The following is a 115,343-nucleotide window of genomic DNA, read 5'->3' as shown; positions in this document are numbered from 1 at the left end:
AAGAGATTAGTGGAACTATTGGAAAAGAAAAACAAATAAGATTAAGGCTATGACTGATGAAGAATGCAGAGAGCTGGGCATCATGACCGAAAAGGAAATGGATGAAATGAATAAACGACTTGAAAGAGTTGAGGAAGCAGGCATAGCTGATACTCAAAAATATTTCGATAGAATACATGACAAGTTGTTTGCTCTAAATAGTTTATTAATCGCAGGATATTTTGCAGTTATAGCAATCAGGAAAGATGTTCCCAGCTGGAGCATCATAGTGCCATTAATAAATTCGGGTTTTCTACTTCTTATTGATTACCGTATGATGGTCAGAGCGAGAATACAAGCTTCTATTACAACAGTTAATGAAAAACAACGAGATAGATACGGAAGCATTATTAATAATACAAATCTATTTTCTCTCTTATCAATCTGGTCTACTATAGCCGTGGTGGTAGTATTTGTATATTTTATATTATCATAAAGTAAAGCCCTTGATAAATACATCAAGGGCAATTATATATTCTTCATATTACAAAGCAACTAATTTCAACTAAACAAATTATTTTTTGCCGATTTTTCCCATTTGGGTAAACAATCTCGGATTCAAAGTAATGTGCTTTTTCTTTTCTTCTTCAACTTTTTTCAAGTAATTTAAACCTTCTAATAATTGATTAGCAAATATCTCATGTTCTTTTTTTCCTGGTAAGACTTTAGAGAAATCTCCTAATCGAGTTTTAGGTTTATCAGGTACTTGAGTAAATGCTGAAGCTATAACTGATTTAATTTCATTCCACATTTCATCAGTCATTACTTTTGGATTTTCCATCTTTAAAAATTTGGATGCTAAAGATGCAATCCTTGGCGATGTTTTTTCGTTCTCTGCCATATTTTTACATGTAGTTTGTTTTATACTACAAATACAAATCTAATTGATTTACAAAACATTAAAGATGGTGTATTTTTCCACATATCCAATGTTTTAAACACTTCTGTTACCCTATAAAAGTAAAGCCCTTGGTTCATCGCCAAGGGCAGTCATAAATTAATCGAGAACCATTATCTAAACTAGTTTAATTTAGAACAATGTGAACATTTGGGTTTACCACCAGTCCCTGTTCTTAAATTCTCCTTTTCGATGTTGTTACCTTCTGTACATTTGTTGTTGTCATGGTAAACATTCTGTTTAATCGAATGAAATGCAGCTACTTTTGCCATAATGATTTTGTTTTAATAAATGAGATGTAAAAAAATCATTTAATTATTTCAATTCGTTACGGTTAACCATAAATGGGGTTGATATTTTAAAATACTAGATTATATTTGGTTTAGGAATGATTACTGGTGTAAAGTAATATATCATTGCCAAAAACCAATCACTCATCTCCCAACTACTGCTAAGTTATCTAATTGCGCTGATTTTCCTGACCAGTAAACTGATTAAAATACCAAAACAGCCCACCACCGCAAACGAGTAGCGCAAACTAAACAGCTCCGAAATGTAGCCAATTAACGGTGGCCCCATTAAAAATCCAAAATAGCCAATACTTGAAACCATGGCAATGGCCAAGCTAGAAGGAATTTTATCGTTATTGCCCGCAATAGTATAAGTCATAGGAATAATGACCGAAACACCAATACCCACCATCATGAATCCAAAGGTTGCCACCATCAGCTGAGGAAAGGCTACCGATAAAAACATGCCCGCTGAAATAACCACTCCACAAATTTGCAACATGGTTTTTCTGCCAAAGGAAGCAATAAATTTATCGCCTACAAACCTTCCTATGGTCATCATGGCCGAGTAAGAGGCATATCCCAAGATGATCCATTTTACAGGGGCATGCACAATTTCCTTAAAATAAACACCGCTCCAATCCATCATGGCCCCTTCGGTAGCCATGCTACAAAAGGCAATTACGCCCAACTGTACCAAAACGCCCTGCGGCCTCGTCAAAAATTTAGGCTTTTCTTTTTGTGCCGTTTTTCCAACGAGTAAAAATCGGTGATTGATGAAAATATGTGTCCAACCTATGGCCGCAATGATCCAAAAATGCCCGGTGGTGGTCAAATGTAGGTTCATCATTAACAACCCCACCAATGCGCCCGTGAAAAGGCCTAAGCTCCAGGAACCATGAAACGAAGACATGATAGGCTTACCATAATGCCCTTCGGCCGTAACGGCCTGGGTATTTAACGCAATATTACAGAGGTTTCCAGAAATACCAAATAGCAATAGAAATAACGCTAACTGCCAACCATGTGCTGCCAGCGCCAAATTGGTTAAACAAAGTGCGTAAAGCGGCGTGGCCATCGTTAAAATTTTCTTGCTCCCGAAGATAGCCACCAAACGTCCGGAAAGGGGCATGGTAATTAGCTGGCCAATGGGCAATGCCAATAAGATACTTCCCAAAGCTGCATCCGAAAGGTTTAAAGCCGCTTTTAAATCGGGGATACGACTGGCCCAACTGGCAAACACCAATCCTTGGCCAAAGTAAAATAATGATACCGCTAAACGAATGGTCTTTTTACTATACTTGCTACTTTCTTTAACGGATAAATCAGCACTATCGGCAATTGTTGACATGGAGGAAGGGGGATATTATTTTCTGCAAAGGTCTGCAAAAACATAGAGAAACGCTCCCATTTACAACCTATTGTTTTACTTTTTAACATTGAAATTACTTTGCTCAAAATAGGCCAATTGCCACTCCCAAGGAAACGCCGTTAAAATGTTTACGGGCATTCAAATTCCCGTAATAAGAACAGCCCACTCCCACTCCTTTCATGACCATTAAACTGTATCTTACCTCATAGGGCAGTCCTACGGTAGTGCTTTTTTTGAACTTTTCATCCTCCCAAGGCGCTTTATTCTGATTAAAAATGACATCGGGGTCTGTTTTGGTTACTATTGAAAAACCTGAAGACAGACTGATTTGTTGTCGCCTAAAAAATTTATAGACTTTGCCATATTCGAAATTTATGGCATGAATACCTCTAACCTCTACCTCACAGTCGCAGTTTCTGTGCGATTTATGAAACTGCTTCTGCGTTTCACTTTGCCCATCTGTACCGTCCGCAATGCTAAATCGGAAATAATGTTTTTCATATTGCACAAACACACCAGCTTGCACAAACAGGTCATAATCCTTGATTGCCCCTACCTGTGCAAAAAAATAAAAATTATCGAAACTTAGTTCCCTATTTTTTTGAGCCGAGACATGTAGAAAAGGGCACCATAGTAACCCTAATAAAATCGTGGTTTTTTTCATTTTTTTAATGATTGGTATGCTCAAAAATATATAACCAAAAACCATCAAATAATTTTAAAAAGATACAATAATGGCAAATAAATAATCTTTTAAATTATTTTATGAATTAAAAATTTTAAAAAAATCCTAAAAAAATACAAAACGATAAACCTTACCGTTAAAAATCATTCTTTTACTACTATATTTACTGATAGAATAATTTTTAACAATGAAAGAGCAAGCCAATTTTTTCGAACGCATCAAACAAACGCTACCCAACTATCAAAATTTGGCACAAAGCGTAGCCGATACTTTAGGTATCAGCACCAACGAGGCCTATAAAAAGATACGCGGCACCAGTCTGTTAAACATCAAGCAAATCACCAAACTATCTGATGGTTTTGGCGTATCTTTCCAATACCAGCCCAGCCAATTACCTACGGTTACGTTTAATTATGTAAGCCACAGCGACCAGGCCGAACACATGACGGAATATTTAAAGGAAATGTTGGCCACCATGAAACAAATTCAAAAAAGCAAGCAAAAACACATCACGGTAACCAGTGATGACGTGCCTATTTTCCACTTCTTCAAATACCCTACGTTAACGGCTTTCAAATTGTTTTACTGGGCAAACAACCCTCGCATACAGCAATTTGATTTGGATAAATTACCTAAAAACATTTTGGAGATTGCGCTGGAACTCCATCAGGTTTATCTGGAAATCCCCAGCACCGAAATATGGGCAAAAGACACCATACATGGCACGATTGAGCAAATAAGGTATAGTTTTGAAGCGGGGCTTATTGCCAACAAAACAGAAGCTATTGCCATGGTTGAACAGTTGCGCTATTGCCTAACCGACATTAGCATGTACGCCATTGGCAGTAAAAAGACCATTGATGCCGCACACTCTTTTAACTGGTACCATTGCGATGTTTTGGGAGGCATTACCTATTTGGTTGATCTTGAGCAGTCGATGTTATGCTATAACCGATTTAACACGTACAACTACCTGAAAACGGAAGACCAAGCCTTTTGCCGCCAAACCAAGGACTGGATCAAGGGGCTGATCAACAAATCAATGGCTTTTAGCGGACAAGGTGAAAAACATCGAAACAAATACCTTTACCAGGCTTTTGCCGAATGCGACAAACTGATAGACGAGATTAACAAGGCTTGAGTTTAGTGCGTTGTGAAATTCGCTTGATCAATACCATACAAGCCCTGCCGTTATGGTAAGGGCATTTCCAAAACCCCGCTTTCACTTCGCCCATTGGCTTTAGATTTTCGTCAACACCCCAAAACCACTCGCCATTTGCCTGATCTTTGAGGTATTTTCTCACAAACGCCCAACTATTTAGCGATTGCTCCAGGTATTGCTCCTTGTTTGCTAATTGCCAAGCGTTGAAAAACCCAACCATGGCTTCAGCTTGGGGCCACCAATGGTATTCTTTGATCCAATGAGCTGTTGCCGCATCATATTCATACAACAATCCGCCGTTTTCAGCTAAACCTTTACCAGCGGCATCAGCCATTTTTAAAGCCAGTTGTTTAAAATAGGCCATTTGCGTTTGATCGTTAATGATTTCCGCAGCCTCATACAACAACCAAGCGGCCTCAATATCGTGCCCAAAGGAAATTAAGGAGGATTTCACTTGCCAGTCCTCCGTAAAAAACAAGTGTAAATGGAAGTTCTTAGCATCTACAATATGCTCCCGAAAATTGTCCAATAGCTGGACAATGGCATTTTTCAACGCCCCATTGGGCCAAACACTATACAAGTTGGCATAAGCTTCTATCACATGCAAATGCGTGTTCATCGATTTTTTTTCGTTTTGGTCCTTCTCACTCAAACGCAAATCAGCTATAACACCCCACGCTTGGTTATGCGCTTCAATATAGCCCGTATACACTTCATCGTAGCTATATTTTTCAAGCAATTGATAAGTGGCTTTTGCCAGTTCAAGGGCCTGTTGATCTTGAGTAACTTTATAGTATTCACTTAAGGCGTAAATGGCGAAAGCTTGCCCGTAAACCTGCTTTTTGCCGTCCAGCATTGTACCGTTTGGGCTCAAAGACCAAAAAAAACCTCCGTTGGATTCATCATAAAAAAAATTGAGCAGGTAATGGTAAGCTCGTTGGGCCATCGCCAAATACTGTTTTTTTTGCGTCAACAGGTAGCCCGATGAAAAAGTATAGAGTATGCGGGCATTCAACACCAATCCTTTGGCTACGGGTTCAGCTTGGTTCAAATGGTTAACCTGCCCATAAAAACCACCCTGCTGTTCATCCACGGTATATGCCGACCACCATTGCAATAGGTGATTTAATTCTGTTGCTAATTCTTCTTGATATTGTTCAATGGTAATGGACCCCATGCCTACAAACTTACCTTTCCATGCAAATTTACCAGCACCTTTTTTGCTTCGTCGATTTTTTGGTTATTGTCTATGAGCTTGATGATGGATTGAACAGAAGTTGCCGATCGTAAACCATCTTCTGGGTTGTGGGTTACATAATCCAGCAATTGTGCTATACTTGTGGTAGCCACGTGCATTCTGGTATCCGACGAAGCGTAATAAATATATACCGTTCCATCATCATCCAATATCCAACCATTGGCAAAAACCACATTAGATACATCGCCCACTCTTTCTATCCCTTCAGGCGCAATGAAATAGCCCGCGGGCTTATGTATTACCTTGGTCAGATCGTTTAAATCAGTCATGAACATATACAGCACATACCTTAAACCCGCAGCGGTATTTCGCACGCCGTGTGCCAAGTGCAGCCATCCTTTCGTGGTTTTAATTGGCGCCGGGCCCTGGCCATTTTTGGCTTCGTAAACGGTGTGATATTGCTTTTTATCGATCACTTTTTCTTCCCTTACTTGTGCGTTTTCAATGGTATCCGACAAACCAAAGCCAATTCCGCCGCCATTGCCAGCTTCAATGAAACTATCTTGCGGACGGGTGTAGAAAGCATATTTTTCATTTACAAACTCGGGGTGCAACACCACATTTCGCTGTTGCGCCGAATTGGTTTTTAAATCGGCCAATCGTTCCCAAGTTTCAAGATCTTTGGTACGGGCAATGCCGCATTGCGCTATCGCGGCAGATTGATCACCTTGATTGGCTTTGGGATCCCTTCTTTCCGTGCAGAACAAGCCATAAATCCAACCATCTTCATGAGCTGTTAACCTAATGTCGTAAATATTGGTATCGGGATCATCCGTTTCGGGCATTACCACCGGCCTATCCCAAAACTTAAACTGATCTACACCATTTGGGCTTTCGGCAATAGCGAAAAAGGACTTCCGGTCGTTGCCTTCTACCCTTGCCATAAGCAGATATTTTCCATCAAATTTGATTGCACCAGCGTTAAGCACGGCATTCACGCCAAAGCGTTCAATCAAAAATGGGTTGGTTGCGGGGTTAAAATCAAATCTCCAATTCAGGGGGATATGCCGAGCCGTTAACACGGGATTTTGATATCGATGATAGATGCCATTCTCTGTTGCCAGCTTTATATTTGGCTCTTTTATCAATTGTTGATGAGCCTTTCTCATCTGTAAAATACGCTCTTCGAAATTTGTCTTCATGTTTAATCTTCTAATCTATTCCACCAGGTTCTTTTTAAAATAACTACGATAAGGGCCAAAACAGCCAAGTTCACTGCCAACTGCACATACATCCCAGTAATCAGGTACATCGGGAATATGGTTAGGCAAAGCTGGGCCACAATCCCTAAAACCACGTTGAACATATCTAGCTTAAAATTTTTATTTGCCTTGAAATTAGGATCTTCGGCTGCCACCAGTTCATGAATGGGCTGCCAAAAACCCCAAGGTTTCACATTTTTATAAAACGATTTTAACACATGGATATCTGTTGGCGGTGCGGCATAAGTACCTATCACACAACCAACAAGGGAAAGCACAAAAAGCACAGGCCACCAAAACAAGGGCAATCCTGTGGTTACGTAAGGCATCAGCAATGCTGCGCCAACACCTACCGCCATTCCCCAAAAGAAACCATTGGCATTAAAGCGCCACCAGTACCATTTTAGGCAATTTGCGGCTACATAGCCGCCGTACAAACCTCCTACAATCCATTGTAGGATATCATTTACATCTTTGGCCAAGAAACCAAAAAACACGCCAGCAGCGACTACTACTACTCCTACGATATAGTTCATGGAGATGATTTTTTTAGTAGGGGCCGCAGGGTTGATATATTTCAAATAGATGTCATTAACGATGTAAGCCTGTGCCGCATTTAACGTTCCGCTGAAAGTTCCCATGAATGCTCCCAGCAAGCCTGTGAGTACCAAACCAAGCACGCCAACCGGCAAAAAATTGTTAATGGTTGCCGGCAAAATCTTCTCAAAATCGGTAATTCCATTGGCGTCTTTGAGATAGATTTGGTTGTAGTACAAAAGTGCCAACACCGTTAACCCGGTAACCATGGTGTATCTGATTGGCAATAAAACGATGCTTACAAAACCCGTCATTTTACTGGCTTCCTTAGGGCTTCGGGTACTCAATATTTTTTGCATATCATAATTAGGTGCCGGCCCCGCCAACGAGGCAAAAACACCTTTCAGCAACATCATCGTAAAGAAAAGCCCAAAAAGGCTAAAGCCATCATCAGCAATCTTCTGATTGGCCTCTGCCGCAATTTTACTCCAGTCGAGATCAAGCTTCCATCCAAAGAAAGGATTGTTCCAGCCCTGAGGAACATTTAAATTTTGAGTGGACAAATGCTGTACGGCAATTACGCCGATGGCCAAACAAGCCATGGTCATGATGATGTACTTGATGGCATCGCCCAAAACAATGCTATGCATTCCTCCCAAAATGGAGTAGAACATGGCAAACAGCGTGAACACAATTCCATAGAAATGTGGCACGTACTTATCAGCGATATGAAAAGGCACGTATTCCCTTAAGTAATCCCAGGGCACAAAAACTTGGATAAATTTGCCCAAGCCAATAAATCCGTAGGCCAAAAATCCGAGGCAGCTAATGAGCGCAAAGGCAATGACAATGGCATGCGAACCATTTACGCCCTTTCCCACCAATCCAAATCGCGTTTTTAGCCATTCGGCACCTGTAGTTGCATTAGATCTTCTTAACCATTTGGACAAGAACATCATCATAAAAACCTGGTTAAATACCGGCCACAACCAAGGAATCCAAATACTTTTGAAACCGTAAACAAAACATAGGGCTACCATCCACATGGTGCCGCTGATATCGAACATATCGCTGGCATCGCTAAGCCCCAGCATGTACCAAGGCAGCTTTTTCCCGCCCATGAGATAACTTTCCTTGTCTTGTTTGGCTTTATTTTTCATGTAAAAACCAATCAGCACCATGGTGGCGAGATAAATGATGAGGATAGCGAGATCGATGAATTGTAACTTCATTAGCTTGGTTAGTTTGTTTGGTTTTGGTATATCTTTTTGGTGCGGAGTTTTTTCTCCAACCACACTCTTGGATTTTGGGAAAAACGTTTAAAATCTTTGGCCGAGCGGCCTCCTTTATGGGGCGCATAGTAGTGCATCTTCTTTGAAGAAGGCATGTAGCCGGCATTGCGCCAAACCAGCACATACGAAAGTGGGTAATCTTTAATGGCTGGCCACAGTGTACCTGTCCACCAATTTGGATCGGGTATATTTTCGAAGCCTGTTTCGGCAAATGCAGCCAACTTATTTTTTTCGGCAGCCAGCCTGGTAACTATTTCCGATTGCCTTTTAATTTCAGAGATAAAACGGTCTTTATTTTTGAGGTCAAATTGATAGGTATCAAAACTCAGCACATCTACATATTCATCGCCTGGGTAGCTGCGCAAAAAATCTGCGGAGGTCTTAAAATCATTCGTATTATACACCATGATCAAATGATCGATTTTTTTGGTTTTCCTTAAATAATCAGCAGTAAATCGCCAAATTTCTTTCATTTCCTCAGGGCTGGTGCTGCGGCTACCCCACCAAAACCAGTGCCCTGTAAGCTCATGAAAGGGCCTAAACAACACCGGAATATATTCTCCTTTAGCGCCTTTTAGGCTGAGCAGAAAATTTGCCGCCCTATCGAGCCATTGCAAGTACAACTGATGCTTTTCGCCCATTGGCAAAATAGCCCTTACGGTGTTACGGGTGGTATCCCATGAGGAGCCGCCTGTTAACGGATTATCAAAATGCCAGCTAATGGTGATGACTGCTCCCCTTTCATAGCCTGCTTTAATATAATCCCTCATTTTATCAAAAGGTACCCCGTCGATGTTATTTGGGGCAGCATGTTCGATCTTGCCGATGTCCCAACCATATACTGCCGGATATTCACCTGCGGTTTCTTTCACATCGCTTCTTCCCTCCTGATATTTCCATCCAACGCCGTAAGCCAGGTCATCTTGATGGCCAAACAAAATGGCCTTCGTGCTTAACATTTGTAAGTTTTGGTACAATGCCCTCGTTTCCGCGGTAGGATTGGGGTGGCTTAATTTTTGGGCAACTACCTTTTGCAGGCCTATGATGGTGAAAGCAAAAGAAAACAGGATGATTTTTTTGAGCATAAACAATTAGGGATTAGTAGAAACCAACATCATCGATATATATTTGGGAAGCATTATTGCTAAATTCCTGGAAATCGAGATACTCAATTAATGCCGGCGAACCGATGTTGATCAACGGTATCTGAAAATCGGTCCATTTTCCCTCCCTGATCAAAATATCATAAGTGGTAGATTTAACCGATCCGTTAGTTGACGATACCCTTATCTTTTTACCATCAGTACCCGTACCACCAAAAATAGAGATTTTGATAGTGGTATAGCCTGTAGTATTAAACTTGGCGACAAGCCTGTAACGCACCGCTCCCCACCCCTTATAATTTACGAACATGGCCGAGGTACCGCGTCTGACTGTAGTTAAATTTGCCAAATCCAATACATTGTAGCTGTAGGAAGAACTTGTGCTCCAAGCATTTTTAAGCCCATCGTCGTATATGGTGTATTTTAATCCGAAAGTTTTGGCGGCCGTTACCGAGCCCACCGGCGTAGTGATTACCACGGGGCCATAAGTTACTCCGGCTGGCACTTTCACTTTAATTTGCGTTTGGGAGCTTGAAACAATGGCTGCGTTTACTCCATTAATGGTAACTCCGCTAACTCCCTTAAAGTAATTTCCCGCAATGGTAATTTCGTCATCGGGCACTCCGGCACCTGGCGAAAAATCTTCTACCAAAGGGGCAGGTTGCCTAATTTTAAAATTCAAAGTTGCCGTACCATATTTGGTAGTCACGGTAATGGGATTGTTGATCGGGTCTGTTAAATTCGCTGGAATTTTAACGGTAATGCTGTTATCTTCGGCATAAGTAAGAGAATCAGCGGCAAGTGTGCCATTAAAATCAACCTTTTGCGTAGTTTTTAAATTGGCCCCTTTGATCATGATCCAATCGCCATAGTCAACGGCCTGTAGCTCGGCACTCCTATTGGTTAAATTGGTAACGGCCGTTAGTGTGGGTGGCGCTGTATTTTCTTCTTTATCTTTTTTACAGCCAAAGAGCACCATCATTGCTGCGGCGATGAAGTAAGTGCCAAAATATTTTGCTATAGTTTTCATGTGCTTAATGATTTAATCATGTCTATATTTACCAACCTGGATTGTTAATTCCCTTAAGAGCCGTATTTGAATTGAGCTCGCCCAGCGGGATAGGGTACAAGAGATTTTTAGTACTTCTGAGCTTGGAGATGTTATTTTGCCCGGTTCCTATTTTATTCATTACTTGCAGGTAAACGCCCCAGCGCATCAAGTCAAAACGCCTGATACCTTCCAAGTTAAACTCCCTGGCCCGTTCTGCCAATACATAGCTTCTAAACTGTTCGGAGGTCATAGCTGTTGGCGCATAAGCCTCTGCCACTGGTACGGCAGGCGTACCTGTTTTGATATAAGCTCTCAGCCTTACTTCATTTAAGGCGTTATAGGCTAAAGTGGTGGCTCCGTTCACTTCATTTTCGGCTTCGGCGTACATCAGGTAAACTTCCGCATAGCGCAACAAGGGCACAAAAGCGTCACTTTTTACTACCGTAGGTTCAGTTACACTGTATTTAATGGTATAGGCCCGCTCGGCCGTAGTAGACCCGGTATTGTTATAAGTTATGCCATTAACCGTTTTGTACTTAGCCGATTGCCATGACGGATAAAAGATATTTGTTCCCTGCAAGGTGGTATAGTTATGGGTAATCCCATCTAATACCCTGGTATCGGTTTCGTCGTAATCTTTGTAATGGTTGTTGGTCATGAAAACCGCTCCTTGCCCAAAGGTTGAACGGGCAGAAAAGTAATTGCCAATTTCGTTGATAAAACTGGTACCCGATAGTGATTGCAGCTCCCACATATGCTCTTTGTTGTTCCTTCCGGCAATGCTCCACAAATCTTTCCAGTTTGCGGTAAGCGCATAGGGTCCACCGGGCACCAATAGTTCTGCGGCCTTATCTCTGGCGAGCAGGAAATAAGCTTTCGAGTCTACGCCTTCCAATCCGGCCACTACATTTTTGGTATAAGTATAAAAACCATTATCCGTTCCGCCCCTTACCGTCACATTTCCCGTTGCCGCTCCCGAGCCAATGGTTAAATAAGTTTTTGCCAGAAACGCTTTAGCCACCCCTTGATTTACACGGCCTACTTCTCCCGCTTTGGCATGTCCCGCAGGAAACAAATTGGCTTCTGCCGACTTGAAATCGGAAATGACCAGGTCATAAGTAGCCTTTACCGTAGCTCTAGGTATGTTGGTTTCTGGGTTTTGTACAGAAATGGTTTTCAAGTGAATGGGAACCCCTCCGTATAATTGCACCAATTGGAAATAGGCCCAGCCTCTTAAAAAGTAAGCTTCTCCCAAAATTCGCTTTTTAACATCTGAGTCAATGTCCGTAATGTTCACTACATTTTCCAATACAGAATTAGCCCTCGAAATAATGGTATAGCAGCCTACCCATGGCCCATCAACGCCCCAGTAGGATTGCGGGTTTCCTGCCCCGGTAGTACCCAAATACCAATCAGCCCCTGAAACGTGGTCATCATCTAAAATAGTCATGTTCCAAAATGGCTGTTGATACATTTCCCAGGTATACAAGGCTGCATAAACGCCATTGATGGCTGCTTTTGCATCGCTTTCGTTGTTATAAAAATATTCTGGAGAATAAAATGAATATGGTTTTTCTTCCAATGCCTTTTTGCATGAAATGGTGCTTAACAAAGCCAAACCAATAACCGATACCGTTAAATATTTTGAAATCGTTTTCATGTTGTGAAGGTTTAAAAGTTGCAACGTAGTGAGAGGTTGTAAGTTCTGGAATTAGGATATCCGCCCAAGTCTACACCAAATAGTGCTGGGTTATCGCCATAGCTATTGATTTCTGGATCATAGCCGGAATAGTTGGTGAATGTAAGCAGGTTGTTAACGCCCACCGATACCCGCATAGCCGATATGGTTTTAGATTTTAAAGGCACTTGATAGCCAAGCGTAATGTTTTTAACCCTTACAAAACTGCCGTCCTCAACAAACCTTCTGGAAAACAATATGGTTCTGAAAAACTGGCGCATTATCTTTGGCCCCGTGGCATTGCTATTGTCTTGTCCGGCCGCCCATGCCCCATCGGCCATTTCCTTTGTGATATTTTTATTGCTACCTAAGTTGGCATTGAAACGCGTATTCATATTGATGATGTCATTTCCCTGTACGCCATTGATGAACACGCTCAGATCAAAACGTTTGTACTTGAAATTATTGGTAAAACCGAAGGTATAATCTGGATTTACATCGCCAATAAAAGTTCTATCGCTTTGCGTGATGGCTGTGGGATCATTATCCAAGTTCTTGTACTTGATCTCGCCAATGGTCCTTAAAATGATAGAATTACCTTGATTGGTATAGGCAGGATCATTCCTTACTTCGGCCTCATTGTCGTAGTAACCGTCCTCTACATAACCATATAAAGCTCCAATGGGCTTGCCTACGGTTTGGATAAACGGGGCATCGCCGGTAGAGATGTTGCGGGCATATTGCTCTCGCACATCGGCACTGAGGCTTAAAATTTTGTTGCGGTTAAAGGCAAGGTTGAAGTTTGATTTCCATTCAAAGTTCTTGTTTTTCATTACCGTGCCGCCAAGCGTTACCTCCAAACCTTTATTTTGGATAGACCCCGAGTTCACCAGTTTAGTTTCAAATCCTGAAGACGATGGAATAACCAGGTTCTGCAACAAATCATCGGTAATTTTCTTGTACACCTCCACCTGTAGGTTTAAACGGTTATTGAACATGGCCACGTCAAGCCCCAAATTATAGGCGCTGGTAGTTTCCCATTTTAGCTTTTCGTTGGCTGGGCCGGCAAATACATCGTTGGCCAAACCTGTTTGAATGGCACCGCCGAACACGTAGTTATATACACTCAGCTTTGAAAGAGAGGCGTACGAGCCAATCCCTTGATTTCCGGTTTGTCCGTAACTAAAGCGCAACTTCAAATCATTTACAAACTTCACTCCCTTCATAAACTCCTCGCCAGATACCTTCCAGGCCACTGCCGCCGAAGGGAAACCAGCCCATTTATTGTCTTTACCAAACTTGCTAGAACCATCCTGACGATAGGATACCGTTAAAAGGTAACGGTCATCAAAACTATAGTTGGCTCTTCCCAAAAATGAAATGAGGGTAGATTGGTACCTCGACGTTACCACTGGCATCACCACTTCACCTGCCGCCAGGTTCTCATTCTGCAGGTCATCATTAGGGAAAGTTTTGGCTTCGGCTCTTTTGCTTTGTCCATTGGTACGCTCGTAAGTGCCAGCCGTCATTATATTTAAATTGTGTTTGTTAATGGCTTTGTTGTAAGTCAAAATACTTTCGGCTACGCCACTGCTCCAAATATTATCGGCCTTTAGGCCCCAGCCTCTCATGGAGAAACCTTCATAAACCGTACGGGGATAATATTGGTCCCTGTTGCTACTGGAATAGTTGAAACCTACATTTTGCCTGAATTTGAAATCTTTCAGGAAAGTAGCCTCAACATAGTTGGACGAAAAGATATTCAATCCTTTTACGGTATTCAGAATATCGTTTACGTAGATATAAGGATTAGTGATAAAAGCATCGCCAACACCATCATAGGCGATGGGATCTGAAATGGTGGATGGAAAAGTTAAGGCTGACCTGATCACCCCGGCGCTTGCTGCATCTGATTTGTCTGTTCCTGTTTTTACACCATTGGTTCGGGTACTGGCAATAGAAGTACTGGTCCCTATCTTAAAGGTTTTGCTGATATTCCTGTTCAAATTTAAGCCCAAGCCCAAACGGTTATATTTAGAGTTGAGCACGGTGCCTTCCTGATCGAGGTAATTGAAAGTAACGCTATGCGTTCCTGCATCGGTACCACCAGAAACATTTAATGAATATTTTTGATACAGGCCGTTCCTGAAGATACGGTCCTGCCAATTATTGGTATCGCCCACATAATCCTGTGGTCCTTTGGAGTAATAAGTATTTCCTGGATTTGCGGGATCGGGAACGTTGGTGCCCGGAAAAGGCACAGTATAGGCCGTTCCTGTGTATTTATTGGCGTTTAAATAGGCCAAATTTTGATAAGCGGCATATTCCGAAGCATTCAGCACGTCAATTTTTTTGGATACCGAAGCCAAGCCTGCATTAAAGTTGGCTTCTATTTTGTCTTTTCCGCTCTTGCCTTTTCTGGTGGTAATGAGCACCACGCCATTGGCACCCCTTGAGCCATAAATAGCCGTAGCCGATGCATCTTTTAAAATATCTATGCTTTCAATATCATCCGGATTAAGGAAAGACATGGCATTTAGCGTTTGCTTTTCATCTTCCCCTAACGACATTGGCGTTGCCCCGCTACTGGAATTGTTGAAAGGCACCCCATCTATCACATACAAAGGTTCTGTACCGCCCAAAAAAGAGTTTGAGCCACGCACCCTGATGCTTAGTCCGGCACCCGGAGCGCCATCATTTTGGGTAACGTTTACCCCTGCAACTTTGCCTTGCATGGCCTGCAATACATTAGTAGGTACATCCCTGGTTAAATCTTCTCGGTCAATGCGGGCTACCGAGCCTGTTAAATCAGATTTTTTAACGGTACCGTACCCAATAATTACCACATCAGAAAGGGTTGTACTGGCAGATTGAAGCTTGACATTGAAAGTGGTTCTGTTGCCAATGGCAAGCTCTTGCTGTACTTTACCTAAATAAGAAAAGGTAATGGTTTGGGCAGTTGATGGAGCATCAATAAGGAAACTACCATTTTCATTGGTAGTGGTTGAAATTTTAGCACCTTTTATACTTACAGAAACTCCCGCCAGCGGAAGTCCATTTTCATCCATTACCTTTCCAGACAATTTCTTGTCCTGCGCAAACGCTTCGGCAACAAACAACACACATACAAGTAATGCTAATAAATAGGCGGTTAGTTGATTACGCATAAATAGTCATATTTGGTTAGTTCAAAAGTAGCACCCTTCATAGCCCATTAATAATACTTTATTATCCATTTATAGTATTTTTATCTCTAAAGATTGTTTTAAAGCAAAAATTTATGGTTTATTGCACTGCAATACAAATCATTAAACATAATTATATTATTATATCTATTGCAGCAATATATGATATTATTTTATCCGCTTGATTTGTATTTATTTATCTTTTAGTTATGATAAAAGAAATTACCCCACTCACCACAGGTGATTGTTTCACTATTTTTGAGCGAAGAAAAAAGGATTTTGACTTCCCTTTACATTACCATGAAGAAATGGAACTTAACTTTATTTCAAATGCCAGTGGGGCCCGGCGTGTGGTTGGCGACCATATTGAGGAAATTGGCGATATCGAGCTGGTGCTGATTGGCTCCAACCTCCCACATGTATGGGAAACGCACAAACTGAACGGAAAAGAAATACACGAAGTAACCATCCAGTTCCATAAAGATTTGTTTGATGAGAAATTTCTGCGCAGGCACCAGCTGAGGGTTATTAGGGATATGCTTGAAAAAGCCAAATGCGGCATCTTATTTTCTGGCGATACGGCCAAAGCCATCGGCCCCCGCCTCATCAGGCTCAACAAACAACATGGCTTTGATTCGGTACTGGAACTGATGTCGATTTTGCATGACCTGTCCACGTCCAGAAATATGCGAACCCTTTCCGACTCAACCTTTAGCCAGGCTGAGTTTTCATACACCAGCCGTAGGATAGAAAAAGTAATGGAGTACATCAATCTTAATTTCGACAAGCCCGTTTCCCTTTCGGAAGTGGCCAAAATAGCGAACATGACCGAAGTGTCCTTCAGCCGATTTTTCAAGAACAGAACGGGAGCCAGCTTTATAGACAGCCTGATAGAAATCCGCTTGGGGCACGTCATTGATACCTCCGAAACCATTTCAGAGGTGGCCTACAACTGCGGGTTCAACAACATTTCCAACTTTAACAGGATCTTTAAAAAGAAGAAAGGTTGCACCCCAACCGAGTTTAGAGACAACCTTTCTGGCCATCGTATTTTTGTTTAAATTTTATGAAATATAAAATCGTATTGCTTTTCGTAGCACTTCTCCATATCCAAACTTGGGCTGCCAAAACAACTTTCTACCCTGCCAACCACCCAGATATCCAGTACATCGGTCGGGGCGATTTCTCCAATCCCCAGCAACCCAAATTCTGGGCATCAGGAGCGTATGTGCTCATCAACTTTAGTGGCAGTTCATTTACGGCACATATTAACGATGAAATGTTGTGGGGAAACATTTTGAACTATTTGGAAGTGAGAATAGACAACCAGCCCGCCTTTCGGATACGTTTAAAGGGCAAGGAAAATAAGCTGTTACTGGCCCAAAATCTCCCAAAGGGCAACCACAAAATACTGATCTGTAAAAACTCGGAATCCGAAAATGGCTATATTTCATTTACAGGTTTCGATTGCGAAAAGCTCCTTCCTCCAACAGCGCCTCAGAAAAGGAAAATGGAATTTATTGGCGACTCTATTACCTGTGGCGCAGGAAGCGACGAAAGCGAAATTAAATGCGAAACAAAAGGCTCTTCATGGCACGACCAGCACAACGCCTATTTCGCTTACGGGCCTAGCACGGCAAGAAACCTGAATGCGCAATGGCATCTTACTTCCGTATCAGGCATTGGGCTCATGCACAGTTGTTGCGGTAAAAAAATCATCATGCCGCCTGTTTACAATAAAATCAATCCAGCCAAAGACACCCTCACCTGGGACTTTGCCAAATACCAGCCCGATGTGGTTACCGTATGCCTTGGACAAAATGATGGCATTCAGGACTCAACCCAGTTCACTGGCGCTTACGTCAACTTCATGAAACAATTACGTGGCTATTATCCAAAGGCTAAATTGGTGATGCTCACCAGCCCCATGGCAAGCCCACAGCTTAAAGCGGCATTGGCAAAATACATCAGCGCCGTTAAAAAAAGGCTTAACCAAAGTGGAGAGCACAATATTGCCAGTTACTTTTTCGAAATCAGGGCCAATGGCGGTTGTGGAAAGCATCCATCATTAGCAGAACACCAGCAAATTGCAAGCGAGTTAAGTGCCTTCCTCAAAAAAGAAATGGACTGGTAAAGTTGGCTAATAAGGTCAGCTTTGGATAATCGTTTTGTGATTTTTCATGATCTCCAGCCCCAGCAAAACCTCTTCGTTCTACTAAAATCGGCCTTCTTCGTTTTACTGGCCCTGAAATAAATTCAGGGTGAGGTTAGATGGGCGGTCCGTCATGCTGACCACGAAGTAGCTGCGAAGCAAATTTATTTCAGCATCAGTTTTACGTGTTGTTTTGACAAATTTAACAATCGAAATAAGGCCAGAAAGTATTTTCTTAGTCCAAACTCACCTTAATCAACGAATAGACCTTCCCACCTGTTGCACAAAACTGTGGAAGTTCAGTTTCTTTTGCCTGTCGCCCAAACGTACCATGATAACTTTATTTTGCGGGTTCACATACACCGATTGGTGGAACATGCCCTGCGCTTTATAATCGTACACTTTTTTGGCATAAAAGTACCTGCCATCAGGATTTTTCTCTATCGGGTAATCCAAGCCCTCTTTACCCAAGGAACTTACTGCACTTACCGAATCTTTGAAAAACTTGAAATCCCTGGTAGCCCAAAACTGGTTCTTATACCGCAGCTTAGTTAACGAATCGGGATTGGTGGTTATGTCTATCCATTTTTTGGAAACAATTTGCTTTCCTTCCCAATTCCCTTCGTTCAAATAAAGCCGTCCAATTTTAGCAAAATCAAGCGCTGTAGCATTTAAGCAACAAAAAGCCTTGATATTCCCTTCATCATCCATACTCCAAAGCGCATCACTTTCTGCGCCCAAAGGCTGCCATAAACGTTCCTGCATTTGTGTTTGTAAGCTTTTACCCACTGCTTTCTCCAAAATAAAGGCCAGCACCTGCGTATTGATGCTTTGGTATTCGAAAACCTTACCAGGTTCATTTTTCATCTTCAATTTGCCTACCATCTTTTTCAAATCGGCACCGTAATAGCTGCGCACAATTTTCGAAAACGGATTAAAAGATCTTTCCGAAAAATCAAATCCGCTGCGCATGTCCAGCACGTGCTGTATCGTCAAACGATTAAAACGCTCATCGTTCTTGGCCAATTCAGGCAGGTATTTAATCACCAATTCAGTGGTCGATTTAATTTCGCCCTTATCTATCGCAATGCCCATCAAAGTCCCTACAAATGATTTAGCTACCGAAAAGCTCGGCTGCTTAATGGTCAATGCATCCTGTTCAGAAAGATATTGATAAATGATGCTGTCGTTTTTAATCACCAAAAAAACGTTGGTCTTGGTATTCGTTAAGGAAGTATCCAAATGCAGCTTTAGTTTTTCATAAGCCTTATTGGGATAGTTATGCTTAAAATAAAATGGCGTAGCCGATTTTTGAATAATCACGTTTTCAAACTTGGCGCTATCGCCCAAATCGGGGATCAGATACTTAACAGACCTTAAAGGCACGCAGGCCGCTAGAAACAATAAAATGGCCGCTAAAGAAAAGGTAATTCTCATTGTTGCTAAAATACATATCTAAAAATAAAACCATTAAGGAATTAAGGAAATTAAGATGGGCAGGAGAAAGATTTAATGATGGCTTAACGCTTAAAAGGATCTGGAAGCACATAATTTTGCTCCTCGGAAGACAATGTTGAATCTCCATAAACCAAACCTCCCAAAAACAAAAAATCCCACGGCAACCACCGCAGGATTTATATCATGTTTTAGCAAGGATCAACTAACCACTGTCAACTAATCCCTAACCACTAAATATGAATCGCTCTATTTTCAGTAGCCGCCAAAGCAGCCTCCTTTAAAGCTTCCGTATAAGTTGGGTGTGCATGACAAATTCTAGCCACATCCTCAGCCGAAGCGCGGAATTCCATCGCTACCACTGCTTCAGCAATCATATCCGCAGCACGAGGGCCAATCATGTGAACACCTAAAATTTCGTCTGTTTTTTCATCAGCCAGCACCTTTACAAAACCATCCGTATCCATACTTGCTTTAGCACGTCCACTGGCTTTGAAAGGGAACGAACCTGCTTTGTATTTCACGCCGGCAGCTTTCAGCTGCTCCTCAGTTTGCCCTACAGAAGCCACCTCTGGCCAAGTGTAAACTACCCCAGGAATTAAGTTATAATTGATATGAGGCTTTTGTCCGGCAATCGTTTCCGCAACATAAATACCTTCATCTTCCGCTTTATGCGCCAACATCGCTCCCTTAATCACATCACCAATGGCATAAACACCTTTAACGGCAGTTTCTAAGTGGTCGTTAACAGGAATTTTATTGCCTCTTTCTTCCGGCGTAATACCAATTTTCTCTAATCCCAAACCTTGCGTATAGGCCGTTCTACCAACCGCTACAATGCAATAATCAGCCTCCAAGCTCACGGCTTCACCTTTAGCATTATCGGCAGTTACCGTTACCACTTTGCCTTTAACCGATGCGCCAGTTACTTTGTGGCTGGTTAAAAACTCCATACCCAACGATTTTTTCAACACACGCTGCAGCTCTTTGCCCAAACCAGCATCCATAGTGCTGATAATTGACGGTGCAAACTCAACCACGGTAACCTTAGTACCCAAACGAGCATAAACTGAACCTAACTCTAAACCAATTACCCCACCACCAATCACTACCATGGTTTTAGGCACTTCTTTCAAAGTTAAAGCCTCGGTCGAAGTGATGATACGTTTTTTATCAACTGGCAAAAATGGCAAAGCCGTAGGTTTTGATCCTGTAGCGATAATGACGTTTTTAGTGGTTAATTTCTCAGTACTGCCATCAGCTTTAGTCACCAAAATGGTGTTTTTATCTTCAAAAGAAGCCACACCTTCAAAAGCATCGATTTTATTTTTCTTAAACAGATAAGTAATACCAGCAGTGTTTTGAGCAACCACATCGTCCTTACGGGCAATCATTTGCTTCATATCAACCTTCAAATCTTTCAGGTTAATACCATGCGTAGTAAAAGTATGAGCCGCGTTATGGTAATGCTCCGAAGAATCTAACAAGGCCTTAGACGGGATACAGCCCACATTCAGGCAAGTACCACCATAAGTTTTATATTTTTCTACTACCGCTGTTTTTAAACCTAATTGTGCACAACGGATGGCACCTACATAACCGCCCGGACCCGAGCCTATAACAACTACGTCGTATTGCATAATCTTTTAAGAATTTTTGTTAGGGCAAATGTACACTTTACCACCTAAACCCCAAAAGTTACAATGTTTTAATGTTGTAAAAACTTGCTCGTCTTCCTCTTTTTGGAGGCCGAAGTCTACTTTTAATGTGCAAAGACCAACAGATTCTTCACTGATGCTCAGCATAACAAGAAAAACAAATAAAAAAGCGGCTTACAGGCAATGCCTGTAAGCCGCTTTTTTATTAATGATATAATTCAGCTTGTTATTTTATTTAGTGAATATGTTCGTTCCACTTTTTCTTCATCTCCTCACTTTGTTTACCGAGCATGAGCAAGTAGGCAACCCTTTGGTTTTTATCTAAAACCGAGTTAATTTTAGTATCAAGATCATCTCTATTTTTGATCCTCTTTCGCGCTATAATAACAATATCTTCAGTTTTAGCCTTTTCCATAATTTCCTTTTGGGTTTTGTCGTAATCCGAGAAAATTTTGACCAGTTTGATTTTTTGATCCTTCCTAAGCTTAAGTTCTTTGTCTAGTTCTTTCACTTTAGCTTCGGGGCTTTCATCCTTGAGGTCTTTCACCTTGTTTTCAGCCTTTTCTTTAAGTTGTGCCTGCGCAAATGTTGCTGCACCGAGCAAAAGCCCGCAGATAATCATTAGTTTTTTCATGTTGGTTAATGTTATTTTTTTCAATATACAAATTTTAACAAAAATCGCTTCGTTTTCGCAACCGTGCCACTTAGAACTTTATCAAAACTTTCATTTAATTTTCCGCTAAAAAAATATACCACTTATATTTGAGTATGATTAAATTAAGAAACATCCCATTTTTTGTGGTAGGCCTAGCCGCATTACTTTTAGGTGCATTGGCATTTAGAAATGATTGTCCTACAGTTTGGTACATCATCGCTTTGGTATATTTTATTTTAGGTTTTGCCTTTCGCAAACCTGTTGATACAGCCGACGGCGGTCATTAGTATTTAATGTCATTTCGAGTGGCATATAATACGGAACCCTTGAGGAGAAATCTTTGAATTGGCCAAAACCCATCCAAAGATTTCTCGGCTTCGTTTTACGCCGCTCGAAATGACGATTTTATTTACGTTTCTTCTATGAAAGCAAAGCTCCTTAAGCTTTCTCCCTTCAATCCTCTTAAACCAACCAAAAATGAAACGGATACTCCTAACTCTCCTACTCCTTTCTCGTTTTTTTTGCCAAATCACCTTGGCGCAAGAAACAGACTCTGCCTACGTACGTAATCATTACACCAAAATAGAACGACTTATTCCCATGCGAGATGGTGTAAAGCTATTTACCGCCATTTACATTCCAAAGGATATTGCTGCGAACAAAAAATATCCTTTTTTAATTAACCGTACCCCGTACACGGTGAGACCATACGGTGAAAATGAATACAAAACCAGTTTGGGAGGCTATCCGGCAGTAATGCGTGAAGGTTTTATTTTTGTTTACCAAGATGTGCGTGGTCGGTGGATGAGCGAGGGAGAGTTTGAGGACATTAGACCAACCAATTTAGGCAAGGGCAAAAAGGACATTGATGAAAGTACCGACACCTACGACACCATCGACTGGTTGGTAAAGAATATTAAAAACAACAATGGCAAAGCGGGTTTGTATGGCATTTCCTATCCTGGCTTTTATTCCACAGTTTCCTTAGTGAAATCGCATGCGGCATTAAAAGCAGTTTCGCCACAAGCTCCCGTTACCGATTGGTTTATTGGCGACGACTTCCACCACGGCGGTGCACTATTTTTAATGGATGCCTTTAAATTCATGACTTCTTTTGGCGTACCCCGTCCAAAACCAATTACGCCAGATAAAGGCCCTAAACCGTTTCAGTTCCCCATAAAAGACAATTATCGTTTCTATTTAGAAGCTGGCTCGGTAAAAAACCTGAAGGATAAATACATGGGCGACAGCATCAAGTTTTGGAACAACTTATTCAAACATCCCAACCTCGATACCTTTTGGCAGGCACGTCAAATTGTAAGACATTTAAAAGATGTAAAACCCGCAGTAATGGTTGTAGGTGGCTTTTTTGATGCCGAAGACGCTTATGGTGCTTTTGAAACCTACAAATCAATTGAAGCGCAAAACCCTAAAGCCAACAATATTTTAGTGGCAGGTCCGTGGTATCACGGCGGTTGGGTTCGCGGCAAGGGCGACAGCTTTGGAGACATCAATTTTGGCACCCCTACCAGCACTTATTACCAAGAAAACTTGGAGTTACCGTTCTTCAAATATTATCTCAAAGGAGAAGGTACTTTTAACGGTGCGGAAGCCAATATCTTCTTGACAGGAAGCAATCAATGGAAAAAATTCAATACTTGGCCACCTCAAGATGTGGAACTGAAATCATTATACTTCCATCCAAATGGCAAGCTATCGTTTACCAAACCTGGTGGCAATAACAGTTATGACGAGTACATGAGCGACCCCAATGCTCCCGTACCTTATCAAGATGGCATCCAAGCCAATCGAACTAGAGAATATATGGTAGATGACCAACGTTTTGCTTCAAGAAGACCCGATGTAAAGACTTATCAAACTGATATTTTAACGGAAGACATTACCTTAACTGGCCCCGTATTGGCCAATTTACTGGTAAGCACGTCAGGCACCGACGCCGACTATGTAGTGAAATTGATTGACGTATATCCAGAAGATACCAAGGAAGTTTCACCTGCCAATAAAGATAAAATGATGGCCGGCTACCAAATGATGGTAAGAGGCGAAATATTGAGAGGCAAATACAGAAATAGCTTTGAAAAACCCGAAGCGTTTATACCTAACCAAGCCACCCAGGTGAAATATGCCTTGCCTGATGTGGGCCATACCTTCAAAAAAGGTCACCGCATTATGGTACAAATACAACACTCGTGGTTTCCATTGGCTGATAGGAACCCTCAAAAATTCATGAACATTTACGAAGCACAACCTAGCGATTTCCAAAAGGCTACGCACAGAATTTATCATGACCAAACCAACAGCTCTTTCTTATCTTTACCTGTATTAAAACCATAACATAAATAAATCGTCATTGCTAGGCACGATGCAAAATCCTACAACAGTCGCTATACTATCGCTTTAAGACTGCTTCGTACCACGCAATAACGAAAAACTAAAACATATAGATACACTTAGACATATAGCCTTACATTATCTATGTGGTTAAAATATAAACCCATGAAAAAAACACTAATTGCACTGGCTTTTGCCAGCATTTCATCAGCTGCCTTTGCACAAAACATGCTTGGCAGTAACGAGAAAGAAGAAAGAGCAAAATTTTTGAGAGGTGCTTTAACAGATTTAAGAACCTGCTACGACATCAACTACTACCATTTAGATGTGAAAATTGATATCGATAACAAATCGGTAAGTGGCAGCAATGAATTTGCCTTTACCGCTACCAAAGATTTTGAAGACCTACAATTTGATTTGTTCGAAAATTTAAAAGTAGAAAAGGTGGTTTTTAAAGGGAAAGAGCTTCCATTTACCAGAGAATTTGCGGCAGTTTTTGTCAAATTCCCAAAAATCAAAAAAGGCAGCAAAGAACGATTTACCGTTTTTTATAGCGGCAATCCACGAGTTGCAAAAACACCACCTTGGGATGGTGGTTTTATTTTCAGAAAAGATAAATCTGGCAACCCATTTGTATCTGTAGCTTGCCAGGGTTTAGGTGCTAGTGTTTGGTGGCCAAATAAAGACCATCAAAGTGATGAAGTGGACAGCATGCTGATCAGCATCAGCGCAGTAAAAGATCTGGATTGTATTGCCAATGGCCGTTACAGAGGTAAAACGCAAGGTAGCGATGGCTATACCAAGCACCATTGGTTTGTGGGCAATCCCATCAATAATTACAACGTTGCTTTTTACATTGGCAAATATGCCCATTGGAGTGATTCGTACGATGGCGAAGACGGCAAACTAAGCTTAGACTTTTATGCCTTGAAGGAAGATAGCGCCAAAGCTCGTCCACATTGGGAGGCCGATGTAAAACCGATGCTGAAATCTTTTGAATACTGGTTTGGCCCCTATCCCTGGTATAAAGACGGCTACAAATTGGTACAAGCACCGCATTTGGGCATGGAGCATCAAAGTGCCGTAGCGTACGGTAATCAGTATAAAAAGGGATATCTGGGCCGTGATTTGTCAGGAACTGGCGTTGGCTTAAAATGGGACTTTATCACCATTCACGAAACTGGGCACGAATGGTTTGGCAATAACATCACCACTAAAGACATTGCCGATATGTGGGTGCATGAAGGTTTCACCACCTACTCAGAGGTCTTATTTACCGAAAGCACACAGAGCAAAACCGCCGCCAGCGATTACATTGTTGGATTGCGTAAAAACATCGAGAACAAAGCGCCTATGATTGGGAAATATAACGCCAATACCGAAGGCAGTGGAGATATGTACTACAAGGGCGCTAACCTCATCCACACCATCCGCCAGTTAATTAACAACGACGAAAAGTTCAGGCAAATCCTAAGAGGATTGAATAAAACTTTCTATCATTCTACCACCACCTCCGCAGAGGTAGAAGCCTATATTAGCAAACAAAGTGGTTTAAAACTCAACAAAGTATTTGACCAATACCTACGCCATGCGAACATTCCCACCTTGGAATATAAAATTGAAAAAGGCACGTTACAATACCGATGGATTAGCGACGTAACAGGCTTTGACATGCCCGTAAAAGTAAGCTTAAACGCAGGAGAATATACTTTGATCAAGCCAAGCAACAATTGGCAATCTGTAAAAACAGATGCATCTATCACACCCGAAAACTTTAAGGTAGAACGAAATTTTTACGTAAACACCAAGCATGCGAAATAAGTTGCCATGTGATGCAACCTTTTCTTAATTAAAGCGTCTTCATTACCGGGTGCAGGAGAGTTTCCTGTACCCTTAACCATTTAACACCAAACATGAAGACAACCTCAATTTTTACCCTTTTCATTTTATTTGCCGCACAAATTGCTTTTGCGCAAAAAAGAACGCCCATTATTAAGGCTACCTCTACACAAGTTGACATTAGAGATGACCGTAAACTGAACAAAAATGCTTGGCGTATTGTGCCAGAAGAGAAGCTGGATGTTTACGTGACTTCTGGCAAAAAGGTAACCTTTTATACAGACATAGACTCTATCTCTTTTAAAATCGATCCTAAGGTTGGGCAGTATGATTTTATCATCTTGTTAAATGGCAAGGATACCGCCAGAACACAAATTAAATACCAAGAGAGCAGGTTAGCACAGCTTAAAAAAGCAGGAAAGTATAATTATAGCGATGACCGCTTGATTCCAAAATTTAGTTATCAGCATCAAGACGATGCAAATTTACAACGAGTAAGAAAAGACTTGAAACTTGATTCCGTTGCTGGAAAAGGGAATGAACTATCGCAAATTTTTAACCTTATGCACTGGGTCCATAACTTAATCAGGCATGATGGCAGCAGCAACAATCCTACTTTAAAAAATGCAATTGATTTGATCAAGGTATGTAAAGAAGAAAACCGTGGCGTGAATTGCCGAATGCTGGCAACTATTCTTAACGAATGCTATTTGGCCATGGGTATTACTTCTAGATATGTAACCTGTATGCCTAAAGAATTAAAATTTGACGATTGCCATGTCATCAATATGGTTTATTCAAAAGACCTGAACAAGTGGATTTGGATGGACCCTACCTTTGATGCTTATGTAATGGATGATAAAGGGAATTTACTTGGCATTCAAGAAGTACGTGAACGACTTGTTAAAGGCTTACCCTTGGTGTTAAATGCAGATGCCAATTGGAACAGGACCAATTTGCAAACCAAAGAAGAATATTTAGAAAAATATATGGCCAAAAACCTATACCGTCTTCAAAGCCAGCAAGTAAGCGAATACAATACCGAAACTTCGATAAGTGGTAAAAAAATAACCTATATAGAGCTTCTTCCCTTGGATGGCTTAGAGCAAACTCCTCAAAAAAGAGAATCAACCAATGAAAAAACTGGCGTAACCGTTACTTTTTACAAAACCAATAATCCCGATTTATTTTGGACAAAACCATGATAAATAAAAGAACTACTGTAAATTTACGTTAGCATATTAATACTAAAATGAATTTCTAATCGGCGCAACGTTTTCAAATTAAACAACGTCTATTAAGAAAGTAAAAACAAACCATGAGTAAAAAATATATTTCCATTGGCTTGATGTTAGCCGCCGCCATCGCAACTGCCCACCCTGTACAATCAGAGCTGCCCGTTAACATCAGTATTTCAAAATCGAAATTGAAAACTAGGGATATTGACGTGAAAAATTTCAGTGCAGTGGCTGCAGGTGGCCCCCTGCAAGTAATTGTAACCTTAGGCACTACGGAAGGTGTTAGGTTTGAAGGTGATGAAGAAGCCATTGCCTCACTGGTAGCAGAAGTGAAAGGCAGCACCTTAATTATCCGTCCTCAAATGAGCTGGACAAGTTGGACGCACAAATACAAGGACAAGAAGATAACCGCCCATGTAACGGCAAAAGCCATTAAAGCCCTAACCATGAGTGGCGATGGTTCTCTTTCCGTAAAAGGTACTATTCATCAAAATTCACTGGTTACTACGGTGAGCGGTTCAGGTGTAATTAACGCCAATATAGATGTACAGGATTACACCGCCACCATTAGCGGCTCAGGAAAATTGAACATCACTGGTGAAGCTGGTGAAACCAGTGCAAACATTAGCGGCTCTGGTGTATTAAGCAAAAAGGGCGCCTTGAAAGTAGCTAGCCTCTCTGTCCGTATCAGTGGTTCAGGTTCAGCTTATGTGCATACCGATGGAGAAATCAGTGCGTTGATTAGCGGTTCAGGCAGTGTTTATTACACTGGCAATGCCGATATTAGCCAAAAGAGCATCGGTTCAGGAAAAGTAAGAAAGATAAATTAAAAACATGAATCATAAAAAAGTCCCCTTCCGGGGACTTTTTTTATGAAACGATCGATCTAAAATCTCGTATATAATGCCAACTGAACGGCATTATTCATGGTATTCGCTGATGCGCCTTTGATGGTTTGGTTTAAGTAACCAGCTTCCACATCAAATGCTTTTGAAATGCGATAACCTACCGCTAAATAAGCTCTATTCTGGTCAAAAGTGCTTCCATTCAGTTCGTCCTTGTTTTGCAGGTTCAAGAAAAATTCATTCTGTAAAGCCACAAACATTCCTTTTTCAAAAGCTCCCGCCTGTTTTTGCAAGGGCTGTACCAACCTAAAGAAATAACGGAAACGTTGCGAGAACAGATCATCGGTTTGACGCTCAATAAAACGTTGCTCTAACCTAAACCTGTGGCTTAAGGTTGCCCCTTTCCAAGGTTGATGGTTATAAATGTATTGTTGCCAGATGCGATGTTCCGTTAAAGTTGTTTTAAGTCTACCTCCGCCTACAAGGATATCATCTTGCAAAAAAGTGGGGGTATACAAATAGCCTAAAGTAGCATTTGATTTTTTGTTGATGTAGTAGGTTATTCCTGGTCTAATTAACAAATGCCGTACTCCATCCCAATTATCATGCGTCCGAACCTGCAAATCAAAATGCATACCCCATTTATCGTTAAACTTGGTACTGTTTAGGAACATGAACCAACCCGTATTCTGCTGATTGGTTTGCGCATAGAGCATTGTGCTGAAAACACTGAATAAAGCAACAAGTGTAATTTTTCTCATTTGGTTTTAATTTGTGTGATAACGAAAATATCAAAATAACTGAACAATGGGGAAAAAGTAACAGAAAGTAGACAAATGAATAATCAATCTGTCATTTCGACTGAAGCGCAGTCCCGAACTTTCGGGAGAGAAATCTTAATAAAATAAAGTCATTCCAAAATCTCTGTGCGAAGGTGTAGATGAAACCCCTGCACGTCATTGCGAGGCACGAAGCAATCTCCTTTTTATTTGTAAGATATACGCTTTAAGATTGCTTCGTACCTCGCAATGACGAATCGTTTTAGGATTAGCTTCGCTGAGCATTTCGTGGCTCCCACCTACGCGGGAATAACGAACTCCATAACGTAAAAAAGCCTTGCTCATTTTCATGAACAAGGCTTTGTATTTTAAAAGATGCTGAAATAAATTCAGCATGACGAAAGGTGTCTACACGCCTAACAACAATCTAGCTGGATCTTCTAATAATTGTTTAACACGTACCAAGAAACCTACAGATTCGCGTCCGTCGATAATTCTATGGTCGTATGATAAAGCAATGTACATCATCGGACGGATTACCACTTCTTTATTTTCCGCAATTGGACGCTCGATAATGTTGTGCATGCCTAAAATTGCAGATTGAGGGGCATTGATAATTGGTGTAGACATCATTGAACCAAAAACACCACCGTTGGTAATGGTAAAGGTACCGCCAGTCATTTCTTCAATGGTCAATTTGCTGTCTCTAGCTTTAGTAGCCAACTCAATTACTGTTTTTTCAATTTGAGCTAAGCTCATGCTCTCCGCATTTCTAATGATTGGCACTACCAAACCTTTAGGCGCAGATACCGCAATGGATACATCCACGAAATCATTGTAGATGATCTGGTCGCCTTCAATACGAGCATTTACGGCAGGGAAATCTTTAGCTGCCTCACATACCGCTTTAGTGAAGAAACTCATGAAGCCTAGGCCAACACCATGTTTCTCTTTAAACTGGTCTTTATATTTGGCACGCAAATCCATAATTGGCTTCATGTTAACTTCGTTGAAAGTAGTCAACATAGCCGTTTCGTTTTTAACTGCTACCAAACGTTTTGCTACGGTTTTACGTAATGGCGACATTTTTTCAGCACGCTCATTTCTTGAACCAGCAACTGGTGCCGCAGCGGGAGCAGCTTTTGGGGCCTCAGCTTTAGCAGCTGGTTTACCTGCTTGTGCGTTGTTTGCATCATCTTTGGTAATTCTTCCATCAACACCACTACCTTTTACGCTAGCAGCATCAACACCTTTTTCAGCTAAAATTTTAGCTGCCGCAGGTGAAGGAGTACCTGTTGCATAGCTTTCGCCAGAAGATTTTTCTGCAACTGGAGCCGCAGCTTTATCTGCCGCTGGTGCTTCAGCTTTTGGAGCTTCTGCTTTTGTCTCTTTTGCCGGTGCAGCGCCACCTGCTTCAATGGTACAAACTACCGCACCAATTTCTAGGGTATCGCCTTCGCTAGCTACTACCTTTAAAGTTCCTGATTGCTCCGCAGTAAGTTCGAAAGTTGCTTTATCTGATTCCAGCTCAGCAATAATTTCGTCCATTTCTACAAAATCACCATCGTTTTTAACCCAACGAGATAATACTACCTCGGTAATCGATTCGCCTACTGGCGGAACTTTGATTTCTAAACTCATATTTTTATGTATGTTGTAAGGTTGAAATGTTCTAAAGTTGAAATGTTGCGAGTGAACAAAATCTCAAATCTCACATCTCAGTTCTCAAATCTAATTAATCTGCTTTAATAACGTTCTTTGCTGCTTTTTTAACTGGCTCTTTTGCTGCCGCCATCGAAATTTCGAAAGTTTTGGCCACAATGTAAGCCTGTTGGTTGGCATGTTGTTTCATATAACCAGTTGCAGGGCTACTGCTCTCTTTTCTCGAAATTACATCAATGTTGCTCAACTTTGTTTTTCTCAGCCTGCGTAGCAGATACGGCCAGGCGCCTTGGTTTTCTGGCTCCTCTTGTACCCAAAGTACGTCGTCCGCATTTTTATACTTTGCTACAATAGCTTCCATTTGATCTACCGGAGTTGGATATAACTGTTCCACACGAACTAAGGCAACATGTTTACCATCGTTATTTTTCTGTGCATCCAACAAATCGTAATATACCTTACCCGAGCAGAACACCACCCTTTTCACGTCAGCAACTTTTACGTTAACATCATCAATCACCTCTTTAAAACCTCCAGAAGTAAAATCTTCCAATGGGCTTACACAAAGTGGATGACGTAACAAGCTCTTAGGACTAAAATTCACCAAAGGCTTACGGAAATCGCGTTTAAACTGACGACGCAACGCATGGAAGAAGTTAGCTGGCGTAGTGCAGTTGGTTACCTGCATGTTGTACTCTGCACACAACTCCAAGAAACGCTCGATACGTGCCGAAGAGTGCTCGGGGCCTTGGCCTTCGTAACCGTGAGGCAACAACATTACCAAACCATTTGCTCTTTGCCACTTGGTTTCTGCACTGGCAATGTATTGGTCAATTACAATTTGCGCTCCGTTAAAGAAGTCTCCAAACTGTGCTTCCCAAATGGTTAATGCATTAGGGTTTGCCATGGCGTAACCATATTCGAAACCTAAAACACCATACTCTGATAAGTGTGAGTTGTAGATATCAAAAGTAGCCTGTTGCTCTGAAATATTTAAAAGTGGTGTGTATTCCTCTTCCGAATCCTCCAGCGTTAATACCGCATGGCGATGGGAAAAAGTACCGCGTTTCACATCCTGACCACTTAAACGAACTCTTTTACCTTCGGCCAATAAAGTGCCGTAAGCTAACTGTTCGCCCATGGCCCAGTCGAAAATGTGGGTATCGGTAGCCATTTTCAAACGCTCTTCAAATAATTTCTCAATCTTTTTGAAGAACTTTTTATCTTTCGGCAAGGTGCTGATTCTCTTAGCAACCTCTAAGAAAGTACTCTTTTTAACACCGGTTTCCGGAGAAGTTTCGAAATCTTTTTCGGTAGCTAAACGCATATCTGCCCATGCGCCACCAAATTTAACTTCGGCCAATGCCGCATTATATTCCTTCGCTTCGTTCAATGAAGTTTGCAGGTGAGCTTTAAATTCTTTCTCCATTTCTTTAGCTCCAGCCTCATCCAGCTTGCCTTCTTTAATCAATTCAGCAACATAGATTTTTAACGGGTTATCGTGCTTTTCAATGGCTTTGTACAATAACGGCTGCGTGAATTTAGGTTCATCCGACTCGTTATGTCCAAATCTACGGTAGCAAAGAATATCAATGAATACATCATTACGATATTTTTGACGATACTCCATCGCTAAGTTAATGGCGTAAACCAATGCTTCCGCATCGTCGCCATTTACGTGGAAAACTGGCGACAAGGTTACCTTTGCAATGTCTGTACAGTAAGTACTAGAACGGGCATCTTTATAGTTGGTGGTAAAACCAATTTGGTTGTTAATTACCAAGTGGATGGTACCGCCAGTTTTGTAGCCATCTAAACCAGCCATCTGAATCACCTCATACACAATGCCCTGACCTGCTACAGAAGCATCGCCATGAATCAATATTGGTGCTAAACGACCATTATCGCCATTGTATTTAAAATCGATTTTCGAACGGCTCATGCCTTCCACGATAGCATCTACCGTTTCTAAATGGGATGGGTTTGGGCACAGGCTTAAGTGTACGTTTTTACCTTTATTAGTGGTTACATCGGTTGAGTAACCTAAGTGATATTTTACGTCGCCACCAAAAGGAGTTTCCGGATTGTAGCTTCTTCCTTCAAATTCGGTAAAAATATCTTTATAGCTTTTTTGCATAATGTTGGCCAAAACGTTCAAACGACCGCGGTGTGCCATACCCAATACAAATTCTTCAATACCTAAATCAGCTCCTTTTTCAATTACCGAATCAAGTGCAGGAATTAATGCCTCGGCACCCTCCAGCGAGAAACGCTTTTGGCCCAAGAACTTGGTACCCAAAAAGTTTTCGAAAACCACTGCTTCGTTCAACTTTTTAACCACTCTCATTTTCTCATCGTTAGATAGTTTTGGAGTATTGCGTTCGCCCTCCATTTTGCTTTCTAACCACTGCAATACCTCAGGGGTACGCACATATTTGTACTCTACACCAATAGGGCCACAGTAAGTTTGCTCTAAAAAGGCAACAATATCTTTCAGCTTTGCTGGGCCAATGCCCAACTCTACACTTGAGTTAAAAACGGTTTCTAAATCGGTAGTGCTCAAGCCAAAATTTTCAATGTTTAAAGTAGGCAAGTGTTTACGGCGCTCTCTAACTGGATTGGTTTTGGTAAACAAGTGGCCACGCTGACGGTAACCGTTGATGAGGTTCAGCACATTGATTTCCTTCAAAAAATGCTCTGGAGCATCTCCTCCACTCACATTGGCAGCATCTGCGCCTCTTCCGAAATCAAAACCTTCAAAAAATTTCTGCCATCCAAACTCTACAGAACTAGGGTCTTCTTTATAACTCTGGTATAGGGATTCTACATATTCGGCGTTGGTGCCGTTGAGATAAGATAAATTATCCATTGGTATTTTTAACTATTACGATAAGTATTGCAAAATTAGGATTTTACCTTTAGAAAAGGCAATAAAATCGCATTTAAATAAATTTAAAAATTGTCATTAAAACATAGACGGTTTTTTAGGCTCGAACGACCTGTGCGAAAGTACCTTTTGGGTCTAAAAATTTCAGCAGCTTCTCAAAATCAAAGCTATTTGACAGTTTTTGGTCATTGCCAACACCCGCTATCGCAGCCCAGTTACCCCAGTTACTTGCCGGACAATAATCTATCAGTTGTTCTTCAAAATATGCTGCTCCCAACACCCAGTTTAAGCCCAGTTCTTTGACCAGGTAAGTAGCTACCAATTGTCTTGCAATTTGATTGATATACCCCGTGGTGTTCAGCTCCTGCATACAGGTATCAACCAAGGGCTGCCCGGTTTGTCCATCTTTCCAATGCTGTAAAGCTTCGGTATTTTCCAGGCGCAACGAAAACCCGTCTTTTTTAAACCCCTGAGGTTTGAAGAAAGTATTGCCATATTTCTTGAACATGAAACGATAATAATCTCTCCAAAGCAAGCCTAACACAATTTGGTTGAAATAAGGTCTTACACCATAATTGGCCTCGGCCTCTTTCATTTTCCAGTATACCTCACGCGGTGAAAGGCAACCTAGTGCCAGCCAGGCGGAAAGCTTAGAAACGATTTCGTGCTTTTTAAGTGTGGCATTGGCCAACACCATTCCTTCTCCAGCATGCAGGTAATCGTGCAGATGCGCCAAAGCTTCCTGCTCGCCGCCTTTAAAATCGGTTTTGATTTTAAGCATGCCCGCCGCCGGATTTTGCAACAGTTCGGCAAGTTCCGGAATTTCGCCCCAGTTTTCTAAATTTACAAAAGTAATGGCTGTTGGCGTGGTGAAACATGGCTTCACTACCGCATCACGTTCTGTTTTCTTTTTAAACTGTGTAAAAACATCCGGAATATCCTTGATAGGAAAAGGTAAATCTTCTTTATTGTAAAGCGTATGCCCAATAAAATGTTTCAGGTTCACTTTCAGTTTCCAAAGTGCATCTTCAACCTTTACACTTACAGCTGTTTCTTCACTAGCTACTTCTCTATGGTGATAAACCTCCGTAAGTTCATATTTTTCAACCAATTCTGGCAATATCTCTTCGGGATGTCCTTGTAAAACCAAAAGATTGCCGCCCATTTGCTTTAACACTTGCTGCAACGACGATACGCTTTCGATCAAAAATTTTGCCCGGGTAGCTCCAGTTTTAAAAGAGTGGTAATGGGTTTGCTCAAAATGGCGGGGATCGAATATGTAGACTGGTAAAATTTCGTCAGCCTTGGAAACAGCTTCAACCAGCACTTCATTATCGTGCAAGCGAAGGTCATTCCTAAACCAGACTAAAATTTTTTTGCCCATATCCGTAGCCATTCAAACTAAGAGCCCGCAATTTGCGAAAATTTAGCTCAAAAGTGCTGAAACCGGCTTCAATTTTACATATTTATAACATAGGCAGGTTTTAGGTAAAGTTTGTGTTGCAAAGCACGCCGTTAGCCGATTATTCCATGGGCAAATTGGCTTTAGGATTTTATCCGTTAACATCCCAATTCAGTCATTACAGTAAAGAAGCAAAACTATCTGCAAATCCAGTTATATTAGCGGCTAATGTCCAACTTACTTTTTAAACATATCCAAAAATTTGCAACGGTAAGCGAAAGTGATTTTGCTGATATTCTGAATTTCTTTGAGCCTATTTCGGCCAAGAAGAAGGAAATTTTGTTAAGTGAGGGACAAATTTGCAGGCGACACTTTTTTGTGCTCAAGGGCTGTTTAAGATTATTTTACGTAAAGGAAACAGGGGCCGAACAAACCACTCAATTTGGTATTGAAAGTTGGTGGATGACCGACAACTTGGCTTTTTTGGAGCAGAAACCTAGCGCCTTCAGTATCCAAGCGGTAGAACAATCGGAAGTTTTGAGCATTAACTACGACGCACAAGAGAAAATGCTGGCCAAACACCCTCAAATGGAGCGATATTTCAGAAGGGTGTTTGAAAAATCCTTTGCGGCTGCCCAGCTAAGGATCAAATACATCAACGAATACTCCAGTGAGGAGCTTTACTTTCACTTTGCCCACAGCCAACCCGCATTTTTGCAAAGGGTACCACAATACTTATTGGCTTCTTACCTTGGCTTCACGCCCGAATATCTTAGCGAAATCAAGAAAAAGCATTTTGGGAAGTAAGCAAAATGAGATAATGTGATGATAAGATAATGTGATGATGAGATAATGTGATGATGAGATAATGTGCCGCATTTTGCTTTCTTAAACCAGTTTAAGTTTCTTGCCAACAGCCCGCTTTAACTTTGTATCGTTAATCAAAAAGAATAATTTTTAACACTTGATACAATGAAAAGAATAGATTTATTAAGCCTAGAGCCTAACGCCTACAAAGCAATGTTTGGACTAGAGACCTACCTGCAAAACACCTCATTACAAAAATCCCACTACGAGCTGATCAAAATCAGGGCTTCACAAATAAATGGCTGTGCTTTTTGCTTAGACATGCACACTAAAGATGCCCTAAAAATTGGCGAAACTCAACAGCGCATCTTTTTATTGAATGCTTGGCGTGAAACAAGCTTGTTTACTCAAGAGGAAAAAATATTACTGGAACTTACCGAAAAAATCACACTCATTCAGCAGGGCGGTATTAGCGACGAGCTTTATGAAAAAGCTGTGAATACTTTTGGGGAAAACTACCTTGCACAGATCATTATGGCAACTGTAGCGATTAACGGCTGGAATAGGATTGCAATTAGCACGCATAAAGACGTTGCCAGGTAACTCCCTCCGACTTGCGAAGTTTTTGGAACTTCGCAAGTCTTCTACAACTACCGCCATTTCAGCCGCAGGCAGAATCGAAAATCAACGAAGTTAAACCTAACGACATGAATTTAAGAACGACCAAAAAAGAAAGGTACGCATTTAGAGCTCCGTTAACTCCTGATAAATAGCTAACATCCGTTTAGCGTTCACGTTAATTTCATGGTGCTTTTCGGCTGTTTTTCGGGCATTTTTACCTATTTCCTGCCATTTATTAGGTTGCGTAATGCACTTAAGGATGCAACGATAGAACTCGTCGGCCGTATCGGCAATCAGAATATCCCTCCCATGCTTGCAATCAATCCCATCAGCTGCCATGGTAGTGGCAATAATGCACTTTTGCATAGCCATGCCTTCAATAATTTTCACCCGCATGCCGCTCCCCGAAAGCAACGGCACAATCATGATGGCTTTGCTGTTAATGAAATCCACGGCATCAAAAACTTCGCCTTCCACAATCAGGTTGTCTGAGTCGTATTCAAAAAACTGCTTCTGCATGTTCTTTCCGGCAATATAAAATCGCAGCTCGCCACTCAGCTCTTCAATATCAGGCCAAATCTCGTCCAAAAACCACTCTAGGCCTTCCTTATTTGGCCGCCAGTCCATGGCACCTAAATGAAACAAAGTAGGAAAACTCGTTTTACTGGTATCAATTTTATATTTCTCAAAATCTAAAGCTACCGGAAAAACATCCAATCTGGTTTGGCAGCCCATCAACAACAGCTTTTGTCTATCAGGGTTACTAATGGCAAACACTTGGTGAAAACGGTTGATCTGCTCTGTTTCATAAGCCTTTAATCTGCGGGACAGGAACTCTAAATAGGTTCGTCGGGGCGTAAAACGTTCGCCCAGTGCCAAACGTCCCCATACATCGTGCTCAATATGGTGCGCCCTATAAACCAGTTTCGCCTTGCTATGGGCTTTCACCGTATCCAAATAAGGCACCACAAAAAGCCCCTCAAACTGTATTATATCAAACTCCTGCTCACGCAAAACATTCTCCAATACCTTTTCCGCATCATGATCATGGTAACGGGAAACATTGTACGACTGGTTGGAAAAGATATTGGCAAAGGCATCCCAGGCGTTCACCTCAATATCAACGGTAAACGAATGAAAGTTGATTTTCTCGAAAACAGGATCGTAAATATCGTCTACATCCACATATTGCTTAGAGTTGTTGAGGCTAAACAGCGTAAGTTCCACGCCAAGGCCCAGCAGTCCTTTAATGGTATTATAAACCACTATGGGGTAGCCGCTATTTGGCGGAAAAGGGACTCTATAGCTCAGCAGAAGTACTTTCAAGTTTAAATTCTATGGTCAGCTGTGGGCTGGTTACATTAAATGTTTTACGGTGATATGGAGACGGCCCCATGTTGATTACCGCATTTCGATGCGCAATAGTTGGATAACCTTTATTCTTTTTCCAATCATATTGCGGATAATCTGCATCCAATGCCGCCATATACTCGTCTCTGTGTGTTTTTGCCAAAATAGACGCCGCAGCAATGTTCTGGTACTTGCCATCGCCTTTTACAATGCAGGCATGCTTAACATCTTGGTAGGCCTTAAATCGGTTACCATCAATCACCAAATACTCTGGACGAAGGGCAAGTTGGTCCAAGGCACGGTGCATGGCCAAAAAAGAAGCATTTAAAATGTTGATACGGTCAATTTCTTCGTGATCAACCATAGCCACGGCCCATGCCAAGGCTTTTTCCTCAATAATTGGTCGCAGCTCGTCACGCTGTTTGTGCGTTAGCTGCTTCGAATCCGTTAAACCTTCCAAATAAAAATCCCGGGGCAAAATTACCGCAGCAGCCACCACAGGGCCAGCCAAGCAGCCACGTCCAGCCTCATCGCAGCCAGCTTCAATTAACTCTATTTGATAGCAGTTTAACAGCATATTACAAAAATAACACTTCTGGAGGCTTACTTACAATAATGACGAAAATTATATCGCCAAAAAGGTCTTTTGAAAAGCAGGCATAGTGCTCATCACCAAATTAGCCCCGCTTTTCATTTCAAGTCCGCTCTCGTTGCCTGCCTTCCGCAGGCACTCGCTTACGGGCTTTCCATTCAATCGGGTTTATTACCGTTAGCCTTGTGCAGCTTACGGATGACCTGCCTTTCGCCACAGCAAACACATCAAATTGTACAGCAAGCACTTACGTTCAGCTGCAAGATTTTATGCGCAGCTGCTTTGCGTTCTTCGCTACGCATGAACCATAGGTAGCGCCAAAATTTTAAACACTGGCATTTTGGCTCTTTACATCAAAAGCATCACGCAGGCCAATAGCAACTAAATTGAAGGCATACACCGTTAACATAATGGCCAAACCCGGCAATACGGCCAAATAAGCAGCATCCATAATAATGTAGCCATAATGCTCCTTAATCATCGTACCCCAGCTTGGCATAGGCGGTTGCGCACCGAAACCTAGAAAGCTTAGCCCGGTTTCCAGCAAAATGGCCGAGGCAAAATTAGCCGAGGCCACCACCAAAATAGGCCCGGCAATGTTGGGCAGTATATGTTTAACGATGATCCGTCCATTGGAAAAACCTAGCGCCTTAGCAGCCTCTACAAACTCAACCTGCTTTAGGGCCATCACCTGGCCGCGCACCAAGCGGGCTACATCAACCCAAGTGGAAAGCCCCACTGCGATAAAAATTTGCCAAAAGCCCTTGCCCAGCGCAAATGAAATGGCAATAACCAACAGCAATGAGGGCAACGACCAAATAACGTTCATAAACCAACTGATGGAGGCATCTATTTTACCGCCAAAATAACCTGCAACGGCACCTAAGCCCACCCCAATAAACATGGAAATGAGCACGGCCATTAAACCTACCGACAAGGACACCCTTACCCCAAGAATTAAACGGCTTAACAAGTCCCGCCCATACATGTCGGTGCCCAGATAATAGGTTTTTTCATAGGTGTTTTTGCCCGAAACAAGCGGGTAGGCTTCTTCTTCGGCCTGTTCATCATCGCCAATATACTCACGGGCCAAAACTTTATGGCCTATTACCCGATAAGAAGTGATCGGGATGCTTTTGATATTGGCCTCCTGTCCAAAAAGCATTTTTTCAAAAACACCTACCTGCTTAATGTTTGGGTTACGGCTAATGATAAGGAACTGAAAGCTGCGCCCTGGTTTTTTATTGCTGAGCTGCAGGTACATGGTATTGGCATAGGGTGTTTGGTCAGGCGTAATAAGATAGCCCAAAACGCCAGCCATCATCATTAAACCAATAAAAACAAGGCCAGCCAGGGCAAGTTTATTACGCTTAAATTTTTTCCAAACTTTGGAGGATTGAGTAGTATCTGCCATGTTATTTTACCATTCGGCCTTTCCAGTTATATTTCCCTGAGTTTCCAGCTATGCCAATATAAATAAAGTAGATGACATGTAAAATATTGAGTGCAGGCAGCCACCAAAGTAGTGCCCTTCTTTTAAAAAAATTGGTCATTTGAACGAGGAAAATGAGCTCAATCAACATTTTTGCGGCTAATTGAAAAACCAAAAATGGAAGTGAAGCGGCAAAGAAAATGCCCAGTAAAGCATTTAACACAATACTAACATTAAACAACCAAATGCTTACGCCCAAAATAATCACCGATTTGTCTTTATAGCGGGTACTTTTAGAAGCCCAGCGCCTGCGTTGCTGAATAAACTCGGCAAGGGTTGGTTTGGCATGGGTATAAACCACAGCATCACTGTTTTTAAGGAATCCTATTTTATCTCCGTAAATAGCGGCAATTTTATGCAATAAAAGCTCATCGTCGCCCGAGGCCAAATCATCGATACCCTTAAAGCCTCCAACTTCAATAAACGCCTTTTTTTCGTAAGCTAAATTGGCCCCGTTGCAAGTGCTTGGGTTTTTGTTGCCTATGGTTGATGCTCCCAACCCAATGAGGTAACTAAACTCAAGGGACTGTAAGTCTTCGAAAATGGTTTTCTCCTCAAAATAAGCCACTGGCGATGAAATCATTTTGTAGCCCTCGGTTTCGTAACAATTTACAATAGTTAGCAACCACTGCGAGCCCATTCGGCAATCGGCATCGGTAGTCAAAATTAAAGTGCCCTTTGCCTCGTCGATAGCCGTTTGGATAGCCTTTTTCTTGTATGAGTTAAGAGCCCTATCTTCATTTAGCCTAATCAGCTTTACGCCATTTGCGGCATAGCTGATAACAATTTCCGCCGTGCGATCGGTTGAATGGTCATCAATTACAATCAACTCAAACAATTCCCTGGGATACTGTTGCGCCAATACATCATCAATGGTTTTGGCAATTTTATCCTCTTCGTTACGGGCAGCAATAATAATAGACACATAAGTTTTAGGCAACGACTTATTTTTCTGAAAGGGCCTAATTCTTTTCCACCCTACAATAAAAGTAGCCACCACAAATACATAAATGAGTGTTAAAAATGCCGAGAAGTAGTTAATTGCGTCGAGTATTTCCAAAGATGTTGAGTTTAAATACGAAATAAGAACCTAAGATAGCAGGAATTATAATATTGATGAGCCAAATACTGGCAATACAGGCCACCACTACAATATTTTGATGGGTAATGTATTTAAAGAAAAACAGGGCCGTTACACTTCTAATTCCAATATCCAATAAATCCAACGAGGGCAAGGTAGACTGTACAAAAAACAGGATAGGCACCAACATCAGCACGTCTACCAGGTGCAGCTCGGGGATAAGCCAAAGGAACATGATCAAATATTGGGTGGTAAACACCGCGTACCTGCCCAGGCAGAACAACAAAATCTGAAGTAATTCCTTTTTTTGGTAACGTCCCAAAACGGCATAAAACTTAGCGTATTTGCGAGTGAACTTAACGGATAGCAAAAGTCCGTTAAGCCATTTGATGTTGAAATAAAAAATCAGGAAAAACAGGGCAAACACCAACGAAATCCCACAAATTGCGGCAAAAAGAATTGGTTCCAACGGAATAAAGCGGTATACAAAAATACAGGCGGCAATGGCCCCAAAAACATTGGTAAGTACCAATTGGCCAATGTTTCCAACGGTCATAACCACCACGCCTACTACACGTCGCTTGGGCGACAGGAAAAAAACCCTCCCACCATATTCGCCCAATCTGTTGGGGGTAAAAACGGCCCATGTTAAACCACAAAACACCGATTCAATAGCTCGCCATAAACTAATTTGCTCAACCCTTTCAATTAAGCGCTTCCATTTTACAGCCTCCAGGCCCCAGTTAAACAGCATGAGCAAAAACACAAAGCCCAGCACCGTATAAATCTGCAAAGCTGGAATATCCCGCAGCAGGGCAACAAACTCCTTTAGATCATTATGATTGGTGATTTTTTGATAAATGAACCAAAAAGCAAGAGCCACTACGGCTATTTTGATCAGGTTGGATAGTATTTTTTTATAACGGGAGGTCAAACTAATGCTTTTTGTGTGTGCAAATATGCTTAATAAACTTGAGTTGATGTCTATCATCGGGCTATTTTTTAGATGAAAAAGAGACTGAAAAAAACCAATTACGTATTTGAAAAACACAGCCACAGATACACAGATAAAAGTTAAAAAGTGATATTTTTTCCTTTACTGAAACCGGTATTGAATGAAATATTATAGATTGATTGATTGAAAGAGAACAAAAGCTGTCCATCTGTGGCTAAATGTAAAAGGTTGGATAATAAGTTCTATTTTTGTACCATGTTGGTTGAAAAAAAGGAGCGTATTATTTTGGGGGTAGATCCAGGAACAGCAATTATGGGCTACGGAGTGATTTTGGAAAAGGGCAGTAAAATAGAGCTACTAAGCCTAGGGGTTATACGTCTTGACTACCTGGACGACCATTTCCTAAAGCTTCAGCGTATTTTCGAAAAAACCATTGGCCTTATTGACAATTATAAACCTGATGCCTTGGCCATAGAGGCTCCCTTTTACGGCAAAAACGTACAGGTTATGTTAAAACTGGGCCGGGCCCAAGGGGTAACCATGGCTGCGGCCTTGTCCAGAAATATTTCGGTAACGGAATATGCCCCAAGGAAAATCAAACAATCTATTACGGGCAAAGGTACCGCAAGCAAAGAACAGGTTGCGGCCATGCTGCAACGCTTGCTCAATTTTAATGAAACTCCTGAGTTTTTGGATGCTACCGACGGCTTAGCGGTAGCGGTTTGTCATTCTTTTCAAAAAATAGCTACTTCTGGCAAAAGCAAAACCTATTCCGGTTGGGAAGCTTTTGTAAGCGACAATAAGAAACGGGTGAAATGATTTAATAGATTATTATGATCACCTAAAACACCTTAGTACATTTTAGTTACGCTTTCTGCGCTTCTTTCTTCTTAGGAAATGCTAAACTAGCAATAATGCTCAGTGCCAAAATACCTACAATGATAATCAATGAATGTTCGGTAGTGAAGCCCCATACCTTTAAGTAGCCGTGGCCAAGCATTTTTATTCCGATAAAAGTTAGCAAAACCGCCAAACCAGTTTTCAAATAATGGAATTTGTGGATAATGTTTACCAAAAGGAAGAACATGGAACGCAAACCCATAATGGCAAAAATATTAGAGAAAAATACGATATAGGCATCTTTGGTTACCGCAAAAATTGCCGGGATGGAGTCTACCGCAAAAATCAAATCGGTGAACTCCACAATTAGCAGTACCAAGAACAAAGGAGTGACAAGCTTCTTTCCATTGATTTTGTGAAAAAACTTTTTGCCTTCATATTTGGGATGGATCTTGAAAAAGCGTGACGCAAACTTCACGACCGGATGGTTTTCTGGATCGATTTTATCGTCTTCCTCCTTAGAGAAAAACATTTTTATACCCGTAAAAACCAAAAAGGCTCCAAACACATATAAAATCCATTCAAACTGGTTAATTAAGGCCGCACCTACGAAGATAAAGATAAACCTCATGATGATGGCTCCTAAAATACCCCAGAACAGTACACGGTGGTAGTATTTTTCTGGCACTGCAAAAGCCGAAAAAATGAGCACGATCACGAAGATATTATCTACCGAAAGGGCATATTCAACTACGTAGCCCGTTAAAAACTCAATCCCTAAGTTTTGCTTGTAGAGCTGTAAACTGGCTTCGAAATTGCCGGGAACAATGCTTATCGGGTGCTTATGGGACTTAATTACCTGTTCTAGCTTGTCCATACTATCAATGCCATGCAGATAATCGCCTTTTAAAATAAGCAGCAGGTAAAAACTGAGGGCTAATACCACCATCACAAAGCTCATGATACCGGCCTGCTTTAAACTTACTACATGTTCTCTTCTGCTGAAAAGACCTAAATCAAGGGCAAGGATAAATACAATAAAGAGTAAAAATCCGCCAATAAACAATAGCTCGTGCGACATTATTTCTTACGTTCAGTGGTATATCTAACCAATTGTTCAAGACCAGTTCTGGCATCGCCCTCTGGGAAGGAATGCAAAATTTCAAAAGCCTTGTTCTGGTATGCTAACATTTTTTGGTTGGCGTAGTGTACGCCTTCATTGTCATTTACAAAATCAATGATCTGTTGGATCTTTTTCGGATCGTCGTGATGGTTTTTCACCAAATTGATGATGCGCTTGCGTTCAGGCTTATCCACGCGGTTTAACGCATAAATCAATGGCAGGGTTACCTTTTTTTCCTTAATATCAATCCCCAACGGCTTACCTACATCGTCTGTTCCAAAATCAAAGGTATCATCTTTAATTTGAAAGGCAATTCCCACCAATTCGCCAAATAGCCGCATTTTTTCGATCATTTCATCCGATGCGCCACTTGAAGCCGCCCCACATGCGCAGCACGAAGCAATTAACGAAGCCGTTTTTTGACGGATTACGTTAAAGTAAAGCTCCTCGCTGATGTCCATCCTACGCACCTTCTCGATCTGCAGCAACTCCCCTTCACTCATCTGCTCTACCGCTTCAGATACAATCTTCAACAAATGAAAATCATTGTTGTTTACCGAAAGCAGTAATCCTTTGGAAAGCAGATAATCGCCCACCAAAACGGCAATCTTGTTTTTCCAAAGGGCATTGATGGAAAAGAAACCGCGACGCTCGTAGGCATTGTCCACCACATCATCGTGCACCAAGGTTGCGGTATGCAACAACTCTACCAAAGCAGCACCTCTATGCGTAGATTCGACAATGCCGCCACAAAGCTTGGCCGCAAAAAACACGAACATCGGGCGCATCTGCTTCCCTTTTCGCTTAACGATATAGTGGGTTATTCTATTGAGCAGGGGCGCATTACTATGCATCGATTCCTTGAATTTCACCTCAAAGGCATCAATTTCTGCTGCAATAGGCTGCTTAATTTGATCTATTCCGGGCATCTGGCAAAAATGTGTTTGCAAACTTAGTTGAATTTCTATTAAAAGCGTATTTTTAATGAAACTATTCGCATGAAGATTTTTTTTAGAACCATACTAATCGTTATCGCCACCTTCGGAATTGTTTATCTTGTAGGGCCAAAAGTACCCACGCCCGTTTACAGCACGGCATTACCAAAAGCAATTGCTATTGACTCGGCAACAGCCTATGTGGCCCAATTGGAAAAACAGCACCTGCTAAAACCCAATAACCAAGCCGAAATTATCTGGGCAGACAGCACCCATCAACAAACCGAATACGCAGTAGTTTACTTGCATGGCTTTTCGGCATCGAGCGAAGAAGGCAATCCGGTACACCGTAATTTTGCCAAATCTATTCACGCTAATCTTTATTTAAGCCGCCTAGCCGATCACGGCATTGACACCGTTGCCCCGATGCAATATTTCACTGCCGACAGGCTTTGGGAAAGTGCCAAACAAGCCTTGGCTATAGGCAAAACTTTAGGCAAAAAAGTGATATTAATAGGCACATCCACCGGCGGTACCCTGGCTTTACAACTGGCGGCAACTTATCCAGAAATACACAGTTTGGTATTGTTATCACCTAATATTGCCATTAATGACGATAAGGTATGGATCTTGACACATCCGTGGGGTTTACAAATTGCCCGCTTGTTTACTGGCGGCAAGGAACGTATTGTAGAAGGCAAAAATCCGCTTTATAAAAAATATTGGTACACGAACTACCGTTTAGAATCGGTGGTACAGCTACAAAAATTATTAGAAAGCAGCATGAACAACGTTGTTTTCGGGAAAGTAAAACAGCCCACACTATTGCTTTACTACTATAAAAACGAAAAAGAACAGGACCCTGTGGTGAGCGTTGCGGCAATGTTAAAGATGTTTGATGAACTTGGAAGTATCCAAAAGGAAAAACGGGCTTTACCCCATACCGGAAATCACGTGATGGGGTCTGCTATCACCTCAAAAGATATTCCTGGAGTAGAAAAAGCAGTGGCCCAATTTGCATCAAAATATATTAGCCAATAAGCATGACAAAGAAAAAGATACAATTAGTTTTGGGAAGCGGCGGGGCTAGGGGCTTAGCTCATATTGGAGTGATCGAAAGCCTGGAACGCGATGGATATGAGATTTGTGAAGTGATAGGCTGCTCCATGGGCGCTGTGGTTGGCGGCTTATATTGCGCAGGCTTTTTAGGAGAATACAAAGATTGGCTGGCAACCTTAACTAGAAGCAACGTATTTAGTTTGGTTGATTTTACGTTCAACAGTCGGGGCTTTGTGCGTGGAGAAAAAATATGGACGCTTATTGCCAAAATTACCGGCAACCAGCAAATCGAAAGCCTCAAAATTCCATTTACTGCAGTAGCTACTGATATGCTCAACATGCAGGAAGTGCATTACCAATCAGGCGATTTGTTTACGGCCCTACGTTCAACCATCTCCATTCCGGGAGTGTTTACGCCTGTAATAGACCATGATACCGTGCTAGTAGATGGCGGTGTGCTTAACCCCCTGCCCATTAGTGCCGTTAAAAAAAGGGAAGATTGCGCCATAGTAGCAGTAAATATCAATGGCCGAAACGAACCTTTGGTAGTGCAGGAAGAAGCCAAACAGAAAAGCAGAAACTGGCTACAACGGTATTGGAACAACAGCAATAAGAACAATACGCCCAAGATATCTTTTTTTGACCTGATGAATACCTCGTATGATTTCACCCAAGACCGTTTGGTACAACTTACCATTGAGCACTACCAGCCAGATTTAGTGGTAGAAATTCCTAGAAATGCCTGTGGAACTTTCGATTTCCACAAATCAGCACAGCTTATAGCGCTGGGGCAAAAGGCTTACGAAAAAGCCAAACAAACCAAACCAAGTTCCTTACAAAAAGCCTCATAAAGTCATAAACATGGAGACCAAAAACACCCCCTGTGTAGAAACCCAAATGTTGATTAGAAAACCTGCGGCCGAAGTATTCAATGCTTTTATTGATCCTGCGGTGACCTCCAATTTTTGGTTCACCAGGTCTAGCGGCAAACTCGAAGCAGGAAAAACCATTACCTGGCACTGGGAAATGTATGGCGTATCTGCCGAAGTGCTCGTGAAAGAAATAGTACCCAACCAAAAAATTATTGCAGAGTGGGATAATCCGGCCACCACCATTGACTTTAGTTTTACCCCCGTTAACGATCAATGCACCTACGTGGTGATCAAAAATTATGGCTTCCATCAAACTGGCGATGATTTAATTGCCGCCATTAAAGACTCCACCGGCGGATTCACCACTGTTTTAGATGCCTGCAAGGCTTATCTTGAACATGGGATTCAACTTAATCTGGTAGGCGATAAGTTTCTTTCTACATAGGCCCCAACTGTTTGAAATTTTACTTAACATCGCAGAAAAATATTCATCAAAATAATGGGACTTTTTTCAAACTTAATGGGCAATGCCTCAACCGTTAGCCAGGAAGATCTTTTAAAGAATTACGGACAGCTACTTATCGATAACGAAAAAATAGAGCTCGGATTTAAATTGTTCAGAGATACCTTTATGTTTACGAACAAACGATTGATCATTGTTGACATCCAGGGCTTAACAGGGAGCAAAACTGAATACCTTTCTATTACCTATAAAAGCATTTCGAGGTTTAGCGTGGAAACTGCCGGAACCTTCGATTTAGATGCAGAACTAAAAATCTGGATTTCCAGCGAAATCCTGCCAAGCATCAAAAAGAAATTCAATAAATCGGTAAATGTTTACGAAGTACAAAAAGTACTGGCCACTTATGTAATTGGATAGCGATGATGGAATGGAGCAAATTGTTGTCTGCAAAGCGTTGGGGACATGAGCAAAAACCTATTAGGGATACAGATGAAGCCAGATCACAATTTCAGATTGACTACGACAGACTGATTTTTTCATCGCCTTTTAGACGATTGCAGAACAAAACCCAAGTGTTCCCTTTGCCAGGAAGTGTTTTTGTGCACAATCGTTTAACGCACAGCTTAGAAGTGGCCAGCGTTGGGCGCTCTTTAGGGCGTATTTTTTATAACCAGACCAAAAAGGACCGCCCAAATATTGATACGGAAGTACCTTTAATGAGCGAAGTGGGCAATATTGTAGCCGCGGCGGCCTTGGCACATGACCTGGGCAATCCGGCTTTTGGACACTCGGGAGAAGCTGCCATTTCCAGGTATTTCACCAATGGAGAGGGCAAAGTTTACTTAGACCAACTTACTGCGGAGCAAAAAAAGGATTTCACCCATTTTGAAGGGAATGCCAATGCCATCCGTATTTTAACGCATCCTTTTGAAGGAAAAGGGAATGGTGCCTATGCCTTAACTTATGCCACTTTAGCTGCTATTGGCAAATACCCATGCGAATCTATCCTTGGCCATCAAAAACCTTTGCTACACCGCAAAAAATATGGTTTCTTCCAATCGGAGAAAGAAATTTTTAGGACCATTGCCGCCGAACTTGGCATGATTGCCGATAGCGAAAGCCCTTTAGGATATTTCCGCCATCCGTTGAGTTTTTTAGTAGAAGCAGCTGACGATATTTGCTACGGCATTATCGATCTGGAGGATGCACATCGTTTGCAGATTTTGAGCTTTGACGAAGTGAAAAATCTACTGTTGCCCCTCTGCAAGGGCGATAATTTACTGGAAAGGCTAGAAAACGACTTAGAGGACGATGATGCCAAAGTTAGTTTATTGAGGGCCAAGGCCATTAGTACGCTGATTTACGAGTGCTCCCACATTTTTTACGAGGAGCAGGAAGCCATTTTAAGTGGCACTTTCAACAAGAGCTTAACCGATTCTATTCCTGAGCAATATTCAGCTGCCTGGAAAGCCATTGAGAAAATTTCGATTGAGAAAATATACAACTACCAATCGGTAATCCAAAAAGAAGTTTCTGGATACAAAGTAATGGCAGGCTTACTCGAAGAGTTTGTACCTGCATTGGTACATAATGACACGCACTATTACAAAAAACTGGTAAAGCTTATCCCAAAACAGTTTCATACCGAAAAACAAGACCTTTATTCGAGAGTGCAAAGTGTATTGGACTTTGTGTCGGGCATGACCGACCTATACGCGGTAGAGCTTTATGGAAAAATCAAAGGGATATCGTTCCCATCGGTAACTTAAAAAGCAAAAAGCAGTTTATACGCATTGTAGCAGTACATAACAAAAAGGTCGATATTAAAAATATCGACCTTTTAATTTTTTACGCTCTATTTACCTTGGCCCATGCCACCCCCCATGCCACCGCCTTGTTGTTGGTCTTGTTTTACGTCATCATTTTTGATTTTCTTTTTCTCCGTAAATTTCAACTTACCAAATTTGTAGCTAAAGTTTATACCAAATGAGCGCAACGGGTAGTAGATATCTTGTGTTTGGCCCAATAAACCGCCTGATTTGGAAACAGTTTTGATATGGAGGTCTCTATTGAATGGATTCAAAACATTTAAGCCAATTGAACCTTGTTTTTTCATGATATCTTTTTTGATAGCGCCGCCATAGAAGAACATTGGATCTGTTTTGCTCTGATAAGTGTATCTCGGTGAGTTTACCACGCCAAACAACTCCACATTCCACCCACCCTTAAAGGCTGTTGCCGAACGTAAGAAGAAGTTATAGTTCAAATAAGTTCCTTCGTTCATTCCCTCTGCTGCGCCCGCAGTTTTTTTCACCTCGTAAGTATTTGCACCTACGTTGGTCATCAAAGTCCATTTTGGAGTAGGGTTATACGAAGCAAATACGTTTGCGCCATAACTCTGGGTGGTACCTACGTTAATAAAAGTAGTTAGCGTAGTTCCAGGGTTATTACCACCTAGCAGGAAACTTTCAATTACGTTCTTGGTATTTCTATAGAACAATGAAGCGTTGATCATTGAGCCTTTAATAAACGTTGAATAACCAAGTTCTATGTTATGGCTTAGCTCTGGGTCCAAATCTGGATTACCTTGAAAAGGGTTTACCACATTTGATTCGTTGTGGAACGGATTTAAGTAAGCCAAACTAGGACGTTGAACTCTTTTGTTATAGGCTAATTTAATGGTTGTTTTTCCGTTGATGGTTTGAGATAAAATTGCGCTTGGAAATAAATTGAAGTAATCATTTTTTATCGGATTTCCATTCACATCCTTAAAACTGATTTCCGTGTACTCTCCACGCACCCCTCCTTTGAATTTAATTTTTTTGGTTAAATCAAAAGCTATGGTAGAATAGGCGGCACCCACATTTTGGTCATAATCGAAAATTTTTCCGGAGCCCTTGCCATATTCACTTCTGATGTTCCTCAAAATACCTTTACCACCTACCTCAAAAATTACCGTTTTAGAGAAAGGATAAACATAGTCCGACTGGAAAGTGTACTCTCTATTTTTACCTAAGTTGTTACTGGCTAAATACCTAAGGGGATTTCCAGCACCATCACGTTCATCATTTAAAAACTCATTTGTATTTCTGCCTTGTGTTAACTGGCCAGAAACGGAAAATTCCTCTCCTTGTTTTTTGCTGGTGCGCCTATAATCTAAGTTCCAATCCAAATTGCTGTTGGTCATATCGGTATTACTTACGATTTTACCAACATCAGTGCCATTGACACTGCTAGTTGTAATTTGCGAATTACCTGGTCCACCATTATAAAACCTATTGTATTTTGCATTGGTACTGATATTATTGTAGGCGTTAAAATCATAATCCATTCCCAAGCTTCCGTTGTACATTTCACGTTTCCAGTCCGAAAGGCCTTCCTGCAATATGTCGATACCTTGAACCTGATTAAAAAAAACAACCTTAGATTCCTGCGGATAAGCATACATCCCACCAAAAGCGGCGTTAGTACTAAAACGGCCAGTTTTAGCGGTAACGTTAAAGTTTCCTGTATTTTGACGGGTACCCGCCGAAGCATTTACCGAGCCGCTTACACCTTCTGCATTGCTCTTTTTGGTAATGATGTTGATGATACCGCCTGAGCCCTCTGCATCATATTTGGCAGATGGGTTGGTAATTACTTCCACGTTTTTGATCTGATCAGCAGGGATCATCTTCAAAGCATCGGCCACACTGTTGGCCATGGTTCCTGAAGGCTTACCGTTGATCAATACCCTTACAGCACTTCCACGCAACTGTACGTTGCCATTAATATCCACCGACAACATGGGCACTTTACGCATAACGTCCGTAGCATCGCCCCCGGCATTGGTGGCATCCGCTTCGGCGTTATAAACCATACGGTCAATCTTATTTTCGATGACATTTTTCTTGCCCTCAATAGTAACCTCGCTTAAAGTATTAGAGCTCCCCGCCAAAAACACGTTCCCGATATTGTTATCAGGTTTTTCAGGAGTGGTTTTTACCGCCAGCGTTTTAGTGGCATAACCAATAAAGCCCACCACAAGTTTATAGTCGCCAGGGGCGATATTCTGGATAGACACCTTACCTTTTGCATCAGTAAGGCCACCGTTAACTGCTTTGGCTGTTTTGGCGTTAATCAATGAAACCGTAGCATATTCTACGGGTTGTTTACTTACCGAATCTAAAATAGTAGCCGAAACGCGTCCCGTCACTTTTGGAGCTGCATTGCCCCCGCCCATCATCGGGAACTGGGCATTTGCATTCATCACCATCAATAAAGCGGCACAAATTAGTAGTAGTAGTTTTTTCATATTATTTTGTTGTTTGTACGTATTAGTCTTTCAAAGATATTTTTTGTTACAGGGCTGCAAAAGCATTTTTTTATCACTGGTAGGAAACTATCGGCGAATGGTATTTTTTAAGCGGCGAATGGTTTTGAGGCAAAAAGAAAAATCCCAAAAAAGCTCTAAACTCATTTGGGATCTATATTGTAGGATTTTTCTTTAACGCTTCGTCATGCTGAATTTATTTTCGTTTTTTATGATACATCACAGAGCCCGAAATAAATTCAGAATGGCGGCGAGTAGAAAAACGCTTAAACCACAATATTTACGATTTTCCCTTTTACAAAAATGATTTTCTTAGGAACTGCGCCATTTAAAAATCCTTGAACCTGTTCGTTGGCCAAAACGGCTTCTTCAGCTGCTTTAGCTTCAAGTGTTAAACTTAAATTCAGGTTCATCTTCATTTTTCCGTTGATGGAAATGGGGTAGGCAAACTCGTCTTCTACCAAATATTCAGGATTGAAAATTGGATATTGGGCGGTGGATAGATCTTTATTGCCCAATAACGACCATAATTCTTCACAAATGTGCGGTGCATAAGGCGCTAATACTACCACTAAATCCTGCAATATCGCTCGCTTATTACATTTCAGATCCGTTAATTCGTTCACGGCAATCATAAAGCTTGATACCGAAGTGTTGAACGAGAAACGCTCAATGTCTTCCTGTACCTTTTTAATGATTTTATGCAACGATTTCAGTTCCGCTTTGCTAGGGGCTTCGTTGCTCACGGCAAACTCCCAGGCTTCGTTATGGAACAAACGCCAGAATTTGCGCAAGAATTTGAAAACCCCCTCAATACCGTTGGTATTCCAAGGCTTGCTTTGCTCCAAAGGGCCCAAAAACATTTCGTACATCCTTAAGGTATCAGCACCGTATTGCGCAATCAACACATCTGGATTAACCACGTTGAATTTAGATTTCGACATCTTCTCCACTTCAACGCCGCAAATGTACTTGCCGTTTTCCAACACAAACTCAGCATTGGCAAACTCATCTCGCCATACCTTGAACTTCTCGATATTTAAAACATCGTTCTCCACAATGTTTACATCCACATGTAAGGCAATGGTTTTATAGTCTTTTCGAAGGTTATAAGAAACCAACTTGTTGGTGCCCCTGCCCTCTTCATCCACCACTCGATATACAAAATTGCTTCTACCTTGGATCATTCCCTGGTTAATCAATTTCTTGAAAGGTTCTTCTTCTTTGGCAAAACCCAGATCTTTCAAAAATTTGTTCCAAAAACGGCTGTACAACAAATGCCCCGTAGCATGCTCAGAACCGCCGATGTACAAGTCCACATCTTTCCAATATTCGATAGCCTTTTGATCTGCAAAAACTTGATCATTTTGTGCATCCATGTAACGGTACCAGTACCAGCTACTGCCCGCCCAACCTGGCATGGTCGAAAGTTCGTACTCGTATTTACCTTCATATTTCCAACCTTCGGCCCTGCCTAGTGGCGGTTCACCTGTTTCCGTTGGCAAATATTTATCAATTTCTGGCAACAACAATGGCAACTCTTCCTCTTTCAACAGGTAAGGCAGCCCCTCTTTAAAATATACCGGAATGGGTTCGCCCCAATAGCGTTGGCGGCCAAAAATAGCATCACGCTGACGGTAATTGGTTTTGGCTTTGCCCACACCTTGGTCTTCTAACCATTGGTTTAGGAAAGCAACCGCCTCCTTATATTCCATGCCGTTAATGAAACCAGAATTGATGTATTTCCCCTCCTTGGTAGGATCGGCCTGTACATCAATTTCCTTTTGGCTATCCAAAATCTGTACGATAGGCAAGTTGAAATGCGTGGCAAACAACCAGTCGCGTTGGTCGCCGCTTGGCACGCCCATTACCGCACCAGTTCCATAGCCGGCCAATACATAATCGGCAATCCATAGCGGAACACGCTCGCCACTCACTGGGTTAACTACGTAAGTTCCAGTAAAAGCACCGGAAACGGTTTTGGCATCAGCCATGCGGTCCAATTCCGATTTCTTTTTGGTTTGGGCAATATAATCTTCAATGGCAGCTTTTTGTTCAGGAGTGGTCAACTGAGCCACCCATTCGTGTTCAGGTGCCAACACCAAATAAGAAACCCCAAAAATCGTGTCTACCCTTGTAGTGAACACTTCTATCTGTAGGTCACTGTTTTCAACTTTAAACTTTACCGATGCTCCCGAGCTTTTGCCGATCCAGTTGCGTTGCATTTCCTTCATCGGCTCGGGCCAGTCAATGGTATCCAAACCTTGTAGCAAACGCTCAGCATAGGCGGTAATGCGCATGCTCCACTGCATCATTTTCTTTTGCTCTACCGGATATCCCCCGCGTTCCGAAAAACCGTCTTTCACTTCATCATTGGCCAAAACGGTACCTAAAGCAGGGCACCAGTTTACGGTACTTTCTTTCAAATAGGTCAAGCGGTATTTTAATAGCTCTTCCTGCTTTTCTGCTTCCGAGAAATTTGCCCAATCACTTGGCAAAAAGGTTCTGGTATCCTCATCGCAGGCAGCCTTAATATCCGCACTGCCAGCGGTATTAAATTTTTCAATTAAGGTAGAGATATGTTCTGCTTTGTCAGCCTCCAAATTATACCAAGAGTTGAACAATTGCATGAAAATCCATTGCGTCCATTTATAGTAAGATGGCTCACTGGTACGCACCTCCCTACTCCAGTCAAATGAAAAACCAATTTGGTCCAACTGACGGCGGTAAGTATTGATGTTGGTTTCGGTAGTTACCGCCGGATGTTGCCCAGTTTGGATGGCGTATTGCTCTGCAGGCAGGCCAAACGAATCGTAGCCCATAGGGTGCAACACGTTAAAACCTTTTAAACGTTTGTATCTGGCAAAGATATCAGAAGCGATATAGCCCAGTGGATGTCCTACGTGCAAACCTGCTCCCGAAGGATACGGAAACATGTCTAAAACATAGTATTTCGGTTTGTCTGAATTGGCTTCGGCTTTAAATGATTGGTGATCGGCCCAGTATTTCTGCCACTTTTGCTCTATGGCTGCAAATTGATAATCCATTAATATGCTGTTTCTAAATAGTTTGCAAAAGTAAGGAAATTAAGCCTGTTTTGGTAAAGCTTTAAACAAAAAACACCGCTACGGGAAATAGCGGTGCTTCATCAACTTATTTTTGGTTTTATCGATATAAATAGTAGGTTTCTGTTACTTTGGGATTTGAGCCCGTAACCGTACCCGTAAATTGGGCTCTGCTATCGGTGATTTGGTCCATTTGACAAACCAAGCTTTTGCCAAAAATGGTTAGGTACAACGTTTGGTCAACAGTGGTGGTAAAAGTGCCTAAACTGGTATTGGCTCCCAATTTCACCTCAACGTCATTGTTTTCGCTTTTCCTGAAGTCCATGTAATCTGATGCCTGATAATTTTGAGTGGCAGATTGAGTGCCTGTTCCTGTTTGCGTGGTGGTAACCACTTTCTCTACCGACCATCGGCCAAAAAGCTTTTCAGAAAGTGGTTTGGTGGCCTCGTCCTGTTTCTTACAGCTGCCGAAAATAACCATGGCAATTAAGATAGCGCCTAGCAATACAACTTGTTTTCTCATTTGTTTTAAGGGTTAGGGTTATTTAACTGCGCAACTTAGATGACATTCCGTTAACAATACGTGTGCCACTCGTATTCTGTTGAGCAAAAAACATGATTTGCGAAGGCTAAAATCGGTGGTTAACCGTTCATAAAAACTTAGTTAAGGAATGTTAAAATACATGAAACCAAAACATTTTTTCGCAACTTTGGATCTACAAAAAAGTTGTTTACACAAAACAATAAGCGCATAATTTAAGTTTTAGCTTATCTTTACTTATTTTCGCAGAAACAATTGAGTACATATGGAAGAATTTGAAGTAAGCCAAGCCGCAAAAAAAACCAAAACAGTATACGTTTCTACTATTTTTAGTATCGCTTTAGTGTTGTTAATGTTGGGCATGCTTGGTTTAATCTTGGTACACGCCAAAAACTTGTCTAACTATGTAAAAGAAAACATTGTACTTAACATCATTGTAGATGAAGGTGCCAAAGAAACCGAAGTACTGGCTTTTAAGAAAACTTTGGACAACAATATTGCCGTTAAGCAAACACAGTATGTGAATAAAGAAGTGGCACAGCACAACCTTACCAAAGATTTAGGGGAAGATTTTGTGAATTTTTTGGGCTATAATCCCTTACTTTCAAGCATTGACGTGTATTTAAAAGCTGATTATGCCAACAACCAAAACATTGATGCGCTAAGAAAGAACATCGAGAAAAATCCTATCGTGAAGGAAGTGGTTTATCAAAGTTCCTTAATTGATATGGTGAACAAAAATATCAACACCATTAGTTTAGTAGTACTTGGCTTTGCGGTAATCCTTTTGATTATTGCCGTTGCTTTGATCAACAACACCATTCGTTTGGCCATTTTCTCGCAACGTTTCCTCATCAAAAGCATGCAATTGGTAGGTGCTACCAAAAATTTTATCAGACAACCTTTTATCCTGGTGGCCGCACTGCACGGTATCATTGCTTCTTTTATTGCAATTATTATCCTTTTGGGATTGCTATATTATGCTCAGCAAGAGCTGCCAGAAATTATCATCCTGAGAAACTTTACCGAGTTTGGTGTGGTATTTATCAGCATGATTGCCATTGGCATTTTCATTACCGCAATTAGCACCTGGTTTGCGGTAAGCAAATATTTACGTTTAAAAATTTACGATTTATACAGATAATGGCAGATCAAAAATCTACTTCTGCAACGCAGAAACAAAAAGAAGAATTAGTGTTCAGCAAGAAGAACTATCAATTATTATTAATCAGTATCGCCATTGTAGTGCTTGGCTTTATTTTGATGATGGGTGCCGACGGCGACATTTACGATACCAGAAGAACTTTGATTGCTCCTTTAGTGGTTTTGTTCGGTTTCGCATTTGGCGTGTATGCGGTATTGAAAAAATAACCCATTTTCCCTGATATTGCCGTCGAAATTCTAAAATCGTAAATTCCTAAATGAATTACTTACAAGCCCTCATCCTTGCCATTATTGAAGGACTGACCGAGTTTTTGCCTGTTTCATCAACCGGACATATGGTGATTGCCAGTGCTATTATGGGCATCGCTACCGATGATTTCGTAAAGCTTTTTACCATTGCCATACAACTTGGAGCTATCCTTGCCGTAGTAGTGGTTTACTGGAAAAAGTTTGTTAACCTCAACAGTTTTGCCTTTTATGCTAAACTGGCCATTGCGGTAATACCGGCGCTGCTTTTCGGTTATTTACTGAACGATTTTATCGACAGTAAACTGGGCAACCCCATTTTCATCGCCGTGATTTTATTGGTGGGCGGGATTATCCTGCTATTTATCGATAAAATATTTAAAAATCCTACGATAACCAACGAGAACCACATCACCAATGCCACTGCTTTCAAGATTGGCTTGTACCAAGTATTGGCCGTGTGTTTTCCTGGTTTGAGCAGGAGCGCCGCTACCATTATTGGCGGTATGCAGCAAAAGCTTACCAAAAGCGTTGCCGCAGAGTTCTCATTTTTCCTTGCTGTACCTACCATGGTGGCCGCAACCGGATATAAGCTGCTAAAAGGTTATGAACTTTTAAATGCCGACAACATCAAGATATTGCTTTTCGGGAATGTAGTAGCCTTCATTGTTGCCATCATTGCCATTAAATCTTTCATCAGTTTCTTAACAAAACACGGCTTCCGTATCTTTGGGTGGTATAGAATTGCAATAGGCATCCTTATTTTAGGATTGTACTTTGCCGGGATTGAAATTACGATACTTTAATGCTTAAGGAAGAAAACTCGAACGCTGAATTTCCAGAATTTAATTTCCCTGAGGGAGAACTCCTGCTCATCAACAAACCTTATGAGTGGACTTCATTTGACGTGGTTGGAAAAATCAGGAACACCCTAAAACCGCTGAAACTGAAGGTGGGCCATGCTGGTACTTTAGATCCTTTGGCTACCGGCTTATTGATTATCTGTACAGGTAAGCTTACCAAGCAGATTGATACTTTCCAAGCAGAGGAAAAAGAATATACCGGAACGTTGGTTTTAGGGGCCACTACGCCTTCTTTTGACCTGGAAACCGAGATAGATGCCAGGTTCGATATTTCCAACATTACCCATGAACAGCTTTACGAAGCCACCAAACCTTTTATTGGTGATATTTCGCAATACCCCCCGGCCCACTCGGCCGTAAAAGTAAACGGCGAGCGGCTTTACGTAAAAGCTCGTTTGGGCGAAGAAGTTGAGCTTAAAAAACGTTTTGTAACCGTTAGCGAGTTCGAAATCACCCGGGTAGCCTTGCCCGAAATAGATTTCAGGGTAGTTTGTAGCAAAGGCACCTACATCAGGTCATTGGTTTCTGATTTTGGGAAAGCCCTGGGCAATGGTGCCTATCTGTCTAAATTAACCCGCACCAGGAGCGGTAATTTTTTATTGAGCAATGCTTTTGAGCTCAAAGAGTTGATTGCTTATCTTCGTACCAAGAAAGAAGAGAATAAAAACAACGCTAATCAACCTTAGTGATGCAAAAAACCAGCAAGGCAGAAAAAATACGCTCGGCAAAAGAAATCCTCTTTATGTGCCTTGGCGTTATCTCGGCATGTTTTGGCCTAAAAAGTTTTTTAATGCCCGAACATTTTATCGATGGTGGGGTTACGGGCATTTCGCTTTTGGTAAGTACCCTTACCGGATGGAAGCTATCCTACCTGATTATCCTGATCAATATCCCTTTTATTATTTTGGGGTATAAACAGATTGGAAAAGTTTTTGCATTTAAAACCGCCATTGCCATTACCGCACTTTCAATTGGCCTAATTTTTATCCCCTTTCAGCCCATTACACATGAAAAGGTTTTGGTAGCCTTTTTTGGCGGGTTCTTTTTGGGCGGAGGAATTGGCCTGGCTATGCGTGGCGGCTGCGTAATTGATGGCACCGAAGTACTTGCACTTTACATTAGCCGAAACAGCCAGCTTACCGTAGGCAACATCATCTTCATGCTCAACATCGTCATCTTCCTTTTTGCCGCTTATTTCATCAATATCGATACAGCCTTATATGCCATATTAACTTACCTTTCAGCAACCAACACCATTGATTTTATCGTTAACCGCTTGGAGGCCTACACGGGAGTCACCATTATATCCGAAGAAAATGAAATCATCAAATCATTTATCATCAACGACATGAAACGCGGTGTAACTATTTACAAAGGCGAAGGCGGCTATTTGCAGAAAAAAGATATTGATATCATCTACACCGTAGTGACCAAACTGGAATTAAGCAAACTACAGGATAAGATTGACGAAATAGACCCTAACGCTTTTGTAGTTCAACAACAAATTGCCGATTTGAAAGGTGGCGTCGTAAAACGTCAGGCTTTCCATTAAGATTTTAGCTACCAAGAGAGGAGCATCAATACATAGAACCTTTGCTAATGGCCAAAAAACTAGCTATTATGCGGTTAAACCTAAAAAAGATTTAAATATTTTGAAGAGATATACCCAACTTTCGGATTTTAAGAAATTAGACAATGCCATAGTAACCATTGGCACTTTTGATGGGGTTCATTTTGGCCATCAGAAAATCATCAAACGGCTTTGTGAACTGGCAAAATCATCCGGAGGAGAAAGTGTATTGCTTACTTTTTTCCCGCACCCGCGGATGATTATCGACCCCGAAAACCAAGCGCTGAAAATGATCAACACCATTGAGGAGAAAGCCCAAATATTAGCAGGGCTAGGCGTTGACCATTTGATCATTACCCCATTCACCAGAGATTTCTCTAACCTGAGTGCCACCGACTACATCAAGAATATTTTGGTGGATGCCATTGGAACTAAAAAAATCATCATCGGCTACGACCACCGTTTTGGCAAAGACAGGCTGGGAAACATTAACACATTGATGCAAAATGCCAGCAATTATGGCTACCTGGTAGAGGAAATACCCGAACAAGATATTAACGATGTTGCGGTAAGCTCAACCAAAATACGAAAAGCATTATTAGATGGCGACGTAGCTTTGGCCAACAAATATCTGGGCTACGCTTTTTCTATTTATGGTCCTGTAATTAAAGGTGATAAAATTGGACGGACGATTGGCTTTCCTACCGCAAACATCTTTGTCCCAGAAACCTACAAACTAATCCCTGGCGACGGTATTTATGCCGTTACCGTAGAAATGGGCGAAGAGAAAAACCCCGAAGTATACCGTGGCATGGCCTATATCGGGCAACGCCCTACCATCAACGGCATGACACGCAACATTGAAGTAAATATTTTTGATTTCAACCGCGAAATCTACGGCCAAAATATCAAGATGAACTTTTTGGCTTTTTTAAGGGAAGATGTGAAGTTTACCGGATTGGAGGCCTTAACCAAACAACTGCAAAAAGACAAAGAAGATACGTTGGCCTTTTTTGCAGGAAAATAACAGCGAAGTGTCTTTTTAGCGGCTGGCACCTATTTTATAGTTCAAAAACCCAATATTTTTTAGTATTTTGTGGGCTATGAGATTGATGTTACTCTTTTGCGGATGCTTAATGGTTTGTTGCTTTTCGTTATCTGCCGGCGAAACCATATCCCCTACCCCAAAAGATCTATCAAGCTATATTTCATTTAGCCCTGATTTTCACAAAAATAAAAAAACAGTTTTTGTAAAAATTAAGCTTCTTCTGCAAAAAGCCCGAACCGCAATAGCCGAATACGCTTTACCCAAAATTGCCGAGAAAGAAACGGCGCTTCCCCTACCTAATGATTTTAAGCCGAGGGGTTCATTTTTTAAATATCTCGATTATAAATCTGTTTTCAACTACCTATATCCTAAACATGCGTTTTGGTAATACCATTTTGCCCTTGCAAACAAAATAGTAAACAACTCAACAACACATTTTTTAGCATAGATGACACACTTACCGGTACTCATTGCAGACTTAGGATTAATACTTGCCGCAGGTGGTATCACCACCATTATTTTCAAAAAAATTAAACAACCCCTGGTTTTAGGCTATATCATTGCAGGACTTTTAGTTGGTCCGCATTTTAAATTTATCCCAACCGTTTCAGATAATGCCAACATTACCATTTGGGCCGAAATTGGGGTTATTTTCTTGCTCTTTAGTTTGGGATTAGAATTTAGCTTTAAGAAACTGGTAAAAGTTGGGGGCTCCTCCTCAATTACCGCATTGGTAGAAATTATTGGCATGTGTTTGATTGGCTATTTTGCAGGAAAGCTCATGGGCTGGAAAACCATGGACAGTATTTTCTTGGGGGCAGTCCTGTCCGTTTCCTCAACCACCATCATCATTAGGGCCTTTGATGAACTTGGCGTAAAGCATAAAAAGTTTGCAAACTTGGTTTTTGGGGCACTTATTGTAGAAGATTTGGCGGCTATTTTAATTATGGTATTACTTACCACCGTAGCCGTGAGTCAGCAGTTTGCCGGTGCAGACATGCTTATTTCCATACTTAAACTAAGCTTCTTCCTCATTCTCTGGTTTTTGGGCGGTATTTTCATCATCCCAACATTTTTAAAGCTCACCAAAAAACTCATGAACGATGAAATGCTTTTGGTGGTGTCCTTAGCTTTATGCCTGGTGATGGTGATTTTAGCCGTTAAAGTTGGCTTTTCTCCTGCCTTGGGCGCCTTTATCATGGGTTCTATTTTAGCAGAAACCACCCAAGCAGAAAAAATAGAACATCTTACTAAATCCGTTAAAGATTTGTTTGGGGCAATCTTCTTTGTATCGGTAGGCATGCTGATCGATCCTAAGATATTATTGGCCTACTGGCAACCAATTTTAATCATTACAGGCGTAACTATTGTAGGTAAGCTAATTACCACCGGGAGCGGCGCTTTACTATCGGGACAGCCTTTAAAAACATCGGTACAAACCGGATTAAGTTTAACCCAAATCGGAGAATTCTCTTTCATTATTGCCACACTTGGTTTGAGCTTAAAGGTTACCAGCGATTTCCTGTACCCAATTACCGTAGCAGTATCGGCAATTACCACCTTTACCACCCCATATCTCATCAAATACTCCGAAGGCTTTTATCATTTTCTGGCGAAGATCCTTCCGCAGAGATGGCTGGATGCCATTAGCCGTTACAGCAATAGTACCGAAGGCATTACCACCCTGAGCGACTGGAAAGTGCTACTGAGATCGTATATCATCAACACCATCATCCACTCGGTAATCATCATTGCCATCGTGTTTTTGGCTTCGCGCTATTTGCACCCATTTATTGAAAATAACATCACCAATGGCAAAAACGGAGTAATCATTAGTGTAGTTATTTCTTTCCTGACCATGGCGCCGTTTTTATGGGCCCTGTCGGTAAAAAGGATTGAAAAAACGGCATACGCGCATTTGTGGCTTAATAAAAGATATACCCGGGGGCCTTTAATTGCCATTGAGATTTTTAGAATTGCCTTGGGAATCTTCTTTGTGGGCTTCCTGATGTATGAATTTTTTGATACCTGGATTGCCGCTGGCATTGCACTTGGATTGATCATTTTGGTGATGGTCATTTTCTCCCGTAAACTGCAAAGCTTTTACGAACGTATGGAAAACCGGTTTTTCTACAACCTCAATGCCAGGGAAGCCGCCAAAAAACAACCTGAAATTTTACCCTGGGACACCCACTTGTTGGAGCTTACCGTAGCTCCCGAATCGAAATTGGTAGGACAAACCTTGGTGGACTTGGCCGTGAGGGAGAAATACGGGATTAACATTGCCATGATTGAGCGTGGCAAGATCATGATCCCTACACCAAAACGGGATGAACGCTTATACCCTAATGATAAGGTTTTGGTTATAGGTACCGATGATCAGTTGGCAAGTGTAAAGCACCTATTTGAAGGCGACCATACGGAAATGAGCGAAGAAGAAACTTTCCCTAAACAGGACATGTCCCTGCAAAAAATTGTGATCAACAGTAAATCGCCCGTTTTTGGGCAAACCATTAGAGACAGCGGCATTAGAGAAAAAACCCAAGGATTGGTTGTAGGCATAGAACGAAATGGCCAACGTATCCTGAACCCAGATTCGAACCTGGTATTTGAAAACGAGGATATCGTATGGATTGTGGGCAACAACAAACGTATCCCCGAGTTATTGAAATAAGGCCAGAAAAACTATATTTATGCTCCCGATGTTATTAAAAACATTGGGGCATTTCCATGAAAAAGATAGATCGTGACCATAGCGAGTTTTTAGATGAGATGCTGGATTACTGGCAATCTGAGAAACTGCTAACTGATGCCGAGGCACAACAACTAAAAAACAGCTATGAACCAAAAGCTTTTGACTGGAGGCGACTGGCACAATATTCCTTCTGGATTGCCATGGGCTGTGGCGTGGTAGCGCTTAGCGCTTTATTGGTAGATAAATCTTTGCTCGATTATCTTAAAAACCTGTACAACACTCCCAACATCATCATCAGTATCGTTTCGGCACTTTTGGCAGCAGCTTGTTATGTTTTTGGCATCCGCCGAAAAAAGTACAGGCCCCAACAGGTATTCAGTAACGAAGCGATAATTTTTTCAGGCGTGATGCTTACCGCAAATGCAGTAGCCTATTTGGGCAAGGCGCTCAACAGCAGCAGCAACCATTTTTCATTGCTCATTCTTTTTTCAGTGATCATTTACCTCAGCCTGGCCTATTTTTTTAAATCGAGATTGATTTGGGCTTTTGCACTTTTGGCTTTGGGAGCTTGGTTTGGCACCGAAACAGGCTACCTATCAAAGGGGAATTGGTATTTTTTGGGCCTCAACTACCCACTAAGGTTTGTTGTTTTTGGCTTAGCACTTACCCTGGTATCCATATTTATGCACAAGCGCCAAAAGTTATCCTATTTTTTTGACATCACCTACTTTGGCGGACTGCTTTACCTATTCACTTCTTTACTGCTGCTTTCCGTTTTTGGGAATTACGGCAGTTTGGAAGAGTGGTACAGCATCAAACAATTATCCCTATTTTATTGGGCAATTATTTCGGCTGTGGTTTGTGTGGTGGCCATTGTAATTGGCCTCAAGAAAAACGATGCCATGCTCAGGGAATTTGGCATCATCTTTTTATTTATCAATCTATACACCAGGTATTTCGAATACTTTTGGGACAACTGGCACAAAGCCATATTCTTTAGCGTATTAGGGATATCCTTTGTATTGATTGGACGCAAGGCAGAAAAAATATGGAGCTTGGAGTTTATGAAAAAATAGATCTTAAACCGTTTAACCCTCACATTTTTTAGGGGTTTTAACCACAAGAGTTACTGATAAGCACATGCAAGGTTCATTCTTTAAGAAGTTTTTGAAACGCCCTAAAGTATATTAAACCGAACACAATATTTTGATAACGGTTAAGCAATTACATGACCTGTATCAGAAAAAATGCAGGCAGATAAGCCGTATCTTTGTATCACAAAGAAATAAAAAATGGCATCGGAAGATATAAGCAACCTACAGGACATTCAATTATTGGTCAACACCTTCTATTCAAGAGTAAGGGAAAACGAACTTTTAGGCCCAATATTCAATGACATCCTAAAAAATAGGTGGCCCGAGCACCTGGAAAAGATGTACCGTTTTTGGCAAACGATTTTGCTTGAGGTTCCAACCTATTCGGGAAGCCCATTTCCGCCACACGCTAAACTACCCGTAAGCCAGCTTCATTTTGATACCTGGTTACAGCTTTGGCACGGCACTTTAGATGAGTTTTTTGTAGGCGAAAAAGCGGAAGAAGCCAAATGGCGTGGCAGCCGAATGGCCGAAATGTTTATGTTCAAAATTGATTACTACCGTAATAATAATGCACAGCCTTTATTATAACCGTTTTTAATTAACAATTGACCTAAACACAATACCAAAGAAATCAAAAGTAGAGCAACCTGTAGCATTCATCTGCGCTTTTACCTGGATAGGTTTTATTTGTGCCGTTAGCTTTATGGAAGCATGGCTAAAATTTAGCGCTCCCGGGGTTACGCTACCTATTGGTTTGGGCATTGGCCGATTGGTTTTTGCAGCGGCCCTTTTCTACAGTTTTTGCAATCCACCACACCTTCCATCTTTATTACATAATCCACTAAGAAATAGCATCGTACAATAGGGCTACAGCACCATAAAGTAAGCAAATACGCCTTTCAAATAAAATTTTTATGCCCAATAGGTAATAACCTGCTTCACGATAAGATAAAGCGCCAGGCAATAAAGAAAAATGGCAATACATTTGTTGATAAGGCAGCTGCTTAAAGTAAATTTCTCCTGAATATACTTTGCAAAATAAGCATACGCATACAAGGCCAAAGCCGAGCCTGCCCCTGAGCCTATACTGAAAATTACCAGCGAAAGATAATCAGTGGTAACCCACTCGTGCAAAATAATATAGTTGCCAAAAAACAGCCAAAATGGGATTTGAACAGGGTTGAGCACTCCCAAAACCAAGCCATAGATGACGCTGCCCCGCCTGCTTTCTTCTTGTGCTTTTGGCTGGTGCACCTTATCGCGGTTTTTCCAGGCCAAGGTTGCCATTACCAATAGCAGCACGATCATGAAAACATCTACGAGGAAACTAAGCTTAAAGGTGCCCACCTTAATGGCTTCAATATCAACATCGCTAGAAACCCAACGGGCAAAACGCATCATACCGAAGGTAAAAAACACCTCTACACACGAGAAAGCAAGGATAAAGCCCCAAGCCTGGCGCATTCCCCTGTTAATGGTTAAACGGGCTAAGGTAAGGTTAATGTTTCCGGGGGGGATGTATCCCATCGCATTAAGAGCTACGCCAATTAGAAATTCGAGCAAAAGCATATTTTACGAAGTTACTATTTAAGGTGTGCTTTTAAAAACTGTCCGGTGTATGAATTTTCTACACGAATTAGGTCTTCTGGCTTGCCTTCAAAAACGACATTTCCGCCCTTGTCGCCACCTTCCGGACCAATATCAATCACCCAGTCTGCACTCTTAATCATATCCATATTATGCTCTATCACTATTACCGTACTGCCCTGCTCTATCAGTGTATTTAATGCTTTCAATAATTTTTTAATATCGTGGAAATGCAATCCCGTTGTTGGCTCATCAAAAATAAAAACCGCTTTTTGAGCATTGTTACCTTTAATCAGGAATGAAGCCAGCTTAATACGCTGAGCTTCGCCCCCCGAAAGGGTATTTGAGGATTGCCCTAAATGCACATAGCCCAAGCCTACCTCAACTAAAGGCTGTAGTTTTGCCATAATCTTGGGTTCTTTGGCGAAAAAAAATACGGCCTCGTCAATGGTCATATCCAACACATCAGACACATTTTTGTCCTGATATGTTACATCCAATACCTGTTGCTTAAATCTTTTTCCATTACAGGCTTCGCAAGGCAGATAAATATCAGCCATGAACTGCATTTCTATCTTCACTTCACCCTCACCCTGGCAAACATCGCAGCGACCGCCTTCTACGTTGAAAGAAAAGGCCGATGGTTTTAGGCCTGCGGCCTTAGCAGATGCTTGCGAAGCATATAAGGTACGGATATCATCCCAAGCTTTTACATAAGTTACAGGGTTGGAGCGCGAAGATCTGCCAATGGGATTTTGATCCACCATTTCCACCTGGTGTACCAAATCAATATTCCCAAAAATGCCATCATAAGCACCGGTTTGTTCACCGGCATAGTTACCTATGGCCTTTTGCAAAGCGGGGTATAAAATTCGCTTCACCAAACTTGTTTTGCCCGATCCCGAAACACCGCTTACACAGGTGAACACGCCCAATGGGAATTTTACTTGGATATTTTTGAGATTATTTTCTCTGGCGCCTTTGATCAGGATATGGTCGTGCCAGTTCCTACGCTTTTTAGGGACCTCAATACTTTCCTCCCCAGATAAATACTTTCCTGTTAGAGATTTTTTATCTTTAATGATTTGATTGTAGGTACCACTGAACACTAAATTACCCCCTTGGGTTCCTGCTTCGGGCCCAATATCAATCAAATGATCGGCAGCTTTCATCACTTCTTCCTCGTGCTCCACCACCAAAACGGTGTTACCCACGTTCCTTAACGATTCAAGTACGCCAATTAACCGGTGCGTATCGCGGGGGTGTAAACCAATGCTAGGTTCGTCCAGCACATACACCGAGCCTACCAAACTACTTCCCAAAGAAGTAGCCAGATTGATGCGCTGGCTCTCGCCGCCCGAAAGGGTGTTTGACAAACGGTTGAGGGTTAAATATCCTAAACCAACATTATTGAGGTATAAAATGCGGCTGCTGATTTCCGAAAGCAAACGCTTACTTATTTTTTGCTCGTTTTCAGTCAAATCAAGGCCCTCAAAGAAAGGCAAAATGCTTGAAAGCGGCATTAAAACCAACTCCAGAATAGACTTTCCGCCTACTTTTACATAGGACGCGTCTTTGCGCAAACGTGTACCCCTGCAATCAGGGCAATTGGTTTTGCCACGGTAGCGTGATAACATTACCCTGTACTGTATTTTATAGGTTTGTTCCTCCAGTTCTTTAAAAAACTCATCTAAACCTCTAACATATTTATTGCCGGTCCACAGTAATTGTTGTTGCGCTTCAGTAAGTTCGCTATATGATCTGTGGATTGGAAAATCGAATTTATCGGCATTTTTAACGAATTGCTTTAGCCAATCGCCCATTTTTTCGCCACGCCAGGGGGCAATGGCATTATCGTAAATGCTTTTGCTTTTATCTGGAATGACCAAATCTTCATCAATACCAATGATGTTTCCATAACCTTCGCAACGTTTACAGGCACCGTATGGATTATTGAAACTGAAAAAATTTGGCGTAGGCTCTTCAAATTTCAGCCCATCCAGCTCAAACCTATCACAAAAAAAGTGCTGTTTCCCGGCATGTTCTACATAGCAATCGCCCTTTCCTTCAAAGAAAGCGGTTTGCGCCGAGTCCGCAATACGGCTCAGGGTTTCATCATCGTGGGCTACCACAATACGGTCAATCAAAATAAAAACCTGATCTTGTTCCGTCAGTTCTATATCCTTAATCGAATCGTCTTCTAAAATGTCTTCAATTTTTTTAACTGCTCCTTGATAAGAAACTCTCAGAAAGCCTTTTTGTAGCAGGATGGCTAATTCTTCCTTAATGGTTCTTTTATTTTGGGGATGCAGCGGACAAAATATCGTGACCACTTCCTCATCGGCCAATGCCGATACAAAATCAACAACCGTACTCACGGTATCCTTTTTCACCTCATTGCCCGAGATTGGGGAGTACGTTCTGCCGATACGTGAATAAAGAAGCTTGAGGTAATCATATATCTCAGTAGAAGTTCCAACGGTTGACCTAGGGTTGGAGGTAATCACTTTTTGCTCAATGGCAATAGCCGGTGCAATGCCCTTGATATAATCCACATCGGGCTTGTTCATACGTCCCATAAATTGGCGGGCATAGGCCGAAAGGCTCTCCACATACCGCCGTTGCCCTTCGGCATACAGCGTGTCAAATGCTAATGACGACTTGCCCGAGCCAGACATTCCTGTAATGACTACAAATTTGTTTTTTGGAATGGCAACGTCAACATTTTTTAAATTATGTACCCTTGCCCCTTTAATTAATATATGTTGATGTGGATCTTTCTCTAGTTCCTTGCTCATGGATTACCTCTTCGCTGTAATTTACAAAGATAACTTATTAAGTTGAAAATTGTTGGCCGAAAGTGGAAAGTAGGCATTCGAAAAAGTAGTAGGGCCCTCAATAGCTTTTATCGTTTAAACTGCTTTGGCCCTTGTAAAAACAGAAATTTGGATGGTGATGCCAGGACCTGCCTTTTTCAGCTACTCTGGCAGCAGCATACCACCTGGAACATTTTGGTCCTCCGTTTTTAACAACTGATCAAAAACAGCTGTATGGCCAGGACATACCTTGGCCCGATGCCAAGAATCTTCTGGATGCTTTTCCTGGAATTTAAAACAGCTCACTATATTTGGTATAAAATTTGACAGCATAACGAAAGTCTCTTTAGGACATTTAAAGGAGGCAAATGAAATTAACGATTATCAAAAGACATAAGATTTTAGCGTTTATTCGGCATTTTTACAATTTTTAACAATTTAATTCTTTGAATCTCACAAAAAAATGTTTCTTTTGAAATTGTAACACATTAACATTCATTATTCACCAACCAAAAACTAAAAGGAGAAAAGCTATAGATTAAAACTTTTACGTGTTTATTGTTTAATAAAGATGGGTTTAATCAAACACACTCCTATGAGGTTACAACAGGTTAGTGATCAGGACTTGGTGAAGTTATATATCGGCGGTGACGAAGCTGTTATAGAAGAACTTTTACGTAGGCACAAATCCAAAATTTTCACTTCTATTTATTTATTGGTAAAAGATCAGTATTTGGCTGAAGATATTTTCCAAGATGCTTTTATTAAAGTAATTAATACCCTACGATCAGGCAGATACAATGAAGAAGGCAAATTTTTACCCTGGGTAATGCGCATTGCCCATAACTTGGTAATTGACTACTTCAGGAAAGAAAAACGTACGCCAACCATTACCAGTTCTGACGGAACCGACGTGCTTAATTTGATCCAAATTCATGAAGAAAGTGCCGAAGAGCGCATGCTCAGGGAACAAACACATACTGATTTGCGTAAAATGATCCATCATTTGCCCGACGAGCAGAAAGAAGTACTCATTATGCGCCATTATGCGGATTTGAGCTTTAAAGAAATTGCCGAACTTACCGATGTGAGTATCAATACAGCGTTGGGACGTATGCGTTACGCATTGAGCAATTTGCGAAAAATGATGAACATTAAGGAAGTAAGCGTTAGCCGAAACTAAGCAACAACAATGTTACAAGCGGCTTGATAGAGGAACAAATACCTCCACTATCATTTTAACAGAGGTTTAGCCTTATTTCGATTGGCTTTTTTAAATTATTTTAATTTTAATATCATCAGTATAAAATAAAGGTTATTGGCCGGCGTTTAATTTCTAAACAAAAAGATATAAATGCGTATGACAAAAACCTTTACTCAAACTTCATTAAAAAATTTATCGAAGCCCACTTTGGAACAGGCCGATAGCCCCGACCAAAAATTGTATGAAGCCCTTAAGCCTAAATTAGACGAGCTGTACAGAGAACCCTCAGCGGAAACGATAGCCAAGATTTTAAAATACGCTAAAAAGCGTTAGTAAAAGGCCAGCATTGCTGGCCTTTCTTATGAATAGGATAATTAACCCTAAGCTGACAAAATCCTATCATAAAAACGGCTACCTTTGCTTAGTGTAAACAAAACACTAAGCATATGCTTGTTAACAAAAAACTCATTCCCCTTACATTTGGTGGCTTAGGAATAGGCATTACAGAATTTGTGATGATGGGACTATTGCCTGATATTGCCAAAGACCTATCAATTACCATTCCTCAAGCAGGACATCTGATTTCGGCCTACGCCCTAGGTGTAGTGATTGGCGCACCTTTGTTAGCCATTATTGCAGGCAAATATCCCCCAAAATATATCCTAATTGCTTTAATGGGCTTATTTACGGTATTCAATGCCTTATCTGCTTTTGCACCAAGTTATACCACTTTATTTATCGCCCGACTGTTTTCGGGCTTACCCCATGGAGCCTTTTTTGGCGTAGGCTCGGTAGTGGCCAGCCGCATTGCTCCAAAGGGAAAAGAGGCACAGGCAGTTTCCCTGATGTTTGCCGGACTTACCATTGCCAATTTGTTTGGCGTACCACTGGGCACTTACATTGGCCATAATTTTTCATGGCGGTATTCTTTTGCTATTGTTGCCGCAGTGGGTATCATTACCTTGGTGAGCTTAAGATACTGGTTGCCATTTTTACCACCAGTTAAAAATCGCGACATCAAAAGTGAGCTTAGTTTTTTTGCTAAACGTGAAGCATGGATCATCATCTTAATGATTTCCATAGGCACAGGCGGTTTGTTTTGCTGGATCAGCTATATCAATCCTTTAATGACCGACGTAGCAGGTTTCGCCGAAGGCAGTGTAACCTACATCCTCATGCTGGCAGGACTGGGCATGCTTTTAGGCAATTTTTTTGGCGGCTATTTGGCCGACAAGTTTTCGCCAGCCAAAGCCTGCGTTTCGCTACTGCTTGCCATGTGCTCCATTTTGGTGATTGTTTTCTTCGTTTCATCCAGCCCAACGTTAGCCTTAATTACTACTTTTTTAACTGGCGCAATTGCTTTTGCTTCTGCAGCACCTATTCAAATGTTGATGATTAAAACCGCCAAGGGTTCTGAAATGATTGCTGCCTCAGCCAGCCAAGCCAGTTTTAACATAGGTAACGCCTTAGGCGCCCTATTTGGAGGTTTCCCATTAGTTTATGGCTTGAGCTACAACTATCCTTCTTTAGTTGGAGCTGGCATGGCGCTATGCGGATCTTTTTTTGCTTATGGGCTAATCAGAAGATTTTCGAAAACGAAAGCTTCGGAAAAAGTGGCAAGTAAAATAGAAATTGAAGAGGCAATAACGGAAGCCGTTTAATTTTTATCAGCTTACACATTTAACCGTAATTGTGAGGGACAAAAGCATCCAATTACACGATGCAACTAATGCTTTAGGATTGCTTCGTCATTCTTCCTCGCAATGGCGAATAGAAATAAAAAAGCGGCGCAAACTTTAAACGTTTACTCCGCTTTCTTTTTTAAATATTGCCAAATTTTACGACGATGTCTTTCTATTGCTCTTTTTTATCCGGAACAAACGTCATGGAAAGGGAATTTACGCAATGGCGTGTATTTTTGGCAGTTAAAAATTCTCCTACAAATACGTGGCCCAAATGTGCCTCACAATTGGCGCAAACAATTTCTGTACGCTGCCCATCAGGGTCTGGGATTCGCTTTACGGCTCCTTTAATTTCGTCGTCAAAGGCTGGCCAGCCGCAATGAGCATCAAATTTCGAATCTGATCTGTACAAAGGCGCATTACATCTTTTGCAGATATAAGTTCCCTTTTCAAAAAACTTATCGTATTTGCCCGTGCCAGGGTATTCGGTTCCCTTGTTTACAATAATTCTCTCTTCTTCGGGTGTTAACTTATTCCATTCCATTTTTTTTGTAGTTTTTGATGGGGTTGCTTTCTTTTCTTCCTTTTGTTGGGCGCAAGCTACAAAACTGCTGCTCAGCGCAAGTAACCCAATTAGTGTGATACGATTAAAAATTGATTTCATGGCGGGTTTACAATTGGTAATGGGCTTATGCCTTTAAACAAAAATAAACATTAATCGTTTGTTGATTTTCATACCGAAGTAAGTTTTGCATTCCCTGTAAAAAGAAAAAGCGCCCCAAAAGTTGGGACGCTTTTAAAAAATATATTTGTCGAGACTATTTTTTCAACAAAGCCGCCATTGCAGCACCAATTTCCGCAGGGCTTTCTACTACGGTGATACCACACTCACGCATAATTTTCATTTTTGCAGCAGCGGTATCATCAGCGCCGCCAACAATTGCACCGGCATGGCCCATTCTACGTCCAGCAGGCGCAGTTTGACCAGCGATAAAACCTACTACTGGCTTAGTACCGTTTTCTTTGATCCAACGAGCAGCTTCGGCTTCCATGCCACCGCCAATTTCACCAATCATGATGATACCTTCAGTTTCTGGATCGTTCATCAATAACTCTACCGCTTCTTTAGTAGGAGTACCAATAATGGGGTCACCACCGATACCAATTGCGGTAGTGATACCTAAACCAGCTTTAACCACCTGATCAACTGCCTCGTAGGTTAAAGTACCAGATTTAGAAACTACCCCAACATTACCTTTTTTGAAGATAAAACCTGGCATAATACCGATTTTAGCTTCGTCAGCAGTGATTACACCTGGGCAGTTAGGACCAATTAAACGGCTATCTTTATCAGAAAGGTAAGATTTCACCGCAATCATGTCTTTGGTTGGGATGCCTTCAGTAATACAAACGATCACTTTAATGCCTGCTTCTGCAGCTTCCATAATGGCATCAGCTGCAAACGGAGGAGGTACGAAAATAATAGATACATCAGCGCCAGCTTTATCAACCGCATCTTTAACCGTGTTAAAAACAGGCCTGCCTAAATGTTCCTGACCGCCTTTGCCAGGGGTTACCCCACCAACAACGTTTGTACCGTAAGCTATCATTTGTTCAGCATGGTAAGTACCTTCATTTCCGGTAAAACCCTGAACAATTACTTTAGAATCTTTATTTACTAAAACACTCATTGTATCTATTTTTTTGTGCAAACTTAAGTTAAATGCTACGGAATGTCAACTCTAAAAGTATATTATTTCTCATCTACTTATTTCTTTACAAATCATACAGGTATGATCTTGATATCTGATCAAAAACGATCTATTTTTAAGCATTATTTCTCACATGGAAAAAAACTTTGCCAGCCAAGTCATTGCTTTCAATCGTCAACTGCATTACCATGGGGCACTCCCTAATGATTTTCAGGTATTGAACCCCTATATGAACCATCCAGAAACCATGGAGGTTATGCAGCAGTTTTATCATAAATATTACAGTGATTTTGGCCCTCGAAAATTTATAGTTGGCATTAATCCAAGCCGCCACGGCGCCGGGGTAACAGGCGTTCCCTTTACGGATACCAAACGGTTGGAAAGTGTTTGCGGGATCAAAATGCAATCGGCCCGTACGCATGAAATCTCTTCGGTTTTTATGTATGACATGATTTCGGCCTATGGTGGGGCGGCCACCTTTTATCAGGATTTCTATATCAACTCGCCCTTTCCTTTGGCCATTATCCGAAGGGCGAAAGATGGCAAATGGCTTAACGCCAATTATTACGATGACGCCAAGCTATTTGAGATGGTGAAAGATTTTATGGTTTTATCTTTAAAAAAACACATCAGCTTAGGGTTAGACACTTCTGAGGTTTTTATTTTAGGCAAGAAAAACGCAAATTTTATCCAAAAAATTAACCATACGGAAAAATTATTTGAAAAACTGAGCATACTGGAACACCCACGATTTATCCAACAATACAAATCCCGAGAAAAACAATTATATATTGACAAATACCTGCTGGCATTAAAAAACAAAGACAACTGAAAACAGTTTTTCAGCTCTTTTTTCACCTGTTTTACCAACAACAAGGCAATATTTTATAAAATTCCCACAATAAATTCGCCCAGAAAAGAAATTTAACGATATTTACTTACAAGTTCTCGAGCTGAAACTAACTATACTAAACATTAAAAATGATAGACTCGCTGTTGAGCTACGATCATGCCTGGAAACCTTATTCCACCGGACAATCGCTAGATACAGACAAAACGCACGTATTCAGGATTGATATCAACAATCATTTCCAGAAAATCAAGAAAGAACTGGCCGACGTGCTCTCTGAACGGGAACAAGAAAAGGCCAGCAGAATGTTCACCCAAAAAGACAAAGAACGTTACGTGGTGAGTAAATTTTGTTTGCGCAGCATCTTATCCTTGTGCTTAAATACCACTCCGCAGGCCATTGAATTTATTTTCCATGAATTTAGAAAACCAACGGTAAAGGGCATAGAGTTTAACATTAGCCATACCGGCGATTATGTACTTATTGCCATTAGCCCCAAAGCGGTAGGTATTGATATTGAGTTTTTAAATGGGGAATTTGATTTCAAATCCATTTTGGACATTACTTTTTCTAAAAACGAAATTGCCTTTATTGGAGAAAAACGTGTAGACCCTAAAAATTTTTACGTTATGTGGACCCGAAAGGAGGCTTTATTAAAAGCTAGTGGTGAAGGAGTTAGCGACAACCTCCATTTAATAGAATGCTTAAATGAACAGTTGCGTTGGGACGAGGAAATTTTTAAAATGCGAACCTTTACCATTGGCGAAAACTATGTGGCCAGTATTGCCACTGCTATAGACCAAAAGGAGTTAACATTATGGAATTGGGTTTAGCCAACCAAATTGCTAAACCCATTTTATTTATTTCAGTTTTATTACGGTTATATCGTCGAACAGTAGCTTATTTGCTGCATTAAAGCAAATGGTAAGTTGGTAGCTGTCGGCATCAATGATATCAAAATCTAAGATGTACTCTTTCCATTCCTGATGTTCTACCTTGCCAATGAACGGTGTACCCGCAATATTAGAACTACTGTTTTTACCCGCAGCGTTGCTGTCTTTTTTATGTAGCGCAACAAAACGGATATCGCCACTTCCTTTCAAGAATAATTTAACTTGGTGCTTGCCAGCCTCCAAATTAAAGGGCTGCGCAAAAAACCGACGGTTATCAAATTCTTTTTGAGGTTCAAAAGTGGCTTGTATGGCAAATTTTCCAGAATGCGCTTCGGTTGACCGGGAGAAAATCCCTTCCTTTTCTATCGTATAAAATGTACCCCATTGTTTTGGAAATTGTTTACCCGCATTCCAAATTTCCATATCTCCATTGGGGATAATCGGTGTATTTTGCGCATTCGCACTGAGGTAAGCTAAAGCTCCCAAAGCAGCAAAAATCAGTTTCTTTTTCATTGATTAAATTGTTATTGTTTATAAAATTGGAAATTATCGACACTACTGTAGATGTTGTTGCCTCGGGTGTACATGCCAATAATGCACTGCCCGTTGCTCACATTGATGTTCTCTATCCTTAGCTTGGTCCAGGTTGAGCCCGGGCTGATGGCTACTTTCATTTGGGCTCCTCCAAAATCACGTGCGAAAAGGTAATTTTCCAGCAATCCAGTACCACTTCTTACCCAAGCTTGCAACGTGTACATGCCGTTGGTTAAACCTGTTATGGTTTGATTGGTTTCTACATTATAACCGCTATTTTTAAAATGTGTTAACCGATAACTTCCGGTATGCGGATTGCCCTCCAAGTAGTTTGCATCGGGATTACTGCCCGCGGTTTGCCATTGTGCCGGCGATGCCGCAGCTGCTTCATCCACTTCAAATCCCGGATTTCTTACCAGGGAGAAGCCATCTAGTCCGATTGTTGGGCTTTTTGTAGTGGCATCAAAAGTACTTTTGTTAATTGGCGGCCGATGATAATACTGAGGTTCCCAATAATAAACCCCCAAGCCTTTTTGGTTGGCTAAAGCATGTACGCCGTCTAACAGTCTAAAAATCATTTCCCGTGTGCGTTTAGGGTCATTTTGATAATAGCCACATTCTACCACCATTACCTCTTTGTTATAAGTGGCTACTAAATCCGCTAGATTGTCCAAACTGTCTTCTATATTGGCATGATAAGTTTCGAGCACCGGATAAACCGAAATCCCTACAACATCAAAAGTTGCGGCATTGGCAATTAAACCATTTAAAACCGCTTTGCAGTTAGCATTATCATAACCTTTAGAAAACTGCACCATTACTTTAATAGAGGGATCAATCGCCTTTACCGCATCATAGCCAGCTTTATGCAAAGCTGCATAGTTAACCATATTGCCAGCAATCCTGATATCGGCCATTGGCCACAACATACCATAATCGGTTTCATTGCCAATTTGCACATATTTTGGAGTAATGCCATTGGCCTTAAGGGCATTTAAACAATCTGTGGTATGGCTGGCCAACGCAGTTTTCATTTGGGCCAAGGTATAGCTGGTCCAAGCGGCCGGAATATTTTGCTGGGAAGGATCAGCCCAGCTATCACTATAATGAAACGACAATAAGATAGATAGTCCTGCAGCTTTTGCACGCAGTGCTTTGGCAACCACATCGGCAATGCTGCTGTAAAAATATGGCCCTGCCGGATTAACCCAAACCCTCAACCTGATGCTGTTTAGGCCTCGTTGCTTTAACAGTAGAAATAAATCCTGCTGATCGGTAGTGTTAAAGAACAATCGATTTTGCTGTTCCATCATCGTAACATGACTAATATCGGCTCCTTTTAGGAATTCAAAATTATTAACCGATCTAACTCCTACCGTTTGTATTAAGTTAGGTTTGGGCAATTCCTTTTCTGGGTTTACGGGCTGTTCTGCGGCTTTCTTTTTGCAAGAAGCTAGGCCAATGCCCAAAAAAGTTAGGGCAATACAAATCCTGATGATGCTGTTTTTACAAATCATGTGAGTGGTTCCTTTCTTTATTTGAGGGCTACCAGTTATCGGTTCGGAACGGTGCTACTGGCAAGCCATTTAGATTATATAGGTTACTTCCTTCGGGGTTGTTTGCCCAGGCATAGCGTACTGCCACGGGCTGCTTCACTTGGCTACTCCAAACTTCTACCTTACCATTTTTGATGGTTGCTTTGGCCCAGTAAAACTTTTTGTCGGCACCAGCAATGGCAAACTGTTTTAATTCACCATTTTTTGCCTGTAGCCCATGGCCTAAATTTTTAAATGAAATGATGATTTTATCGCCTTCCACTTTCATGGAATCATATTGTGTAACTGGATCAATGACATTTTTATCTCCATAAGCCACTTTGTAGGCGCTTAAGGCAAGCCGGTAGCCTACATCTTTTTTATTTAGGGGGTGAATATCATTTGCCTCCCCAATATCGATGGCCAAAGCTAAGCCAGCATGGGGCACCGTATTGGCCACAAAGGCCTGTGCTTCGCGTAGCCTTGGCCAGCCACCGTCTTGAGGTTCAGTAGGAGGTGCCAAATAATTGGCCAATTGCACAATCAGAAAAGGGAATTCTCCCTGTCCCCATAAGTTACGCCAATCTTTGATCATGGCCGGCAACAGTGTTCTATACTCATTAGGGTTACCGGTGTTGGCCTCTCCCTGATACCAGGCTACGCCTTTAATGGTATAGCCCGCAATAGGTAGCAGTTTGCTAAAATATTGGATCCCGGGCATGTACTCCAGCCTTAAAAAGGTTTTTACTGGCATAGCTGGCATTTGGTGGCCAATTTGATAAAGCCAGTCGCCAGTTAAATCGATATATTTTTCTGCGTTGCCCAATCGATATTGCTTACCAGGGATGATACCACCCCTACCTTCTTTATCCACAACTCTTACGGCAATGACATTTTCCCCCGCTTTTAGTAAACCATTTGGGATTTGGTAGCGTCTTTCCAAATATCGGTTATTCTTTGTTCCAAGGGCAACGCCATTTAAATAAGTGGTATCAATATCATCTATCAAACCCAGTTCGAGGTAATTGGGTTTGTCAAGCATTTCACGGGGCACATTTACTTGTTTGCGCATCCAAACTACACCATCAACATCCACTCCCTGATCTTCCCATGCGCCCGGCACTTTAATTTTTTTCCACTCGGCAACATTGATATTAGGCTTTGACCATATCGGTGTTCTACCATTCAATCCTTTATCATTTTTATTAAGTTCCACAAACCATTGATCATGAGTTTGTTTGTCTTTTTGCAATGCGGCCTGTGCAAAGGCTTCATCTTTATATGGAGCGGCTTTTTTCAGATAATGTGGGTATTGTTGCAATGCTTCGTCGCTCATCCAGGCCTCTGCCGGGGAGCCGGGGTAGCTTGAGTGGATAATGCCAATGGGCACTTTATATTTTTGGTAAAGGTTAAGGGCAAAGAAGTAACCAACGGCGCTAAAGCCCAAAACATTTTGCGGATTGGCACTTTTCCATGAACCTTCATCAATGTCTTGTCGTAAAACATAGCTATATCTGTTCTTCACTGAAAATTCCCTGATTTGATTGTTCGTAGAACTGGCAATTTCGTTCCTGTAAAGCTCCTTGGATTTAGAGAGCAGGAATTCCATATTGGATTGTCCAGAGCATAGCCAAACATCACCTAACAAAATATCTTTTAGCACCATCGTGTTATTTCCTTTTATGGTCATTTGATAGGGACCCCCTGCTTTCATTGCAGGTAAAAAGGCTTGCCATTTTTGGTCTTGCCCGGCAATGGTTTTAACGGTATGTCCATTAAATTCGATGGTAATTTCTTCGTTAGGAGAGGCCCAGCCCCAGAGTTTTACTTTTTGGTCTCGTTGTAGTATCATGCCATTGCTCACAAGCTTTGGCAGGGTTACATCTCCATGGGCCGAGCATATCCATAAGCTCAGAAAGAATAGTAAATAAGCTGCTTTTTTCATTTCTCAAAGGATTTGCATTAGTTCTCGAGCGGTTTTAAATTGGCTTTAGTTGATTCATTTTTATCGGGAGAGGTAAATAAGACCCGAATGTTTTTTTTGCTGTTGGCGGGGAGCTTAAATTCGAAGCCCAATAGAATGGTTCCTGGGTTTGGCGCATCGTAACTTTTTGGCGGATCGGTAGTCCAGGTTTGCAGTTTTACTTCAGCCAAACCTTCCACATGAACTTTCAATTGCTTGCCCTTACTGCTTAAAAGTGCGGTGCCATTTGTTAAACTTTCTATTTTTGCCTGGGTAAGCATGGCCCATCTTACGGTCACTTCCTTATCGCCTGCGGTGAGTTCATCCTGCAAGGCCACTCGTGTTTTATTAATGATGGAAATTTCCCTTTGGGCTTGGCTCAAATCGGGCCAAAACACCGTAGAAAGATCAAAAACCGCGGCGGTAAAATTGGGATCCGTTGTTTTGGAAACCAGTTTAGCATTGCCAGCCATATTGTGTAGCTTACCGTTAACGGTTAAGGTATTGTGGGAATGGTTATTTAAGCGGAAAACCTGCCAGCGTTGTGATTTCTGGCTCATGTCCCAAATGCTCAAACCGGCAGATTCAAGCGAATTATATTGTTGCATGCCAAGTTCCGAAGCCCATCTTACCCCATCCATATCCAGCACAAAAGATCCGGCATCCATGTGGGCATGCCCCACCGAAGCGGTTCCGCCCTTGAAACCTACATAAATATCTTTTCCTTTTGTCCAGCCGCTTCTTAGCACCGCAATTTCATTTTCAGCTTTACCAAACCAAAGGTTTGTAGTGGGAGTGGCAATATCATTTATTTTAACGCCTTTTGCCCAAATCATGGCGGCAGGCAACAAGCGGTTTGATTTGACATTGTATTTTGAAGTAAGCAGGTATTCTTTTTCGATAAAGAGCAGCGATTGATCTTTTAGTTTATCGGCAAACCAAAACATTGCTGGCTGCAACCCTTCTATTCCGCCTGCATCGCCATAGTTAAAGGCTAGGCCTGAGGTACCAACCAGATTTTCGTAAAAAGCTGCAGTTTGCAGAAACCCTGGTTGTGCCGACAAGCCAAAATCGGTACCGAAAAGTTTTTCGAGCGCACTGATAAAAAACACGTTAAACGAAGTTCCGTAGGCCCAATAGCTGTAGCCTTCCATATAATTTCCTTCGGGTGCATAAGCGGCCATAGGCAATTTGATACTTTGGATAGCTTTTTGGATGATTTGCGTAGATATTTCAGGCTGTTGCTCAAAAACGGCAAGCGCCCCGTAGCTAATTCCCGTATTGCATACTTGGTTCCAGTTGTTCTTCCCTCTTTGCCAACCATTGTATTTCGGATCAAGGGCTGGAGTTAAGCCTTTTTCAATAATTGCCCTGCTGATCATGTCTCTGGAGTTTTTTGATAACTTCGGATACAACCAATCGTAACCGATGGATACGGCCATAGTCATTTCGGCCACGTCCAAAAAGTGACTGGGATTCCAATCTTCGAAACCGGAAACCGCTAATAGTTCTTCTTCACATTTTTTAAAATACTCGTCACTGCCTGTCATCCGCCATGCGTAGGAAAGATAGAATACGCGGCGCAATGCTTCCCTGGAAACCTGAAGCAAACGGCGACCAATCAACTTTCTTTCCATGGGCGCAAGTTTTAAGATGGCCTTACTTTCTTCTATAATGGCATAGTTCACGTCAGCCCAAGCTTTCTCTTTTTTGATTTCGGTTTTAATGTGTTCTTCGTCGCCTTGCAGAAGCAATAAACGGGGATGTGCCTTGATTTTAGCAACATCTATTTGCTGTGCATAGGTGGCACTTGCAAAAAACAGACTGACCAGCAGGGTTAAAAATTTCATCTCATTTAAAAACTAGGCTGCCGATAATATTTTCCTGTATCTATTCAAAGCTTCAAGATAATAATAATCTGCGTAAACTAAAGGCACATCTATCTCTACACCATGGGCTATGCTGCCCACGCTATGCCTCAACAAAAACCCACCGTTGGTACCATATTTTGCAAAATAGGCCGAACCGCTTAGGCTTTTAAGAATTTTTACTCCGGCATCGCGATATTTTTTGGCGTTTATACCACTAAAAGTACTTAATTCCAGCAGGGCTGATGCTGTAACGGCGGCTGCCGAGGCATCGCGATAATTGGTGGGCGTATCTTTGGCTTTTGAGCGTATTGATGGAGTGTATCCGTTTTGGTTAGCGTTAAAATCCCAGTAGGCCACAAAATCAGAAGGTAAATCGCTGTGATCAATATAATAATCAGCCATTTTTGAGGCAACTTTCAAATATCTAGGATCCTGCGTTTCCCGATAGGTCATGGTAAATCCATAAATGCCCCACGACTGCCCCCTGGCCCAGGTAGAATTATTGGCGTAGCCCTGGGCCGTTTCCCTCGAAAGTACTTTTCCATTTTGCGGATCGTAACATACCACATGATAGGAACTGTAATCATCACGTATTTGGTTTTGCATGGTCTTTTCGGCATGGCTCAACGCAATTTCCCGATAGCTTTGGTTGCCGGTAACCTTTGAAGCAAAAAATAACAGTTCAAGGTTCATCATGTTATCGATAATTACCGGAAAATCATAGCGGCCTTTCCCATCCCAAGAGCCAAACTTGTCCCATGATTTAATTACACCGGTTTTTTCACTAAAACGTGTACTTAACGACTGGGCTGCCTGCACCAAAATATCTTTATATTTTTCGTTTTTAGTCATGCGATAGGCATTGCCGTAGCTACAATAAACCATGAAACCTAAATCGTGATGCTCGGTAAAGCTTTTTAGAGGTTCTAACTTTTCGGTCCATTTAATGGCTTGGGCTTTAAGCTGAGGGTTTCCGGTACCTTCATAGCCGTACCACAAACTACCTGCAAAAAAGCCAGAGGTCCATTCATACATATTGGTGAATATTACCTTACCGCATTGATCAATTGTTCTGGGGTAGAGCGTGTCCACCCGGTTGGCGGTATCTAATAATTTACCGAGCTGTTTTTCGGAAGCAGAAAAATGCTGTTTCACAAAAGACATTTCGTTTGGATCGGCTACAAAGGCCAGCAAGGTGCTGAGGGCAAGAAATAGTATCGGCAAGATCGCTTTAGGTTTCATGGTTTATGGCTTAGTTAATGATTTTAATTTTGACTTCTTTTACGGTGGTTACCGCTTGATCATATTTGGAATTTGTGGCGACAAAGCTTACGGTAAAAGTTCCTACTTTATTGTAAATGAATTGGTATTCTTTTAAACGATCATCGTTATATGCCTTAATTCCCTGCCCCAAATCGGGAGAGATGGAAGTAAGGTCAATTGCCGTGGTGACGGCCCAATCGTTACTGGCCAAAGTACTGTTGTAGCCAATGCTGATCCTGTCGTCGCTTGAAGCATTCCTGAAATCCCAAATGCGGTTAGCCGCCGCCCCACCCGTGGCCAGATAAGGGTCTTCGGTTGGCCTTGCGTTGAAATCAAAAGCTGTCCATCCGGCGTTTCCTGTTCTCATAATATCATAATCGGTGCCGTCGGCTTGGTTGGCTACCCTAAAATTCCGCACCTGATAGCGAGGGAAGTCGGTATTCACTGGCCTATCGTATTTAAAGGCAACATATAAAGGTTTACTCGCATACGCAGTTAAATCAATTTTAGGAGATAGCTGTGTAGTTTGTGTGGTTGGGAGATTACATTGATCGGTAATATCAGTCCAAGTGGCCTTGGTAATATTTTCGGCATCCTTTACACGATCTTTGGTAAAGCCCGCAAAATCAGACGAGAGTAGCACATGGAAAAAGCCAGAGGGCATATTTCCATTTTCTATCTGTGTGTTAAACTGTAGGTAGGGCAATCCTTGTATTTTAGTTCTATCGCGGTGCTGGTACATCATTCCTGGTTCTCCGGAATAAAAAGTTACCATATCAACGGCACCGCTAAAATTAAACCTTACACTGCTTCCCACTTTAAAAACGGGAATGCCATCATCGGTTTGCACTGCATTTTCAGTGGCTACGCTTACACTAAATTCGGGTGTAGCTAAATCATTGTTTTTACATGATGCAAAAACAATGATAACGCCAACCAATAAGATCAATTTCTTTATTATCATATCTACCAAAATCTATTTTGTTTCATTTGATTGTTAAGGTTCAGTTCTTTTTGCGGGATAGGGAACAGCCTGTATTTTTCGGTCATCTTACTTGCTATTGCCGCCATAATGGTACGCTGTGAAGCATTTGCAGTACGTCCGTTTCCGTTATTTGCTGAAAGGAACGGTTCGGCAGCGGCCTGTTGCATGGCTTGTTCAAATATGCCCCAACGTATTAAATCATGCTTTCTAATTCCCTCAAAACATAGTTCTCTGGCTCTTTCGTCCCTAATTACTTGTCGCAGGTCATCCGTGTTCGTAATGGTGATTACCGTACTACCTGTAGAAGTGGCGTAAGGTTTTACCCCGGCTCTTGCCCTCACCTCGTTAATGGCTTCCAATGCAACATTGGTTATGCCATGCAATTCATTCTCCGCTTCTGCAATCATTAAAAGCACATCTGAATATCTGATGATGGGGAAATTAGTTTCGTTGTTGTTTTTCACTTTTGGCTTCAGCGTTTCCTCCTCCCTGCGCCATTTTGCCGAACACCTATCTGCAATAGCAGTAAAAGTGGTTAGCTTTTGATTATAAGGCCCTGGGCTGGTCACGTTGTAACGGTGCGGGGCAATGCTGCGATACTTGCGCTTGTCGGTATCCTCAAACAAATCCCAAAGTTTTAGCCTTACCCTGATATAACCGTAGGAATAGCCTAAAGCATCGGACTCATCATAACAAATAATGCCATTGGTGACCCCAACCCAGCTATATTTATCATCTTTCCCCGGATCGGTGGTTGGGTTTCCAGTAAAATCAGCTTCCCACATGCTCTCACGATATTGCGTTTCGTAAATGTTTTTAGAGTGGTTGGTAAAGATTTCATCATAGTTTGGATTGAGTTTGTGCAACCCACTTTCTTTGACTTTAGTAGCCCAAAAAAGGGCCTTTTCATACATGCCTGCCATTTTTAGGGGCTCGCCTGCCATTTTAAGATAAATACGTGCGAGTATGGCCTGTGCTACCGTAATGCTCACTCTGCTGGTATGGCTATAAGCGGTGGCAGGCTCCAAGGTGTTGGCATTGATCACATCTTCCATTTCGGCAACTACCATTTGCAATACCTCACTTGATGCTGTTTGTGGTATATTTACATGGGTAACGCTTGCATTTGATTTTAAGCGTACCGGAATATCGCCCCACAAATCGGTGAGCAGGTAATGGTAATAGGCTCTTAAAAATCTGGTTTCGCCAATGTATTTAACGCGTACCGCATTGTCCATTTCAGCCTTATCAATATTTTCCAAAAGCACGTTTGCCCGTTCAATGCCTTCGTACAGGCGTTGCCACATCATCATAATTTGTGGCTGCGCAGCGGTGTAGTTCCAGCCTGAAAGGCGATCAATCAGGTTTACTTCGGCCTGGTTCCAATAGCCTAAATCGTCCATTGCGCCGTCAATTACCATGTACCTACCGTAGGTAAAGTGACTGCCGAGAGTTACATAGATACCAGCTAAAGCACTTTTCACTTCGGCTTCGTTACGGAAATAATTTTCTGGGGAGAGGAAATCTTTGGGCGTAGTTTCTAAAAATTTCTTGCAAGAGCTGCTCAATAGCAACACGCTGAACAAGCTGATGAATAGGATGTTATTTTTCATGTTTGGATGCTATTTTAAATTCATATTTAAACCAAATGTGATGGTATTGGATCTTGGGTAAGCCGAGAAATCAAAACCAGGGGTTAGTGCTCCGGGCCTCGTTGAAACTTCCGGGTCCATCCCTGTATAGTTGGTCCAGGTCCATAAGTTTTGCGCCGAAACATACATTCTCAAGCTTTGGACAAATGATTTACCTAACAGTTTTGCTGGCAGGTTGTAGCCCAAGGCAACGGTTTTTAAGCGCAAATAGGAACCATCTTCAATACCGTAAGATGAATAGTAACTGCCCGAACCTTCATTAACCCTCGGAATATTACTGTTCGGATTTTCGGGCGTCCACCTGTTGGCATAAGAAGCATACATGTTAGAATGTGGCATATAATAACGCTCAAACATATATTTGTTGGCATTCAGGATGTCGTTTCCATAACTCCATTGGAAAAACACGCTTAAATCGAAATTCTTATAGCTAAAAGTATTGTTCAAGCCGCCAGTGTGCAGCGGAAATCCGTTGCCAATCACTGTTCGGTCGTTAGCGTCAATAATCCCATCGCCATTAATGTCGCGATATTTCATATCACCTGGTCTGACGTTTGCCCTAGAGCCTGGATAGGCAATGTTGTCTTTTAAATAATAGGTACTTCCAGTTTGGGTAAACTCGCTTGGCTTGTAGGTGCCGTCGTAAACAAATCCGAACATTAAACCTACCGGTTCGCCTTTTCTGGCAATGTAGGCTGGTTGCGTATCACGGCTATATTCCCACCACACCGAAGTAGCTAGGGTTTCTTGATTTTCGGTTAGCGAAATCACTTTATTTCTATTGAAAGCGATGTTGAAACTGGAAGTCCACATGAAATCCCGTTTTTTCATGTTAATGGTGTTGAGCGTAATTTCCAATCCACGGTTTTCTACTTCCCCAATATTTTTAAAGGAACTGAGGTATCCCGATGATCCTGGCAATTGTGCATTTAACAAAAGGTCTTTCGTTCTTTTCTGATACACTTCAACGGTAAGGTTTAGCCGTTTTTTCAGCATGCTTAAATCAAGCCCAATGTTTGTCATTACGGTACTTTCCCACTTCAACTCGGGATTGCCCATTACCGTTTTGGCGCTGCCAATAATCAGCTCGCCACCAAAATAATAGCGATCGGGCCTTAGTGCGGTAATTTGCGGAAGAGAAGCATATTCACCTACCCGGTTATTGCCTGTAGTTCCCCAGCTTAGGCGAAGTTTGGCGTCGTCCACAAACTTGAATGATTTCATGAATTTTTCGCTGCTAAAACGCCACATCAGGGACGCAGAAGGAAAATAGCCCCAGCGGTTTTGCGGCGAAAATTTGGAAGAACCGTCGGCCCGCATGGTACCCGTAAAATAGTATTTACCGGCGTAGTTGTAGTTTATACGGCTATAGTACGACATGAGGGTCCAATCGTTGCGATAAGTGTTCATGGAGTAGAAACTGCCCTGATCCATGCCGCTCATGCCCAAGGTTTCATAAGGGATTTGCTGCATGCGGGTATAGTTGTACAAATGGTCTTCGTACTGTAACGAAAAACCGCCCATGGCCTCGAAAGCATGTTTACGTTTTTTTAGGTTATAGGTTAGGGTGTTTTCGTTCAGCCAGTTTGATTTTTCATCATACATTTGCCCGGCATTAACGCCTAAAGTTGTGGTAAGTGGGTTGCCACTACGGCTTTTCGAGTTGTTAAAAATATCGTTGCGGATGTTATTTTTGGAGTAGCCAACAATGGTCCTAAATTTTAGATTACGTAGGATATTAACATCCACATAGCCATTGGCCATCATAAATGTAAAGACATTGTCGTTTTGCTCATTTTTAACTGCAACTACTGGGTTAATCCTGTAATTATCATTGGAATTAAGGATGGGGTCGAAAAGATCATTTTCCAGATCAAAATTACTAGAGCCCGTCACTGGCCTGTAGGCCCAAGTATTTTGCATGATATTATAAGTAGCTGTACCATCAGAAAGGAAAGTGCCGCTATACTTACTTCTGGAGTAGGTTAGTTTTGCACCTAGCTTTAACCACTTCCTAACATCTTGATCTAAAGAAAAACGTCCCTGAACGCGATCAAAACCAGTATTGAGCACTACGCCATCTTGCCCGGTGTAGGAAAAGGAAAGATTGTATTTAGTGCCTGCGTTGCCCGAAAGGATAGAAAGTCCATGTTTTTGCATAGGTGCCGTTCTAAACATATCATCCTGGAAGTCTTTTCCTGTTCCACGGTAACTTTCCAAAGTTCGTCCACCAAAAAAGTAGTAGTCTTCCATGGTTTGAGTTCCAAAAACTTCGCCTTGCAACTTCACAAACTCATAACCATCCATCATTTCCATTTTTTTCAGTACCGACTGGACACCGTAAAAGCCATCATAACTAATGGTTGGTTTAGCGTCCTTTCCAGTTTTGGTAGTAATCATTACAACCCCATTGGCGCCTCTTGCTCCATAAATGGCTGTTGCCGATGCATCCTTCAAAATTTCTATGGACTCGATATCTTTTGGATCAATGGCGTTACTCATCGACGTTTCTACAGGGAAACCATCAATCACATACAAAGGGTTGTTATTTTGGGTTAACGAGTTTGCACCTCTGATCACGATATCAGCCTCAGCCCCGGGCCTACCTTCGCCTGATACCACGTTTACTCCGGCCACACGGCCTGCCAAACTTTGGTCGAAGCCCAACACCGAGGCCTTTTGCATTTCTTTGATATCAGCCTTATCTACCGCTCCAGTTAAATCACGTTTGGCTACGGTTCCATAACCAATCACCACTACTTCGCTCAGGTCATTAATTTCGCGTACAAGCTTAATGTTAAGTAATGTTCTTTGGTTTACGATGATTTCCTGGCGCTGAAAACCCAACATCGAAAAAACCAGTACAGGATTACCATTGCCTGCCGGGATGTTGATGCTGTAATTGCCCAAACTATCAGACAAAGCCACCGTTGCTGTACCTTTTAGGGAAATACTTACACCTGGCATGCCCAGGTTCTCATCATCGGTAATTTTACCTTTTACGTTTTGGGCACTTGCCGCTAAGGCACAACACATTACACTAAGCACAGCTAAAACTAACTTGGTGAAAAATGGCTGTTTTAATTTATTGGTTTTTAGTTGCATATCTGGTTTGATCGTTTGGGAAATTAGTTTCTACAGTTCATCTCAGAAACTATCGTGTGGCAATTGCCCTAAAGTTTAAATTAAGATTTGGGGTTTCCTGAGCATTTAAGAATTGCACCATGAAAGTGGTATTGGCCCTGGCCAATAATTGCTCAATAATTACAGTTAGCGGTAAGGCTAATACTTGTAGTACCAACTTCGTCATAAAGCTTAATATTTGGTTAAAGGTTAGGTTTCATCCGCAGCGGTTGGCATGCCGGAATGGCAACAACATTCAACAAATTTAGCGCGGTAATTTGGCCTGAGGGTGATAATATCATCCAAAGATTTTGACAAAATCATCCAGCGAAAGCTATTTTAGGAATATCCGTGATACTTTTTGCGATATTCCTGCGGCGCATAGCCATACAATTCCTTAAAGCATTTATTAAAATATCTTGGGCTGCTGAAACCCAGGTGATAAGCAATTTGGCTAATGTTCAGTTCATGTGAATGTTGCAACATATCAGCAGCCTTTTTTAAACGGATATTGGAAATGAAAGTATTGGGTGTAAGTCCTGTAACACCTTTTAATTTACTGAACAGCGACGATCTGCTGAGGCCCATTCCCGCAGCAAGCAGGTTCACATCTATTTCGCCGTGCAAATGGTTTTCGACAATTGCCGTGGCTTGGTCAATAAATTTTCGATCCATTTCGGTGGTAGCCACTTCCTGTTGTTGCGCCAATCCGGGTTGGTTAAAATACTTGGCTTTTAGTACTTGCCTTGCATTAACCAAATTACTGCAACGTTGTATAAGCAGTTTGGTATGAAATGGTTTGGTAATATAGTCGTCGGCTCCGGTACGCAGGCCTTCCAATTGATGTTCCACTGCTGATTTAGCCGTTAACAGCACTACAGGAATGTGGCAAGTATCAAAATTGCTTTTAATTTTGGCACAAAGCTCCGTGCCCGACATCCCAGGCATCATCACATCACTGATGAGCAAATCGGGCTGTTCTTTTCTGGCCAATTCTAAACCTGTTTCACCATTATTGGCCGTAATTACCCTAAACAAAGGTTTTAAAATTTCGCCTACAAATGCTCTCAATTCGTCATTATCCTCTACCAACAACAGTTTTCTTTTTTCAATTTCCTGTGCCAAGTTAGGATCCAACATTGTTTCGCTGGTTTCTTCCGTATTTGCGGCTTCTGCCCCATCAAGCAAAAACCTATGTTGCGGTACAGAGGCCAAAACCTCCCGCTTCATCCTTACCACGAACGTACTTCCCCCGCCTTCCTTAGATGAAACCTGAATACTTCCCCCATGCAGTTCCACGATACTTTTTGAAATTGCCAAACCTATTCCCGTGCCGGGGTTTGCTGAAGGATCAACCTGATAAAATGCGTCAAAAACATGGATGAGCTGGTCCTGTGCAATGCCTTTTCCGGTATCTGCTACGCTTATCAGTACTTCCTGATCCTCTGTTTCCACTTTAACGGTAATCGTATCACCTGGCTTGCACGCCTTAAAGGCATTGGAGAGTAAATTGTTGACCACTTTTTCCATCTGCTTCCTGTCCAAGTGTAACCTTATTTCTTCTGGAGGATGTTGGTACTTCAAATGGATATGCTGTTGTTGGGCAAGCGCAAAAAAACCATTCAAAAATTCATGCAGCAAAGCCACAAGATCGGTAGTTTCTAGTTTTAGGTTTACATGGCCCTGTTCCTGTTTCCTGAAATCAAGTAATTCGTTAATCAATGCACCCAAACTCGAGGCATTTTTATGTATTCCCGCCAACTTTTGCTGTAAACTAGGTTGCAGGCTGCTCACGTTCATCAAATTTTCGGTTTGGCCAAGAATAAGAGTTACCGGTGTCCTGATTTCGTGCGAAACATTGGTGAAAAAACTCAGCTTAGCTTGCGCCAATTCCTCGGTGCGTTGCTTTTCTTTCTTTTCAAAAGCGAGTGAACTTTCTAGATAAGCCCTCATTTTGGTTTGGCGCATCCACCAATAAACCAATCCGCAAACTACGGCAAGGTAAAGCAGGTAGGCATACCAGGTTTTATAAAATGCGGGCTTAATGATCAGTGCAATTGACCTTTCGTCCAATACTTCGTTATTGTTCCCTATCGCTTTTACGTGAAAAAAATATTTCCCCGGCGCCAGGTTGGTATAATTTGCCGTATTTTCTGCCGATGGCCCCACCCAGTTTTTGTCAAGCCCATCTAATTTCCAAATAAATTTTCGTTCTACGGCCTGACTAAAATTAACGGTGGTAAATGTTAGCGAAAAGGAATGCTGATGATGTTGTAGGGTAATGAACGAAGTATTATCGAGCGGTTGCGCCAAAGGCGAATCTTTTTCTCCAGCCTTAACTTCTTTATTAAACAAATTGAAATTTAGGAATACGATATTTTCTGAATAGCTTGGTGTACTAATGGTTTTTGGATGGAAAGAAATAAAACCTTTGGTACCGCCAAAGAAAATTTCTCCCGAACTGCTCCTCATCCTTGCGGTTTGAAAAAAGCTCATGTTCAGGGGCATCAGCTTTTTAGGATAGTTTTTCACCGCCAGAGTTTTGGTGTTCACGGCGGCAATTTTGTCTTTAAAGGCTACCCAAAGTTGCGCATCACCATCAGGCACCAAACTGTAGGCTATTTCCTGCGCACTACGGTGATAGGTGTTCACATATTGCAGTTTGCCCTTTTTGTTTTGGTAGCGTAGCAAGCCCCCACCGTAGGTAGCTAGCCATAAAGTACTATCACCCTGCAAATAAACATCGCAAACATATTTACTTTTTAATGCTTTGGTGATGGGATGCTCTTGTACCTTAAGCGTTTGTGGCGCTATTTCAAAAAGCCCAACTTCGGTGGCAGCCAAAATATGGCCTTTTAAATTTTTGGTCAAATGATTAACCTGGCTCAAGGCAATATGGCTAAACTGCTGTGTTTTGAGATCAAGCTTACTGCTGGGCCCCTTTTTCCCGCCTAGCCAAAGGTTCCCATCCTGATCTTCGGTAATGCTGTAAATGAAATTAGTGCCGATACCGTTGGCTTGGTTATTCTTCTTCACATAATGGGCCAAAATACTGCCCTGTTCATTAAGCACATAAACCCCGGCCCCATAAGTACCTACCCAAATACGGCCATCTTTAGCCTGGTAAATAGAAAGGATATAGACCGAATTAAGCAGAAAACTCACAACGCCATTAGTTGCATTTTTTAACGATAAACCTCCGTTGGTACCAAACCACAGGTTTTTACGGCGGTCCTGCATTAAGCAAGTAACCACGTCCTTTGCAATTAAATTGGGTTTATCATCATGTCTAAATTCCACATGAAACCCATTTAACGGCGTTTCCATTAGGTTTATTCCGCCGTTGGTGGCAATCCACATTCGGTTATCCTTGTCCTTAAAAATATCGTAAATGGCGTCGCCACTTAAATGCTCCACGGTTTCGTATTGGCTATATTTGCCAACCACGCTTTTCTTTAGCTTATCTATTAAAAAAACTCCTGCCCCATCTGTACCAACCACCAGTGTACGGCTATTGGATTCGGCAATACACATGATCATGGCTTGATTGGCTGAAGACAACGCGATCGATTCCAATTTCTTTGAGGGCAGATGATAGCTCAACAATCTACCTCCTACTGTTCCAATCCATAACGTTTGCAGGGCTTTGTCCCAATGTGCAGTCTCTATCTGCAAATTGCCTAAGCTTTGCCGCAACGGTTGGTCAAAAAAATGGCTAAGTTTTAAGTTATTTTCACTAAGCCAAAACAATCCATAATCCGCTACGATAATTTTTTGGTTGGCGCCGTATTCGATAATGTCTTTTACTAAAAGCCCTTTGAGCGGCGGTGGCGCCAGCAGGTTGGTCACTTTTCCATCTTTAAAGAGGCCAAAACGGCCGTTGGTTCCAAACCAGATGTCACCATCGGAATCAATACTCAAGGTTCTTACATAAAAATTAAGGTTAGTGAGCAATTGGAAAGTATCCGCAGCGGCATGGTATTGATAAATCCCTCCGTTACTGGTATAGGCAAAAACCTGCTTTTTATTGTTAGACAGCACGTTGATGTACCTCACAGGATTGGCATTGGCCAGCATTGGAATTTCGTAATGCTTTACATGGTAGCCATCGTACCGATCAATACCAAAGCGGTTCGAAATCCAGATGAAACCTTTTTGGTCCTGCGTAATCTTAAGTGTTTGCTCCGCCATCAAATCCCGATGTTGGAGTGTAGCAATTGTTTTCTGCGCAGTGGCCACAGGGGATGAAACGAAGAGCAGCAACAACCAAAACAGGTATCTCATGAAACTATGGCTTATAAATTGGTTACGGAAAAGTAGAAAGCAAGATAGGAATTTCCTATTTGGAATAAAATAGCTCGTCTGCCCCAACAGACTATTTTATCAAATGATTTGGACAATATTGCCACTCCCACCACAAACACCTTAAATAGATTTGGAATAGTATAACCAAATTTAAATTTTGCATGAAAGGCGTTTTAGCCTGTAAGTAGTGCCGTTTTTTGATTTGGTGTGATGCAAACCACCAAAATAAACAGTATGAAAAAACAATTACTCATGATTTTGCTTTGTGCACTTGCCTTAAAGGCTTCAGCACAATTTACCGCCAACAGATTAGCGGTGTACCGCATTGGCGATGGCACTGCACTTACCAACAACAGAACCTCTGCGGTATTTTTAGACGAATACCTGACCTCGGGCGCCAATCAAACTGCGGCTTATACTGTACCTGTTACCGATGGGAACAACAGGTTTACAGGAATCATCCGAACAAGCAATACCGTTTTCCAGCTAGAGGGCATGTCTGGCCTATCACCCGATGGGAACCACCTGGCCATTATCGGGTACGACCAAACCACCAACGGTACCGTAGACGACAATACCGTTAAGGTAGTTGGACTGATCAATGCACAAGGTGTGGTCAATACCTCCACTACGCTTACTGGCCGATCTCCAGCCAGAGCTGCCATTGCACTGCCTGGAGGTAATGCCGTTTACAGCTCCATTTTACAGGGAGGAATCAGATATTCTATAGTTGGCACCTCTACTTCTGTGGAGGTAAACACCAATGTGAGCAATGCACGTAGTTTTACCATTTTCAACAATACGTTGTACTGCGCCAACAACTCCACACAGGTTCCTTATTTGAATAACTTGCCCACCGCATCAGGAACGCCTACTTCCGGAAACATCAATTTGACGGGTATCAGCAACGTTAACCAAATTGCGTTGTTCGATTCTGATGGAGATGGGACTCCCAACATCATTTACGCAGCTAATGATGGGGCTAACCTAGCTGATGCGGGACTTCATAAATTTGTATTGGAGGGCAATATCTGGACCGCAAAAGGCTTTATTAAAATTGCGGGCATTACCGATGGTTTAAAAAGTGTTACGGGAAAAGTATCTGGTGCCGACATTGAACTTTATGCTACTACTTTAGGGAATTTAGGCAGCCCAAAAGTAGCTTCCCAATTACTGAAAATTACGGATGCAAACGCTGCAAGCAGCATGATCAACAATACCGATAACGTACCCTTGGTATTGGCTACGGCAGCCAATAATACTATTTTCAGAAGCGTAACCTTTACACCCGGCACTGCACCAGAAACTACGCTCCCGGTGAAGCTCGTTTCCTTTAAAGGCCAAAAGAAATTGAACGGAATTAGCTTAAATTGGAATACAGCTGCCGAAACCAACAATGCTTATTTTGAAATATGGAGAAGTAAGGACTCCGAGCACTTTTCAAAAATAGGGCAACTTAAGGGCAAGGGCAATAGCACCACCAACCAGTTTTATACTTTCATGGACCATAGTCCGCAAAGCGGCACTAACTACTATCAACTTGAACAGGTAGATTTTGATGGCAAGCGTGAGAAATCAAATGTAATAGCCATAAATTTCGATTTACAGCAAACCCAGCTGAAAGTATGGGCCGCTAACCCGCAAACCTTAAACTTATCGTTCAACAGTTCGCAACATGGCGCTGCACAAATACTTATTGCTGATTTGAACGGCAAAAAAATCTATCACGGAAAAACGATTGTGTCCCTTGGCACAAATGAAATTTCGCTGCCCTTTGCACCACCACAACAAGGCCTGTACATGATCAGTATTACAACCAGCAATGAAGTTTTGAATGCCAAGTTTTTAAAATAACCACAAAAATGAAGGGGTAATTTGGCTTACTCCTTCATAATATTCTCTTCTTCAGACATTTCAATAGCTGCCGGGCTGGTTGCACGCAGATATTTTGCCTCGTCAAATTCGTTTTCGCTTTTGGCAATTACGATAGAAGCAATACCGTTTCCAATCATGTTGGTAATGGCTCTTGCCTCGCTCATAAACCGATCTACGCCAAGCAAAATGGCAATGTGCTCCACAGGCATAATCTTTAAAGCTGTAAGTGTACTGGCCAGCACAATAAAACCGCTTCCGGTAACACCTGCGGCCCCCTTGCTGGTTACCATCAGCACCATCATAATAGAAACCTGTTCGCCAATGGTTAAATCAATACCAAAAACCTGGGTCAGGAAAATAACGGCCATGGCCAGATAAATAGAAGTTCCGTCGAGGTTAAAAGAATACCCAGTGGGGATAACCAAACCCACTACTGATTTGTTACAGCCAATATCTTCCATTTTCTTCATCATACTCGGTAAAACCGATTCTGACGAAGAGGTACCCAATACGATCAAAATTTCCTGACGGATGAATTTCAGATATTTCCACAAACTGAATTTGTAGTAACGGCAAATGGCATTAAGCACCACAAAAATGAACAGAAAGCAGGTTAAATAAACCGCTCCCATCAGTTTGGCCATGGGCAGCAGCGTATGCAAACCAAACTTGCCCACACTATAAGCCATTCCACCAAAAGCTCCCAAAGGTGCTAAACGCATGATCACCTTCATCATATTAAATAACACTTTGGCAATTTTATCAAATGAAACCAATAGCGACTGTCCCGTTTGCCCCATTTTACTTAGGCCGTAACCAAACAAAATGGCAAACACCAATATTTGCAAGATTTCGCCTTTTGAAAATGCTTCGAAGATATTTTTAGGGAAGATATGTGCAATAAACTCCAACCAGTTGATAGAACCCGCTTGCTTGGCATAGGCATCCATTTTGGCCACATCGCCAGCAGGCACTTCTACACCTACGCCAGGCTTTAATATATTAGCCACTACCAAGCCAATTACAATGGCAATGGTGGTTACAATTTCAAAATAAAGAAGGGCCTTTCCTCCAACAATCCCCACTTTTTTCATATCGCCCATGTGGGCAATACCAAGCACAATGGTAAAAAAAATGATTGGGGCAATCAACATGCTGATCATGTTAATAAAGCTCTTGCTGATCAGTTCGGCATGTGGGGCAAAACCGGGATAAACTACCCCCACTAAAATACCTAACGATATGGCTACAAGAACCTGAAAAGTTAGGTTTGAAATAATTTTCTTCATGTATAGTATTGGTTTGAAGCAGGAAAGATAATAACAATTTTGAACATGTATCAATACTCCTTTATCCATTTAATACGCTCCATTAACCCTATTAAAAGCTTTAGTTTTGTATATTTGCCATAAATAAAAAGGCAATGCGTAAACTAAAGTTTGTTTTGATGGGTTTGCTTACGGTTGGAGCAATAGGTTATGCCTGCAAAAAGGAACCCGTAGATAGCAAACTTTTTGTAGAGCGCTACCTCATAGGCAAGTGGCCGTTAAGAATGGAAATCAGCAGCACGATCACCAACGGTACAGCGAGCCCTCGAGATACCACCACCTTTAACCCCACAGATACCACTTCATTTACAAGTGAGCTTAAGTTTACCAGAAGAGCCACAACAGTGGATTTTACTGTTGATGCCGCTGGCGAAAACATCAAATTTTCTACCAGTCCTGATAGTACTTGGCATATCGAATACCTGAGAACAGGATATTTTAAGCTGGTTTACACCCGAAAAGAAACTGTTGGCAACAATGTGGTTTCACACATTATCGAAAGAGATTTCAGGAAATAAAATGCCTTAGTCTTTTGCGATACCTACCGAAGAAAACTGCAAATCGTATAAACGTTTATAGTAGCCGTCTAATTTCAGCAATTGCTGGTGGGTGCCCTTTTCCTTAATTTCTCCCTTATCCAACACGATAATCAGGTCGGCTTTTTGGATGGTTGACAAGCGGTGGGCAATAACGATGGAGGTCCTGTCCTGCATCAGTTTATCGATGGCATTTTGGATCAATAGTTCTGTTTCGGTATCTACCGAGGAAGTGGCCTCATCCAATACTAAAATGGCCGGTTTATAAACCAAGGCCCTGATAAAAGAAATTAACTGGGCCTGCCCTGCCGATAAGGTAGCGCCTCTTTCCATCACATTATAGTGATAGCCACCGGGCAAGCGCTCAATAAAATCATGTGCGCCCACTTTTTTAGCGGCCGCTATTACTTCCTGGTAATCAATATCCGCATTATTTAAAGTGATGTTGTTGAAAACAGTATCCGAAAAGAGAAAAACATCCTGCAAAACGGTGGCAATGTTTCGGCGCAAATAAGACAGATCATAATCTTGGATGTTATTTCCATCGATTGTGATGCTACCTTTTTGGATTTCGTAAAAGCGGTTCAGGATGTTGATGGTAGATGATTTACCAGCTCCGGTAGCCCCTACCAAAGCAATAGTTTGTCCAGATTTTACTTCAAAGGAAATGTCCTTCAGCACATATTTTGGGTTTTCCTCTCCGTCTTGATCGTAGCTGAACCAAACATTTTTGAAAGTAATATTGCCATCCAGTTTTTTTGGAGCCAATTTTCCAGAGTTTACCGTGATTTCTTGGGTGTCCAATACTTTAAAAACACGCTCAGCACCTACCATTCCCATTTGCAGGGTATTAAATTTATCTGCCAGCTCCCTAATGGGCCTAAACAACATGTTGATGAACATGATAAATGTAGTGATGATTCCCGGATCCAGATCGGGCTTGGCCAACACCGTTTTTGCGCCATACCAAATTAGCAGCCCTAACGACATGGCCGAAATCAACTCCACTACGGGGAAGAAAATAGAGTAATACCAATTGGATCGGATATTGGCATCGCGGTAGCGCGAATTGATTTTTTCAAACTTTTGATACTCTTGGTCTTCCCTTGCAAAATATTGGATAATAGCGATACCGCTGATATGTTCCTGTAAAAAGGTATTTAGATTGGATACTTCGGCCCTTACTTCCTGAAAAGCCACTTTTATGGCCTTCTGGAAAATACGGGTAGCGATGATCAAAAACGGCATGGGGATTAATACTGCCAGGGTAAGCTTCCAATCCATCCAAAACATGATGCTCATCAGTACAATCACCTGCAACATATCGCCAATCATGGCAATTAATCCTTCAGAGAAGATATCAGCAATGGTTTCCAGGTCAGACACCGTGCGGGTAATGAGCTGGCCAATGGGCGTTTTATCAAAAAATTTAAGCCTTAACTTACTGATATGGTTAAAAACGTTGATCCGCAGGTCCCTTATGGCCGATTGCCCAAGCTTATTGGTGAGCAGCGTGTGCACATATTGGAAAATAGTTTGTAATACCAGCAACACCAGCATTAAAATGGTGATGTTAAGCAAGCCATAATAGTCGCCTTTAAGGATATGCTTATCCAGCGTGTAGCCCACCAGCAGCGGCCTAGCCGGAGCAATGGCCGCCAGTAAAATGGTAAGTGCAACCGACCAAATAAAGATAGCCCGATAGGGCCGCACATAGGCCATTACCCTTTTTAACAAGCTAAAATTAAATGCGTCTCCGGTTACTTTTGACATTCTACAATTAGTTAATTTGACCATTAGCTAATTAGCTAATCATCATTTTTAATATATGGATATTCCACCGCCACCAAATAAAGTCCGCAAGCAGGTACGGATTGACCTGCGTTACCCCGGTTTTTACTTTCTACAATTGTTGAAACGTCCTGCGCTTCAATATCGCCACGGCCCACCATTACCAAGGTACCCATGATAGCCCGCACCATATTGCGCAAAAACCTATCGGCCTTGATGGTAAAAATAATTCCGTTTGGCTGTAATTCAAACATTGCGTGGCTAATTTTACAGTTATTGGTAAATGTTTGCGTATTCGATTTACTGAAACAAGAAAAATCAATGTACTGCAGTAGCAATTGCGCCGCTTGGTTCATCTTCTCGACATCCAATTCACCTTTATATAACCATGAACGATCCAACTTGAAAGGATCTTTTTGGAAATGAATATAGTATTTGTATTCTCTAGCCGTCGCGTCAAAACGGGCGTGAGCATTTGCCGCCACTTCAAAAATGCGATGCACGGCAATGCTATAGGGCAAAAGCGCATTTATTCCAGTGGTTGCATTGGCCAGTTGCTTAGGGCTTACATCAGCCAAATCAACATGCGCATAAAACTGCGTGGCATGTACACCAGTATCCGTACGCCCGCATCCCAAAGAAACGATTTCCTGCCTGAAATAGGTGCTTAGCGCCTTATCCAAACATTCCTGAACAGTAATCCCGTTAGGTTGTATTTGCCAGCCATGGAAGGGGGTACCATCATAGCTAAGTTCGACGAAATAACGTTTTGTTTCCAAGCTGCAAAAATAAAGGAAAGAACAAGGAATAAAGAATAACGAATAAAGATTATAGCAGAAAACAAATTGCATAGGTAATTTAGGATAGTGTTAGTCTTTGCTCTTTGATCCTTGTTCTTTTATCTCCAAAAAAGTTAAGTTTGTAAAAAATTTCATCTCATTATGATTCAGAGAATTCAATCTATTTGGTTTTTACTTGCCGCGATTACTATTTTTTGTTTATTGTTTATCCCAATTGTTGGCCTTGGATCAGGCAACGTTTATCAGGTGCTGTACGGCTCTGGGCTTAAAACAACTGGAGCAGGCACTTCAGCTACCAACTTTCCTTTGCTGATCAGCACTGTTTTTGCTGGGCTTATTAGCGTGGTGAACATTTTTAATTTTAGAAACAGGAAACTCCAGATACGCATTGCCTTATTGAACGTGGTTTTGATTTTGGCGTTGTCGGTTTGGTTTTTTCAAATTGTAAAAAGCGTAAGTGGGCTAACCCAAATTGACGTTGAGCCGGGGATATTTCTTCCGTTAATAGCCGTTATTTTTACCCTATTAGCTGTTAGGGGCATTAAAAAGGACGAAAAATTAATTCGTTCGGCTGATAGGCTACGTTAAATTTACATTAAAAAATACATTTTCAATCGCTTAATTATTAGGTTTTTACTATTTTCAAGGATAATTTACTTACCCCCCCTTTTATGAAAAAACTTTTACTCGGATTATCATTATTTCTTGGTATAGCTGTTAATTCCTCGGGTCAATCTATCAGCTTAACTCAAGCGGGAGTAGCTTATACCCAAAATTTCGACCTTCTATCAAACACAGCAGGAAGTACAACCAACAATTTAACAATACCTGGCTGGTTCTTGACTGAGACAGGTGGAGGTGCCAGAGACAATGAACAATATGCGGTAGATGCTGGAAGTAGTACTACTGGAGACACCTATAGTTATGGGTCAGCGGCTTCTACAGATAGAGCTATCGGTAGCTTGAGATCTGGAACTTTAATTTCTGTATTCGGAGCATTTTTCACGAATAATACGGGCGCACCGGTTACAAGCATACAGATATCTTACACCGGCGAACAGTGGAGACTTGGAACTGTTGGAAGAACAGATCAATTGGCATTTTCATACAGCACCGATGCTACCTCACTTACCACTGGAACTTGGACTAGTGTGAGTGCTTTGGACTTTATAAGCCCTACAACTGCTACTGCAGGTGCTAGAGATGGAAATGACGCAACTTATAGAACCGCCATCAGTTCAGTAATAACAGGACTAAACATTCCAGTAGGAGGAACTATTTTCATTAGATGGGATGATGTTGATGCCTCAGGAGCGGATGACGGCCTAGCTGTTGATGATTTCAGTTTAACGCCTAATCATGCGCCACTGCCAGTTTCCTTAACTTCTTTCACCGCAAAAGCCAATTTGCAAAACATTGATTTAGCATGGAACACCGCTTCAGAAAAAGACAATTCCCATTTCGACATTTTACGTTCTGGGGATGGAAAAACATTTTCAAAAATTGGCGAGGTAAAAGGTGCGGGCAATAGCAGTACGGCAAAAAACTATGCCTTTACCGATAAAGATGCTTTACCAGGGGTAAGTTATTACCAGCTAAAACAGTTTGATGTGGACGGCAAAAGCTCCGATTCGGAAATTATAGCCATAAAATCAAACGTGGCGGCCAGCAACTTTAGGGTATTTGCCAACAAACAGGAAGGCACGGTTAAACTCACTATTTTTGCTGCCAATGAAGGCAAAGGTTCACTTAGGATTTACGATTTAAACGGCCGTAAATTAACGGAGCTGCAACTGAGCTTGAATAAGGGCTACACCAATGTTTCGGTGCCTTTTAATGGTGCCAATGGCTTACACGTGGCCTCATTAACTACAGCAACCGAAACCGTTACACAAAAATTTATTCAATAAAAACCCTTTGAGGTACCCGCTGTAAAAGCTTTGCGGGCTCATAAAAAAGCCGGTTCATTACGCGAACTGGCTTTTTTTTATTTACGCCTTACCTCAAACGATCCTAGTGGTGTGAGGCCGCTGCCTAATAGCCCCGATTGAAGCGAAAATACTTTTTGTTGTAGGCCGCGGAAAAGCCTCGCAGGTTTTAAAAACCTGTGAGGCTTAAGCACTAACAGCCACAAAAAGATTGCAGCGAAAAGCGGGACTTTCCGCAGTGCGAGGCAGTACAAATGCGCTCCAAAACCTGTAAAAGGGCATAAAGCAAAGCAGATCTTATTTAACTTTCTTATTTACAATTTATTAAGAAAAAAACTAATTCATGTTAACACTATAAATTACGGATTATTAAGCGTACCTTTGCGCCTTAATTTAAAAATGTTATAATGATAAACCCATTTAGTAAATTGGGGATAAGTGATGACGTTGTTAATGCCGTTAAAGAGCTAGGATTTGAAAATCCTACGCCTATTCAGGAGCAAGCCATTCCTGTACTGTTAGAGGGTAGTAACGACTTTGTTGGTTTGGCCCAAACAGGAACAGGAAAAACAGCCGCATTTGGTTTGCCGTTGTTAGAATTAATCGACTTTAAGAGCAATAAGCCACAGGCACTTATATTGTGCCCTACTCGTGAGCTTTGTTTGCAGATTGCAAACGACATCAAAAATTTCTCAAAAAACAAGCCTGGTGCTAGCGTGGTTGCCGTTTACGGTGGCGCTAACATTATGCAGCAACTCCGCGAAATTAGAAACGGAGTGCAGATTGTTGTGGCCACGCCCGGCCGTATGTTGGATATTATTGGCCGTAAAGCCATTGATTTTTCTAATGTGAACTATGTAGTTTTAGATGAGGCGGATGAAATGTTGAACATGGGCTTCCAAGAAGACATCAACGACATCCTTTCTACTACTCCGGAGGACAAAAAAACTTGGTTGTTTTCTGCTACGATGCCACCAGAGGTGCGCCGCATAGCAAAAAACTATATGGAAAACCCTATTGAGTTAACCATGGGCACCAAGAATACTGGCAACGCTAATATTGAACATGAGTACTACGTAGTGCGTGCCCGTGACAAATATGCGGCCCTAAAACGTATTGTTGATTATAATCCAGATATTTTTGGTGTGGTTTTCTGCAAGACCAAGATGGACACCCAGGATGTTGCGGAGCATTTGATTAAGGATGGCTACAATGCCGATGCTTTACATGGCGACCTTTCTCAGCAGCAACGCGATAAGGTGATGAAACGTTTCCGCGAAAGAAGTATGCAGCTATTGATTGCTACTGATGTTGCGGCCCGTGGTATTGACGTGAACGACGTTACCCACGTGATCAACTTCGCTTTGCCTGATGAGATTGAAAGTTATACGCACAGAAGCGGCCGTACGGCCAGGGCTGGTAAAACCGGTACTTCTATCTGTATCATCAACTCGAAAGAGCTGGGCAAAATCCGCCAGATTGAAAAAATTATTGGCAAGAAATTTACCAAGGCTGATTTACCTACTGGCTTTGATGTTTGCGAAAAGCAATTGTTTGGCTTGATCCACCGCGTGCACAACGTGGAGGTTAACGAAGAGCAAATCGACAAATATATGTCTCGTATCAACGATGAGTTTGCCGACTTGAGCAAAGAGGAAGTGATCAAGAAATTTGCGTCGTTAGAGTTTAACCGCTTCTTAGAATACTACCAGAATGCTCCAGATCTTAATATCAGTGCTGATGAACGTGAACGTGGCGAACGTGGCGAAAGAAGAGAACGTGGAGAACGTGGAGAACGCGGAGGCAGAGGTGCAGAAGCGGGATATGCCCGTTTGTTCATCAATGTTGGCTCGGTAGATGATTTCACCAGAGGTGATTTATTGAGCTTTGTTTGCAACCACGGCCGTATTAGCGGGAAAGCTGTTGGTAAAATTGACCTGAAAGGTGTTTTCTCTTTTGTTGAAGTGGAAAGCGCTACTGCCGAAACACTTTTGGCCAACTTTAAGGATGTTCAATACAATGGTAGAGAGGTTAGGATTGAAGTGAGTGGCGAGCCTGCCCGCAGCGGCAGCCGTGATGGCCGACGTAGTGGAGACCGAGGTGGTTTTGGCGGCGATAGAAGACGCGAAGGCGGTGGCTACAGAGGTGGCGACAGAAGAAGCAGTGGCGGAAGCGGAAGACGTTCTAATGGCGGAAGCGAAGGCGGTTTCAGGGATTTCTCTGGACGTAGCCGCGAAGAGAGAAGCAGTGGAAGAAGAGAAGGCGGAAGCGACAGAAGACGTAGATCTTAGTTTTCAGTTTACACAACTAATAAAAAAGAGTCCCGCATTGCGGGACTTTTTTTATTTACGTTACAGCTGAACGATTAATCATTGAAAACTGCTCGCTGGAAATTGAAAACTACTGAACGGGTTTATTCCTAATTTGGCTGGCTTTTAAATAAATTTTTGCTCCTTTTTTGTTCACGTAATATTTACGGTTTTTACCATCAATGTAAACATTGGAACCATCAGGTGCCATTTTGCCTTTATAGGTCTGATCTACCACCTTAGCGCTGCCTTTAACCGCTACCTCGGCGGTTTTGTTGCCCACGGCATTAGCGCCTTTCTCTACAGCCTTGCCTGTTTTTTGGAGGGCTTTTCCTACTTCTGTTTTTTTCTCTTTTTTTTCTTGAGCGTTAGTATTTAATGAAAACAGGCTAAATGCTGCTACAGCAAATAAGCCTATGATATATCCCTTTTTCATTTCCTTTTGGTTTTTATGAGGACAGAACAAATGAGGGAACAATTTGGTTTTGAACGGATACCTATTACTCAATAGGAATAGAGGAGAACCAACTTAGCCATCTGTCCCACAAACCAAATCTTTAGATTTCTCTCTAAAGGAATAACAATACGTGCACAAACAGGAGTCTTAATCGAAAATCCGAAGGATTTCAATCGTTATAGCAAAAGCACACATACAAAAGCATACGACTCCTACAGAGTCGCACTGATATTAGTCAGCTATGCGATAGAGATTTGACCTCTCCGAGGTCTTAAAAGACATGTGATAAAGGACAAAGTTTTTAGATTTCTCTCCCGAAAACTCGGGATCGAAATGACGGGGACATTCCGTCCGTCGATATAAAAAAAGGAGTTAAACCGTTTTGATTAAGGGTTAGCTTAGCTTCTCCGTCAATGCTTTCATTTCCAAATGAGCAGATTTTCTTTCGTAAAGGATTTGGTAAACCGCTTCGGAAATGGGCATGTCCACGCCATATTTTTTATTGATGTGGTGCATGGAGTTTGCTGCATAATACCCTTCGGCAATCATGGCCATTTCCAATTGTGCCGATTTTACCGTGTAGCCCTTCCCTATCATATTGCCAAAAGTACGGTTTCGGCTAAATTGCGAATAAGCAGTTACCATCAAATCGCCTAAATAAGCCGATTCCTTGATGTCACGCTCAATCGGGTGAACTACGTCTACAAAACGTTCTATTTCGCGGATGGCATTTGAAATGAGCACCGCTTGAAAGTTATCCCCATAGCCTACCGCATGGCAAATACCACTGGCTACTGCATAGATGTTTTTCAACACCGCAGCATATTCGGTACCAAAAATGTCATCGGAGATATTGGTTTTGATATACCTTGTATTTAAATGCTGCGCAAAGCTTTGGGCCAGGGCAACATCTGTGGAAGCAATGGTAAGGTAGGAAAGTTTCTCCAAGGCCACTTCTTCCGCATGGCAAGGCCCGCTAATCACTACGATATCTTGGTAGGGCACTTCAAATTTTTGGTGTAGGAAATCACCGATGATCAAGTTTTCTTCGGGCACGATACCTTTGATGGCAGAAATCAGTTTTTTGCCCTTCAACTGTGCGGGGCTGATATCTTTTAACGTATCGTTTAGGAAAGCTGCAGGTACATTTAGGATCACATAATCGGCCTGCGAAATGATATACTCGATATCTGACGAAACGTTTTCGGACTTCAGCTTAATTTCAACGGCACTCAGGTAACTGGGATTATGCTTGTAGTTTCTGATATGGTCAATCGCTTCTTCATTACGCATCCACCAAAAAATCTCCTTTTCGGATTCGTTATCGGAAAGCATTTTAATAATAGCTGTTGCCCAGCTTCCACCGCCAATCATGGCTATTTTCGGTCTGCTCATATCAGTTGTTAGTTCTGCTGTATTACCGTTAAACATCGGCTAAAAACAAAAGGTTTAAAAAAATGCGGTGTGCACTTCCTTAAACCTTTACAAAAATAACTAAATATTATGATTTGCTACGACTACTTTTTACTTCCGGCAGTAAACAATTTATCCTTAGTGGTTTGCTCCACTTTGGTTCCATCTTTCAGCTTGTTTTGGATAGCCGAATAAGGCCCTGAAACAATTTGCTCGCCTGCTTTTAAACCTTTTTTAACGATAATATACTGATCATTCTGGATACCTGTGCTCACTTCTGCCTTTTTAACGGTTGATGTTTTGGCATCAAAAAGATATACATATTGTTTAATCTGCTTGTCGTTCAGTTTGTTTTTCTGTTTTTCGGCATCATCGCCGCCGCTACCGCTATCATTTTTGTTATCGGTAAAAATAGCCTGGATAGGTACGGCCAAACCTTTTACGGTTTCGCTCTCAATATCCACCGTAGCTGAAAGCCCCGGCCTGAAAGGAGACGGCAAATCTTTGGCCCCACCTTTAACAGTGCTGTATGATTCGGCCAGCAATCTCACTTTTACAGAGAAGTTGGTTACCTGATCTACAGATGCTGTGGTGGTTGCACCAACGTTAGTAGAGGAACTGGCAATTTCAGTTACCACTCCCCTAAATTTCTTACCAGAAAAAGCATCTACTTCTACAGTAGCGCTATCGCCCAAAGTTACGCGGTTAATGTCGTTCTCGTTTACATCAACGTTAACCTCCATATTGCTCAGGTTAGATATGCGCATAATTTCTGTACCTGCCATTTGCGAAGTACCCAAAATACGGTCGCCAAGCTCAATAGAAAGTTTAGAAACTACGCCATCAACTGGTGCATAAATAGTCGTCCGGGCCAAGTTGGCTCCGGCCTCTTTTACGTTAGCTGCCGACTGCTCCAGTCCAAATTTTGCACCGGTTACGTTTTCCTTGGAGCTTTCCAAAGTTGATTTTGCGGTTAGATAAGCTGCTTTTGCGTTATCAAACTCGGCTGCCGAGATCACTTTTTTATTATAAAGCTCTACATTACGTTTATAGGTAGCTTCGGCGTTTACAAAGTTAGCTTGCGACTGTACTAGCTGTTGTTGTGATGCTGCTACACTAGCTTTTTGCGAGTTATAAGAAGCTACTGCTCTCTCATAACCTGATTGCAAAATATCGGGACGTACCTTACAAAGCAATTGTCCTTTCTTCACCACGTCACCTTCTTTTACCAAAAGTTCAGTTACCTCTCCTGATACCTCGGAGCTTAATTTCACTTCGGTTTCGGGCTGTATCTTACCACTGGCGGTTACGGTTTCAATCACTGTTCTTTCCCCAGCTTTCTCTACAGTTACCTTTTCAATCTGTTCCTTACCAATTACCCCTGTTAATTTCAATACAATCAGTAATGCGATAATTGCTCCAGCGCCTATTAAAATGTGTTTTAACTTCATAATTTATTTCAAATATGCTTTTGATAGCTTGTTTTTAATCTTTTTTAAAATGCAATTTGCTTGCCTAAATAATAATCAATCACTTTTGATTTGAACAACAGATCATACTTGGCTTGTATCATATCTATTTCTGCCTTGTTTTTATTCGTTAAGGCAGTACTGTACTCTACCGAATTGGCCAAACCAACATTGTAACGCTGTTCGATTACATAAAATGCATCTTTCTGAGCATCAAAAGCATTTTGGGCAGATTGATATTTACTTTCTGCGGCTCTCAAATCCGCAACAGCCTGATAGATTACTTTGTTAAGGTTATTTTTAGCCAGTTGCTCTTGTGTTTGCGTTTGCATCAAGTTGATCTTAGCTCTTTTAACACCCGTTTTGGCCGACAACCCATTAAATATTGGGATAGTTAAGCTCAAACCAATGCCCTTCGAGATATTGTCTTTCAACTGCTTTTCAAAAGAGTCATTAACAATCAAAGGGTTTTCACTGTAAAAGTAAGTTGTACCTATATTTCCATTGAACGACAAACGCGGATAAAGGTTTCCTTTGGCCACCTCAACACCCAGTTCGGCCGCACGTGTATTGGCACTGGACAACTTAATATCCGGAAACTGTTTCAATGCGGTTTGATAAACATCTTCTGCATTATATTTTGCTGATGGTTGCTTGAAACTATCTATCAAAGGTGCCTGCACTTGGTAAACTGTAGCCGAAGGAATATCCATCAATTGTGCCAAAGTTAAATAAGAGATCGCTAGTGCATTTTCTGCATCAGTAACGCTCAACTCTGCAGACGCTACCTGTGATTTTGCTTGAGAGACATCCGCCAATGTTTTATTTCCTACCTCCAGGAGTTGCGCCTGCTGATTCAACTGTTGCTTTGCTACTTCCAATTGTTGTTGTGCAGCCTTCAGGAAATCCTTATTGAAAAGAATTTGCATGTAAGAGGTAATTACAGAAAGGATTAAATCGTTTTTTATTTTCTCTGTATTGGTCTTTCCAGCTTCTATCAGCGCTTTATTTTGTTTAATCTGGTTTATTTTAGAAAAACCATTAAACAAATCGAGGTTGGTACTGGCACCAGCGGTTGTTCTATAGTTTTGGGTATTTTGAAATAAACCTGATGCTACCTGGTTACGTCCCCAACCAATATCTTGGCTAATACTTGCGTTTAAAGTAGGATATAAAGCAGCCCTTGATTGTTGTAAATTAACATCATTAAGGCTTTCGCTAAACTGCGACTGCTTAACCTGTAGGTTATTTTTAAGGGTTTTGTCGATGGCGTCTTGAATAGTAATCACTTCCTGTGCAAAAACTACCTGACCGCCAACAGTTGTGGACAGTACCACTCCAAACAATAAACCTAGGCTATAAATTTTCTTCATAAATTAAGTTTCACAATTATAAATAAACAAGGGGTTGCTTTCTGTAATTTTTTAACTACAGCCTTTAATGTTTACATTTACAGCATGTACACCGTTAGGCCGCCCTTTTTTCTCAAATGGTATTATCGCAATAATTTAATTTGGAATAAAGATAGCACAGAAAAATTTGTTTACCTCACATTTGACGATGGCCCCATCCCAAATGTTACAAGCTTTGTGTTAAATACCCTAAAAAGTTTTAATGTTAAAGCTACTTTTTTTTGCATTGGCGACAATATCAACAAGCATCCACAGGTGTTTGAACAAATCAAAGCTGATGGACATGCCGTTGGCAACCATACCTACAACCACTTAAAAGGCTGGAAAACCAACAACAAAACCTATGTTGACAATTTCTGGAAATGCCAAGAACTGACTGGCACCAATTTGTTTAGGCCGCCTTATGGCAGGATTAAAAAATCTCAGATAAAGGAATTAGTTACAAGTTACAAGTTAAAGGTTTCGGGCAACTTACCACCCATAAGCCATAACCCACAACTCAATATTATAATGTGGGACGTCCTCAGTGGAGATTTTGACCTAAAGCTTTCTCCCGAAAAGTGCTATCAAAACGTGATCAAACATACCAGAAACGGCTCTATCATTGTTTTTCATGACAGTTTAAAGGCATGGGATCGATTAGCATATGCGCTACCCAAAAGCATCGAATATCTATTACAACAAGGCTACCAATTTAAAACCTTGTAAGCTGATTTTATCAAATCTATTTGCATACAACCATCATTGCCGATCAAATATTTGACAATCTAGATTTTCCATATTTTAAAGTGAATAATTTACATCATTTGTGGATTTATGCATTCTTCTTCATCTTAGCATTAAAATCACAACAAAAAACTAGCTTAGCCATCTAAATCGTAAACATGAACAAATTTTACAAAGTCGCATTATCATTTATTTGCGTATTATCGGTATCCATTAGCCAAGCCCAGGAAAAGGAGCTTAGCATTAGTAGCAAAACAAATTCCGACAAAAGTGTAACCCTCACCGCCGAAAAAACCTCGCCTGGCACCTACACGGTGGTGTTAAATTTTAGAGATCTCAACAATTCGAGCATTGCAAGCAACCCAGTTTATGAAATAAGGCACAGCAACGATAATTTTTTAACCTTAACCCCTATCAATAAAGACCAAGGCATTGGCTATTCATATAGTTACAGCTACATTAGAGGTAAACTTAATCCTAAATACAGTCCGCTTTTTTTGTATGCCTTGCCTTATGCTCAGGGTAAAAAAGTAAGGGCCGTAGAATCTACTTTCCTTAATGCCACTTATTTTGGGTCTACCACTCCCGACGATTGGAAAGCTTACCGCTTTTACACCGAGAATGCCGATACTGTTACGGCCATTAGAAAAGGCATTGTAGTAAATGTAAGCGATATATATGATGAAGACACCAAAGATTTAAAATATACCAGTAAAGTAAATACCGTAATTGTAGAACACGCAGACGGTACCTTGGCCACCTATAAAGGCTTTAAAAAAGGAGTTTTGGTGAAAGAAGGACAAACGGTATTTCCTGGCACTGCCTTGGGCATTAACAGCATGACCAACGAAAGATATGGCATTTCATTGTTGATTACCTATCTTAAATCAGCAGAAATCGGCGCTGCCAAAAAGAATCCAAAGGAAACCAAAAGCCTATATGGTTTTATCACACCATATTTCTGTACCACCGAAAATGCTAATGGGGTATTAACCAACCAAAAATATTACACCTCAGTAATTACACCCGAAATTATCCAGAAGGAAATGACCAAAAAGGAGATTAAGAACCTGACGAAGAAATAACCTGGACAACCACAAGCAAGTTTTGTTATTATCCAAAGCGTAGCACAAAAAATCTCAAGTATTTTAAAACCTATCGGGCTTAACGGTGAGAAGGCAACTGGCAACTTATGGCAATCAAGTCAAATTCTAATGCGATATCTCTTTTTATTTTTGCTGACATATTTAGTTGCCTGCACACCATCTATGGAGAAAGATTTCAAGCAAATACCAGCGGAACTAAACGATACAGAAAGTCTTATTAAACATATTAGCCCTGCAAACAAAAATGTTTATTGGGAATGTGTTTTTAAAGATTATCAACAAAAATCATCAAGAACAATTGTTATTTTAGGAGATAGCTCAAGCCTCAAAAACCTTAAATATCAAGTTCCTAAAACAGGTTTCATAAATAAAAAATGGACAGGATACTATTACATTGCATATCATGACGGAAACGAACTAAGATATGTATATGATGCCAAAAGTCTTCAAAAATTCATCGGAAAAGTAGATAAGTTAGCGGAAGCTCTAATCATAGCTCAAACATTGAACTTCTGCGTTGATTCAAAAAGAAAAATTACAGGTGCCTATCGAAAAACAATAAACGGTTTTGATTTGCACCTGGCTAAATTTCATCTCTGCCCAATGCAAACAGAAGCTTTCAAAGTTCACATTGACACACTAGGAAACGTAAGAACCAAAAGCCTAAATTATTTTTACGATGTAGACAAAAATATCTGTGCTGATTAAAAGAGGTAGATGTTTTAATCAAATTAGTCTTTAGTTTTTTTACAGAAAGATTATTATAGAAAAATATGCAGCGCCATAAAATATTTTACAAAAAAACAAACAAAACACTGAAAAACAGATGATTAAAAATTAAAACCCACAATTTCACGTCCTTGGGTTTCAGCATAAATTCAAATCATCTAATGAGCTGCTTTAATTGCATTTAAAGGTTGTTTTTGCTATTTTTGCTTTGACCAAAAATTTGAGTTTTCTTGGTCAATAAACACAAATTTAATATACAAAATAGTGTTTCTTTCGCAGAAAGTAAGTGCACACCCTGTAGCGCTAGCCTTTAGTAAGAAAACACCCCATCAAAGATGAGTATTTATAACGATTATATCCAGGAGATTGAAGAAAGAAAAGCCCAAGACCTTCATCCCAAACCTATTGACAGCGCTGAATTATTAAGCGAAATCATCGAACAAATTAAAAATGTAAATAATTTTAACAGACAGGACGCTGTTAATTTTTTTATATATAACACCCTACCGGGTACCACGGGTGCCGCTGGCGTAAAAGCACAATTTTTAAAAGAAATCATTTTGGGTGAAACCATCGTGTCTGAAATCACCCCCGATTTTGCTTTCGAATTGTTGTCGCACATGAAAGGCGGTCCATCCATTAAAGTATTGTTAGACATCGCTTTGGCTGATAACGGCGATAAAGCCAAAAAAGCAGCTGAAGTGCTTAAAACACAGGTTTTCTTGTACGACGCAGATACCGACCGTTTAAAAGAAGCTTACCATAACGGCAATGAGATTGCCAAACAAATACTAGAAAGCTATGCTCAGGCTGAGTTTTTCACCAAACTTCCCGAAGTAGCGGAAGAAATCAAGGTGGTAACGTTTATTGCGGGCATTGGCGATATTTCTACGGATTTATTGTCGCCAGGCAACCAGGCGCACTCCCGTTCAGATCGTGAACTGCATGGCAAATGTATGATCACTCCCGAGGCACAGCAAGCCATCAGAGATTTACAAGCACAACACCCCGACAAAAGCGTTATGCTGGTAGCCGAAAAAGGTACCATGGGCGTAGGATCTTCACGGATGTCGGGCGTAAACAATGTAGCACTTTGGACAGGAAAACAAGCCAGTCCTTATGTTCCGTTTGTAAACATTGCGCCAATTGTAGGAGGCACCAATGGTATTTCTCCAATCTTCTTAACTACAGTTGACGTAACTGGCGGTATTGGTATCGATCTTAAAAACTGGGTAAAGAAAACTGACGAAAACGGCAACGTAGTGCGTAACGAGAACGACGAACCAGTTTTAGAAGAAGTATATTCCGTAGCGACAGGAACTGTACTTACCATTAACACCAAAACAAAAAAACTATACAACGGCAACCAAGAGTTAATTGACATTTCGAAAGCTTTAACGCCACAGAAAATGGAATTTATCAAAGCGGGAGGTTCTTACGCCATCGTATTTGGTAAAAAAATCCAAACTTTTGCGGCCAAAACTTTAGAGGTTGAAGCCCCTGTAGTGTTTGCCCCGGCCAAAGAAGTATCCATTGAAGGCCAAGGCTTAACTGCGGTAGAAAAAATATTCAACAGAAATGCAGTAGGTATTGCGCAAGGCAAGGTTTTACATGCAGGTTCCGATGTACGTGTTGAAGTAAACATTATTGGTTCTCAGGACACTACCGGCTTAATGACCGCCCAGGAACTAGAGGCCATGGCAGCAACGGTTATTTCTCCAATTGTTGATGGCGCTTACCAGTCGGGATGCCATACCGCATCCGTTTGGGACAAAAAAGCACAGGCAAACATTCCAAAACTGATGAAGTTCATGAACGACTTTGGCGTTATCACGGCTCGTGACCCTAAAGGCGTTTATCATTCCATGACCGACGTAATCCACAAAGTATTGAATGACATCACCATCGACGAATGGGCAATCATCATTGGTGGCGACTCGCATACTCGCATGTCAAAAGGAGTAGCTTTCGGTGCCGATTCTGGTACAGTAGCACTAGCTTTGGCAACAGGCGAGGCTTCTATGCCAATCCCTGAGTCGGTAAAAGTGACTTTCAAAGGTCAAATGAAAGAGCACATGGATTTCCGTGATGTGGTTCATGCAACACAACTGCAAATGCTACAACAGTTTGATGGTGAAAACGTATTCCAAGGCAGAATTATTGAGGTTCACATTGGTACTTTACTAGCAGACCAAGCCTTTACTTTTACCGATTGGACCGCAGAAATGAAAGCAAAAGCTTCGATCTGTATTTCGCAGGACGACACACTAATCCAATCATTAGAGATTGCCAAAAACCGTATTCAAATCATGATAGAAAAAGGTATGGACAACCATAACCAAGTGCTACAAGGTTTGATCAACAAGGCCAACAAACGTATCGAGGAAATTAAAACCGGCATCAAACCAGCATTAACACCTGATGACAATGCTAAATACTATGCAGAGGTAGTGATTGATCTGGATGTGATCAACGAACCAATGATTGCCGATCCAGACGTGAACAATGCGGACGTTTCCAAACGTTATACACATGATACCATTAGAGACCTGACTTACTACGGTGGCGACAAAAAAGTGGACCTTGGTTTCGTAGGTTCGTGCATGGTGCATAAAGACGATTTGAAAATTGTTTCGCAAATGCTGAAAAACGTAGAAACCCAAACCGGCACCGTAGAATTTAAAGCACCATTGGTAGTTGCGGCCCCAACCTATAACATCATTGATGAGCTGAAAGCCGAAGGCGACTGGGAATATTTGCAAAAATACTCTGGCTTCGAATTTAGCGATGCCCTACCTAAAAGCACAGCACGTACTGAGTACCAAAACATCATGTACCTAGAGCGTCCAGGCTGTAACTTGTGCATGGGAAACCAAGAAAAGGCCGCCAAAGGCGATACGGTAATGGCCACGTCTACCCGTTTGTTCCAAGGCCGTGTAGTAGAAGACAAAGACGGCAAAAAAGGAGAATCTTTATTGGCATCTACGCCAGTGGTGGTTCTTTCCGCAATTTTAGGCCGCATTCCAAGCATCGAAGAATATAAATTGGCCGTAGAAGGCATCAACTTAACCAAGTTCACCCCAATTTCTACAAAACAATAAGAACAAATCAGCAAATCATTTGTTAAAAACAGGAGGCTATCCAATCAATTGGATAGCCTTTTTTGCTTATAAAACACATTGTATAGAATGGTTTTAAATAACATAATTTGACAAATCTCAAAAATAAGTCTGTCAAAAAATATCTAATTTTAGATAATGTCATTATTGACAATAATTTTAAACAAAATAAAGTATGGCTTTTGATATAGAAATGATCAAAAAGGTATATGCAACTTTTGGCGAACGCGTAGATGCCGCTCGTGAATTAGTAGGCAGGCCTTTAACCCTTTCAGAAAAGATATTATACGCTCACCTTTGGGACGGAAAATCCAACAGAGCATTTAATCGTGGTGTAGACTACGTGGATTTTGCTCCAGATAGAGTAGCAATGCAGGACGCAACGGCTCAAATGGCCCTTTTGCAGTTTATGCAAGCTGGCCGACCGAAAGTAGCAGTGCCTTCTTCTGTACACTGTGATCACCTCATCACTGCCAAATTAGGTGCCGAAATTGACTTGCCTCATGCCAAAACCGAGAGTGCGGAAGTCTTCGACTTCCTTTCATCGGTTTCCAACAAATATGGTATCGGTTTCTGGAAACCAGGCGCAGGAATTATCCACCAAGTGATTTTGGAAAACTATGCTTTCCCTGGCGGGATGATGATTGGTACCGATAGCCACACCGTAAATGCAGGTGGTTTAGGCATGCTGGCCATTGGCGTTGGCGGTGCCGATGCCTGCGATGTGATGGCTGGTTTACCCTGGGAGCTTAAATTTCCTAAACTAATCGGAATCAAGCTAACCGGAAAATTAAGCGGTTGGACTTCGGCCAAAGATGTAATCCTGAAAGTAGCGGGTATTTTAACCGTAAAAGGTGGTACCGGTGCTATTGTAGAATATTTTGGCGATGGCGCCACAAACTTAAGCTGTACCGGCAAAGGCACAATCTGTAACATGGGCGCCGAAATTGGTGCTACTACCTCCACTTTTGGTTATGACCATAGCATGGAACGTTACCTGCGTGCTACTAACCGTGCCGATGTTGCCGATGCAGCCAACACAGTTGCCGCACACTTAACCGGTGATCCCGAGGTTTATGCCGAACCTGAAAAATATTTCGACCAATTAATCGAAATTAACCTTGATGAACTGGAGCCCTACCTGAACGGTCCATTCACCCCTGATTTGGCTACCCCAATTTCACAAATGAAAGACGTTGCCGCAGCAAATGGCTGGCCCACCAAGGTAGAGTGGGGACTGATCGGTTCTTGTACCAACTCCTCATACGAGGATTTATCCCGCGCTGCTTCGGTAGCAAGGCAAGCTATAGCTAAAGGCTTGGGCAAAAAAGCCGAGTTTGGGATTAACCCAGGCTCTGAACAGGTTCGCTACACTGCCGATAGAGACGGCCTGCTAAGCACTTTCACTAACCTGGATGCCACCATCTTCACCAACGCCTGCGGCCCCTGTATTGGAATGTGGGACAGAACCGGTGCCGAGAAAGCAGAGAAAAATACCATTGTACACTCGTTTAACCGTAACTTCGCTAAACGTGCCGACGGTAACCCCAACACCTACGCTTTTGTAACCTCTCCAGAAATCGTAGCCGCATTGGCTATCGCAGGCGATTTAGGCTTTAACCCTCTTACCGATACCTTAACCAACGATAAAGGAGAACAGGTAAAACTAGACGAACCAACCGGCTGGGAACTGCCTGAAAAAGGTTATGCCGTTGACGACGCTGGGTACCAAGCTCCTGCCGAAGACGGTTCTAGCGTAGAAGTTAAGGTTTCTCCCACTTCGCACCGCTTGCAATTATTAGATCCCTTTGCCCCCTGGGAAGGCACTGACCTTAAAGGCCTAAAGCTACTCATCAAAGCTAAAGGCAAATGTACCACCGACCACATCTCCATGGCTGGGCCTTGGTTGAAATTCCGCGGCCACTTGGACAACATTTCCAATAACTTGCTAATTGGTGCCGTTAACTTCTTTAACGATAAAACCGATACCGTTAAAAACCAATTGACTGGCGAGTACGGCCCGGTACCAGCTACCCAACGCGCTTATAAAGCCGATGGCATTGGTTCAATTGTAGTAGGTGATGAAAACTATGGTGAAGGTTCATCTCGTGAGCATGCGGCTATGGAGCCTCGTCATTTGGGTGTACGTGCGGTATTGGTAAAATCTTTTGCCCGTATCCACGAAACCAACCTGAAAAAACAAGGCATGCTGGGCTTAACCTTCGCCAATAAAGAAGATTATAACAAAATCCAGGAAGATGACACCATCGATATCCTAGGTTTAACAGAATTTGCCCCAAACAAACCGTTAACCCTGGTACTACACCATGCAGATGGCACTACTGAGCAATTTGACGTTAACCACAGCTATAACGAGCAACAAATTGAATGGTTCAAAGCAGGCGGTGCCTTAAATATTATCAGAAAAGAAGCAGCCGCTAAAGCGGCGCAAGCTTAATAGTCCGCAAGTTTAAAAAAACGGAAAGACAACCAAATCCCAATCAGTGTAAAAAGCTGGTTGGGATTTTTTGATGTACCGTAAGCTAGCCATTTATTTTTAGAAGAGCAGTTTCATTGCTACTATCTCCCGCAAGCCTGGCTGTACACTACAACTCCTCGCCCGCGCTACGCTTGGCTGTGGGGTTTCCGTTTCCATCCAGTCTATTTCAATACATACATTGCAAATATCAAACAACAGCCCGTTGGCGGGGACGCCAACTACAGCAACCTATAAAGCTAAAGCCAGCAGTTGGCGGGGACGGCAACTACAGCCAACCTATAAGCTAAAGATGCATTCAAGAAAGGACAGAACAAAAGCAAACATCAGCCCGCTCCCTCTTCGCACAACACGGCCAATCGGCATAGCCTGTTAGCCATTGCCGGGTTTGGCAACATGCCATAGT

90 protein-coding genes and 1 pseudogene (1 of these 91 running past the window's edge) are annotated in these 115,343 nt (G+C 41.6%); 42 read left to right on the top strand and 49 right to left on the bottom strand.

What is annotated here, in order from left to right; translation table 11 throughout:
* Both DUT71_RS17485 and DUT71_RS17480 read left to right on the top strand, forming a co-directional pair.
* A protein-coding gene (locus DUT71_RS17485; protein WP_113663836.1) for a hypothetical protein crosses the window boundary here: on the top strand, positions 1–39 show its 3' portion. Its footprint begins 153 nt before the window's first position; only the last 39 of its 192 coding nucleotides appear in the window; its start codon lies beyond the left edge, outside the window; it ends in the stop codon at positions 37–39.
* A 10-nt stretch (positions 40–49) separates the two neighbouring features.
* On the top strand, positions 50–475 hold the full coding sequence (locus DUT71_RS17480) for a hypothetical protein (protein ID WP_113663835.1): 426 nt from the start codon (positions 50–52) through the stop codon (positions 473–475).
* A gap of 78 nt (positions 476–553) precedes the next feature.
* On the opposite strand, the gene DUT71_RS17475 is transcribed toward DUT71_RS17480, so the two are convergent.
* The 3 genes from DUT71_RS17475 to DUT71_RS17465 form a co-directional block, all read right to left on the bottom strand.
* Positions 554–880, bottom strand: a complete 327-nt coding sequence (locus tag DUT71_RS17475; protein WP_113663834.1) for a hypothetical protein — start codon at positions 878–880, stop codon at positions 554–556.
* 513 nt (positions 881–1,393) lie between these two features.
* A complete protein-coding gene (locus DUT71_RS17470; protein ID WP_113663833.1) occupies positions 1,394–2,578 on the bottom strand; it encodes an MFS transporter in 1,185 nt (394 codons plus the stop codon).
* 103 nt (positions 2,579–2,681) lie between these two features.
* On the bottom strand, positions 2,682–3,263 hold the full coding sequence (locus DUT71_RS17465; protein WP_162796098.1) for a hypothetical protein: 582 nt from the start codon (positions 3,261–3,263) through the stop codon (positions 2,682–2,684).
* Positions 3,264–3,471: 208 nt separating this feature from the next.
* On the opposite strand from DUT71_RS17465, the gene DUT71_RS17460 reads away from it, so the two are divergent.
* Positions 3,472–4,425, top strand: coding sequence for a helix-turn-helix domain-containing protein (locus DUT71_RS17460; protein WP_113663831.1), 954 nt, complete (start codon positions 3,472–3,474; stop codon positions 4,423–4,425).
* Here DUT71_RS17460 and DUT71_RS17455 read toward each other — a convergent pair.
* Genes DUT71_RS17455 through DUT71_RS17425 form a run of 7 tightly spaced genes read right to left on the bottom strand, consistent with a single transcriptional unit; the run spans position 4,412 to position 15,734 of the window.
* Entirely contained in the window at positions 4,412–5,623 is a 1,212-nt protein-coding gene (locus tag DUT71_RS17455) for an AGE family epimerase/isomerase (protein WP_113663830.1), read from the bottom strand. The genes DUT71_RS17460 and DUT71_RS17455 overlap by 14 nt on opposite strands.
* Before the next feature lie 2 nt (positions 5,624–5,625).
* Positions 5,626–6,846 (bottom strand): glycoside hydrolase family 130 protein, encoded by a 1,221-nt coding sequence (locus tag DUT71_RS17450; protein WP_113663829.1) that lies wholly within the window; start codon positions 6,844–6,846, stop codon positions 5,626–5,628.
* 2 nt (positions 6,847–6,848) lie between these two features.
* Positions 6,849–8,675: a sodium:solute symporter family protein gene (locus tag DUT71_RS17445; RefSeq protein WP_113663860.1), complete on the bottom strand. Its 1,827-nt coding sequence runs from the start codon at positions 8,673–8,675 to the stop codon at positions 6,849–6,851.
* Between the two features lie 8 nt (positions 8,676–8,683).
* A complete protein-coding gene (locus DUT71_RS17440) occupies positions 8,684–9,820 on the bottom strand; it encodes a glycoside hydrolase family 26 protein (protein WP_113663828.1) in 1,137 nt (378 codons plus the stop codon).
* 13 nt (positions 9,821–9,833) lie between these two features.
* The gene (locus tag DUT71_RS17435; RefSeq protein WP_113663827.1) at positions 9,834–10,868 is read right to left on the bottom strand and encodes an IPT/TIG domain-containing protein; all 1,035 of its coding nucleotides are present in this window, start codon (positions 10,866–10,868) and stop codon (positions 9,834–9,836) included.
* A 28-nt stretch (positions 10,869–10,896) separates the two neighbouring features.
* Positions 10,897–12,549, bottom strand: a complete 1,653-nt coding sequence (locus tag DUT71_RS17430) for a RagB/SusD family nutrient uptake outer membrane protein (RefSeq protein ID WP_113663826.1) — start codon at positions 12,547–12,549, stop codon at positions 10,897–10,899.
* Positions 12,550–12,560: 11 nt separating this feature from the next.
* Positions 12,561–15,734, bottom strand: a complete 3,174-nt coding sequence (locus DUT71_RS17425) for a SusC/RagA family TonB-linked outer membrane protein (protein ID WP_113663825.1) — start codon at positions 15,732–15,734, stop codon at positions 12,561–12,563.
* A gap of 227 nt (positions 15,735–15,961) precedes the next feature.
* Between DUT71_RS17425 and DUT71_RS17420 the strand changes: the two genes are divergently transcribed.
* A complete protein-coding gene (locus DUT71_RS17420; RefSeq protein ID WP_113663824.1) occupies positions 15,962–16,813 on the top strand; it encodes an AraC family transcriptional regulator in 852 nt (283 codons plus the stop codon).
* Positions 16,814–16,818: 5 nt separating this feature from the next.
* On the top strand, positions 16,819–17,886 hold the full coding sequence (locus DUT71_RS17415) for an SGNH/GDSL hydrolase family protein (protein ID WP_113663823.1): 1,068 nt from the start codon (positions 16,819–16,821) through the stop codon (positions 17,884–17,886).
* A gap of 273 nt (positions 17,887–18,159) precedes the next feature.
* Here the strand turns inward: DUT71_RS17415 and DUT71_RS17410 are convergent, their stop codons facing one another.
* The 3 genes from DUT71_RS17410 to DUT71_RS17400 form a co-directional block, all read right to left on the bottom strand.
* Positions 18,160–19,341, bottom strand: a complete 1,182-nt coding sequence (locus DUT71_RS17410) for a serine hydrolase domain-containing protein (RefSeq protein WP_113663822.1) — start codon at positions 19,339–19,341, stop codon at positions 18,160–18,162.
* A 251-nt stretch (positions 19,342–19,592) separates the two neighbouring features.
* On the bottom strand, positions 19,593–20,999 hold the full coding sequence (gene lpdA, locus DUT71_RS17405) for a dihydrolipoyl dehydrogenase (protein WP_113663821.1): 1,407 nt from the start codon (positions 20,997–20,999) through the stop codon (positions 19,593–19,595).
* Between the two features lie 253 nt (positions 21,000–21,252).
* Entirely contained in the window at positions 21,253–21,651 is a 399-nt protein-coding gene (locus DUT71_RS17400) for a hypothetical protein (protein ID WP_113663820.1), read from the bottom strand.
* Between the two features lie 134 nt (positions 21,652–21,785).
* On the opposite strand from DUT71_RS17400, the gene DUT71_RS20280 reads away from it, so the two are divergent.
* From DUT71_RS20280 to DUT71_RS17380, 5 genes are all read left to right on the top strand, one after another.
* On the top strand, positions 21,786–21,959 hold the full coding sequence (locus DUT71_RS20280; RefSeq protein WP_162796097.1) for a hypothetical protein: 174 nt from the start codon (positions 21,786–21,788) through the stop codon (positions 21,957–21,959).
* A 190-nt stretch (positions 21,960–22,149) separates the two neighbouring features.
* Positions 22,150–24,027, top strand: a complete 1,878-nt coding sequence (locus tag DUT71_RS17395; protein WP_113663819.1) for a CocE/NonD family hydrolase — start codon at positions 22,150–22,152, stop codon at positions 24,025–24,027.
* A gap of 162 nt (positions 24,028–24,189) precedes the next feature.
* Positions 24,190–25,845: a M1 family metallopeptidase gene (locus tag DUT71_RS17390; protein ID WP_113663859.1), complete on the top strand. Its 1,656-nt coding sequence runs from the start codon at positions 24,190–24,192 to the stop codon at positions 25,843–25,845.
* Between the two features lie 92 nt (positions 25,846–25,937).
* Positions 25,938–27,068 (top strand): transglutaminase-like domain-containing protein, encoded by a 1,131-nt coding sequence (locus DUT71_RS17385; RefSeq protein WP_113663818.1) that lies wholly within the window; start codon positions 25,938–25,940, stop codon positions 27,066–27,068.
* 113 nt (positions 27,069–27,181) lie between these two features.
* Positions 27,182–27,931, top strand: coding sequence for a head GIN domain-containing protein (locus tag DUT71_RS17380; RefSeq protein ID WP_113663817.1), 750 nt, complete (start codon positions 27,182–27,184; stop codon positions 27,929–27,931).
* A gap of 56 nt (positions 27,932–27,987) precedes the next feature.
* Here DUT71_RS17380 and DUT71_RS17375 read toward each other — a convergent pair whose 3' ends face one another.
* The 4 genes from DUT71_RS17375 to DUT71_RS17360 all read right to left on the bottom strand — a co-directional run bounded on the left by DUT71_RS17375 (position 27,988) and on the right by DUT71_RS17360 (position 34,658).
* On the bottom strand, positions 27,988–28,707 hold the full coding sequence (locus tag DUT71_RS17375; protein ID WP_113663816.1) for a DUF2490 domain-containing protein: 720 nt from the start codon (positions 28,705–28,707) through the stop codon (positions 27,988–27,990).
* A 426-nt stretch (positions 28,708–29,133) separates the two neighbouring features.
* On the bottom strand, positions 29,134–30,366 hold the full coding sequence (gene odhB / locus DUT71_RS17370) for a 2-oxoglutarate dehydrogenase complex dihydrolipoyllysine-residue succinyltransferase (RefSeq protein WP_113663815.1): 1,233 nt from the start codon (positions 30,364–30,366) through the stop codon (positions 29,134–29,136).
* A gap of 94 nt (positions 30,367–30,460) precedes the next feature.
* The gene (locus tag DUT71_RS17365; RefSeq protein ID WP_113663814.1) at positions 30,461–33,256 is read right to left on the bottom strand and encodes a 2-oxoglutarate dehydrogenase E1 component; all 2,796 of its coding nucleotides are present in this window, start codon (positions 33,254–33,256) and stop codon (positions 30,461–30,463) included.
* Between the two features lie 115 nt (positions 33,257–33,371).
* A complete protein-coding gene (locus DUT71_RS17360) occupies positions 33,372–34,658 on the bottom strand; it encodes a DASH family cryptochrome (RefSeq protein ID WP_113663858.1) in 1,287 nt (428 codons plus the stop codon).
* 246 nt (positions 34,659–34,904) lie between these two features.
* On the opposite strand from DUT71_RS17360, the gene DUT71_RS17355 reads away from it, so the two are divergent.
* Both DUT71_RS17355 and DUT71_RS17350 read left to right on the top strand, forming a co-directional pair.
* Positions 34,905–35,483, top strand: coding sequence for a Crp/Fnr family transcriptional regulator (locus tag DUT71_RS17355; protein ID WP_113663813.1), 579 nt, complete (start codon positions 34,905–34,907; stop codon positions 35,481–35,483).
* Between the two features lie 165 nt (positions 35,484–35,648).
* On the top strand, positions 35,649–36,086 hold the full coding sequence (locus DUT71_RS17350) for a carboxymuconolactone decarboxylase family protein (RefSeq protein ID WP_113663812.1): 438 nt from the start codon (positions 35,649–35,651) through the stop codon (positions 36,084–36,086).
* Between the two features lie 141 nt (positions 36,087–36,227).
* Here the strand turns inward: DUT71_RS17350 and DUT71_RS17345 are convergent, their stop codons facing one another.
* From DUT71_RS17345 to DUT71_RS17325, 5 genes are all read right to left on the bottom strand, one after another.
* Positions 36,228–37,430: a glycosyltransferase family 4 protein gene (locus DUT71_RS17345; protein WP_113663811.1), complete on the bottom strand. Its 1,203-nt coding sequence runs from the start codon at positions 37,428–37,430 to the stop codon at positions 36,228–36,230.
* Entirely contained in the window at positions 37,405–38,031 is a 627-nt protein-coding gene (locus DUT71_RS17340) for a ribonuclease HII (protein WP_113663810.1), read from the bottom strand. The genes DUT71_RS17345 and DUT71_RS17340 overlap by 26 nt, the downstream gene beginning before the upstream one ends.
* Before the next feature lie 340 nt (positions 38,032–38,371).
* On the bottom strand, positions 38,372–39,460 hold the full coding sequence (locus DUT71_RS17335) for an ABC transporter permease (protein ID WP_113663809.1): 1,089 nt from the start codon (positions 39,458–39,460) through the stop codon (positions 38,372–38,374).
* 1 nt (position 39,461) lies between these two features.
* The gene (locus DUT71_RS17330; protein WP_113663808.1) at positions 39,462–40,598 is read right to left on the bottom strand and encodes a glycosyltransferase family 2 protein; all 1,137 of its coding nucleotides are present in this window, start codon (positions 40,596–40,598) and stop codon (positions 39,462–39,464) included.
* A complete protein-coding gene (locus DUT71_RS17325; protein ID WP_113663857.1) occupies positions 40,576–41,553 on the bottom strand; it encodes a hypothetical protein in 978 nt (325 codons plus the stop codon). The genes DUT71_RS17330 and DUT71_RS17325 overlap by 23 nt, the downstream gene beginning before the upstream one ends.
* Positions 41,554–41,829: 276 nt before the next feature.
* Between DUT71_RS17325 and ruvC the strand changes: the two genes are divergently transcribed.
* A complete protein-coding gene (ruvC, locus tag DUT71_RS17320) occupies positions 41,830–42,393 on the top strand; it encodes a crossover junction endodeoxyribonuclease RuvC (RefSeq protein ID WP_113663807.1) in 564 nt (187 codons plus the stop codon).
* Positions 42,394–42,439: 46 nt separating this feature from the next.
* Here ruvC and DUT71_RS17315 read toward each other — a convergent pair whose 3' ends face one another.
* Positions 42,440–43,495, bottom strand: coding sequence for a TerC family protein (locus tag DUT71_RS17315; protein ID WP_113663806.1), 1,056 nt, complete (start codon positions 43,493–43,495; stop codon positions 42,440–42,442).
* The gene (locus DUT71_RS17310; protein ID WP_113663805.1) at positions 43,495–44,466 is read right to left on the bottom strand and encodes a polyprenyl synthetase family protein; all 972 of its coding nucleotides are present in this window, start codon (positions 44,464–44,466) and stop codon (positions 43,495–43,497) included. The genes DUT71_RS17315 and DUT71_RS17310 overlap by 1 nt, the downstream gene beginning before the upstream one ends.
* A 69-nt stretch (positions 44,467–44,535) precedes the next feature.
* Here DUT71_RS17310 and DUT71_RS17305 point away from each other — a divergent pair, with 69 nt between their 5' ends.
* The 5 genes from DUT71_RS17305 to DUT71_RS17285 are packed head-to-tail and all read left to right on the top strand — an operon-like array spanning position 44,536 to position 48,635.
* A complete protein-coding gene (locus DUT71_RS17305) occupies positions 44,536–45,513 on the top strand; it encodes an alpha/beta hydrolase (protein WP_113663804.1) in 978 nt (325 codons plus the stop codon).
* Between the two features lie 2 nt (positions 45,514–45,515).
* Positions 45,516–46,382, top strand: coding sequence for a patatin-like phospholipase family protein (locus DUT71_RS17300; RefSeq protein WP_113663803.1), 867 nt, complete (start codon positions 45,516–45,518; stop codon positions 46,380–46,382).
* Positions 46,383–46,392: 10 nt separating this feature from the next.
* Positions 46,393–46,848, top strand: a complete 456-nt coding sequence (locus DUT71_RS17295) for an SRPBCC family protein (RefSeq protein ID WP_205313982.1) — start codon at positions 46,393–46,395, stop codon at positions 46,846–46,848.
* A gap of 54 nt (positions 46,849–46,902) precedes the next feature.
* Positions 46,903–47,283 carry a PH domain-containing protein gene (locus DUT71_RS17290; protein ID WP_113663802.1) on the top strand — a complete coding sequence of 127 codons (381 nt, stop codon included), beginning with the start codon at positions 46,903–46,905 and terminating at the stop codon, positions 47,281–47,283.
* A gap of 5 nt (positions 47,284–47,288) precedes the next feature.
* Complete coding sequence (locus DUT71_RS17285; protein ID WP_205313984.1) at positions 47,289–48,635, top strand: deoxyguanosinetriphosphate triphosphohydrolase; 1,347 nt, start codon at positions 47,289–47,291, stop codon at positions 48,633–48,635.
* 86 nt (positions 48,636–48,721) lie between these two features.
* Here the strand turns inward: DUT71_RS17285 and DUT71_RS17280 are convergent, their stop codons facing one another.
* From DUT71_RS17280 to DUT71_RS17270, 3 genes are all read right to left on the bottom strand, one after another.
* Entirely contained in the window at positions 48,722–51,160 is a 2,439-nt protein-coding gene (locus DUT71_RS17280) for an outer membrane beta-barrel family protein (RefSeq protein WP_113663800.1), read from the bottom strand.
* Positions 51,161–51,444: 284 nt separating this feature from the next.
* Entirely contained in the window at positions 51,445–54,225 is a 2,781-nt protein-coding gene (gene leuS, locus DUT71_RS17275; protein ID WP_113663799.1) for a leucine--tRNA ligase, read from the bottom strand.
* 118 nt (positions 54,226–54,343) lie between these two features.
* Positions 54,344–54,766, bottom strand: coding sequence for a hypothetical protein (locus tag DUT71_RS17270; RefSeq protein WP_113663798.1), 423 nt, complete (start codon positions 54,764–54,766; stop codon positions 54,344–54,346).
* A gap of 283 nt (positions 54,767–55,049) precedes the next feature.
* Between DUT71_RS17270 and DUT71_RS17265 the strand changes: the two genes are divergently transcribed.
* The 9 genes from DUT71_RS17265 to DUT71_RS17220 all read left to right on the top strand — a co-directional run bounded on the left by DUT71_RS17265 (position 55,050) and on the right by DUT71_RS17220 (position 64,055).
* Positions 55,050–55,928, top strand: a complete 879-nt coding sequence (locus tag DUT71_RS17265; RefSeq protein ID WP_113663797.1) for a cell division protein FtsX — start codon at positions 55,050–55,052, stop codon at positions 55,926–55,928.
* On the top strand, positions 55,928–56,155 hold the full coding sequence (locus DUT71_RS17260) for a DUF3098 domain-containing protein (RefSeq protein ID WP_113663796.1): 228 nt from the start codon (positions 55,928–55,930) through the stop codon (positions 56,153–56,155). The genes DUT71_RS17265 and DUT71_RS17260 overlap by 1 nt, the downstream gene beginning before the upstream one ends.
* 50 nt (positions 56,156–56,205) lie before the next feature.
* Complete coding sequence (locus tag DUT71_RS17255; RefSeq protein ID WP_113663795.1) at positions 56,206–57,000, top strand: undecaprenyl-diphosphate phosphatase; 795 nt, start codon at positions 56,206–56,208, stop codon at positions 56,998–57,000.
* On the top strand, positions 57,000–57,743 hold the full coding sequence (gene truB / locus DUT71_RS17250) for a tRNA pseudouridine(55) synthase TruB (protein WP_113663794.1): 744 nt from the start codon (positions 57,000–57,002) through the stop codon (positions 57,741–57,743). The genes DUT71_RS17255 and truB overlap by 1 nt, the downstream gene beginning before the upstream one ends.
* A gap of 2 nt (positions 57,744–57,745) precedes the next feature.
* Positions 57,746–58,609, top strand: a complete 864-nt coding sequence (locus tag DUT71_RS17245; protein ID WP_113663793.1) for a YitT family protein — start codon at positions 57,746–57,748, stop codon at positions 58,607–58,609.
* Between the two features lie 100 nt (positions 58,610–58,709).
* Entirely contained in the window at positions 58,710–59,654 is a 945-nt protein-coding gene (locus tag DUT71_RS17240) for a bifunctional riboflavin kinase/FAD synthetase (RefSeq protein WP_113663792.1), read from the top strand.
* Between the two features lie 469 nt (positions 59,655–60,123).
* Positions 60,124–62,349 carry a cation:proton antiporter gene (locus DUT71_RS17230; protein WP_113663790.1) on the top strand — a complete coding sequence of 742 codons (2,226 nt, stop codon included), beginning with the start codon at positions 60,124–60,126 and terminating at the stop codon, positions 62,347–62,349.
* 56 nt (positions 62,350–62,405) lie between these two features.
* A complete protein-coding gene (locus DUT71_RS17225) occupies positions 62,406–63,446 on the top strand; it encodes a DUF2157 domain-containing protein (protein ID WP_113663789.1) in 1,041 nt (346 codons plus the stop codon).
* Positions 63,447–63,662: 216 nt separating this feature from the next.
* A complete protein-coding gene (locus tag DUT71_RS17220) occupies positions 63,663–64,055 on the top strand; it encodes a group III truncated hemoglobin (RefSeq protein ID WP_113663788.1) in 393 nt (130 codons plus the stop codon).
* A 6-nt stretch (positions 64,056–64,061) separates the two neighbouring features.
* Here the strand turns inward: DUT71_RS17220 and DUT71_RS20275 are convergent, their stop codons facing one another.
* From DUT71_RS20275 to uvrA, 3 genes are all read right to left on the bottom strand, one after another.
* Positions 64,062–64,229, bottom strand: a complete 168-nt coding sequence (locus DUT71_RS20275) for a hypothetical protein (protein WP_162796096.1) — start codon at positions 64,227–64,229, stop codon at positions 64,062–64,064.
* A 150-nt stretch (positions 64,230–64,379) separates the two neighbouring features.
* Positions 64,380–64,994: a LysE family transporter gene (locus tag DUT71_RS17215; RefSeq protein ID WP_240186974.1), complete on the bottom strand. Its 615-nt coding sequence runs from the start codon at positions 64,992–64,994 to the stop codon at positions 64,380–64,382.
* A 56-nt stretch (positions 64,995–65,050) separates the two neighbouring features.
* On the bottom strand, positions 65,051–67,852 hold the full coding sequence (gene uvrA, locus DUT71_RS17210; protein WP_113663786.1) for an excinuclease ABC subunit UvrA: 2,802 nt from the start codon (positions 67,850–67,852) through the stop codon (positions 65,051–65,053).
* Positions 67,853–68,465: 613 nt separating this feature from the next.
* Here uvrA and DUT71_RS17205 point away from each other — a divergent pair.
* The 3 genes from DUT71_RS17205 (at position 68,466) to DUT71_RS17200 (ending at position 70,735) form a co-directional block, all read left to right on the top strand.
* Entirely contained in the window at positions 68,466–69,053 is a 588-nt protein-coding gene (locus DUT71_RS17205; protein ID WP_113663855.1) for an RNA polymerase sigma factor, read from the top strand.
* A gap of 171 nt (positions 69,054–69,224) precedes the next feature.
* Entirely contained in the window at positions 69,225–69,407 is a 183-nt protein-coding gene (locus DUT71_RS20270; protein ID WP_205313981.1) for a hypothetical protein, read from the top strand.
* A 113-nt stretch (positions 69,408–69,520) separates the two neighbouring features.
* The gene (locus DUT71_RS17200; RefSeq protein ID WP_113663785.1) at positions 69,521–70,735 is read left to right on the top strand and encodes an MFS transporter; all 1,215 of its coding nucleotides are present in this window, start codon (positions 69,521–69,523) and stop codon (positions 70,733–70,735) included.
* A 193-nt stretch (positions 70,736–70,928) separates the two neighbouring features.
* On the opposite strand, the gene DUT71_RS17195 is transcribed toward DUT71_RS17200, so the two are convergent.
* Positions 70,929–71,420 (bottom strand): methionine-R-sulfoxide reductase, encoded by a 492-nt coding sequence (locus tag DUT71_RS17195; protein ID WP_113663784.1) that lies wholly within the window; start codon positions 71,418–71,420, stop codon positions 70,929–70,931.
* Between the two features lie 154 nt (positions 71,421–71,574).
* Positions 71,575–72,447: a succinate--CoA ligase subunit alpha gene (sucD, locus tag DUT71_RS17190; RefSeq protein WP_113663783.1), complete on the bottom strand. Its 873-nt coding sequence runs from the start codon at positions 72,445–72,447 to the stop codon at positions 71,575–71,577.
* Between the two features lie 154 nt (positions 72,448–72,601).
* Between sucD and DUT71_RS17185 the strand changes: the two genes are divergently transcribed.
* Together DUT71_RS17185 and DUT71_RS17180 are read left to right on the top strand one after the other, a co-directional pair.
* Positions 72,602–73,300, top strand: a complete 699-nt coding sequence (locus tag DUT71_RS17185; protein ID WP_113663782.1) for an SMUG2 DNA glycosylase family protein — start codon at positions 72,602–72,604, stop codon at positions 73,298–73,300.
* A gap of 149 nt (positions 73,301–73,449) precedes the next feature.
* Complete coding sequence (locus DUT71_RS17180) at positions 73,450–74,151, top strand: 4'-phosphopantetheinyl transferase family protein (protein ID WP_113663781.1); 702 nt, start codon at positions 73,450–73,452, stop codon at positions 74,149–74,151.
* A 27-nt stretch (positions 74,152–74,178) separates the two neighbouring features.
* On the opposite strand, the gene DUT71_RS17175 is transcribed toward DUT71_RS17180, so the two are convergent.
* The 10 genes and pseudogenes from DUT71_RS17175 to DUT71_RS17135 form a co-directional block, all read right to left on the bottom strand.
* On the bottom strand, positions 74,179–74,724 hold the full coding sequence (locus tag DUT71_RS17175) for a hypothetical protein (protein ID WP_113663780.1): 546 nt from the start codon (positions 74,722–74,724) through the stop codon (positions 74,179–74,181).
* Positions 74,725–74,735: 11 nt separating this feature from the next.
* Entirely contained in the window at positions 74,736–76,262 is a 1,527-nt protein-coding gene (locus tag DUT71_RS17170) for a glycosyl hydrolase 53 family protein (protein WP_113663779.1), read from the bottom strand.
* 28 nt (positions 76,263–76,290) lie between these two features.
* Entirely contained in the window at positions 76,291–78,225 is a 1,935-nt protein-coding gene (locus DUT71_RS17165) for a sialate O-acetylesterase (protein WP_113663778.1), read from the bottom strand.
* A 17-nt stretch (positions 78,226–78,242) separates the two neighbouring features.
* Complete coding sequence (locus DUT71_RS17160) at positions 78,243–80,093, bottom strand: heparinase II/III domain-containing protein (protein WP_113663777.1); 1,851 nt, start codon at positions 80,091–80,093, stop codon at positions 78,243–78,245.
* Between the two features lie 12 nt (positions 80,094–80,105).
* Positions 80,106–81,356 carry a glycoside hydrolase family 88 protein gene (locus DUT71_RS17155; RefSeq protein WP_113663776.1) on the bottom strand — a complete coding sequence of 417 codons (1,251 nt, stop codon included), beginning with the start codon at positions 81,354–81,356 and terminating at the stop codon, positions 80,106–80,108.
* A 370-nt stretch (positions 81,357–81,726) separates the two neighbouring features.
* A pseudogene (locus DUT71_RS20610) lies at positions 81,727–82,341 on the bottom strand (DUF5017 domain-containing protein); the annotation flags it as partial.
* Positions 82,342–82,343: 2 nt separating this feature from the next.
* Positions 82,344–83,975, bottom strand: a complete 1,632-nt coding sequence (locus tag DUT71_RS17145) for a RagB/SusD family nutrient uptake outer membrane protein (RefSeq protein ID WP_113663774.1) — start codon at positions 83,973–83,975, stop codon at positions 82,344–82,346.
* A 9-nt stretch (positions 83,976–83,984) separates the two neighbouring features.
* Entirely contained in the window at positions 83,985–87,119 is a 3,135-nt protein-coding gene (locus DUT71_RS17140) for a SusC/RagA family TonB-linked outer membrane protein (protein WP_205313980.1), read from the bottom strand.
* A 49-nt stretch (positions 87,120–87,168) separates the two neighbouring features.
* The gene (locus DUT71_RS20265; protein ID WP_162796094.1) at positions 87,169–87,324 is read right to left on the bottom strand and encodes a hypothetical protein; all 156 of its coding nucleotides are present in this window, start codon (positions 87,322–87,324) and stop codon (positions 87,169–87,171) included.
* A gap of 152 nt (positions 87,325–87,476) precedes the next feature.
* On the bottom strand, positions 87,477–91,421 hold the full coding sequence (locus DUT71_RS17135) for a two-component regulator propeller domain-containing protein (protein ID WP_113663773.1): 3,945 nt from the start codon (positions 91,419–91,421) through the stop codon (positions 87,477–87,479).
* A gap of 255 nt (positions 91,422–91,676) precedes the next feature.
* On the opposite strand from DUT71_RS17135, the gene DUT71_RS17130 reads away from it, so the two are divergent.
* Entirely contained in the window at positions 91,677–93,296 is a 1,620-nt protein-coding gene (locus tag DUT71_RS17130; RefSeq protein WP_162796093.1) for a T9SS type A sorting domain-containing protein, read from the top strand.
* 26 nt (positions 93,297–93,322) lie between these two features.
* Here DUT71_RS17130 and dctA read toward each other — a convergent pair whose 3' ends face one another.
* Positions 93,323–94,606: a C4-dicarboxylate transporter DctA gene (gene dctA, locus DUT71_RS17125; RefSeq protein ID WP_113663771.1), complete on the bottom strand. Its 1,284-nt coding sequence runs from the start codon at positions 94,604–94,606 to the stop codon at positions 93,323–93,325.
* Positions 94,607–94,740: 134 nt separating this feature from the next.
* Between dctA and DUT71_RS17120 the strand changes: the two genes are divergently transcribed.
* Positions 94,741–95,163 (top strand): hypothetical protein, encoded by a 423-nt coding sequence (locus DUT71_RS17120; RefSeq protein ID WP_113663770.1) that lies wholly within the window; start codon positions 94,741–94,743, stop codon positions 95,161–95,163.
* A gap of 6 nt (positions 95,164–95,169) precedes the next feature.
* Here DUT71_RS17120 and DUT71_RS17115 read toward each other — a convergent pair whose 3' ends face one another.
* On the bottom strand, positions 95,170–96,954 hold the full coding sequence (locus tag DUT71_RS17115) for an ABC transporter ATP-binding protein (protein ID WP_113663769.1): 1,785 nt from the start codon (positions 96,952–96,954) through the stop codon (positions 95,170–95,172).
* Between the two features lie 35 nt (positions 96,955–96,989).
* Entirely contained in the window at positions 96,990–97,751 is a 762-nt protein-coding gene (gene truA / locus DUT71_RS17110; protein WP_205313979.1) for a tRNA pseudouridine(38-40) synthase TruA, read from the bottom strand.
* 162 nt (positions 97,752–97,913) lie between these two features.
* On the opposite strand from truA, the gene DUT71_RS17105 reads away from it, so the two are divergent.
* The 3 genes from DUT71_RS17105 to DUT71_RS17095 all read left to right on the top strand — a co-directional run bounded on the left by DUT71_RS17105 (position 97,914) and on the right by DUT71_RS17095 (position 101,991).
* Positions 97,914–98,360 carry a DUF4293 domain-containing protein gene (locus tag DUT71_RS17105; protein ID WP_113663767.1) on the top strand — a complete coding sequence of 149 codons (447 nt, stop codon included), beginning with the start codon at positions 97,914–97,916 and terminating at the stop codon, positions 98,358–98,360.
* 83 nt (positions 98,361–98,443) lie between these two features.
* Positions 98,444–99,682 (top strand): T9SS type A sorting domain-containing protein, encoded by a 1,239-nt coding sequence (locus DUT71_RS17100; RefSeq protein WP_113663766.1) that lies wholly within the window; start codon positions 98,444–98,446, stop codon positions 99,680–99,682.
* Between the two features lie 425 nt (positions 99,683–100,107).
* Positions 100,108–101,991, top strand: coding sequence for a DEAD/DEAH box helicase (locus tag DUT71_RS17095; protein ID WP_205313977.1), 1,884 nt, complete (start codon positions 100,108–100,110; stop codon positions 101,989–101,991).
* Between the two features lie 109 nt (positions 101,992–102,100).
* On the opposite strand, the gene DUT71_RS17090 is transcribed toward DUT71_RS17095, so the two are convergent.
* The 4 genes from DUT71_RS17090 to DUT71_RS17075 all read right to left on the bottom strand — a co-directional run bounded on the left by DUT71_RS17090 (position 102,101) and on the right by DUT71_RS17075 (position 106,721).
* Entirely contained in the window at positions 102,101–102,445 is a 345-nt protein-coding gene (locus DUT71_RS17090) for a hypothetical protein (RefSeq protein WP_113663765.1), read from the bottom strand.
* 414 nt (positions 102,446–102,859) lie between these two features.
* Positions 102,860–103,861, bottom strand: coding sequence for an NAD(P)H-dependent glycerol-3-phosphate dehydrogenase (locus tag DUT71_RS17085; protein ID WP_113663852.1), 1,002 nt, complete (start codon positions 103,859–103,861; stop codon positions 102,860–102,862).
* Between the two features lie 122 nt (positions 103,862–103,983).
* Positions 103,984–105,330, bottom strand: coding sequence for an efflux RND transporter periplasmic adaptor subunit (locus tag DUT71_RS17080; protein WP_113663764.1), 1,347 nt, complete (start codon positions 105,328–105,330; stop codon positions 103,984–103,986).
* 44 nt (positions 105,331–105,374) lie between these two features.
* Complete coding sequence (locus DUT71_RS17075; protein ID WP_113663763.1) at positions 105,375–106,721, bottom strand: TolC family protein; 1,347 nt, start codon at positions 106,719–106,721, stop codon at positions 105,375–105,377.
* An 84-nt stretch (positions 106,722–106,805) separates the two neighbouring features.
* Here DUT71_RS17075 and DUT71_RS17070 point away from each other — a divergent pair, with 84 nt between their 5' ends.
* The 5 genes from DUT71_RS17070 to DUT71_RS17050 all read left to right on the top strand — a co-directional run bounded on the left by DUT71_RS17070 (position 106,806) and on the right by DUT71_RS17050 (position 114,898).
* Positions 106,806–107,468 carry a polysaccharide deacetylase family protein gene (locus tag DUT71_RS17070; protein WP_113663762.1) on the top strand — a complete coding sequence of 221 codons (663 nt, stop codon included), beginning with the start codon at positions 106,806–106,808 and terminating at the stop codon, positions 107,466–107,468.
* A gap of 176 nt (positions 107,469–107,644) precedes the next feature.
* Positions 107,645–108,571 carry a M23 family metallopeptidase gene (locus DUT71_RS17065; protein WP_113663761.1) on the top strand — a complete coding sequence of 309 codons (927 nt, stop codon included), beginning with the start codon at positions 107,645–107,647 and terminating at the stop codon, positions 108,569–108,571.
* A 183-nt stretch (positions 108,572–108,754) separates the two neighbouring features.
* Positions 108,755–109,300, top strand: a complete 546-nt coding sequence (locus tag DUT71_RS17060) for a hypothetical protein (protein WP_113663760.1) — start codon at positions 108,755–108,757, stop codon at positions 109,298–109,300.
* A 356-nt stretch (positions 109,301–109,656) separates the two neighbouring features.
* A complete protein-coding gene (locus DUT71_RS17055; protein WP_113663759.1) occupies positions 109,657–112,422 on the top strand; it encodes a bifunctional aconitate hydratase 2/2-methylisocitrate dehydratase in 2,766 nt (921 codons plus the stop codon).
* Positions 112,423–112,615: 193 nt separating this feature from the next.
* Positions 112,616–114,898, top strand: coding sequence for an aconitate hydratase (locus DUT71_RS17050; RefSeq protein ID WP_113663758.1), 2,283 nt, complete (start codon positions 112,616–112,618; stop codon positions 114,896–114,898).
* Positions 114,899–115,343 lie beyond the last annotated feature (445 nt).

The organism is Pedobacter nanyangensis (assembly GCF_003313505.1).
Classification (GTDB): domain Bacteria; phylum Bacteroidota; class Bacteroidia; order Sphingobacteriales; family Sphingobacteriaceae; genus Pedobacter; species Pedobacter nanyangensis.
Note: the sequence above shows the minus strand (reverse complement) of the source record. Positions and strands in the feature narration are given on the sequence as shown.

Coding starts and splice junctions, on each gene's coding strand:
- DUT71_RS17390 (WP_113663859.1), top strand. CDS start 24,190: ATGAAAAAAACACTAATTGCACTGGCTTTTGCCAGCATTTCATCAGCT.
- DUT71_RS17060 (WP_113663760.1), top strand. CDS start 108,755: ATGGAGAAAGATTTCAAGCAAATACCAGCGGAACTAAACGATACAGAA.
- DUT71_RS17395 (WP_113663819.1), top strand. CDS start 22,150: ATGAAACGGATACTCCTAACTCTCCTACTCCTTTCTCGTTTTTTTTGC.
- DUT71_RS17075 (WP_113663763.1), bottom strand. CDS start 106,721: ATGAAGAAAATTTATAGCCTAGGTTTATTGTTTGGAGTGGTACTGTCC.
- DUT71_RS17290 (WP_113663802.1), top strand. CDS start 46,903: ATGGGACTTTTTTCAAACTTAATGGGCAATGCCTCAACCGTTAGCCAG.
- DUT71_RS17090 (WP_113663765.1), bottom strand. CDS start 102,445: ATGAAAAAGGGATATATCATAGGCTTATTTGCTGTAGCAGCATTTAGC.
- DUT71_RS17300 (WP_113663803.1), top strand. CDS start 45,516: ATGACAAAGAAAAAGATACAATTAGTTTTGGGAAGCGGCGGGGCTAGG.
- DUT71_RS20280 (WP_162796097.1), top strand. CDS start 21,786: ATGATTAAATTAAGAAACATCCCATTTTTTGTGGTAGGCCTAGCCGCA.
- DUT71_RS17225 (WP_113663789.1), top strand. CDS start 62,406: ATGAAAAAGATAGATCGTGACCATAGCGAGTTTTTAGATGAGATGCTG.
- DUT71_RS17475 (WP_113663834.1), bottom strand. CDS start 880: ATGGCAGAGAACGAAAAAACATCGCCAAGGATTGCATCTTTAGCATCC.
- DUT71_RS17055 (WP_113663759.1), top strand. CDS start 109,657: ATGAGTATTTATAACGATTATATCCAGGAGATTGAAGAAAGAAAAGCC.
- DUT71_RS17205 (WP_113663855.1), top strand. CDS start 68,466: ATGAGGTTACAACAGGTTAGTGATCAGGACTTGGTGAAGTTATATATC.
- DUT71_RS17280 (WP_113663800.1), bottom strand. CDS start 51,160: ATGAAAAAACTACTACTACTAATTTGTGCCGCTTTATTGATGGTGATG.
- DUT71_RS20270 (WP_205313981.1), top strand. CDS start 69,225: ATGCGTATGACAAAAACCTTTACTCAAACTTCATTAAAAAATTTATCG.
- lpdA (WP_113663821.1), bottom strand. CDS start 20,999: ATGCAATACGACGTAGTTGTTATAGGCTCGGGTCCGGGCGGTTATGTA.
- DUT71_RS17245 (WP_113663793.1), top strand. CDS start 57,746: ATGCAAAAAACCAGCAAGGCAGAAAAAATACGCTCGGCAAAAGAAATC.
- DUT71_RS17385 (WP_113663818.1), top strand. CDS start 25,938: ATGAAGACAACCTCAATTTTTACCCTTTTCATTTTATTTGCCGCACAA.
- DUT71_RS17400 (WP_113663820.1), bottom strand. CDS start 21,651: ATGAAAAAACTAATGATTATCTGCGGGCTTTTGCTCGGTGCAGCAACA.
- DUT71_RS17095 (WP_205313977.1), top strand. CDS start 100,108: ATGATAAACCCATTTAGTAAATTGGGGATAAGTGATGACGTTGTTAAT.
- DUT71_RS17420 (WP_113663824.1), top strand. CDS start 15,962: ATGATAAAAGAAATTACCCCACTCACCACAGGTGATTGTTTCACTATT.
- DUT71_RS17355 (WP_113663813.1), top strand. CDS start 34,905: ATGTCCAACTTACTTTTTAAACATATCCAAAAATTTGCAACGGTAAGC.
- DUT71_RS17440 (WP_113663828.1), bottom strand. CDS start 9,820: ATGCTCAAAAAAATCATCCTGTTTTCTTTTGCTTTCACCATCATAGGC.
- DUT71_RS17050 (WP_113663758.1), top strand. CDS start 112,616: ATGGCTTTTGATATAGAAATGATCAAAAAGGTATATGCAACTTTTGGC.
- DUT71_RS17180 (WP_113663781.1), top strand. CDS start 73,450: ATGATAGACTCGCTGTTGAGCTACGATCATGCCTGGAAACCTTATTCC.
- leuS (WP_113663799.1), bottom strand. CDS start 54,225: ATGGATTATCAATTTGCAGCCATAGAGCAAAAGTGGCAGAAATACTGG.
- DUT71_RS17480 (WP_113663835.1), top strand. CDS start 50: ATGACTGATGAAGAATGCAGAGAGCTGGGCATCATGACCGAAAAGGAA.
- DUT71_RS17410 (WP_113663822.1), bottom strand. CDS start 19,341: ATGAGAATTACCTTTTCTTTAGCGGCCATTTTATTGTTTCTAGCGGCC.
- ruvC (WP_113663807.1), top strand. CDS start 41,830: ATGTTGGTTGAAAAAAAGGAGCGTATTATTTTGGGGGTAGATCCAGGA.
- DUT71_RS17435 (WP_113663827.1), bottom strand. CDS start 10,868: ATGAAAACTATAGCAAAATATTTTGGCACTTACTTCATCGCCGCAGCA.
- DUT71_RS17350 (WP_113663812.1), top strand. CDS start 35,649: ATGAAAAGAATAGATTTATTAAGCCTAGAGCCTAACGCCTACAAAGCA.
- DUT71_RS17305 (WP_113663804.1), top strand. CDS start 44,536: ATGAAGATTTTTTTTAGAACCATACTAATCGTTATCGCCACCTTCGGA.
- DUT71_RS17135 (WP_113663773.1), bottom strand. CDS start 91,421: ATGAGATACCTGTTTTGGTTGTTGCTGCTCTTCGTTTCATCCCCTGTG.
- DUT71_RS17455 (WP_113663830.1), bottom strand. CDS start 5,623: ATGGGGTCCATTACCATTGAACAATATCAAGAAGAATTAGCAACAGAA.
- DUT71_RS17070 (WP_113663762.1), top strand. CDS start 106,806: ATGTACACCGTTAGGCCGCCCTTTTTTCTCAAATGGTATTATCGCAAT.
- dctA (WP_113663771.1), bottom strand. CDS start 94,606: ATGAAGAAAATTATTTCAAACCTAACTTTTCAGGTTCTTGTAGCCATA.
- DUT71_RS17100 (WP_113663766.1), top strand. CDS start 98,444: ATGAAAAAACTTTTACTCGGATTATCATTATTTCTTGGTATAGCTGTT.
- DUT71_RS17195 (WP_113663784.1), bottom strand. CDS start 71,420: ATGAAATCAATTTTTAATCGTATCACACTAATTGGGTTACTTGCGCTG.
- DUT71_RS17425 (WP_113663825.1), bottom strand. CDS start 15,734: ATGCGTAATCAACTAACCGCCTATTTATTAGCATTACTTGTATGTGTG.
- DUT71_RS17465 (WP_162796098.1), bottom strand. CDS start 3,263: ATGAAAAAAACCACGATTTTATTAGGGTTACTATGGTGCCCTTTTCTA.
- DUT71_RS17470 (WP_113663833.1), bottom strand. CDS start 2,578: ATGTCAACAATTGCCGATAGTGCTGATTTATCCGTTAAAGAAAGTAGC.
- DUT71_RS17450 (WP_113663829.1), bottom strand. CDS start 6,846: ATGAAGACAAATTTCGAAGAGCGTATTTTACAGATGAGAAAGGCTCAT.
- DUT71_RS17445 (WP_113663860.1), bottom strand. CDS start 8,675: ATGAAGTTACAATTCATCGATCTCGCTATCCTCATCATTTATCTCGCC.
- DUT71_RS17230 (WP_113663790.1), top strand. CDS start 60,124: ATGACACACTTACCGGTACTCATTGCAGACTTAGGATTAATACTTGCC.
- sucD (WP_113663783.1), bottom strand. CDS start 72,447: ATGAGTGTTTTAGTAAATAAAGATTCTAAAGTAATTGTTCAGGGTTTT.
- DUT71_RS17105 (WP_113663767.1), top strand. CDS start 97,914: ATGATTCAGAGAATTCAATCTATTTGGTTTTTACTTGCCGCGATTACT.
- DUT71_RS17115 (WP_113663769.1), bottom strand. CDS start 96,954: ATGTCAAAAGTAACCGGAGACGCATTTAATTTTAGCTTGTTAAAAAGG.
- DUT71_RS17460 (WP_113663831.1), top strand. CDS start 3,472: ATGAAAGAGCAAGCCAATTTTTTCGAACGCATCAAACAAACGCTACCC.
- DUT71_RS17430 (WP_113663826.1), bottom strand. CDS start 12,549: ATGAAAACGATTTCAAAATATTTAACGGTATCGGTTATTGGTTTGGCT.
- DUT71_RS17145 (WP_113663774.1), bottom strand. CDS start 83,975: ATGAAAAATAACATCCTATTCATCAGCTTGTTCAGCGTGTTGCTATTG.
- DUT71_RS17270 (WP_113663798.1), bottom strand. CDS start 54,766: ATGAGAAAACAAGTTGTATTGCTAGGCGCTATCTTAATTGCCATGGTT.
- DUT71_RS17380 (WP_113663817.1), top strand. CDS start 27,182: ATGAGTAAAAAATATATTTCCATTGGCTTGATGTTAGCCGCCGCCATC.
- DUT71_RS17335 (WP_113663809.1), bottom strand. CDS start 39,460: ATGGCAGATACTACTCAATCCTCCAAAGTTTGGAAAAAATTTAAGCGT.
- DUT71_RS20265 (WP_162796094.1), bottom strand. CDS start 87,324: ATGACGAAGTTGGTACTACAAGTATTAGCCTTACCGCTAACTGTAATT.
- DUT71_RS17295 (WP_205313982.1), top strand. CDS start 46,393: ATGGAGACCAAAAACACCCCCTGTGTAGAAACCCAAATGTTGATTAGA.
- DUT71_RS17315 (WP_113663806.1), bottom strand. CDS start 43,495: ATGTCGCACGAGCTATTGTTTATTGGCGGATTTTTACTCTTTATTGTA.
- DUT71_RS17310 (WP_113663805.1), bottom strand. CDS start 44,466: ATGCCCGGAATAGATCAAATTAAGCAGCCTATTGCAGCAGAAATTGAT.
- DUT71_RS17140 (WP_205313980.1), bottom strand. CDS start 87,119: ATGCAACTAAAAACCAATAAATTAAAACAGCCATTTTTCACCAAGTTA.
- DUT71_RS17200 (WP_113663785.1), top strand. CDS start 69,521: ATGCTTGTTAACAAAAAACTCATTCCCCTTACATTTGGTGGCTTAGGA.
- DUT71_RS17185 (WP_113663782.1), top strand. CDS start 72,602: ATGGAAAAAAACTTTGCCAGCCAAGTCATTGCTTTCAATCGTCAACTG.
- DUT71_RS17065 (WP_113663761.1), top strand. CDS start 107,645: ATGAACAAATTTTACAAAGTCGCATTATCATTTATTTGCGTATTATCG.
- truB (WP_113663794.1), top strand. CDS start 57,000: ATGCTTAAGGAAGAAAACTCGAACGCTGAATTTCCAGAATTTAATTTC.
- DUT71_RS17415 (WP_113663823.1), top strand. CDS start 16,819: ATGAAATATAAAATCGTATTGCTTTTCGTAGCACTTCTCCATATCCAA.
- DUT71_RS17255 (WP_113663795.1), top strand. CDS start 56,206: ATGAATTACTTACAAGCCCTCATCCTTGCCATTATTGAAGGACTGACC.
- DUT71_RS17155 (WP_113663776.1), bottom strand. CDS start 81,356: ATGAAACCTAAAGCGATCTTGCCGATACTATTTCTTGCCCTCAGCACC.
- uvrA (WP_113663786.1), bottom strand. CDS start 67,852: ATGAGCAAGGAACTAGAGAAAGATCCACATCAACATATATTAATTAAA.
- DUT71_RS17170 (WP_113663779.1), bottom strand. CDS start 76,262: ATGATTTGTAAAAACAGCATCATCAGGATTTGTATTGCCCTAACTTTT.
- odhB (WP_113663815.1), bottom strand. CDS start 30,366: ATGAGTTTAGAAATCAAAGTTCCGCCAGTAGGCGAATCGATTACCGAG.
- DUT71_RS17285 (WP_205313984.1), top strand. CDS start 47,289: ATGGAATGGAGCAAATTGTTGTCTGCAAAGCGTTGGGGACATGAGCAA.
- DUT71_RS17360 (WP_113663858.1), bottom strand. CDS start 34,658: ATGGGCAAAAAAATTTTAGTCTGGTTTAGGAATGACCTTCGCTTGCAC.
- DUT71_RS17080 (WP_113663764.1), bottom strand. CDS start 105,330: ATGAAGTTAAAACACATTTTAATAGGCGCTGGAGCAATTATCGCATTA.
- DUT71_RS17130 (WP_162796093.1), top strand. CDS start 91,677: ATGAAAAAACAATTACTCATGATTTTGCTTTGTGCACTTGCCTTAAAG.
- DUT71_RS17260 (WP_113663796.1), top strand. CDS start 55,928: ATGGCAGATCAAAAATCTACTTCTGCAACGCAGAAACAAAAAGAAGAA.
- DUT71_RS17265 (WP_113663797.1), top strand. CDS start 55,050: ATGGAAGAATTTGAAGTAAGCCAAGCCGCAAAAAAAACCAAAACAGTA.
- DUT71_RS17215 (WP_240186974.1), bottom strand. CDS start 64,994: ATGGGATACATCCCCCCCGGAAACATTAACCTTACCTTAGCCCGTTTA.
- DUT71_RS17120 (WP_113663770.1), top strand. CDS start 94,741: ATGCGTAAACTAAAGTTTGTTTTGATGGGTTTGCTTACGGTTGGAGCA.
- DUT71_RS17340 (WP_113663810.1), bottom strand. CDS start 38,031: ATGCTGTTAAACTGCTATCAAATAGAGTTAATTGAAGCTGGCTGCGAT.
- DUT71_RS17365 (WP_113663814.1), bottom strand. CDS start 33,256: ATGGATAATTTATCTTATCTCAACGGCACCAACGCCGAATATGTAGAA.
- DUT71_RS17085 (WP_113663852.1), bottom strand. CDS start 103,861: ATGAGCAGACCGAAAATAGCCATGATTGGCGGTGGAAGCTGGGCAACA.
- DUT71_RS20275 (WP_162796096.1), bottom strand. CDS start 64,229: ATGCCCAAACCAATAGGTAGCGTAACCCCGGGAGCGCTAAATTTTAGC.
- DUT71_RS17220 (WP_113663788.1), top strand. CDS start 63,663: ATGGCATCGGAAGATATAAGCAACCTACAGGACATTCAATTATTGGTC.
- DUT71_RS17175 (WP_113663780.1), bottom strand. CDS start 74,724: ATGAAAAAGAAACTGATTTTTGCTGCTTTGGGAGCTTTAGCTTACCTC.
- DUT71_RS17165 (WP_113663778.1), bottom strand. CDS start 78,225: ATGAAAAAAGCAGCTTATTTACTATTCTTTCTGAGCTTATGGATATGC.
- DUT71_RS17375 (WP_113663816.1), bottom strand. CDS start 28,707: ATGAGAAAAATTACACTTGTTGCTTTATTCAGTGTTTTCAGCACAATG.
- DUT71_RS17160 (WP_113663777.1), bottom strand. CDS start 80,093: ATGAAATTTTTAACCCTGCTGGTCAGTCTGTTTTTTGCAAGTGCCACC.